This is a genomic window from Streptomyces tagetis (assembly GCF_018069565.1).
Lineage (GTDB): Bacteria > Actinomycetota > Actinomycetes > Streptomycetales > Streptomycetaceae > Streptomyces > Streptomyces tagetis.
Map to the genome: position 1 here is coordinate 240,114 of NZ_JAGPNL010000008.1, position 112,291 is coordinate 352,404.

A 112,291-nucleotide genomic window follows, 5' to 3' on the forward strand; every position below is an offset into this window, starting at 1 on the left:
GACGGTGACGACGTCGGGCACGGGCGCGGTGAACCGGCCCCCGCGCGCGCGGACCCGGCCGGTGATCCGGGAGAGCCGGAAGACCCGCTCGGCACCGCGGTCGCGGTCGAAGCCGGCCAGGTACCAGTGGCCGCGCCAGCACTCCAGTGCCCAGGGCTCGACGTTGCGGGGCTCGGGCTGGGCGGCGCTGGCCTTGCGGTAGTCGAAGACGACCGGGCGGCGGTCGCGGCAGGCCAGCATCAGCGGCTCGAAGGCGGCCTCGTGCACCGGGATGCGCGGCTCCAGCGCGCCGTGCGCCTCGTACGGGTCGACGTCCTCGGGGAGTCCGGCAGCGCGCAGCTTCTGGAGCGCGCCGCTCGCGGCACCGGCCAGCCGGGCCTGCTGCCACACCTTGGCGGCCAGGCCCAGGGCGGCGGCCTCCTCGGCGTCGAGGGTGATGGGCGGCAGGCGGTTGCTGTCGCGGCGGGCGAGGTAGCCGATCTCGCCGTCCAGGTTCTCGACGGTCTCGATCACCAGGCCGAGTTCCCGCAGGTCCTCCTTGTCCCGCTCGAACATGCGGTTGAAGGAGTCGTCGGTGCCCGCTTCGAGGTATGCCTCGATGGACTCCCGCAGCTCGCGTTTGCTCAGCGGCCTGCGGGTACCGAGCAGGCACAGCGCCAGGTTCATCAGCCGCTCGGCCTTGGCAATGGCCATCGACGCCCTTCTCCCTATGGTGCTTACGACGGATGACCGTACCGTCCCGTGGTGGCGGGACAAAAGCCGAGGCCCATGCCGAGCAGGCATGGGCCCCGGATGATCGGCTCCGGTCAGACTCCGAGCAGATCGACCACGAAGATCAGCGTCTCGCCGGGCTTGATCGCCGGGGTCGGGCTCTGGTTGCCGTAGGCGAGGTGGGCGGGGATGGTGAGCTGGCGGCGCCCGCCCACCTTCATGCCCTGCACGCCCTGGTCCCAGCCCTTGATGACGCGCCCGCCGCCGAGCGGGAAGCGGAACGGCGTTCCGCGGTTCCAGCTCGCGTCGAACTCCTCGCCGGTGCTGAAGGCGACACCCACGTAGTGGACGGTGACCGTCTGGCCCGCCTGGGCGACCTCGCCGTCACCCTCCCAGATGTCCTTGATCTCCAGCTCCGCCGGGGGTTCGCCGCCGGGGAAGTCGATCTCGGGCTTCTCGATGCTCATGCTCGTTGCTCCTCGTTGCGTGATCTTGCGTCGGCAACAGTTTCACAGACGTCCGGGTCAGGCCGCGCCCAGGATGTCCACCACGAAGACCAGCGTGTTCTTGGCCAGCTCGCTGTCGGGGCTCGCGCCGTAGCCGAGGGAGGGCGGGATCACCAGCAGCACGCGGTCGCCGACGTTCTTGCCGACCAGGCCCTGGTCCCAGCCGGCCACGACGGAGCCGGTGCCGATCTGGAAGGCGGTGGCGCCGCCGTGGTCCCAGGAGGAGTCGAACTTCTCGCCGTCCTCCCACTTGACGCCGGTGTACTGGGCGATGAGTGCCTGGCCGGCCTCGACCTTCGGGCCGTCGCCCTTGACGAGGACCTGCTCCTGAAGCTCCTTGGGGGCCTTGACGCCCTTGGGGATGGTGATCTCCGCCGCCTTCTGCGGCACGGCCTTCACCTCGGGCATGCCCGTGCCGGTGGCGGCCTGGTCGCCCTTGACCTCGCCCTTGGCGTCGACGGAGTCGGCGCCGACCGGGTCGATCACCCAGACGAGTACGTCCTTCTCGCCGATGCCGGAGGCGGTGTTCAGGTTCTCGCCGATCAGGTCGCCGGCGGTGCCCTGCACGAGGAGGCGGCTGCCGGCCTTCTTGCCCTTCACCGCGTCGAGGACCTTGTCCGGGAGCTGCTGGCTCGGCTTGCCGACCTGCTCGACCGACTGGCGCCGGGGCGTCTTGGCGTCCTCCTGGGCCATGGCCCAGGTGCCGCCCAGCTCCTGGTCGTCGCCCCACTTCTCGACGGTCCAGTCCAGCCGGACGAAGTCGGAGTCCTTGATGGCGTCCCCGCTGCCCTCCGAGACCGTCTTGACGACGGTCTCCTTGGACGGCTCGGTGTCCTTGGGCACGGAGATGCCGGGCTTCTCCCCCGCCTTCCCCTCGACCCGGGCGACGCCGTTCGCCGAGTCCCCGTCGTCGCCGGAAGAACCGCAGGCGGCGGCGAACAGCAGGGCGGGTGCGGCCAGCAGCGCGGCGGCGCGTCGTTTCATGGTGTGGTTCATCAGTCCAACTGGGGATCGGGGGTGGGGGGCAGTGCCCGCCACTCTACGACGTGGCCGGGCCCCGCAAGGGTGCGGTGCACGACACGGTGCCGCCCCCTCGGACGCCCTCCCTCGCCCCACCGCCGTGACCAGGAAGGGAGACGCCCGGTGCCCGCGGAGCGACTCCGCGGGCACCGGGCGTCCCAGCCGGCCGTGGGCCGGTTCACATGCCGGCGATCAGCTTCTCCACCCGGTCGTCCACCGAGCGGAACGGGTCCTTGCACAGGACGGTGCGCTGTGCCTGGTCGTTCAGCTTGAGGTGGACCCAGTCGACGGTGAAGTCCCGGCGCTGCTCCTGGGCCCGGCGGATGAAGTCGCCGCGCAGCCTGGCCCGGGTGGTCTGCGGCGGGACGGACTTGCCCTCGAAGATCTTGACGTCGTTGGCGATCCGGGCCGCCTGGCCCTTCTTCTCCAGCAGGTAGTACAGGCCCCGCCGGCGGTGGATGTCGTGGTAGGCGAGGTCTATCTGCGCGACCCGCGGATGCGACATGGTCATGTTGTGCTTGGCCCGGTACCGCTCGATGAGCTTGTACTTCATGACCCAGTCGATCTCGGTGTCGATGCGGTCGAGGTCCTCGGCCTCGATCGAGTCCAGCGTGCGGCCCCACAGCTCCAGCACCCGTTCGACGGTGCCGGTCCGGATGCCGCGCCGCTCACAGAAGTCGACGGCCTTCTCGTAGTACTCCCGCTGCACCTCCAGTGCCGACGCCTCGCGTCCGCTGGCCAGCCGCACCTTGCGGCGGCCGGTGATGTCGTGGCTGACCTCGCGGATCGCCCGGATCGGGTTCTCCAGGGTGAGGTCGCGCATCACCGTGCCCGCCTCGATCATGCGCAGCACCAGGTCGGTGGCGCCGACCTTGAGCAGCATGGTCGTCTCGGACATGTTGGAGTCACCCACGATGACGTGCAGCCGGCGGTAGCGCTCGGCGTCGGCGTGCGGTTCGTCGCGGGTGTTGATGATCGGCCGGGACCGGGTGGTCGCCGAGGAGACGCCCTCCCAGATGTGCTCGGCCCGCTGGCTGACGCAGTACACCGCACCGCGCGGCGTCTGCAGCACCTTTCCTGCACCGCAGAGGAGCTGCCTGGTCACCAGGAACGGGATGAGGATGTCCGCGAGCCGCGAGAACTCCCCGTGCCGGGCCACCAGATAGTTCTCGTGGCACCCGTAGGAGTTTCCCGCGGAATCGGTGTTGTTCTTGAAGAGGTAGACGTCGCCCGCGATTCCCTCCTCGTGCAGGCGTCGTTCGGCGTCCACCTGAAGTCCTTCGAGGATGCGCTCGCCCGCCTTGTCGTGCGTGACCAGTTCGATCACGTCGTCACATTCGGGTGTGGCGTATTCCGGATGTGACCCCACGTCGAGATAGAGGCGGGCCCCGTTGCGCAGAAAGACATTGCTGCTGCGGCCCCATGACACAACACGGCGGAAAAGGTACCGCGCCACCTCGTCAGGCGACAGGCGGCGCTGTCCCCTGAACGTGCACGTGACGCCGTACTCGTTCTCCAGCCCGAAAATGCGGCGGTCCATGACTGAACATTACGCCCGATCACCCGAACTGAAACGAGGTTCGAGGGCACGGTTCGGATCATTTTCCGAGGAAGCCGCAACTACCCCTCTCCCGGCGGGAACTGCGAGGACCCGTCCGGTGCACACCAGGACGAGCAGCGACACGGCCCCGGCCGCGCCGGGCACGGCGAAGCCCCACAGCGCCCCGCCGGCCTCGACCACCGGTCCCGCGAGGCCCGTTCCGACCGACGCGCCGACGGTGAACGTCGTCACGAGCCACGAGAACGCCTCCGTCACCGTGCCGCGCGGCGCGTGCAGGTCGACGAGGACGAAGGCGCAGGCGATGCACGGCGCGAGGAACACGCCGGCGACCACGGTGAGCAGCACCATCGGGACGGCACCGGGCATCAGCGTCAGCGGGAGGTAACACACCGCCAGCAGGGCGACCAGCACCCGCAGTCGCCGGGACGGCTCGCCCGCCCACTGCCGGGCCCCGTAGACGGCCCCGCCGGCCAGCGCGCCGAGCCCGAGGCCCGCCATCATCCAGCCGTACACCGCGTCGCCGCCGTGGTCGTCCGCGTACGGCACGGAGGCGACGGTGATCGAGCCGAGCGCCATGCCGATGAACAGGAAGGCGCCGAGCAGCGCCAGCAGCCCCCGGGAGCGCAGGGCGCCCAGCCAGTGCGCCTCACGCGGGGCCGAGCGCCACGCGCGCGAGGGGGGCGAGACGACCACCGACAGGGCGCCGAGCACGCCGAGCCCGTTGAGGATCAGCAGGGCGGCCTGGGGCGACCAGAGCGACACGCAGACCGTGACGAGCAGCGGGCCGAGGGTGAACATGACCTCCTGGGCCACGGCGTCCATCGCGTACGCCGCGTGCACCTGGTCCTCCTTGGGCAGCACGCTCGGCCACAGCGCCCGCAGCCCGCCCTCCAGCGGCGGCGTGAAGAGACCGGCGGCGGACACGGCCGCGTAGGCGAGCGGCGCCGGATCGGTCCCGGAGAAGGCGAAGACGGCCATGGCGAGCGCCGACAGCACGACGGCGGGCAACTGCACCCGCGGCTGCCCGCGCAGGTCCACCAGGCGCCCCAGCAGCGGCTGGCCGACGGCGTTGGCGACGCCGTACACGGCCGCCAGCGCGCCGGCGAGGCTGTAGGAGCCGCCCTCGGCCCGGACGAACAGCACGATCGCGATCGCCGCCGTGGCGTTGGGCAGCCGCCCCACCAGCGTGCCGACGAGCAGCCGGACGGCATGCCGCGCCCTGAGGATCTCCAGATAACCGGCGGCCACGACCCACCCCCTTCTCGGTGACCATGAGAGGTTTTACGTATAACGACGAGCGCCATACGTACCATGTCGGCTGTTCACGAGTCCAGACGAAAGCGCAGGCGAACGGTGGCAGGCAGCAGCACCCGTCCCACGAGCCGGGACGTCGCCCGGGTCGCCGGCGTGTCCCAGGCGGCGGTCTCCCTGGTGCTCGGCGACAAGTGGCGCGGGCGGGTCTCGGAGCCCACCGCACGGCGGGTCCGGGAGGCGGCGCGGGAACTGGGCTACCGCCCGAACCTCGCCGCCCGCAATCTGCGCCTGGGCCGCACCCGTACGGTGCTCCTGGTCGTACCGGCGCTGACCACGGAGTTCTTCGCGGGCGTCTACACGGGCGCCGCCCGCATCGCGGCGGAGCACGGCTTCGGCGTGGTCCTCTACCCGTCCCCGGAGGGCGTCGGCCCGGCCAAGGACCCCTTCGCCTCGGCGCCGGCGGCCCTGGACGGCGTCATCGCCTCCTCGATGGCCGCCGACGCGCTCAGCGCGATCCGCGGCGACCAGCTCCCGCTGGTGATGCTGGACAGCGACCCCGAGGGCAGCCTCGGCGCGGCGACGGTCAACCTGGACATCGCGGACGGCATCCGCCAGGTCGCGGACCACCTGCTGGAGCTGGGCCACCGCCGTTTCCTGCACCTGGCGGCGGACATCCCGTCCTGGACCTTCGAGGTCCGCGCCGACGCCCTGGCCGCCCGTCTCGCGGCCGTGCCGGACAGCGCCCTGCGCACGGTCCGGGCCCCGATCTCCATCGAGGGCGCGCGCAGGGTTGCCGAGGAGGCCCTGCGCGACCCGGAGTACCGTCCCACGGCGCTGGTCTGCGACGACGACAAACTGGCGGCCGGCGCCTACAAGGCGGCCCGGCGCGCGGGCCTGCGCATCCCGGACGACCTCTCGGTCACGGGCCTGGACGACCTGGGCCTGGCGACCGCCATCGACCCGGAGCTGACCACGGTCCGCCTGGACGCCGAGCGCTTCGGGGAACGCGGCATGCGCGCCCTCCTGGCCGTCCTGGAGGGCGTCGCCCCGCAGGAGGGCGACATCCCCGTCACCCTCATCCCCCGGGCCTCCACGGCCCCGCCGCCGCGGCCCCGGCCGTAGCCCCCGCCGAGGGCCCCGGCGGGGGCCGCTGACATCCCTCGGGGCCTACTCCTCGCCCGCGTCCTTCTCGCTCTCGGCGCCGGAACCGGCATCGGCATCGCCACCGGCCTCGGCGGAGGAGCCCGCCCCCGCCTCCAGCAGCCGCACGAGCTGCCCGCCCACGATCCGCTTGAACTTCCGCATCTGCGGCCGGGTCCGGTCCAGCACCGCCACCTCCAGCCGCTCGGCGGGGATCTCCCGCTCGCTGCCGTTGGTGTCCCGCGACAGCGCCTGCACGGCCAGCCGCAGGGCCTCCGCGAGGGTCATGCCGTCCCGGTGGCGCTGGTCCAGGTAGCTGCTGATCTGCTCCGCGTTGCCGCCGACGGCGACGGACCCGTGCTCGTCCACGATGGAGCCGTCGTGCGGCAGCCGGTAGATCTGGTCGCCCTCGGGCCGCTCGCCGACCTCGGCGACGACCAGCTCGACCTCGTACGGCTTCTCCGCGGAGCTGGAGAAGATCGTGCCGAGGGTCTGCGCGTAGACGTTGGCCAGGCCGCGGGCGGTGACGTCGTCACGGTCGTAGGTGTAGCCGCGCAGGTCGGCGTAGCGGACGCCGCCGATGCGCAGGTTCTCGTACTCGTTGTACTTGCCGGCGGCGGCGAAGCCGATCCGGTCGTAGATCTCGCTGAACTTGTGCAGCGCGCGGGACGGGTTCTCGCCGACGAAGACGATGCCGTCGGCGTACTGCAGCACCACGAGGCTGCGCCCGCGGGCGATGCCCTTGCGGGCGTACTCCGCGCGGTCGGCCATGGCCTGCTGGGGTGAGACATAGAACGGCGTCGACACCGGTTATCCGTCCCTTTCTGTCGAAGTCACTGGACCACCTGTCACCATCGTGGGCCGCCGGTCACAGCAGCGCGGCCCGCGGGCCGTCGGGCTGCTCCAGGCGGCGCTCCAGCACCGACCGGGACAGCTCGGAGGACTCGTCCCCGGTCAGCCGGCGGAAGCCGTCCTCGGTGATCACAGTGATGATCGGGTAGATCCGGCGGGCGACGTCGGGGCCGCCGGTCGCGGAGTCGTCGTCGGCCGCGTCGTAGAGGGCCTGGACCACGAGGGTCGTGGCCTGCTCCTCGGTGAGGTCGCCGTGGAAGAGCTTCTTCATGGCGCCGCGGGCGAAGACCGAGCCCGAGCCCGTGGCCGCGAAGTGGTGCTCCTCGGAGCGCCCGCCCGTGACGTCGTACGAGAAGATGCGGCCCTTGCCGCGGTCCACGTCGTAGCCGGCGAAGAGCGGCACCACCGCGAGGCCCTGCATGGCCATGCCGAGGTTGGAGCGGATCATGGTGGAGAGCCGGTTGGCCTTGCCCTCCAGGGAGAGCTGCGCGCCCTCGACCTTCTCGAAGTGCTCCAGTTCGAGCTGGAAGAGCTTGACCATCTCCACGGCCAGCCCGGCGGTGCCGGCGATGCCCACGGCCGAGTACTCGTCGGCCGGGAAGACCTTCTCGATGTCGCGCTGCGCGATGACGTTGCCCATGGTGGCGCGGCGGTCGCCGGCGAGCACCACGCCGCCGGGGAACGTCACGGCCACGATCGTGGTGCCGTGCGGCGCCTCGACCACGCCCTGCACCGGCGGGAGCCGGCGGTTGCCCGGGAGCAGCTCCGGCTGGTGCTCGCCGAGGAAGTCCATGAAGGAGGAGGACCCGGGCGTCAGGAAGGCAGATGGCAGACGCCCGGTGCTACGAGTGTTGGCTTCCACGCGGTTCCTTCCACATGTGCGGCAGCCCGCCGTCCCAGGTCGGGCCGATCCTTGAACTGCCCCAGCTCAGCGTCGTGACTGGAGCACGGTACGCCACGGACCCTACCCGCGTCGCGGTGGTGATCCACCTACTCTGCGGGAACCCGGAAGGAACCCCGCGGCCCCCCGGCGAGGGCCGCGTGCGGCACGGGTCTCCCGCACCGCACGCGGCGCCTCACGCTCCGCTCATCTGTCACTCGTCCGGCTCACGAACCTTCGAAACGAAGGTGGCCGCGCCTACTGTCCACCCTTTTGGACGAAGGACCGTACGAAGTCCTCCGCGTTCTCCTCCAGGACGTCGTCGATCTCGTCCAGGACGGAGTCGACGTCGTCGCTGAGCTTCTCCTGCCGCTCCTTGAGATCCTCGGCGGCCTGCGCGTCCTGCGCCTGCTCCTCGACCTCCTCGGTGGAACGCGTGGCCTTCTGCTGCCCGCCGCCGGTGTCCTTGGTCGCCATCACCCTCACCCCGCTCGGTTCGCCCGACACAGTTGCTCGGTTGTGATCAGACCCTACAAGCCGGGTCCGACATCGGCCCCGCGAGAATTCCGGGTGCGGGGCCCACCTCGTTGGTTCCGGGCCCGGGTGCAGGCACCCGGGCCCGGCCGTCTTCCGTCGTGTACCCGCCGGGCCCGGTCAGCCGCCGGAGAGGACCCTGACCAGGTCCTCCGCGGTGCGGCAGCGGTCCAGCAGTTCCTTGACGTGGTGACGCGTGCCGCGCAGCGGCTCCATCGTCGGCACCCGCTGGAGCGAGTCCCGGCCCGGCAGATCGAAGATCACCGAGTCCCAGGAGGCCGCGGCCACGTCGTCCGCGTACTGCTCCAGGCAGCGTCCGCGGAAGTAGGCGCGGGTGTCCTCGGGCGGCTTGGTACGGGCCCTTTCGACATCCGCCTCGTCCAGCAGCCGTTTGATGCGCCCGCGCTCCACCAGGCGGTTGTAGAGGCCCTTGTCGGGGCGTACGTCCGCGTACTGGAGGTCGACCAGGTGGAGCCGGGCCGCGTCCCAGTCGACGTTGTCGCGGCGCCGGTAGCCCTCCATCAGCTCCCGCTTGGCGACCCAGTCCAGTTCGCCGGCGAGGCTCATGGGGTCGTTCTCCAGCCGGTTGAGGGTGTCCTCCCACCGGCCGAGGACGTCCTTGGTCTGCTCGTCGGCGTCGGCGCCGTACCGCTCCTCGACGTACTTGCGCGCCAGCTCGTAGTACTCCATCTGGAGCTGGACCGCGGTCAGCCTGCGCCCGCTGCGCAGGGTGACGAGGTGTTCGAGGGAGGCGTCGTGCGAGACCTGGTGCAGGGTGCGCACGGGCTGGTCGACGGCGAGGTCGACGGCGATGAAACCGTCCTCGATCATCGACAGCACCAGAGCGGTCGTGCCCAGCTTCAGATAGGTCGAGATCTCGGACAGGTTCGCGTCGCCGATGATCACATGCAGTCGCCGGTACTTCTCCGCGTCCGCGTGCGGTTCGTCGCGCGTGTTGATGATGGGCCGCTTCAGGGTGGTCTCCAGCCCCACCTCGACCTCGAAGTAGTCCGCGCGCTGGCTGATCTGGAACCCGTGCTCCTGCCCGTCCTGGCCGATGCCGACGCGGCCGGCCCCGGCGAAGACCTGGCGGGAGACGAAGAAGGGCGTCAGGTGGCGCACGATGTCGGAGAAGGCGGTCTCCCGCTTCATCAGGTAGTTCTCGTGCGTGCCGTAGGAGGCGCCCTTGTTGTCGGTGTTGTTCTTGTAGAGGTGGATCGGCTGGGCGCCGGGGAGCTGCGCGGCCCGCTCGGCGGCCTCGGCCATGATCCGCTCGCCGGCCTTGTCCCACAGCACGGCGTCCAGCGGGTTGGTGACCTCCGGAGCGCTGTACTCCGGGTGGGCGTGGTCGACGTAGAGCCGTGCGCCGTTGGTGAGGATCACGTTGGCCAGGCCGATGTCCTCGTCGGTGAGCTGGCTGGAGTCGGCGGCCTCACGGGCGAGGTCGAAGCCCCGCGCGTCCCGCAGCGGATTCTCCTCCTCGAAGTCCCAGCGGGCTCGCCGGGCCCGGTGCATCGCCGCCGCGTAGGCGTTGACGATCTGGGAAGAGGTGAGCATGGCATTGGCATTGGGGTGACCGGGGACGGAGATGCCGTACTCCGTCTCGATGCCCATTACTCGCCGTACGGTCATGCGGCCCTCCTTGCCCGGCGGCGCCCTCGGTCGTGGACGCCGCTCACGTACCGCTGGCGCTCCGATGCGTGTGCGGTGCCCGTCCCCGCAGTGCGCGACTCGGCGGTACGGAAGAGCCTAGAACGCCTCTGCGCTGGTGGGGAGATCATTTGCGTCATTGCTTCGCTCCGGCCGTGTCCCCCGAAATCAGTCGGCTGCGGGTACCCGCCGAGGGCACCCGCAGCCGCCCCGACTTTTACAGGTACTGACCGGTGTTCGCCACCGTGTCGATGGACCGTCCGGTGTCCGCGCCCTGCTTTCCGGTGACGAGCGTACGGATGTACACGATCCGCTCGCCCTTCTTTCCGGAGATGCGGGCCCAGTCGTCCGGGTTGGTCGTGTTGGGAAGGTCCTCGTTCTCCTTGAACTCGTCCACGCACGCCTGGAGCAGATGGGAGACGCGAAGTCCCTTCTGGGTCTTTTCCAGGAAGTCCTTGATCGCCATTTTCTTGGCGCGGCCCACGATGTTCTCGATCATGGCACCGGAATTGAAGTCCTTGAAGTAGAGGACTTCCTTGTCGCCATTGGCGTACGTGACCTCCAGGAAGCGGTTCTCCTCGGATTCCGCGTACATCTGCTCGACCGCCGTCTGGATCATTCCCTGGACGGTGGAGCCCCGGTCGCCCGCGTGCTCCGCGAGGTCGTCCTCGTGCAGCGGGAGGCGCTCGGTGAGGTACTTGCCGAAGATGTCCGTGGCCGCCTCGGCGTCCGGACGCTCGATCTTGATCTTCACGTCGAGCCGGCCGGGCCGCAGGATGGCGGGGTCGATCATGTCCTCACGGTTGGAGGCACCGATCACCACCACGTTCTGCAAGCCCTCCACACCGTCGATCTCGGCGAGGAGCTGGGGGACGATGGTGTTCTCCACGTCCGAGCTGACGCCGGAGCCGCGGGTGCGGAACAGGGACTCCATCTCGTCGAAGAAGACGATGACGGGCGTGCCCTCGCTGGCCTTCTCCCGGGCCCGCTGGAAGACCAGGCGGATCTGCCGCTCGGTCTCGCCGACGTACTTGTTCAGCAGCTCGGGGCCCTTGATGTTGAGGAAGAAGCTCTTGCCGGCGGCCTGGCCGGTCACCTCGGCGACCTTCTTGGCCAGCGAGTTCGCGACGGCCTTGGCGATGAGCGTCTTGCCGCATCCGGGCGGGCCGTAGAGGAGGACGCCCTTGGGCGGACGCAGCTCGTGCTCCCGGAACAGGTCGGGGTAGAGGTAGGGAAGCTCGACCGCGTCGCGGATCGCCTCGATCTGTCCGCCGAGGCCGCCGATCTGCTCGTAGCCGATGTCGGGGACCTCTTCGAGGACCAGCTCCTCGACCTCGCTCTTCGGCACGACCTCGTAGACGTAGCCGGAGCGGGGTTCGAGCAGGAGGGCGTCGCCGGCGCGGATGGTGATGCCGCGCAGCGGCTCGGCCAGCCGGACCACGCGCTCCTCGTCGGTGTGACCGAGGACCAGCGCGCGCTCGCCGTCCTCCAGGATCTCCTTGAGGGTGACGATGTCGCCGACGCTCTCGTACTCCATGGCCTCGACCACGTTGAGCGCCTCGTTGAGCATCACTTCCTGGCCGCGCCGCAGCTCGTCCAGCTCGACGCTCGGGCTCACGTTCACCCGGAGCTTGCGGCCGCCGGTGAAGATGTCGGCCGTGCCGTCCTCGTTCGCCTGAAGGAAGACGCCGAAGCCGGCCGGTGGCTGGGCCAGCCGGTCGACCTCCTCCTTGAGAGCCACGATCTGGTCGCGGGCCTCGCGGAGCGTGTTGGCCAGCCGCTCGTTCTGGGCGGACACGCCGGCCAGATTGGTCTGCAACTCGACGATCCGCTCTTCGAGAATTCTCGTGTGCCGCGGAGAATCGGCGAGCTTGCGGCGCAGGACGGCGATCTCCTGCTCAAGATAGGCCACCTGCCCGGCCGGGTCCTCGGACCCTCGACCCGGGCGGATGCCGCGGTTCATGTCGTCGTCGTGGGCTGCCACGGTCCTCACCTCCTCCAAGGGGAGCTGGACGCTTCCAGACCCTACCTGCGTGGGTGTCGATTGAAACCCCTAGATCACAAAGACGGTGGGGGTGTGTCCGATCTTCACCCTTGCGCTCTCCCTCACGCCAGGGGAATACCCACCGAACGTGAAGGGAACCCCGGCGGAGGTAGGGTCGAACTGTTCAACACCCGTCGGAGCTGGCCGGATTCCCGAACCGCCCGACGCGGTGCAAAGGCCGTACAGGGCAGGGAGAGATGAGCGTGGAACAGGGTGCCGGGACCGCCGGTGAGGCGCTGGAGGTCTGGATCGACCAGGACCTGTGCACCGGTGACGGCATCTGCGCCCAGTACGCGCCCGAGGTGTTCGAGCTGGACATCGACGGTCTCGCCTACGTCAAGGGCGCGGACGACGAGCTGTTGCAGCACGCGGGGGCGACCACGCCCGTACCGCTGACCCTGCTCACCGATGTGGTCGACTCGGCGAAGGAGTGTCCCGGCGAGTGCATCCACGTGCGGCGCGTTTCGGACAAGGCCGAGGTCTACGGTCCCGACGCGGAGTGACCCTTCCGTGACGTTCCGCACGCGCGCGGGAGGCCGGTTCCGCCGGTCCGGGGCGCGCGGGACGCCGTTCCTCAGACGGTCCTGGCCGGTGACGGCGTGCCGCGCAGGAACGCGCCGTCCTTCCACTGCCACTTCACGTCGTCCGTGACGTCGGGGCAGCAACTGGGCACGTCGGACGAGGAGTAGCCGAGCATCGTGGCGAGCACGGCGCCGTCGCGGACCCGCAGGTCGGTGACGGTGCGGCGCTCGGGGGTGTCCACCAGGGTGGCCACGACGCGGGGGCTGCCGCCGGTGTCCCGGGTGAGGACGTACACGGCGTCGGGCGGGGTGCCCATGGGCGCGTCGCAGTGGACCGCGACCACCGTCTCGGGGACGCCGTCGCCGTCGAGGTCACCGGCGGCGGTCTTCTGCACCAGGGCCTCGACCGGACCGCACTCCAGCGGGAAGGCGGCCTCGGTCGGGTCGGGCGGCGCGGGCTGCCGCGGGGCGCTCTTGGTACGCGGGGCGCCGGGCTGCGCGGCCGTCGCGGCGTCGGGCTGGAGGAACGAGGAGAGCGCGACCACACCGGCGAGCGCCGTGGCGGTGGCGACCCAGTGGATCGGCCGGGTGTGCGTGTGGGACAGGTCCGGAACGGCGGGGTGCTGCACGAGGAGGGTCTCCTGTGAGGGCTGTGCCGGTGGGGGTGGCCAGCATCGTGCCACACGTCACAGTGCGAGGGAACGGCGGGGTGGGTACTCGTCCGCGCTCGCGCGGCCCACTGTCCCGCTCAACGCGGCGGCGCCGTGGCGGAGTTCCCGGTGTGTCCGGGGAACTCCGCCACGGCGCCCTCGCGTTGTTCGCGGTGCGGCCGGGTCAGCGGCCGGCGCCCCCGTCGGCGTTGGGGCCGGCGTAGTCCTCGCCGTAGGCGCCCTTGGCGGGACGGCGGCGGCGCATGGGGGGCTCGACGCCGTCGGCGAGGCGCCGGGCGGTGAGCAGGAAGCCGGTGTGGCCGATCATGCGGTGGTCCGGGCGGACGGCCAGGCCCTCGATGTGCCAGTTGCGGATCATCGTCTCCCAGGAGGTCGGCTCGTTGAAGCAGCCGATCTCGCGGATGGACTCGACGGTCCGCGCGAGCTGGGTGGTGGTGGCGACGTAGCAGCAGAGGATGCCGCCGGGGACGAGGGCCTTGGAGACGGCCTCCAGGCACTCCCAGGGGGCGAGCATGTCGAGGATGACGCGGTCGACGTCGCTGTCGGACAGGTTGTCCTGGAGGTCGCCGACGGTGAGCTGCCAGGCGGGGTGGGGGCCGCCGAAGTAGCGCTCCACGTTCTGCCGGGCGATGTCGGCGAAGTCCTCGCGCCGCTCGTAGGAGTGCAGCATCCCCTGGTCGCCGATGGCGCGGAGCAGGAAGCTGCTGAGCGAGCCGGAGCCGACGCCGGCCTCGACGACGCGCGCGCCGGGGAAGATGTCGGCGAAGGCGAGGATCTGTCCCGCGTCCTTCGGGTAGACGACGGCCGCCCCGCGGGGCATGGACAGGACGTAGTCGGGGAGCAGGGGGCGCAGCGCGAGATAGGCGACGTTGCCGGTGGTGCGGACCACACTGCCCTCGGGAGCGCCGATCAGCTCGTCGTGCGGGAAGGAACCCTTGTGGGTGTGGAAGTTCTTCCCTGCTTCGAGCGTGAACGTGTAGTGGCGGCCCTTGGGGTCGGTCAGCTGAACCTGGTCCCCGACCGTGAAGGGCCCGCGCCTGCGGGCGGCACCGGTCGGTTCGGACATGTGACCAGCCTACCGGTCCCCGGGGGACCGCCCGACCACGCGGCGGTGCGGGGCCGGGCGGGCAGGGGCCGGACGGGGCTAGGAGGGGCGGGCCATCGCCTTGACGAACGCCTTCTCCACGTCCGCCGCGGAGAGCACGCCGTAGATCGCGCCGGACTCCTCGACCACCAGGTACTCGGTCGCCGGGGTGGTGCGCAGGGCGTCGAGGAGTTCCTCCCCGGACAGATCGGCGGAGACGCGCATGCCCTCGGTGATGTCGTGGGCGAGGGTGCTGACCGCGACCCAGGGGCGGCGGTGCTCCGGTACGCCGACGATGGCGGCCTCCCGGACCAGGGAGACGGGATGTCCCTCGCCGTCGACGACGACCAGGGCGCGGGCCCCGGATGTGTTGGCGCGGCGCAGCGCCTCGGACAGGGGCGTGTCGCCGGGGACCGGGACCGCGCGCCGGGTGAGGGCGCGGGCGCGCAGCTCGGGAAGGTGTTCGCGCAGGCGGGCCATGCGCAGGCTGTTGCCGGCGCCGGTCCAGATGATCGCGGCGAGGATCGCGGCCAGCAGCGCGTCCATCACCGTGTCCATGCCGACGCTGTTCTGCGCGGGTGAGCCGAGCGCCCCGGACTGGGTGAGCAGCGGCAGGCCGATCAGGACGGAGACGGCGAGGGCCCGGCCGACCCAGGCGGCGGCGACGGTGCCGCTCATCGGCTTGCCGGTGATCTTCCAGACGACGGCGCGCAGCATCCGGCCGCCGTCCAGGGGGAGGCCGGGGAGCAGGTTGAAGACGGCCACGATGAGGTTGGAGATCATCAGGCCGGCCAGGAGCACGCCGGGGACGGTGCCCGGCTCCACGCCGAGCAGGGCGCCGTAGAAGACCCCGGCGAGGACGAGGGAGAGCAGCGGGCCGACGAAGGCGAGGACGAACTCGCGGCCCGGGGTCTCGGCCTCCTTCTCGATCTCGGAGACGCCGCCGAAGAACTGGAGCTGGATGCGGCGCACGGGGAGCTTGAAGCGCAGGGCGGCGACGGTGTGGGCCAGCTCGTGGATGAGCACGGAGGCGTAGAAGGCGACGGCGAAGAAGAGCGAGACGAGGTAGCGGGCGGCGCCCAGTTCGGGCAGGACGCGTTCCAGTTGGCCGCCGAACACCCAGGTGATCAGGATGGCGACCAGGAACCAGCTCGGCGCGACGTACACGGGTACGCCGAAGATCCGCCCCATGAGCAGCCCGCCCCTGGGCTCGGGCCGCTGCGGCGGCTTCCCGGGGCCCTCGCCGTCGCCCCCGGCGTGGGCCTCGGAGCGGGGGGCGACGGGACCGCCAGGGCCGTGGGGGCCGTGGGGGCCGTCGGGGGTGTGGGCTTCGGAGCGGGGGGCGACGGGACCGCCAGGGCCGTGGGGGCCGTGGGGGCCGTCGGGGGTGTGGGCTTCGGAGCGGGGGGCGCCGGGAGTGGGGTGCTCGATGGGGCCGGCGTGGCCGCCGGGGTGCTGGTGACGGGCGGGGGGCTCGTGGTCACCGGGGCGCTGGGGGCTGCCGGGAGCGCCGGTGCCCGCTGTGCCGCCGGGGCCCCTCGTGCCGCCGGGGCCGCCGGGACCACCGGTGCCGCCGGGGCCTCCGGGCTCTCCCGTACCACCGGTGCCTTCCGCACCACCCGTCTCTTTCGTGCCGCCGGCCCCTCCCGTACCGCCCGTCTCTCCCGCACCACCGGTGCCCGCGGGCTCACCCGTGTCCTCGGCCTCGCGCGCGCCCCGGTCCGGACCCTCCGGGCGCTCCGGGCCGTCCGTGCCCCCGGTGGCGGCCCGGGGGTTCGTGGGGTCCGGGTGCCCGGTGGCGGCCCGGGGGTTCGTGGGGTCCGGGTGCCCGGGGCCGGCGGCCGGGGTTCCGGGCCCTGTGTGGGGCCCGGCCGGCTGGTCGTTGCCGGACCGCGGGTGCCCGCTCCCGCCGCTCACGTTCACGGTGTCCCCTCATTCGAAGCGTCTTCCGCGCCTGACGGGCGGAAGGGTCTCGTGTCGATGGTATGCGGCCGGGGCGCCCCGTTCCGCCCCGGCACCCCCTGGCGCCCCCGTGGCAACCCGCGCTCTCCTCGCCCGCCCCGCCGCCCGCCGCGGCCCTCACCACCGCGACTGGGTCACTGTCGGTGGCGGCCCGTAAGGTCTGGGGGCATGGAGACGAGCATCGAGGGCGTCGCGGACGCGCCGGGGTCCGCCGCGCCCGCGGCCACGGCACCCGCGCCCGCGCCCACCCCGGCACCGGCGTCCGTACCGACCGCCGCCCCCGCCCCCGTGCCCGTCGCCCTGCCCCCCGCCTCGCTGTCGCCCTCCCGCGCCGGCGACTTCATGCGGTGCCCGCTGCTGTACCGCTTGCGGGTCATCGACCGGCTGCCGGAGAAGCCGAGCGAGGCGGCGACCCGGGGCACCCTGGTCCACGCGGTGCTGGAGCGGCTCTTCGACGCCCCGGCGGCGGAGCGCACCGCGCCGCGGGCGAAGGCGCTGGTCCCGGGCGAGTGGGAGCGGCTGCGGGAGAGCCGGCCGGAGGTCGTGGAGCTGTTCGCGGACGACCCGGGAGGCGAGCGGCTGGCCCGCTGGCTCGGGGAGGCCGAGCGACTGGTGGAGCGCTGGTTCACCCTGGAGGACCCGAGCCGGCTGGAGCCGGCCGAGCGGGAGCTGTTCGTCGAGGCCGATCTGGACTCCGGACTGCGGCTGCGCGGCATCATCGACCGGGTCGACGTGGCCCCCACCGGCGAGGTGCGGATCGTCGACTACAAGACGGGCAAGGCGCCCCGGCCGCAGTACGCCGAGGAAGCGCTGTTCCAGATGAAGTTCTACGCGCTGGTGGTCTGGCGGCTGAAGCGGGTCGTGCCGCGGCGGCTCCAGCTCGTCTACCTCGGCAGCGGCGACGTGCTCACCTACGATCCGGTCCCCGCCGACCTGGAGCGGGTCGAACGCAAGCTGCTGGCCCTGTGGGACGCCATCCGCCTGGCGACGGAGACGGGCGACTGGCGTCCGCGGCCCACCCGGCTGTGCGACTGGTGCGACCACCGGGAGCACTGTCCGGAGTTCGGCGGCACTCCCCCGCCCTACCCGCTGCCCGTCGTGAGGGCGGCCCCGTCCGGTGGCCCGGCGCAGGGCAGAATGGGCCCGGACTAGCGAAGGAGACTCACGTGGCCATCCGCGTCCTACTCGTCGACGACCAGCCGCTGTTGCGCACGGGCTTCCGGATGATCCTGGAGGCCGAGCAGGACATCGCGGTCGTCGGGGAGGCGGGAGACGGCCTCCAGGCGCTCGACCAGGTGCGGGCGCTCCAGCCCGACGTGGTCCTGATGGACATCCGCATGCCGCGGATGGACGGCGTGGAGGCCACCCGGCAGATCACCGGACCCGAGCGGGACGGCCCGGCCAAGGTGCTGGTGCTGACCACCTTCGACCTCGACGAATACGTGGTGGAGGCGCTCAAGGCGGGCGCCAGCGGCTTCCTGCTGAAGGACGCCCCGGCCAACGAGCTGGTGCAGGCGATCCGGGTGGTCGCCGGCGGGGAGGCGATGCTCGCCCCGTCCGTCACCCGGCGGCTGCTCGACAAGTACGCCACTCACCTGCCGTCCGGCGAGGAGCCGGTGCCGGACACCCTGCACACGCTGACGGAGCGTGAGATGGAGGTGCTCAAGCTGGTGGCCCGCGGGCTGTCCAACGCGGAGATCGCCGCCGACCTCTTCGTCAGCGAGACCACCGTCAAGACGCACGTGGGCCATGTGCTGACCAAGCTGGGACTGCGCGACCGGGTGCAGGCCGCGGTGTACGCGTACGAGAGCGGGCTGGTGCGCCCCGGCGCGCAGTAGCGTCCTGGAACGCGGTGTCCGTACCGCATGGCGAAGGGCGCCCCCTTCCTTCGGGAAGAGGGCGCCCTTCGCTGTCGTACGGGCCTGGTGCGGGGTCAGCCCTTGACGCCCCGGTTCAGCTCCCAGAGCTGGAGCGTGGAGGAGGAGTTGAGGGCGTAGGCCGTGCCCGTGATGTCGTCGCGGGCGGCGACGTACTGCTTGCCCTGCCACAGCGGGATCAGCGGGACGTCGGCGGCGATGATGTCCTGGATCTGCGTCAGGCTGCCGGCGGCGGAGAGCCGGTCGGCCTCGCGCCGCGACTGCGGGATGAGGCTCTCGATGACCTCGGTGTTCGCGTACGGCGAGTTGAGGGTGTTGTCCTTGTCGAGGAACGGCGCGATGAAGCTGTCCGCGTCGGGGAAGTCCGGGAACCAGCCCATGCCGAAGACGTCGTACTGGCCCTTCAGCTCGGCCGGGCGGAAGTCCTTCCAGGGCGTGCCCTTGATGTCGACGTCGAACAGGCCGCTGTCGTTGAGCTGCTTCTGGAGCTGCTCGAACTCGCCCTTGGTCGCCGCGCCGTAGTGGTCGGTGGTGTAGTGCAGCGTCAGCTTCAGCGGGGTGGTGATGTCGACGTCGGCGGCCTGGAGCATCTGCTTGGCCTTGTTGACGCTCGGGTCGCCGTACTTGTTGAAGAACGAGTTGGAGTGGCCGGTGATGCTGGCCGGGACCATCGAGTACAGCGGTTCGGCCTGCGAGCCGTAGACCTTGGAGACCAGTTCGCTGCGGTTGATGACCTGGGCCATCGCCTGGCGCACGGCCTTGGCCTTGACGATCGGCGCGTCGGTGTTGAAGGCCAGGTAGCGGATCTCCAGACCGGCGACCTCGACGAGGGAGACCTCGCCGCCGGTGGTGTTGGAGAGCTTCTGGATCTGCGACGGCGTCATGGCACGCGTCATGACGTCGATGTCACCCTTCTCGATGGCGTCGCCCATGGCGTCGGCATCGGCGAAGGAGACCATCTCCACCTTGCTGTTGTTCACCTTGAGGCTCCCCTTGTAGTGGGGGTTCTTGGTGAAGACGGCCTTGATCAGCTCGCCGTCCTTGACCTCGCTCTTCAGGCTGTACGGGCCGGAGCCGTCCACCTCGAAGCCCTCGCGCAGCTTGTCCTTCTCGTAGTCGTCGGGGTTGACGATGCCGGCGACCGGGGTCGACAGCTTGAACGGGAAGGTGGCGTCGGCGGTGTTGAGGTGGAAGATGACCTCACGGTCGCCCTGGGTCTCCACGGTGTCGACGGTGGAGAGCAGCGCGTAGACCTGGCTGTCCGCCTCGATGGCCAGGGCGCGGTCGATGGAGTACTTCACGTCGGCCGCGGTGATGGGGTCGCCGTTGGCGAACTTCAGACCGTCGCGCAGGGTGCACGCGTAGCGTTCGGAGGCGGTGTCGGTGAAACCGCACTTCTCGGCCGCCTCGGGCACCGGTTCGCCGTCGCCGCGCGGCTGGGTCATCAGCGTCTGCACGGTCTGCCGAAGGATGTTCCAGGAGCCGACGTCGTAGGCGTACGCCGGGTCGAAGGGCGCGGGGGCCTCCTTCGAGGCGGTGAACCGGTCCGTGGTGCCGACGACGATCGCACCGCCGCCACTGCCACCGTCGGACCCGCCGCAACCGGCGAGCACCGGCGCGAGCAGGCCGACGACGGCCGGCAGCACCAAAGTCTTACGGTTCATGCTCGAGTTTCTCCAGAGCTGTCGGTCCGTGTATCCGGCATGCAGGGGTGTTGCGGCGGATCACGGGGATAGTGGCCGAGGTTCTGGCCACGAGATTAGTCCGCGCCCGCACGCGGGTTCACAGCCACCGGAGTTGAGGGCTCATCACGGAGCGAAACCGGGTGTGGACACACCGAAAACCCGACAGAGGAAGGATTCGTGCAGGCTCTCCCCAATCGGGACACATGGGCCCCCCGAAAGCCCCTCCGGCACGGCAAACAGCACAACCGGCGCGATCTGTCGACCCCTGTCGGCGTGGGGAACCTCACACCAACCCCCCGCAGGCGCGGACGCCCGTATTCGGTGATATGCGGCACCGGAAAAGGCGGTCGCGCGTCCGCGTTCCAGGAGACACCCGTTACCGGAATTCGGCTGTTATCGACGCTGCACGCTGGGTGAACGGCTAGCGCATTCGCGGCATCAGGCCGTGCAGGAAATTCAGGTCCACCTCTTCCAGCGAGCCGACCACGGTACGGCGGAGGGCCGGGGTGATGGGGGCGACGGAGGGCACGGCCACGACATGGCAGCCCGCGGCCTCGGCGGCGGCGACGCCGGTCGCGGTGTCCTCGACGACCGCGCAGCGCACCGGGTCGACGCCGAGCCCGGTGGCGGCGGCCAGGTAGGGGTCGGGGTGCGGCTTGGTGCGCGGCACCTCGTCGCCGGCGACGCTGAGCGCGAAGTGCTGGGGGCCGAGCGTGGTGAGCACCCGGTCGATGATGCGCCGATGCGAGGCGGAGACGAGGGCCGTCGGGATCTGGTGGGCGGAGAGTTCGGCGAGCAGGCGGTGGGCGCCGGGCATCAGGGGCAGATCGCGGTGGATGCGCTCCTCGAACCCGTCATTGAGCAGGACGCTCAGTTCCGCGAGGGTGATGTCCGCGCCGGTGGCCTCGATGAGGAATCCCGCGCTGCGGCTCATGGGGCCGCCGACGACGACGTGGCGCCAGGAGTCGTCGAGGGTGTGGCCGAGGGAGGCGAAGACCTCGGTCTCCACGTCCCACCAGAAGCCCTCGGTGTCCACCAGGGTGCCGTCCATGTCGAGGAGCACGGCCTGCAGGGCGGAGCCTTCGGCCGTACGGGTGCCGAGCGCGGGGACCGTACTGGTCATCCACGTACCTCCTTGGGGGGACGAGCAGGCCGGTTCCCACGGGGGGAACCGGCCTGCAGGGGACCGACCAGCGTACGTCGTACGGAACCGGAACGCCGGGTGTGGCGTCCGGGTCCGCCCGGACGGAGGAGCGGCGGGGGTCAGCGGGCGTTGAAGTACTTCGCCTCGGGGTGGTGGATCACGATGGCGTCGGTGGACTGCTCGGGGTGGAGCTGGAACTCCTCCGAGAGGTGGACGCCGATGCGCTCGGGGCCGAGCAGGTCGGCGATCTTGGCGCGGTCCTCCAGGGCGGGGCAGGCCCCGTAGCCGAGGGAGAAGCGGGCGCCCCGGTACTTCAGGGCGAACATGTCCTCCATCGCGGCCGGGTCCTCCCCGCCGAAGCCCAGTTCGGCGCGGACCCGCGCGTGCCAGTACTCGGCGAGGGCCTCGGCGAGCTGCACCGACAGTCCGTGCAGTTCGAGGTAGTCGCGGTAGGCGTTGGCCTCGAACATGCGGGCCGTCTCCTCGCCGATGCGGGAGCCGACGGTGACGATCTGGAAGCCGACGACGTCTGTCTCGCCGGACTCCTCCGGGCGGAAGAAGTCGGCGAGGCACAGCCGCCGGCCGCGCCGCTGGCGGGGGAAGGTGAAGCGGGTGCGCTCGTTGCCGGAATCGTCCAGGACGATCAGGTCGTCGTCCTTGGAGACGCAGGGGAAGTAGCCGTAGACGACGGCCGCCTCCAGCAGGTTGTCGGTCTGGAGCCGGTCCAGCAGTCCGCGCAGCCGGGGCCGGCCCTCGGTCTCGACGAGTTCCTCGTAGGTGGGGCCCTCGCCGGTGCGGGCCTGCTTCAGTCCCCACTGGCCCTTGAAGAGGGCGCCCTCGTCCAGCCAGGAGGCGTACTCCTTGAGCTGGATGCCCTTGATCACCCGGGTGCCCCGGAAGGGGGGCTCGGGGAGGGGGTTGTCGGTGGCGACGTCGGAGCGGACGTGGCCCTCCTCGGGGCGCTCCTCGATCTCGACGGTGGCCGCGCGCACCCGGCGCTGGCGCAGTTCGGGCAGTTTGGCGCCGGGCACGCCGCGCTTGATGCCGATGAGCGCGTCCATGAGGCGCAGCCCCTCGAAGGCGTCGCGGGCGTAGCGGACCTCGCCGTCGTAGATCTCGTACAGGTCCTGTTCGACGTAGGCGCGGGTGAGGGCGGCGCCACCGAGGATCACGGGGAACTTGGCGGCCAGCCCGCGCTGGTTCAGCTCCTCCAGGTTCTCCTTCATGATCACGGTGGACTTGACCAGGAGACCGGACATGCCGATGACGTCGGCCCGGTGTTCGTCGGCGGCCTCCAGGATGGCGGAGACCGGCTGCTTGATGCCGAGGTTGACGACGTTGTAGCCGTTGTTGGAGAGGATGATGTCGACGAGGTTCTTGCCGATGTCGTGCACGTCGCCGCGGACGGTGGCGAGCACGATGGTGCCCTTGCCGTCCTCGTCCGTCTTCTCCATGTGCGGCTCCAGGTGGGCCACGGCCGCCTTCATCACCTCGGCGGACTGGAGCACGAAGGGCAGTTGCATCTGTCCGGAGCCGAAGAGTTCGCCGACCACCTTCATGCCGTCCAGGAGCGTCTCGTTGACGATCTCCAGGGCGGGGCGGGTGGTGAGGGCGGTCTCCAGGTCCTCTTCGAGGCCGTTGCGCTCGCCGTCGATGATGCGGCGCTTGAGGCGCTCGTCCAGCGGCAGCGCGGCCAGCTCCTCGGCCTTGGACGCCTTGAGGGACTTGGCGGTGGCGCCCTCGAAGAGCTGCATGAGCTTCTGCAGCGGGTCGTAGCCCTCGCGGCGGCGGTCGTGGATCAGGTCCAGGGCCGTGGTGACCTGCTCCTCGTCGAAGCGGGCGATCGGGAGGATCTTGGAGGCGTGGACGATGGCCGAGTCGAGTCCGGCCTTGACGCACTCGTCCAGGAAGACGGAGTTGAGCAGGATGCGGGCGGCCGGGTTGAGGCCGAAGGAGATGTTGGAGAGGCCGAGGGTGGTCTGCACCTTGGGGTGGCGCCGCTTCAGCTCGCGGATGCCTTCGAGGGTGGCCACACCGTCGCCCCGGGACTCCTCCTGGCCGGTGCAGATGGTGAAGGTGAGGCAGTCGATGAGGATGTCCTCCTCGTGGATGCCCCAGTTGCCGGTCAGGTCGGCGATGAGCCGTTCGGCGATCTCGACCTTCTTCTCGGCGGTGCGGGCCTGGCCGACCTCGTCGATGGTGAGCGCGATCAGGGCGGCGCCGTGCTCCTGGGCCAGTCGGGCGACCTTGGCGAACCGGGAGTCGGGGCCGTCCCCGTCCTCGTAGTTGACCGAGTTGATCACGGCCCGGCCGCCGAGCCGTTCGAGACCGGCACGCAGGACGTCGACCTCGGTGGAGTCCAGGACGATGGGCAGGGTCGAGGCGGTGGCGAACCGTCCGGCCAGCTCCTCCATGTCGGCGACGCCGTCGCGGCCCACGTAGTCCACGCAGAGGTCGAGCATGTGGGCGCCCTCGCGGATCTGGTCCCGGGCCATCTCCACGCAGTCGTCCCAGCGGCCGGCGAGCATGGCCTCGCGGAACTTCTTCGAGCCGTTGGCGTTGGTCCGCTCGCCGATGGCGAGGTACGAGGTGTCCTGCCGGAAGGGCACCGTCTGGTAGAGGGAGGCGGCGCCGGGCTCGGGGCGCGGATCGCGCTCGGCGGGGGTGAGGTCGCGGACCCGCTCCACCACCTGGCGCAGGTGCTCGGGGGTGGTGCCGCAGCAGCCGCCGACCAGCGAGAGCCCGTACTCCCGGACGAAGGTCTCCTGGGCGTCGGCGAGTTCCGGGGCCGTGAGCGGGTAGTGGGCGCCGTCCTTGCCGAGGACGGGGAGTCCGGCGTTGGGCATGCAGGAGAGCGGGATGCGCGAGTGGCGGGCCAGGTAGCGCAGGTGCTCGCTCATCTCGGCGGGGCCGGTGGCGCAGTTCAGGCCGATCATGTCGATGCCGAGCGGTTCCAGGGCGGTCAGCGCGGCGCCGATCTCCGAGCCGAGCAGCATCGTGCCGGTGGTCTCGACGGTGACGGAGACGATCAGCGGCAGGTCGTCGAGGCCCAGGGTCTCCAGGGCGCGGCGGGCGCCGAGCACGGCCGCCTTGGTCTGGAGCAGGTCCTGCGTGGTCTCGACCAGCAGCGCGTCGGCGCCGCCCTCGACCAGTCCCTCGGCGTTGCGCTGGAAGGCGTCGCGCAGGGTGCGGTACGGGGCGTGGCCGAGGGTGGGCAGCTTGGTGCCGGGGCCGATGGAGCCGAGGACCCAGCGCGGGCGGCCGTCGCGGGCGGTGAACTCGTCGGCGACCTCGCGGGCGACGCGGGCGCCGGCCTCGGACAGCTCGTGGACGCGGTCGGCGATGTCGTACTCGCCGAGGGCGGAGTGGTTGGCGCCGAAGGTGTTGGTCTCCACGCAGTCCACGCCGGCCGCGAAGTACTCCTCGTGCACCGAGCGGACGATGTCCGGCCGGGTCAGGTTCAGTACCTCGTTGCACCCTTCGAGCTGCTGGAAGTCCTCCAGCGTCGGGTTCTGCGCCTGGAGCATGGTGCCCATCGCGCCGTCGGCCACCACCACGCGGGTGGCGAGCGCCTCGCGGAGGGCGGACACACGGGTCCGGATGTCGGCGGACGGGGTGGACGGCGACGAGGCCATGAAGGGGCTCCCTAGAATGCGACGGCTGTCGGCTTTGCGCGGGCCCCGGCACCGCCCACAGGGGACGTCCGGGACCAAACGCACGGCGCCAGCCTAGCCGGGACCGGCCGTGCGCGGGCCGGGGCGTCCACGAGACGGACGGGCGCGGCGGCCCGAATGCGCTCGGAGAGGTGACGTCCGGGGGGCCGGGCGGCGGTGCCGGGCCGCCGTCGGGCCGACGGTCGCCCGGGGGTGGGACAGTGACCCGCCGACCATTGGCGGGAGGTCGGCATGGACCGGTAGTGTTCGGCATTGCCGAACGATGTCAGCGGCGCCGTAGCGGCGGTCGGGGAGTACGCCGGGATCGGCGGTCGGAGAGACGGAGGCGTACGTCGATGGCTCGGAACATCCAGTCGCTCGAACGGGCGGCGGCGATGCTGCGCCTGCTCGCGGGCGGTGAGCGCCGGCTCGGCCTGTCGGACATCGCCTCGTCGCTGGGCCTGGCCAAGGGCACGGCCCACGGCATCCTGCGCACGCTCCAGCACGAGGGCTTCGTCGAGCAGGACGAGGCGTCGGGGCGGTACCAACTGGGGGCCGAACTGCTGCGCCTGGGCACCACCTATCTCGACGTGCACGAGCTACGGGCCCGCGCCCTGGTATGGACGGACGACCTGGCCCGCTCCAGCGGCGAGAGCGTCCACCTCGGGGTACTGCACCAGGGCGGTGTCCTGGTGGTGCACCACGTCTTCCGCCCCGACGACAGCCGCCAGGTGCTGGAGATCGGAGCCATGCAGCCGCTGCACTCCACGGCACTCGGCAAGGTGCTCGCCGCCTACGACCCGGTCGCCCGCAGCCAGGCCCTGGAGGGCGAGCGGAAGGCGCTCACGGACCGCACGGTGTACGACGCGGAGGGGTTCGAGCACGTCCTGGACCTCACCCGCGCGCGGGGGTACGCGGCCGACGTCGAGGAGACCTGGGAGGGCGTCGCGGCCATCGCCGCCCCCATCCACGACCGGCGCCGGATGCCGGTCGGCGCGGTCGGGGTCACCGGCGCGGTGGAGCGGCTGTGCCGGGGCGGGGAACTGCGGCCGGAACTGATCGCGGCGGTGCGGGACTGCGCCCGCGCGGTCTCCCGGGACCTGGGCGCGGGGCGGTTCTGAGGGCCGGGCCCGCCGTGGCCCGCCGCGATCTGCTGCGATCTGCCGGGGCCCGCCGTGACCTGCCGTGACCTGCCGTGACCTGCCGTAAGCCGTCGTGACCTGCCGTAGGCCGGCCGGGAGGCCGCCCCGGCGCGCGCCCGAGGCCGCGCAGAGCACCCCCGCCCGACACGCCCGAGCCCGCCCGGCGTACCCCCGAGCCCGCCCACCGCACCTCCGGGCCCACCCGCCGCGCACCTGACCCGCCCGGCCCTGCACGGCCGTACCGGGCGGTTTCCGCCTGCCCTCTTCCCGGGGATTGATAAAAGGCGGCGATCAATCGGGTTCACGTTTCCGATAACGGAACCCTTGACGCATGACGGACGCCAAGCAAGACTCCCGTCCATCGGTCGGCATTGTCGAACACCTTCCGGATATACGCGTTAGAGTGTGGCAACGCCAAGGGCCGCCATCGCTCTCACACCGAGGGCGCCGGAACACCCGGAGGGACCCGGGATTCGGCTTCCCCTGGACGAAGGACAAAGGAGTCGCGGGTGTCCAGCTCCGACATCTTCATCGGCGAGACCATAGGGACCGCCATACTGATCCTGCTGGGCGGCGGCGTGTGTGCCGCCGTCACGCTCAAAGCGTCCAAATCCCGCAACGCCGGCTGGCTCGCCATCGCCTTCGGGTGGGGTTTCGCCGTGATGACGGCCGTCTACATAGCGGCCCCGCTCTCCGGCGCCCACCTCAACCCCGCCGTCACCGTCGGCATCGCGCTCAAGGACGGGCGGTGGACCGACGTCCCCGTCTACCTCGCCGGCCAGTTCCTCGGCGCGATGATCGGCGCGGCCCTGGTCTGGGCCGCCTACTACGGACAGTTCCACGCCCACCTCACCGACCGCGAGATCGTCGGCGGTCCGGGCGCGCGGAAGACCTCCGCCAAGGCCGTCGAGGCGCGGGAGACGGGGGCCGGTCCGGTCCTCGGCATCTTCTCCACCGGCCCCGAGGTCCGCAACGCGGCGCAGAACCTCACCACGGAGATCATCGGCACCTTCGTCCTGCTGCTCGCCGTCCTCACCCAGGGCCTGAACGACGAGGGCAACGGCCTCGGCACCCTGGGCGGCCTGATCACCGCGCTGGTGGTCGTCTCGATCGGCCTCTCGCTCGGCGGACCGACCGGGTACGCGATCAACCCGGCCCGCGACCTCGGACCGCGCGTCGTGCACGCCCTGCTGCCGCTGCCCAACAAAGGCGGCTCCGACTGGACCTACGCCTGGGTGCCGGTCGTCGGCCCGCTGATCGGCGGCGCCGCCGCGGCGGGCGTCTACAACATGGCGTTCGCCTAGGCGCACGGCCGCCCCGGCCCGGCCCCACGGCCACACGGCCCCCGGCCACCCGGCCCGGCCGCACGGCACCCGCCGTACCCGCCGTACCCGCCGGTTAGCCCACCGACCCCGAGACCTCAGGAGCACACAGTGACCGACGACCACTCCGCCAAGATCGCCTCGCACGGCCACGGGCCCTTCATCGCCGCGATCGACCAGGGCACGACGTCCTCCCGGTGCATCGTCTTCGACCGGGACGGCCGCATCGTCGCCGTCGACCAGAAGGAGCACGAGCAGATCTTCCCGCGTCCCGGCTGGGTCGAGCACGACGCCACCGAGATATGGACCAACGTGCAGGAGGTCGTCGCCGGAGCGGTCGGGAAGGCCGGCCTCACCCGCGCCGACATCGCGGCGATCGGCATCACCAACCAGCGCGAGACCACGCTGATCTGGGACCGCACCACCGGCGAACCGGTGCACAACGCCATCGTCTGGCAGGACACCCGCACCGACGCCCTCTGCCGGGAGCTGGGCCGCAACGTCGGCCAGGACCGCTTCCGCCGCGAGACCGGGCTCCCCCTCGCCTCCTACTTCGCCGGCCCCAAGGCCCGCTGGCTCCTCGACAACGTGGACGGCCTGCGCGAACGCGCCGCCCGCGGGGACCTGCTCTTCGGCACCATGGACTCCTGGGTCATCTGGAACCTGACCGGCGGCATCGACGGCGGCCGGCACGTCACCGACGTCACCAACGCCTCGCGCACCATGTTCATGAACCTCCACACCATGGAGTGGGACGACAAGATCTGCGAGTCCATCGGCGTGCCCCGCCGGATGCTCCCGGAGATCCGCTCCTCCGCGGAGGTCTACGGCGAGATCAAGGGCGGCGTACTCGGCGAACTGCTCGGCGGCATCCCCGTCGCCTCCGCGCTCGGCGACCAGCAGGCGGCCCTCTTCGGGCAGACCTGCTTCGCCGAGGGCGAGACCAAGTCGACGTACGGCACCGGCACCTTCATGGTGATGAACACCGGCTCCAAGATCATCAACTCCTACAGCGGGCTGCTGACCACCGTCGGCTACCGCATCGGCGAGGCCGATCCGGTCTACGCCCTGGAGGGCTCGATCGCCGTCACCGGTTCGCTGGTGCAGTGGATGCGCGACCAGATGGGCCTGATCTCCACCGCCGCCGAGATCGAGACCCTCGCCCTGTCGGTCGAGGACAACGGCGGCGCCTACTTCGTGCCCGCCTTCTCCGGCCTGTTCGCCCCCTACTGGCGCTCCGACGCCCGCGGGGTGATCGCCGGACTGACCCGGTACGTCACCAAGGCGCACCTCGCGCGCGCCGTGCTGGAGGCGACCGCCTGGCAGACCCGGGAGATCGCCGACGCGATGACCAAGGACTCCGGCGTCGAGCTGGCCGCCCTCAAGGTCGACGGCGGCATGACCTCCAACAACCTGCTGATGCAGACCCTCGCCGACTTCCTGGACGCGCCCGTGGTGCGCCCGATGGTCGCCGAGACCACCTGCCTCGGCGCCGCCTACGCCGCCGGCCTGGCCGTCGGCTTCTGGAACGGCACCGACGACCTGCGCGCCAACTGGCGGCGGGCCGCCGAATGGACCCCCCGCATGGACGCGGAGACCCGCGACCGTGAGTACAAGAGCTGGCTCAAGGCCGTCGAACGGACCATGGGCTGGCTCGACGAGAGCTGACGCGCGCCGACGACGCCGACGTGCCGGCGGCGGTCCCCCGGGACCGGCGCCGGCCGCCCCACGGGTGACGGGGGTCCCGCCCCGCCCCGGCGCCGCCGCAGACCGCCGGCCGAGAAGGAGCAAGAGGAAGCGATGACCACACAGTCCACCCTCCAGTCCGCCCCCGCCCTGGGAACCCGCCTGCTCGCCGGCCCCAACCCGAGCCGCGCCGAGACCCGCGAGCTGCTCTCCCGGGCCTCCTACGACCTCCTCGTGATCGGCGGCGGCATCCTCGGCCTGTCCACCGCCTGGCACGCCGCGCAGTCCGGGCTCCGGGTGGCCGTGGTGGACGCCGGCGACTTCGCCGGAGCCACCTCCTCCGCCTCCTCCAAACTCCTCCACGGCGGGCTGCGCTACCTCCAGACCGGCGCCGTGCGGCTGGTGGCGGAGAACCACTTCGAACGCCGCGCCGTCTCCCGCCGCGTCGCCCCGCACCTGGCCCGCCCGCTCACCTTCTACCTCCCGGTCTACGAGGGCGGCCCGCACGGCGCGGCCAAGCTGGGGGCCGGCGTCTTCGCGTACTCGGCGCTCTCCGCCTTCGGCGACGGCGTCGGCCACCTGCTCTCCCCCGCCCGCGCCGCGCGGGACGTGCCGGAGCTGCGCACCGAGAACCTCAAGGCGGTGGCGGTCTACGGCGACGACCAGATGAACGACGCCCGCATGGCCCTGATGACGGTCCGGGCGGCCGTCGAGGCGGGCGCGGTGGTCCTCAACCACGCCGAGGTCACCGGGCTGCGCTTCACCCGGGGCCGGGTGACCGGCGCCGAGCTGACCGACCGGCTCTCCGGCGACGCGTTCGGCGTCGACGCCCGGCTGGTGCTCAACGCCACCGGCCCCTGGGTCGACCACCTGCGCCGCATGGAGGACCCCGGGGCGGCGCCCTCGATCCGCCTGTCCAAGGGCGCGCACCTCGTCCTGCGGCGCACCTCGCCGTGGCGGGCGGCCCTGGCCACCCCGATCGACAAGTACCGGATCACCTTCGCCCTCCCCTGGGAGGACATGCTGCTGCTCGGCACGACCGACGAGGAGTACGAGGGCGACCCGGGGGACGTCGCGGCCACCGAGAAGGACATCGCCCAGATCCTCGACGAGGCCGCCTTCTCCGTCCGCGACCAGCAGCTCGACCGGGACCTGATCACCTACGCGTTCGCGGGGCTGCGGGTGCTGCCCGGCGGGCCCGGCGACACCGCGAAGGCCCGGCGCGAGACGGTGGTCACCGAGGGCCGCGGCGGCATGCTCTCCGTCGCCGGCGGCAAGTGGACCACCTTCCGCCACATCGGCCGCACGGTGGTGCGGACCCTCCAGACGCTGCCGGGCGGACCGCTGGGCGACGCCTTCGCACCGGTCTCCGCGCTGCCGAGGAAGCTGCCCCTGCCCGGCGTCGCCAACCCGCACGCGGTCGCCCACCGGCTGCTCACCGACCACCCGGCGTCCGGCCCCCGTATGGCCGCCGACACCGCCCGGCACCTGGCCACGCACTACGGCTCGCTCGCGTTCGACGTGGCCCGGCTGGCCAACGCGGACCCCGCGCTCGCCGAGCGCGTCCACCCCGACGCGCCGGAGATCTGGGCGCAGGTGGTGTGGGCCCGGGACCACGAGTGGGCCGCGACACCGGAGGACGTGCTGCGCCGGAGGACCACGCTGACGGTCCGCGGAGTGGCCACGGAGGACGTGCGCGCGAAGGTGCGGGACCTGCTCGGCCGGAGGTGACGCGGGGCCCCCGCCGCGGGCCCCCGCCCGCCCCGCCGCACGGGGTGTCCGGGCCCCCCGATCGGGGCAGTGATCCGGTCACCGCCCCGTGCAAGGGGGCTGCGGGCGGCCCCTCGTGACGCCGTAAGGTTGGGGGGTACGCGAGGGCTCGTCGGAAGGAGGCGCTGGGTGATCGAGCTCGAGGGGGTTCCCGAGCTGATCGACCCGGTCATGGTGGCCGCGTTCGAAGGCTGGAACGATGCCGGTGACGCCGCTTCCACCGCGGTCGCGCACCTGGAGCGGGAGTGGAAGGGCGAGGTGTTCGCGGCGCTGGACGCCGAGGACTACTACGACTTCCAGGTCAACCGTCCCACGGTCTTCATGGAGGGCGGCGTCCGCAAGATCACCTGGCCGACGACCCGGCTCTCCGTGGTCCGCGTCGGCGGCGACACACCGCGCGACCTGGTGCTGGTCCGGGGGATCGAGCCGTCCATGCGCTGGCGCTCGTTCTGCAACGAACTGCTCGGCTTCGCCCACGAGCTGGGCGTCGAGCTGGTGGTGGTGCTCGGCGCGCTGCTGGGCGACACCCCGCACACCCGCCCGGTGCCGATCAGCGGGACCACGTCGGACGCCACGCTGGCCGGCCGCATGGACCTGGAGGAGACCAAGTACGAGGGCCCGACGGGCATCGTCGGCATCCTCCAGGAGGCGTGCACCCACGCCGGGGTGCCGGCCGTGTCACTGTGGGCGGCGGTGCCGCACTACGTCTCGCAGCCGCCCAACCCGAAGGCGACCCTGGCCCTGCTGAACCGGCTGGAGGACCTGATCGACGTCCGCATCCCGCTGGGCGACCTGCCCGAGGACGCGCGCGCCTGGCAGGTCGGCGTGGACCAGCTCGCCGCCGAGGACACCGAGGTCGCCGAGTACGTCCAGTCGCTGGAGGAGGCCCGGGACACCGCGGAGCTGCCGGAGGCGTCGGGCGAGGCGATCGCCCGCGAGTTCGAGCGGTACCTGCGGCGCCGGGACGGCTCGGGGCCGGGCGCCGGCCCTCACGCCACCGCGGACGGGAGCGAGGGCCTGCCGGGCACCCCGTACCTGAAGGACAATCCGAGCGGCCGGACGCGTCCGCCGAAACCGCCGAAGGCGGGCGGGGACGACGAGGACTCCGCCGAGGACTGACCGCACCGGACAGAGGGACACAGACGGACGGGGGGCGCTTCCCGCGAGGAAGCGCCCCCCGTCCGTCGTACGCGAGACCCCGTCAGAGCGCCACGCCGAGCAGCGCGTCCACGGCCCGGGAGACGACACCGGGCGCCCCGGCGTCCGTGCCGCCCTCGTCCTGCTGGCGGGCGACCCAGCGGTCGACCGCGTCGAGCGCGGCCGGCGAGTCCAGGTCGTGGGCGAGGGCCGCGCGGATCTCCTCGACCAGCGCCTCGGCCGGCGGTCCGTCGGGCCGGGAGACGGCGGCCCGCCAGCGCTCCAGCCGGTCCTGGGCGTCCCGCAGCACCTGGTCGGTCCACTCCCAGTCCGACCGGTAGTGGTGGGCGAGGAGCGCGAGCCGGATGGCCGCCGGGTCGACGCCGTCACGCCGGAGCGTGGAGACGAAGACCAGGTTGCCTTTGGACTTGGACATCTTCTCGCCGTGCAGAGCGACCATCCCGGCGTGGACGTACGCCTTGGCCATCGGGAACTCGCCGGTGAGCACCTGGGCATGCGAGGCGCCCATCTCGTGGTGCGGGAAGGCCAGGTCGGAGCCGCCGCCCTGGACGTCGAAGCCCATGCCGAGGTGGTCGAGGGCGATGGCCACGCACTCGATGTGCCAGCCCGGCCGGCCGGGGCCGAGGGAGCGGCCGTCCCAGCACGGTTCGCCGTCGCGGGCGCTCATCCACAGCAGCGGGTCGAGCGGGTTCTTCTTGCCCGGCCGGTCGGGGTCGCCGCCCCGCTCGGCGGAGAGCAGCCGCATGGCGGCGGCGTCGAGGCCGGAGACGGCACCGAAGTGCGGGTCGGAGTCGACGGAGAAGTACACGTCCCCGTCCAGGTCGTAGGCGGCGCCCGCGTCCCGCAGCCGCTCGACGAGCGGGACGATCCCGGGTATGGCCTCCACGGCGCCTATGTAGTGCCGCGGCGGCAGCATCCGCAGCGCCGTCATGTCCTCGCGGAAGAGCGCCGTCTCCCGCTCGGCGAGCTCGGCCCAGTCGAGACCGTCGCGCTCGGCCCGCTCCAGCAGCGGGTCGTCGACGTCGGTGACGTTCTGCACGTAGTGGACCTGCCGCTTGGTGTCGAGCCACACGCGCTGCACGAGGTCGAACGCGTTGTAGGTCGCCGCGTGTCCCATGTGCGTGGCGTCGTAGGGCGTGATGCCGCAGACGTAGATTCGGGCGACGGGGCCGGGGGCGAGGGTGACCAGCGCCCCCGTCGCGGTGTCGTGGATCTCCAGGTCGCGGCCCTGACCGGGCAGGGCGGGGACCTCGGAAGCGGGCCAGGCATGCATGTCATGAGCGTAACCGGACGGATGTTCCGTACACGAACCGGACCGGGCCGGTTGGCCGGTCCGGCACTCTTGCGTCTCGGCCGCCGGTGTGCTGTACCCGTCCCGGGGCCGTCAGACGGGCGGCCAGGGGATGGCGGGCCACTCCCCGCCCGGTCCGGGGTGCCGGCCGGAGGCGAGCAGGGCGGCGACCCGCGCGCGCGTGGCGTCCAGTTCGGCCGGGGTGATCAGCTCCCCGAGCCGGTCCGCCAGGGGCGTGCCGTCGCCGAGCGCCTCCCGGAGGGTGTCCAGCACCGCGAGGGCCTCCCCGGTGAGCGGGTCCCCGGCCCAGCCCCACAGCAGGGTGCGCAGCTTGTCCTCGGCGTGGAAGGTGACCCCGTGGTCGATGCCGTAGAGCCGCCCCCGACCGGCGGGCAGCAGGTGGCCGCCCTTGCGGTCGGCGTTGTTGACCACGGCGTCCAGGACGGCGAGCCGGCGCAGGCGTTCGTCGTCGGCGTGCACCAGCAGCGCGGGGCGTCCCTCCTCGGTCTCGGCGAAGGCGACCGCCTTCCAGCCGGGGGCGGGCTCCTCCTCCTCGACCAGGGCGAGCAGCTCGGTGCCGGGCACCGCCTCGATCCAGAGCTGGCACATGCCCTCGCCGTAGGGGCCGTCACGGAGCACGGTGGGCGGCACCAGACCCCAGCCGGTCGCCTCGGAGACCTCGTAGGCGGCGACCTCCCGCCGGGCGAGGGTGCCGTCGGGGAAGTCCCACAGGGGCCGCTCCCCGGCGACGGGCTTGTACACGCACGCCGCCTCGCGGCCGTCCCGGGAGACGGTGCAGTAGAGCGCCGCGTTGGAGGCGCCGCGGATGCGTCCGCGCACGGTCAGCTCGCCCTGGGCGAGGAGCCGTACGGTCGCCGCGTCGTGGGTCACGCTCCGCGGCGGTATCCGTTCTGGCGCGGACATACGTGTCCTTCCGGGTCGAGCGGGAGGCTGCACAGCGGACACGGTGGCCGCCCGGCGTTGACGACGTCGAGGGCGCGTTTGGCGAAGGCCCTGGCCTGCGCGCCGGTGAGGCGGACCCGGAGCATCGGGGGGCCGTTCTCCTCGTCCTGGAGCATCCGCTCCTCGGCCTCCGCCAGGTCCTCCTCGGACTCGGCGTCCAGCTCCACCAGGGCCTGCGCCTCGACGATCATGCGTTCGTCCTCGCCGTCCCAGGCGAGCGCCATGGTGCCGACGCGGAACTCCTCCTCGATGGGGGTGTCCAGCGGCGCCGTGTCGGCGTTCTCGGTGGGTGCCATGGCGGGGACGGCGGTGCTGCCGCCGCTGCGCCGGACGACCTCGTCGAGGAGTTCGTCCATGCGCTCGGCGAGCGCGGCGACCTGCGTCTTCTCCAGGGCCACGCTGGTCACCCGGGAGCCGGCGATGGCCTGGAGGAAGAACGTACGGCGTCCGGGCAGCCCGACCGTGCCGGCCACGAAACGTTCCGGTTGGTCGTAGAGGAACACCTGACGGGACACGTCCTGTCTCCATGGAAGTCGGAAGGGATGTCGGGAGGGATGCGGAAGGGCGACGACGGGCACTGCTGCGACCGCTTCACCCTACTGCGGCCGACGATCACGGTGCGCCCGCACCGCCACCGACCGGGGCCTCCGCGGCGGGCGGCTCCTCGCGCGGCACCAGGGAGGCGAAGTCGCCGGTGTCGCCGAGGCGCACCAGGAAGGGCCGCAGCCGGGTGTAGCGGATCACGGTGACCGAGCAGGGTTCGACCGAGATCCGCTGGAAGAGGTCGAGATGGAGGCCGAGCGCCTCGGCGACCAGGGACTTGATGATGTCGCCGTGGGAGCACATGAGGTAGACCGCGTCGGCGCCGTGGTCGCGCTCCACGCGCGCGTTCCACTCGCGCACCGCCTCGGCGGCGCGGGTCTGCATGGCGCGCATCGACTCGCCGCCCGGGAAGGCCGCGGCGGAGGGGTGGGCCTGCACGACCTCCATCAGCGGCTCGTCCTTGAGGTCGGCGAGCTTGCGGCCGGACCAGTCGCCGTAGTGGCACTCCCCGATCCGTTCGTCGGTGTGCGCGCTCAGGCCGGGGTGGGCCTCCAGCAGCGGCCGGACGGTCTCCTGGCAGCGCTGGAGCGGGCTGACGACGATCTCGGAGAGCGGCAGGCCGGCGAGCCGGGCGGGCAGTGCGGCGGCCTGCGCGGCCCCGCGGTCGTCGAGGGCGACGCCGGGCGTCCAGCCGGCGAGCACTCCTTCGGTATTGGCGGTCGAACGTCCGTGCCTGACCAGGATCAGCGTGGGCATGCGGCCAGGGTAGGCCCCGGACGCCGTGCGAACGCACCGGGCCGAGGGGAGAATGCGTTCGATGATCGTCGACTGTGCCATCTACCGCGACGGGCGCCGGGCGGAGGGGGGCGAGGACCTCTCCGCGGCGCTCGCCGAGGCCCGTGAGGCGGGCGGCTTCGTGTGGATCGGGCTGCACGAGCCGACCGAGCAGGAGTTCGACCTGGTCAGCCGCGAGTTCGGGCTGCACCCACTGGCCGTGGAGGACGCCCTCAAGGCGCACCAGCGGCCGAAGCTGGAGGTGTACAAGGACTCGCTCTTCGCCGTCCTGAAGCCGGTCGTCTACGAGGCGCGGAGCGACTCCGTCTCCACCGGCGAGCTGATGATCTTCCTCGGGGACGCGTTCGCGGTCGTGGTCCGGCACGGCGAGGGCTCCCCGCTCGCGGCGGTGCGCCGGCGCCTGGAGCACGAGCCGGAACTCCTCGCCAAGGGCCCCACGTCGGTGCTGTACGCGATCGCCGACGCCACCGTCGACCAGTACCTGGAGGTCGCCGTCGAGCTCCAGAACGACCTGGAGGAGCTGGAGGCGGAGGTCTTCTCGCCGGACGGCGGCGGCACGCGGAACACCGCGTCGCGGATCTACGACTTCAAGCGGCAGGTGCTGGAGTTCCGCCGGGCGACGGTGCCGCTCGCGCCCCCGCTCGCCAGGCTGGCGGGCACCGGGACCTTCGGCGCGGTGGTGCCCTTCGTCGACGAGCGGGCGCGGCCGTTCTTCCGGGACGTCAACGACCACCTGCTGCGCGTGAACGAGTCGGTGGAGGGCCTGGACCGGCTGGTCTCCGACATCCTGTCGGCACACCTGGCGCAGATGAGCGTCCGGCAGAACGACGACATGCGGAAGATCTCCGCGTGGGCGGCGATGGCGGCGGTCCCCACGATGATCGCCGGGATCTACGGCATGAACTTCGCGCACATGCCGGAGCTGGGCTGGGAGTGGTCGTACCCGGTGGTGATCGTGGTGATGGCGGGGCTGGAGCTGCTGCTGTACCGGCTGTTCAAGCACCGGGGGTGGCTGTAGCGCCGCGGGGCGCGTGTCGGGTGCGGCGGCGTCAGACGGTTTCCGGGGCCGGTACGGCCGGGCCGCCGAGGGCGTCGCGCAGCTCGGGCGGGCGCAGCGTGACCAGGCGGCGCCAGCCGCCGAGCCGCTCGTAGAGGTACATCGCGTGGATGCCCGCCGCGAGCAGCGCCGAGCGCGCCCGCGACCAGCCCAGCACGCGGCCCATGTGGGCCATCACCGCGAGGCTCACGTCCCGGTAGACGCGGATCTCGGCGAGGGCGCACGCGCGCAGCGTCCGCTGGATGTACCGGCCGTGTCCGGCGGCGGCGAAGCGGAGCAGTTCCTCGTGGGCGTAGGCGAGGTGGTTGTCCTCGTCGGCGGCGATCATGCGTACGGCGCGTCCCACGTCCGGGTGATCCGCGAAGTGCTTGCGCAGCAGCGCCATCTGGCCTGCCGCGCGTTCCTCGGTGACCCGGCTGTGGGCGAGGTAGGTGATGACGTCCCGCACGGTCAGGGGGCGGTCGGCGCGGAGCTGGTCGTGCGCCAGGCCGATGCCGTGCCGCTCCAGGAGCATGGTGTAGTCGGTCTCCGGGGGGACCTCCACCGGCTCCAGACCGCGTTTCTTCAGCAGCGCGTGGAAGATGCGCCCGTGCTTGTCCTCGTCCGCCCCGTGCCGGGCGATCTTGGGGGCGAGGTCGCGCTGGCTCTCGGGCACCAGGGCCGCGATGCGCGCGTTCTCCCAGCCGCCCTGCGACTCCCCGCTGGCCGCGATGGAGCAGAAGAGACGGAAGGACTCGTCGTGGTCGAGGATCTCCTGGAACAGGCTCTTCGCCGAAAGCATCGGTGGCACCTCTCTGCCTCTGCAAGGTCGTTCCGCAGGTCCGCAGAGAACGAGTCAACTGCGAGGCGAGGGGCGGGGCAAACGCTCGGTGCGACGGCTCCGCCGAACGGCGGACACATGACCGGCGCAACAGGGGCGCGCGGACGCGTAACCCCGGGCGCGCGGGCGCGTTGTTCCCTGTGACGGCCGTGGCGGGGAAGACCCCCGAGCCCCCACCACGGCCGCGAAACTTCCCGGGTCCGTTGCTTCCCGGTCCGTTGCTTCCGCCCTAGGCCAGGCCGGCGCGCTCCAGGGCCTCGGTGCCGGCCCGGAGCGCGGCGATCCGCTCGTCCAGCGTGAAGCCCGCCGGGGCCAGGGTGAGGGTGGTGACCCCGGCGGCGGCGTAGGCCCGCATGCGGTCGGCGATCCGGTCGACCGAGCCCAGCAGCGTGGTGCGGTCGATCAGCTCGTGCGGCACGGCGGCGGCGGCGCCCTGCTTGTCGCCGGAGAGGTACTTGTCCTGGATCTCGGCGGCCTCCTTCTCGTACCCCATGCGGCCGGCGAGCCGGTTGTAGAAGTTCTGCTCGCGGCTGCCCATGCCGCCGACGTACAGCGCCGTGTAGGGGCGGAAGGTGTCGGCGAGCGCCGCCACGTCCTTGTCGTCGCCGAGGGCGAGGGGGAGGGTGGGGCAGACGTCGAAGCCGTCGAGGGTGCGGCCCGCCTTCTCGCGCCCGGCGCGCAGGTGCCGGATCGCCGTCTCCTCCAGGTGCTCGGCGGAGGGGAAGATCAGCAGGGCGCCGTCGGCGATCTCGCCGGTCTGCTCCAGGTTCTTCGGTCCGATCGCGGCGACGTAGAGCGGGATGTGCTCGCGCTGCGGGTGCACGGTGAGCTTGAGCGGCTTGCCCGGACCGCCGGGCAGCGGCAGCGTCCAGTGCGTCCCCTCGTAGGAGAGGCGCTCGCGGGTCATCGCCTTGCGCACGATCTCGACGTACTCCCGGGTGCGGGCCAGGGGCTTGTCGAACTTCACGCCGTACCAGCCCTCGGAGACCTGCGGGCCGGACACGCCGAGGCCGAGGCGGAAACGTCCCCCGGAGAGCGAGTCGAGCGTGGCGGCCGTCATCGCGGTCATCGCGGGCTGCCGGGCGGGGATCTGGAAGATCGCGGACCCGACGTCGATGCGCTCGGTCTGGGCGGCGACCCAGCTCAGCACCGTGGCCGCGTCCGAGCCGTACGCCTCCGCGGCCCAGCAGACGGCGTAGCCCAGCCTGTCGGCCTCCTGGGCGACGGCCAGGTTGTCCGCGTCCATTCCGGCACCCCAGTAGCCGAGGTTGATCCCGAGCTGCATGGCCGATTCCCCTTACTGATCAGTAACGTCGCTGGTGCACCGACCTTAGCGCGCGCGACTCGGTTGTCCACAGGCCCCCACAGTGGAACCCGTGGCCAGTAATGTCGGCGTTCATGGAGCACAGGCATCTCGGCCGCACCGGCCTGCGCGTGTCCCGCCTCGGGCTCGGCACCCTCACCTGGGGCCGGAGCACCGACGAGCACGCCGCCGCGGACCTCTTGAAGACGTTCTGGGAGGCGGGCGGGACCCTCGTCGACACCGCGGACGTGTACGGCGACGGGGAAGCCGAATACCTGCTCGGCCGGCTCATGGAGGGCCTGGTGCCGCGCCGGGACCTGGTGATCTCGACCAAGGCGGGCAGCGTCCCGGACCCGGAGCGGCGCTTCGACGGCTCGCGCGGCCACCTGCTCTCCGCGCTGGACGCCTCGCTCGCCCGCCTCGGCACCGACCATGTCGACGTGTGGCACCTGCACGCCTACGACCCCCACACCCCGCTGGAGGAGACACTGAGCGTCCTCGACCTGGCGGTGAGCACCGGCCGGGCCCGCTATGCCGGCGTCTCCAACTACTGCGGCTGGCAGCTCGCCAAGGCCGGCACCTGGCAGCTCGCCGCACCGGGCTCACGGAACCCGCTCGCCAGCACCCAGATGGAGTACTCGCTGCTCCAGCGCGGCATCGAGCGCGAGGTGCTGCCCGCCGCCCTGGACCTCGGCATCGGGCTGCTGCCCTCCTCGCCGCTGGGCCGCGGGGTGCTCACCGGCAAGTACCGCAAGGACGCGACCCCGGCCGACTCGCGGGGCGCCTCGGACCAACTGGCCCCGTTCGTCGCCCCGTACCTCGACCAGACGGCCGGTCACATCGTGGACGCGGTGGCGACGGCGGCCGACGGGCTCGCGGTGACGCCCTTGCAGGTGGCGCTGGCGTGGGTGCGCGACCGGCCCGGCGTGGTCGCGCCGGTCCTCGGCGCGCGCACGGCACAGCAGCTCACGGCGGCGTTGTCAGTGGAGACCCTTAGTCTTCCTGACGAGATCTGCCGGGCGCTCGACGATGTGTCGGCGCCGCTGCACCGCTATCCCGATCACGACTGGAGCACGCTGTGAGCACGGAGCCCGAACCCGGTCAGGACGCCATGGAGACCGGGGACATGGGGAACGCCGTGGAGGCGGGGGACGCCGGGGACGCCGGGGGCCCGGGGGGCACGGGGAACGCCGGGGGCACCGGGGGCACCGGGGGCACCGGGGGCACCGGTCAGGCTGCGGAGGCCGGGGAGTCCGCCCGCGGCGGGGCGGAGACACCGGGCGCCGGGGACGGGGAGGACGGCGCGGACGAGGCGGGGGCGGACGGGACGGCCGGGACGCCGGAGGAGGAGGCCGGTAAGCCGGCGAGCGACGGAGAACCGGAGGGGGACAAGGAGCCGGACCGGGACGGGGAGCCGGACCGGGAGGGGGAGCCCGAGCGGGACGGGGAGCCGGTGTCGGACGGCGCCGGTGCCGGGAAGTCCGAGGCCGAGGCGGAGCTGGCCGCGCAGCGGATCGAGCGGGAGCGCATCGAGCGGCGCAAGGCCGAGAAGCAGGCACCCGTCTCCAGCGGCACCAAGCTGAGCGGCACGGCCGCCGATCTGCTCGCCGCCGTACGGGCCGTGGAGAGCGGCGAGAAGCCACCGGCGACGGTCTTCGCCGACCCCGCGCCCGCCCCGCGCCGACCGGCCCCGGAGCCGGAGCGTCCGCCGCGCCCGATGCCGACGGGCCCGGCCGCCGAGCCCGCGGGCCCCGCGCCGGAGACCGTCCAGGCGGTGCGCGGCGTACTGGCCGAAGGCGGTGCGCCCGAGGCGCTGGCCCCGCGTGTCGCCGCGCTCCTCGGCGAGTCCGCGGACTCGTCGCTGCGCGCCGACCCCTGGCAGTTGCTCCGGGTCGCCGAGGTCCGGCCGCAGCAGGCCGACTCCTTCGCTCGGGCCCTGCTCGGTGCCGAGGCCGGGCCGGACGACGACCGCCGGGGGCGTGCGATCACCGTCTGGCTGCTGGAGCAGGCCGCGCTCGCCGGGCACACCGCCCTGGACCTGCCCCGGCTCATCGCCACGCTGGCCCAGCGCGGCGTCCCGGACCCCGACGCGGCCGTGCAAAGCGCCCTCGCGGAGGGCGAGGCGCTGGCCTTCCAGGACGCCCTGGAGGAGGAGCCCGGCGGGACGCGCGGAGCAGCCCGTACGTCAGGGGCGGTGGAGGAATCCGCGGCCGAGGGCGACGAGGAGGAGGCCGAGGAGCGGCCGGTCCGGGTGCTGATCGGCCTGGAGCGGTACGCGCTCGCGGAGGAGAGCCTCGCCGACGGACTGGCCCGGCTCGCCGCCTCGACCCCGCGCGACCACGGCGCGGGCGGGTCGGCGGACGCGGGAGGTGGCCCGGCGGACGGTGGGGACGGCTCGGCGGACGCGGGCGGGTCGGCCGACGCCGGGGGCGGTGCGGAGTGGGAGCGGTTCGCCGCTTCCGCCGAGGGGGCCGCCGCCGACCTGATCCGGGCCGTCGCGGGACACGCCCTGGTGGCGCACACCGGCGGGGAGGCCGCCCTCGCGGAACCGGCGGCCCTGCTGCGTGCCGCCCGCCGCCTGGGCCTGCGGGTCTGCGCCGCAGCGCCCGGTCCGCTGGGCCGGGACCGCTTCGCCGCCCTGGTGCACCGGCGGACCCCCGCAGCCCCCGACGCCCCTGCCGCCCCTGCCGCCCCTGCCGTCTCCGGCGCTCCGGCCCAGGAGGGCCCCGCCGTCGTGACGGTGGCCGGGCTGCTCGCCGGGACGGAGGGACCGGGGCGGGACGCGGAGGGCGCCCTCGCCCTCGACCTGCTCGTCGTGGTGGACGCCCCGCAACTGGACGTCGAGACCGGCGCGCTGCTGGTGGAGTCGCTGTCCGACGGGTCCCGGCTGGTGCTGGCCGGCGATCCGGGGGTGCTGGGGTCGGTGGGCCCCGGACGGGTCTTCGCCGATCTGCTCGCCGCCCGGATCTGCCCCCAGGTCGCCTCCCGCCGGCCCGATCCGGGCCCGCTCGGCGAGCTGGTCTCCGGTATCGGTGCCGGGGAGCTGGGCCGGCCGGAGGCCCCGGGCAAGGAGATCGTGATCGTGCCGGTGCGGGACGCGGGCGAGGCCGTGCACCGCACGGTGCAGATCGTCGCGGACTCGGTGCCGCGCGCCCTCGGCGTGGCCGCCGAGGAGACCCAGGTGATCACGCCGGGGCACGGGGGCGCCGCCGGCACCCGGGTGCTCAACGCCGCGCTGAAGGAACGGCTGAACCCGGGTCCCGGCCGGTTCGGCGGCTTCGACCCCGGTGACCGTATCGTCCACTCCCCCGCGCCGGGCCGCGCGGTGCCGGGCCGGGTGGTCAAGGGCGACGCCGCCGGGCTGCACCTGTCCTGCGCGGGCGAGACCGTGGTCGTACCGCAGGAGCGGGTGGAGCGGTCGGTGCGGCACGGCTGGGCGCTGACCGCGCATCAGGCGGTGGGCGGGCGGTGGCCCGCGGTGGTCGTGGTCCTGCCCGGCGACGCGGTGCAGACCCTCACCCGGCCCTGGGTGTACACCGCCTTCGGGCGGGCCGAGCGCCACCTCTCGGTGGTGCACGGCGTGGAGCAGGCGCTGCCCCGGGCGGTAGCGGAGGTGCCGGAGAAGCCGCGGACGACCCGGCTGCCGGTGCTCCTCGCGCCGCAGGCCCCGGAGAGCGGCTGAGAAACACCGGTGGCGGTCGCGGAGGGACCTCCTCCACGACCGCCACCGGTGCGCGGCCCAAGCGGCGCAAGCGGCCCAGGCGGCTCAGCGCCCCGCGTCGAGCCGCTCCGGCTCCCCGTCGCCGTCCCGCTCCACCTCTTCCGTGTCGGCGTCCTCGACGTCGTCGTCCACGGTGAGGCCCTCCGCGGCGTCGACGATGTCGTCCTCGTCATCGTCGGCTTCCTCGTAGTCGGCCCGCTCGTCGTCGTCCTCGTCGGCCACATCGTCCTCGTAACCGTCGAAGTCGTCGTCCTCGTCGTCGAAGACGGCGCTGACGTCGAAGCGGCAGACGACCCGCTGGGGGTCGACGTCCTCGAAGGGCGCCTCCAGCCACTCGCCGGGCTCGGCGGCTTCGTCGGCGGCCGTGACCCAGAGCGTCGAATCGCCCTCCTCCAGTCCGAACTCCTTGTGCCGGGAAGCGATCTCGTCGGCCTCGAACTCGCCGAAGAGGATGCCGAGCGCCCCGTGCACGGTCTCGGCGGCGGCCGGGTCGGCCGTCTCGTCGTCCGCCGCCTCGACCCAGCGGGCCTGGGCCATCAGCCGCTGCGGCTCCACGACGGCGTAGTCCCGGCGGATCAGCACGCTCAGCGCGTTCGGCTCCTCGGGCCCCGTGTAGGGGGGCAGGCTGTCGTCCCCGCCGGGGATCTCGAAGGGAGTGACCTCGTCGTAGCGGTCGTAGAGCAGTTCGTCGTACGCCTCTGCCGCCGCGGCCAGCAGGTTGAACGCCTCGAAAACGGCCGGGTCGTCCTCCCTCGACCGGCGCTCGACCGCGGCCAGGTGGCGGTCGAGCGCGGTCTTGACGGCCTCGGCGGCGGCGCGTACCTCGGCAGCGGTGGGCTGCGCAGCATCAGACATAGTGCAGACGCTATCCGTACCGGGCCCCAGCCCGCACAATAGATGCGATGCCGGAATACGAATTTGTCGATGTGTACCTACCGCGCGCGGTCTCCCGCAAGGAGGCCACACGCCTGCTGACGGACCACGCGGAGTACGGGCACTGGGAGCTGTACCGCCTGACTCTGCTGCGCGACGGGAGCCGCCGGGTGCGGCTGCGTCGGCGGATCATCCGCCAGGTGCGTGCCACCTGGTGAGACCGGAGCGAGCCCCGGCCATGGCCGGGAGACATCACGGAGCGGGTCCCGCGGTGGCGGGGCCCGCTCCGTGTGTGGTGGTGCGTGCGCGTCGGGTGGTGCGGGGGCGTGCGCGTCAGGCGGCGGTGCGCGCCTTGCGGTAGAGCACGGCGCCCGCGAGGAGCGCTCCGGCGCCGGCCGGCAGCACGAGGCCGAGCGGGAGTTCCCCGCCGGTCTCGGCGAGCTGCGCGGTCCGCGGGTGGCTGACGTCGGTCACCGGAGTGCCCGGGGTACGGGGCTCACCCGGGGTGCCGGGGGTACCGGGCTCACCCGGGGTGCCGGGGTTGCCCGGGGTGCCGGGGGTACCGGGGTTCCCCGGAGTACCGGGCTCTCCGGGCTCACCCGGGGTACCAGGCTCACCAGGCGTACCGGGCTCACCCGGGTTCCCCGGCTCACCAGGCTCCCCGGGTTCACCAGGATTACCCGGCTCCCCGGGCTCTCCGGGCTCACCGGGGGTACCGGGCTCCCCCGGCTCACCGGGCTTGCCCGGAGGCGTCCCGTGGTCGCCTCCGTTGGCGCAGCCGTTGCCCGCGGCCGGGTTGAGGACGCCGATGACGTTGACGCTGTTGCCGCATACGTTGACCGGCACGTCGACCGGCACCTGGACCTGGTTGCCGGAGGCGACGCCGGGCGAGCCGGTGGTGTGCCCCCCGGCCTGCGCACCCCCCTGACCGCCGCCGGCGCCGCCGCCCTGGTTGGCGCAGGCGTTGCCCATCGCCGGGTTGAGGAGGCCGATGACGCTGACCGTGTTGCCGCACAGGTTGACCGGGATGTGCACCGGCACCTGCACCGTGTTGCCGGACAGCACGCCGGGCGAACCCGAACCGGCCCCGTACGCCCCCGAATCCGCGTGGGCGACACCGCCCGCGGCGGCGATCACACCGGTGGCGGCCGCCATCGTCATCAGGCCCTTGCGGGTGACCTGTCGCATGTCGTGAATCCCTGCCTTGCCGTAGTCCCGTAGTCCCGTTGTCCCGAAAAACACTGGAGCGCTCAGTCCTCCACCCGCCGAGCGTTCGGCCCCGGAGCGCGTGGCGCGCGCTCCGGGGCCGAGCGGCTCGGTCCTCAGGGGACGAGGCGCAACGTCACTTGTTGATGCAGACGTTGCCGAAGGCCGGGTTCAGCAGGCCGATCACGGAGACCGTGTTGCCGCAGACGTTCACCGGGACGTGCACGGGCACCTGCACGACGTTGCCGGACAGGACGCCCGGGGAGTGCACGGCGGCACCCTGGGCACCCGAGTCGGCGGCGGCGAGGCCCGCGCCCGCGAGAACCAGCCCACCGGTGGCAGCCGCGACGGCGACGACCTTCTTGATCATTGTTCCTCCTAGTTGGCAACGTGCGATCCCACTTGCCGATCGCACTCCGTGTAACGAGGAGGGAGTAATGAGGCTACGAGCTTATGAGCACATTCACCCGTCCCGGTCGGTTACCGCACACCCGGACGAATACGGGCAGGCGTACGGGGGCGCGTTCAGGAGGCGTCGAGGAACCGGTCGAGCACCCGCACCCCGAACTTGAGCCCGTCCACCGGAACGCGCTCGTCCACCCCGTGGAACATGCCCGCGAAGTCCAGCTCGGGCGGCAGCTTCAGCGGCGCGAAGCCGAAGCAGCGGATGCCGAGGTCGTCGAAGGACTTGGCGTCAGTGCCGCCGGAGAGCATGTACGGCACCGCCCGCGCGATCGGGTCCTCGGCGCTGAGCGCGGTCTGCATGGCGTCGACGAGCCGGCCGTCGAAGTCGGTCTCCAGCGCCTTGTCGGCGTGCACGTCCTCGCGCCGGACCCGCGGGCCGAGGATGCGGTCGAGGTCGGCGAGGAACTCCTCCTCGTACCCGGGAAGGAAGCGCCCGTCGACGTGGGCGACGGCCTGGCCGGGGATGACGTTGACCTTGTAGCCGGCGCCGAGCATGGTGGGCGCGGCCGAGTTGCGCAGGGTGGTGCCGATCATGCGGGCGATGCCGCCCAGCTTGGCGAGGGTCTCCTCCATGTTCTCGGGGTCGAGTTCGGTGCCGAGCGCGTCGGACAGCTCGTCGAGGAAGGCCCGCACGGTCTTGGTGACGCGGACCGGCCACTGGTGCCGGCCGAGCCGGGCGACGGCCTCGCACAGTTCGGTGATGGCGTTGTCGTCGTTGGTCATCGAGCCGTGGCCGGCCGTGCCGTCGACGGTCAGCCGCATCCAGTGCATGCCCTTCTCGGCGGTCTCCACGAGGTACAGGCGCAGCTTCTCGTTGACCGTGAAGGAGAAGCCGCCGACCTCGCCGATCGCCTCGGTGACGCCCTCGAACAGCTCGGGGTGGTGCCGGACGAGGTGCTTGGCACCGTACGTGCCGCCCGCCTCCTCGTCCGCGAGGAAGGCCAGGACGATGTCGCGGGGCGGCTTGCGCCCGGTGCGCATCCGCTCGCGGACGACCGCGAGGGTCATCGCGTCCATGTCCTTCATGTCGACGGCGCCGCGCCCCCACACGCACCCGTCGGCGATCTCGCCGGAGAAGGGGTGGTGGGTCCAGTCGTCGGCGTTGGCCGGGACGACGTCGGTGTGGCCGTGGATGAGCAGCGCGGGCCGCGACGGGTCCTCGCCCTCGATGCGGGCCACGGTGGAGGCGCGGCCCGGGTGGGACTCGAAGATCTGCGGTTCGAGGCCCACCTCGGCAAGCTTCTCGGCGACGTACTCGGCCGCCTTGCGCTCGCCCGGCCCCGAGTGGTCGCCGTAGTTGCTGGTGTCGATCCGGATCAGCTCGCGGCAGAGGTCGACGACCTCGTCCTCGCCGGTGGCGCTGTCGGCCGTGCCCTTCTCGCTCACGTGCTTCCTCCCGCTGTCACTGCTGGTGGGTCCCCCCATCCTGCCCGTCCGGCCGGTGCCGCCCAAGCCCGGTCCCGGCCCCGTCGCGTCGCGTTCACGCCCTGCCGGGGGGTGATCGGGCACCCCCGAAAGCCTGGTAATGTTTACGTCGTCGCCGCGGGGATCACCCCGCACGGCACACCTGGTCCGGGTGGCGGAATGGCAGACGCGCTAGCTTGAGGTGCTAGTGCCCTTTATCGGGCGTGGGGGTTCAAGTCCCCCCTCGGACACCAGCTAAGACCCCACTTCACGTGGGGTTTTTTGCTTTTCCGGGTTGTGGCGTGACCAACCACGTGACCAACAGCCCAACGAAGGCGAGCGGTGCCGGACGTTTACTGAGACCTCTACGGCGTTCTCCCCGGCCTCCAGGTCGTTCGACACCAGGTCATGATCAACCCACCCGGTCCCTGGCCAGGCTCGTCAGAGCGAAGGGCGCTCGGCTACCTGATCAGGGCGGAGGCCGTCCACGGTCAGGTTGCCGGTCCACAGGTGGTCTCGGTTGGCATAGGCGGTTTCGAAGCTGACGCGCTTCCCACCAGGCTCCAGCTTCCAGCCCTGGTCATGGAACTGGGCGATACGGTCGCTGCCGCAGACGAACGCCCGGGTCGCCTGGATCAGAACCCACTGTGCGAGTTCGGTGTCCTTGGCTGCCGGCCTGCCACAGGAACGGGCCATCTGCCACAGCCGTGGCCACTCGACACCAGAGGTCAGGGGGCCGATCACGGCCACGTCCCCGATCCGTCGTTCGTCAAGATGGTGGGTGGTGTAACCGAAGACTGTGCCGAACATCGCGAACACCGTGACCCGACCTCGTCCGGTCAGGCCCTCGTCATCGCTGCTCATCTTTGGAACCCTTGGCTGTGGCGGTCCGGGCGCCTTAGCTACGCCCGGACCGCTTCCGTTCAGTGAGAGTGGATCAGCAGCCGTCGCCGTCACCGCAGCAAGCGGGCGGGTTGCAGTCCTTCGCCGCGCCCCACAGCCGGTCATCGACGTGGAACCCAGCGGCCCTGACGCGGTCCACCACGGAACCGATCAGCGGGCGGGTGCGGACGGTGGCCTTGGGCTCGTGTCCGAGGAAGAACCCGAACTGCTCCTCGCACCACGTGGCGTATGCCTGGGTGTGGAGCACGAACGAGTGCCATCCGGGGTCCACGGTGTCGGACGGGGTCATGTCGAACGCGCGGGTGTCACCCATGACCTTGAGGAAGGCAAGGGCCTGGTCCACGATCTGGCGGGCGGTGGACAGCTCGTGTCCGTACTCCTCCGCGCAGAACTCCGACACCTTCTCGAACAGCTCGGGACTGACGAGGTCCCGTCCGTGCCGTAAGGCAACGGGGTATTCCAGCATGGTCGTCATAGTGAGATTCCCTCTCTCAACGGTTGGAGGCCGGCTACGCGTCGGGCGGGGGCGGGAACTTCTCTCCGCCGCCCTCGGTCTTGTCGCGGGGGTCAGTCGTGCCTGCACCTCCTGATCTGCCTTACGGCCTGGTGAGGCCGTCTCCCGCCCTCGGCGGGCGGAAGCTTCCGTGGCCCTCACGGCCTCGGCAATCTGCTCCACCACGGCGGCGGGGAGCATCCCCAGGTCCACGTACGGGAGGCCGTTGTAGGTGGCCGTGGGCCGTAGGCCACTCCATGCCGCTTCGGGGATGCCGAGGGCGGCCAAGGCGGCCCGTATGGACTCGGCGGCATCAGTGGCTCATGTCCGGCCGTCTCTCCAGGTCTGCATGTCCATCAGCGGCCGGTTCCGTGCATCCGCAGCAGGATGTTGCAGTCAGAGATCGTGCTGCTGTCCCGCTTCATCGCAGCCGCCTTCCGGAGCTGGACCAGCCGCGCGCACTCGGGGCAACCAGCCATCGGCCGGGGCGAGGGGCGTTCCTTCGGTGTAGGCAGCATCACCGTTGGTTCGTGCCACCGATTCGGTTCCGGCTTCATCAAGCCGCGCCCTCCCGATCGCTTCCGAGGTCATTGGCATGACCCTAGAAAGCGGGGAACTGAGCGGGCCACGATCTTGCACGACCTTGCACACAAACTACCCGAGGGACGTGATCGCATCCGAGATCAGAGCTCGGGCGGGTGCACCGTAGACAGCGAGCTTGGACAGCTCGGAGAATGCCTTGGCGTACGCGGCAACCTCGCTGGGCGCGGTGACGTTCACTGCGGCCGTGAGTAGCTCCACGCTCGCTTGGCGGCCGTCGAAGAGATAGAAGGCTTCCAAGGGCCAGACACGTCGCTGGGCCGTGAAAGGGATCACCCCAAGGCTCACGTTCGGAAGCGCCATGACAGCCAACAGGTAGCCGAGCTGTCCAGCCATGGCGGCAGCGTCGCCGATGCGATAACGAAGCACCGTTTCTTCCAACAACAGAGCGAAGCGGTGGTTGCCCTCATGGAGCACGCGAGAGCGCTCGATTCGGGATACTGCCGCCGTCTGCGAGTCGTCAGGGGTGCCTTGAAAGGCGGCAATGGTCGATAGCAGAGCTGCCGCATACGCCTCGGTCTGGAGCATGCCCGGCACCACATTCGAGCAGTACACGCGGAAGTGGCGGGTCCGCTCGTACAGAGGGACAACCTCCTCCTGCGCCCGGCGCATGCCGTGCCGGTGCAGCTTTTGCCAGTGGACATACATCTGGTCGGCTTGGCGATTCGCCGCGATCAGATCGTCGGTCTGGTCCTCCGCTCCACACGCTGCGCACCAGGCGCGGATATCGGCGGCCGATGCAGGGGTCTTGGCCCGCTCAATGCGGGACGACTTCGCGGGACTCCAGCCGCACCGAAGAGCCAACTCATGCCCGGTCAGCTCCGCGTCTTTGCGTAGGCCCCCGAGACGGGCGGCTATGGCTTCACGGGCGGCCTGGGCGCTGGACGAGGGGGACGCAGACATGAGTGGGCCCTTAGTACTCCGTCAGGTCAGACCGTGAACTTCTCGTGCGGGATGCCGCGCTCCCAGACTGCTTCGAACGCAGCCGAGGCCAGCCGTGCCACAGCGGGCTCGGAACGAACCTCCCAGCCAGGCTCGGACCAATTCCCATCCCCGGAGAAGTGGTTGAAGAGCACGATCTCTCCGTCGAACACCCAGCAGTCGTTTCCGGGAAGCGCAATGTCCGAAGCCTGCCGCCTGGGAAGCCAACGAACCTGCTCCCCGGCGCGAAGATTGACCACGGTACCGGCGTGCTCGTACCGGATGTAATCCGTCACCGGTTCCGATACGATGCGAGCACGGCGAACGGTCACTCCTCGAGACACGGTGTTGCAAATCAAATCAACCCAGGGCATCCAGTAGGTGGACGCCGGGTCAATGTCGCGTCGGCCCGTACGCTTCCAGGTCTCGAAGTCCTCGGCCTCATCACCGACGCCGTACGAGTCGCGCAGCTCCAGGTGCACGGCCGAGTGCTTGGCTGCGGCCAGCAGCTCGTTAAAGCCCGGCTCGTTCTGCGACATCGCACGACTCCCTGAGCATCGGCACCATACGGGCCGGAATCCGAATCACGGCTTCGTGCGGCGGGATACCCGGAGCGTGCCCGGGAACCTCGAATGCTGCGCACTCTGCCTCAAGCTTCTCGTCCGGCTTCCAGCCCTGAAGCACCAGCTCCCCCTTCTCCTCGTCCACCCATACGGTGGGGGAACCCTGCTGCCCGGTGTCTGGATCAATCCCGATGAACCGTAGTGCCATGGCTGCCTCCGGCGTCGAGTGGCTTACGCCAACTTGCACGAGCTTCGTCCTGAGGGCCTGGCAATGTCAAGGTTGATGAGCGCGTGCACGGCCGGTGCAGAGCGATTCTCAGCCAGCCTGGAGGCCCTGCTATTGAGCCGGAACTGATGGGTTGTCTGCTTGTTGATCGGGGGTGATCGAGGGTGGGGACATGCGGCGTCTGCCGCGTGCTGCGCAGGGGGATCTGCGGTTGCGGGTGGTGAGCGCGTTGAAGTCGGGGCGGGTTCGGACGTACGGCCAGGCGGCGGGGATGTTCGGGGTCTCCGAGCGGCCGGTGGGCACGTGGTGGCGGGCCAGTCGCACTGGCGGGAGGCAGGCACTGTTCACGTCGGTGCGTGAACACAGGGCGGGCAAGGGTGAGTTGATTGGCGAGTCCGCCCGTGGAGCGGTGCTTCTGGCGATGCTGGATCACACCCCGGCCGGTCTCGGGCAGAGCGGGGTGATGTGGAGCCGCGCCTCGGTGCGGACCCTCATCCGGTTGGTGTGCGGGGTGTCGGTGACCGAGCGGGGCGTGGGCAAGTGGCTGCGCCGGCACGGCTTCACCCCGCAGCGGCCCGCCCGCCGCTCCTGCCGGTAGAAAGACGGCGAGGTCAGCCGGTGGCTGGAGGAGGAGTATCCGGTGATCCGGGCCCGGGCGAGCGGGGAGAAGGCCGAGCTGGTCCGGGCCGATCAGTGCGGTCTGCGCTCGGACAGCGTCCCGCCGGGACGCTCGTGGGCCCCGGCGGGGCAGACCCCGCTGGTGCGGGTGAACGGCCGCCGCTTCAGGGTCGACATCATGTCTGGCGTCGCCTCCCGCGGGTCGCTGTGGTTCACCGTCTTCCCCGGCAGGTTCACCGCGAAGGTGTTCTGTGCGTTCCTCGACCGCCTCGCCCGGCGTGCCGGCCGCAAGGTCCACGTGATCGCCGACCGGCACCCGGTCCACCACAGCAAGGCCGTCCGGGACTGGCTCGCCGAAAACGCCGAGCGCGTCGAACTGCACTGATGCCCGGCTACAGTCCCGAACTGAATCCCGACGAGCTGTTGAACGCCGATCTGAAGCACCACGTCCACGCGGCCCGCGCCACCTCAGCCGACGGTCCCGCCCACGAGACCCGCCGCATCCTGCACCGACGCCAGAAGCAACCCCACGTCATCTGCGGCCACTTCGCCGCCCGTCACGTCCCCTACACGATCCAGTAGGAAACCCATCGGTCTCGGCTCAATATGTGAAGGAGCGGACCGGGATGACCACGTGACCAACACATGACCAACAGCGGTCCGAAACAGGCACTACGTATGGCCAGGCCTGCCCGTCAGCAGGGCTTTCGGTGCACCGCCCGCGGGGCGATGCACCGGCCGGGCAGAATGGGGGCATGATCTCGCGTTCCTGTCCGTGTGGGCTGCCCGTGCCGTATGGGGCGTGTTGTGGCCGGTTCCACTCGGGGGGCGGGGCCGCGCCGACCGCCGAGGCGCTGATGCGTTCGCGGTACTGCGCCTTCGTCCGCCAGGACGCCGCCTACCTGCTGAGGACCTGGCACCCGCGGACCCGGCCCGCGCACCTCGACCTGGACCCGGCAACGCGGTGGACCGGCCTGGAGATCCTGGGGACGACGGGCGGTTCCGCGTTCCACGCGACGGGGACGGTGGAGTTCCGGGCGTCGTACCGCGGGGGCTCGCTGCACGAGGAGAGCCGCTTCGAGCGTTCCGGCGGCGCGTGGGTCTACGTGGACGGCGACTTCCCCGGCTGAGCGCCCCCCGTGGTCCGTCCCGCTACGGGGCGAGGACGTCCAGCTCCCGCAGGGCGCCCACGGTGATCTCCCGGGTGAGGCGCTCGGCCTCGGCCGCGTCGCGCGCGCGGACCGCCTCCGCCACCTGCACGTGGAGGGTGACGGCGGCGGGGTCGGGGTCGTCGAACATCACGTCGTGCTCGGTGCGCCCGGTCAGCACCTCGGCCACGACGTCGCCGAGCCGGGCGAACATCTCGTTGCCGGAGGCGGTGAGGATCACGCGGTGGAAGGCGACGTCGTGCAGGAGGTAGCCCTCCAGCCGCCTGCCGCGTGAGTGGGCGACCATGCCGAGCGCGCACTCGGTCAGCTCGGCGCACTGCTCCGCGGTCGCGCGGGTCGCGGCCAGCCCCGCGGCGACCGGTTCGACGGCGGAGCGCAGCACGGTCAGGGAGCGCAGTTGGCGCGGGCGGTCGGCGCCGGCCAGGCGCCAGCGGATGACCTGCGGATCGTAGACGTTCCACTCGCACTCGGGCAGGACCGTGACGCCCACGCGGCGGCGGGAGGCCACCAGTCGCATCGACTCCAGCACGCGGACCGCCTCGCGCATCACGGAGCGGGAGACCTCGAAGTCCTGGGCCAGTTCGTCGGTGCGCAGGACGCTGCCCGGCGCGTACTCCCCCGCGGTGATGGCCGGGCCGAGGGTGTCCAGTACGCGGCCGTGCAGCCCTCGGCCCTGTGTGCTCATGGACTCAGCGTACGAGGAACGTCACGGAAACAAAAAGTCAGACTTATTCGTCACACAGTCTTGAATTCGTCGTACCTATGGGCTTCAGTTGCGTGGACATCAGGTGTCGACGGAGACAGCAGACAGCGAGAGCACGATGGAACAACTGCGCACCCCCCACGTCGTCGTGGTCATGGGAGTGGCGGGCACCGGGAAGACCACGATCGGTCCCCTGCTCGCGGACCGGCTCGGCGTCCCCTACGCCGAGGGCGACGACTTCCACCCGCCGGCCAACATCGCCAAGATGACGGCCGGCACCCCGCTCACCGACGCGGACCGGCTGCCCTGGCTGGACGCGATCGGCGACTGGGCGCACGGCCGGGCCGGGCTCGGCGGGGTGGTGAGCAGCTCGGCGCTGAAGCGGGCGTACCGCGACCGGTTGCGCGCCGCGGCTCCGGGCGTGGTCTTCGTGCACCTGACGGGCAGCCGCGAGCTGATCGAGGAGCGGATGTCGCACCGGCAGGGGCACTTCATGCCGACCGCCCTGCTCGACTCGCAGTTCGCCACGCTCCAGCCGCTCCAGCCGGACGAGACCGGGGTCGCGGTCGACGTCACCGGCACCCCCGAGGAGATCGCCGACCGGGCCCTCACCGCCCTGCGGGCCCTGCCCGAAGCGGCCCGCTAGCCCCGGCTCCCCCCTCTTCCCCCCTCTCCTCCCCCTCCCTCCTTTCCCCTCTCCATCACCACAAGGGAATCCACCGTGACCAGACTCAGTGTCGAGATGCTGGCAGCGGACAGCGCCGAGCCGATCGCCTCGGCGGGCCATGCCCAGCTCGGCATCGCCGTCCTGTCGGGCATCGCCGTCATCGTCCTGCTCATCACCAAGTACAAGCTGCACGCCTTCCTGGCGCTGACCATCGGGTCGCTGGCGCTCGGCGCGTTCGCCGGTGCGCCGCTGGACAAGGTCATCACCAGCTTCACCGCCGGACTCGGTTCGACCGTCGCGGGCGTCGGCGTGCTGATCGCGCTGGGCGCGATCCTCGGCAAGATGCTCGCGGACTCCGGCGGCGCCGACCAGATCGTCGACACGATCCTGGCGCGGGCGAGCGGGCGGGCGATGCCGTGGGCGATGGTGCTGATCGCCTCCGTGATCGGTCTGCCGCTCTTCTTCGAGGTCGGCATCGTGCTGCTGATCCCGGTGGTGCTGATGGTGGCCAAGCGCGGCAACTACTCGCTGATGCGCATCGGCATCCCGGCGCTGGCCGGCCTCTCCGTGATGCACGGGCTGGTCCCGCCGCACCCCGGCCCGCTGGTGGCGATCGACGCGGTGCAGGCCAACCTCGGTGTGACGCTGGCCCTCGGTGTGCTGATCGCGATCCCGACGGTGATCATCGCCGGTCCGCTCTTCGCCAAGGTGGCGGCCCGCTGGGTGGACGTCCCGGCTCCCGACCGGATGATCCCGCAGCGTGCCTCCGAGGAGCTGGAGCGGCGTCCCGGCTTCGGCGCGACCCTGTTCACGGTGCTGCTGCCGGTCGTACTGATGCTCGCCAAGGCGCTGGTCGACATCGTCGTGGACGACCCCGCCCATCTGGTGCAGCGGGTCTTCGACGTGGCCGGCTCGCCGATGATCGCCCTGCTGGCCGCCGTGCTCGTCGGCATCTTCACGCTGATGCGGCCGGCCGGTTTCAGCAAGGAGCGCGTCTCCCGGATCGTCGAGAACGGTTTCGCGCCCATCGCGGGCATCCTGCTCATCGTCGGCGCGGGCGGCGGCTTCAAGCAGACGCTGATCGACTCCGGCGTGGGCGAGATGATCCTGGACATCTCCAAGGACTGGTCGATCCCGGCGCTGCTGCTGGCCTGGCTGATCGCGGTGGCGATCCGGCTGGCGACCGGTTCGGCGACGGTGGCGACGGTCTCGGCGGCCGGTCTGGTCGCCCCGCTGGCGGCGGACATGTCGAGCACCCACGCGGCCCTGCTGGTGCTGGCGATCGGCGCGGGTTCCCTCTTCTTCAGCCATGTCAACGACGCCGGTTTCTGGCTGGTCAAGGAGTACTTCGGGCTGGACGTCGGCCAGACGATCAAGACCTGGTCCGTCATGGAGACGATCATCTCGGTGGTCGCCGGCGGTCTGGTGCTGCTGCTGTCCCTGCTCATATAGCTGCTGTCCCTGCCCGTATACAGGGGAGCGGACAGGCGTGCGGGGCGGTGGCCATGCGGTCACCGCCCCGCCGTCGTTCACGAGGAGGCGGCCTTGTCGAGCTGGAACGCCTCGTTGCCCTGGCCGATGCGGGCGTGCCGCTCGGGGGCTCGGGCGCGCAGGATCAGCCCCTGGACGAGGCCGCCGACGACGGCCAGGCCGATGATGCCGGGCAGCAGCCGGCTGAGCGGCGAGTCCGGTCCGCTGCCGACGAGGACGTCGAAGTCCCTCACCGTGAACCCGGCGATGACCAGCAGGGCGACTCCGGCCACGGCGGAGGTGACGAGGCGGACTCCCTGGGCGCCGGCGGCGCCGCGGCGGACGAAGAAGGCCACCACGGAGAAGGAGGCCGCCGCCATCAGCACGATCACGCCGAGGGCGCCGATGTTGCCGCCCCAGGTGAACAGGTGCAGGACGGGCTGGGTGGGGTCCCCGACCGGCCTGTCGTCGGCGACGGCGAAGCCGGTGACCACGAGCGCGGAGACGGCGGTCTGCAACAGCGAGCCGGTGCCGGGGGCGCCGCTGGTGCCGCTGGTCCGGCCGAAGGCGGCGGGCAGCAGGCCCTCACGGCCCATGGCGAAGGCGTAGCGGGCGACGACGTTGTGGAAGCTGAGCAGGGCGGCGAACATGCCGGTGACGAAGAGGATGTGGAGCGCGTCGGTGAAGGTCGCGCCGAGCCGGGACTCGGTGAGGTGGAAGAGCAGCCCGGCGCTGTGTTCCCGCGCGGCACCGACGACGTGGTCGGGACCGGTGGCGACGGTCAGGGCCCAACTGCTCAGCGCGAAGAAGACGGCGACGCCGCCGACGGCGAGGAACATCACGCGGGGCACGAGGACGTGCGGGCGGCTGGTCTCCTCGGCGTAGACGGGGGCCTGTTCGAAGCCGAGGAAGGCGGCGATGCAGAAGCACAGCGCGGTGCCGACGCCCGCGCCGCTCAGCGTCTCGGGGTTGAAGGCGTGCAGGGACAGGCCCTGGGGCCCGGGGTCGGCGACCGCGGCGATGTCGAAGACGACGACGAGCACGACCTCGATGAGGAGCAGTACGCCGAGCACCCGGGCGTTGACGTCGATCTTCAGCCAGCCCAGCGCGCCGACGGCGAGGACGGCGGCCAGCGCCGGTATCCACCAGGCGACCTCCACGCCCGCGTAGGTGGCGAGGAGACCGGAGACCTCGAAGCCGAAGATGCCGTAGATGCCGACCTGGAGGGCGTTGTAGGCGACCAGGGCGACGAGCGCGGCGCTCGCCCCGGCGGTGCCGCCGAGTCCCCGGGAGATGTACGCGTAGAAGGCGCCCGCGTTGTGCACGTGCCGGCTCATCTCGGCGTAGCCGAGGCTGAACAGGATGAGGACGACGCCCAGCACGACGAAGAGCAGGGGCTGTCCCACGATGCCCATCACCGCGAAGGTCGTGGGCATCACGCCGGCGACCACCATGAGGGGGGCGGTCGCGGCGAGGACGGAGAGCAGCAGGCCCCCCGTGCCGAGGCGGTCGGCGCGCAGCGCGCGCTCCTGCCCCTTGAAGGTGCTGATGCCGCCGTCGGCCGCGGATCTGGTCGTGGATCTGCTCGTGCTCGAACTGCCGGTGGTCATCGGGACCGTCCTTCGGTCGGGTCGGGAGTCAGGTCGTGCCGAGCGCGCCGGCCCGCGCGGCGCGGAAGGCGGTGTGCGGGTCACGGTCCGGGTAGGACCACGGGGCGGGCGTGGCGTAGTCGCCGATGCGGTGGAAGAGCGCGGCGGCCTCGGCGCCCCGGCCCTCGCAGCACTTGGCGTGGGCGAGGAAGTTGAGGTCGACGAGGCGCCGCGGGTGGCCGTCGTGCTCCCACTCCAGCCACCAGTCGAAGGCGGCCTTCATCACCAGCCGGGCGCGGCGGCCGGCCCAGTGGCCGGAGGCGCCCGGGTCGGGGGGTTCGTGTCCGGCGGCGGCGAGGACACGGTAGCGCTCGGCGTGGGCGATGACGGGCAGAATGGCCAGCGGGGAGTCCGCGGGGGCCTGCTCGGCGGCCCAGGAGGCGAAGTCGTAGACCTCGTGGAGCGGGTCGGGTCCGGCGTCGCCGCGCCGTTCGGCGAGCCGGGCGACCATCAGGTGGTGGGCGTGGTGGTGGTCGGCGTACCGGCCGCGGACCTCGTCGAAGACGCGGACCACCTCGTCCTCCGGGCCGAGTTCGCGTTCGAGCAGCATGAGGCCGAGCCAGGGGGTCGGGTCGGCGGGGCAGGAGGCGGCGGCCGTACGGCATGCCTCCCGGCACCGGTCGGGTGGCTCCTTGCCGCGCAGGGCGCGGTGGACCAGGGCGAGGGCGAGCAGCAGCGAGGCGTCGCCGGAGTCGGGTTCGGCGAGCAGCCATTCGCGGGCCCAGGCGGCGCAGGAGGGCTCCTTGGCGAGGACGGTCGCCCGGTGCGCGCGGCGGTCCCAGTCGTCACCCGTACGGACCAGCAGGGAGCGGGCGGACTGCCATCGCCCCTGGGCCAGTGCCGCGCGGGTGGCGACGAGTTCGGCGTCGTCGAGGGCCTCGTCGAGGGTGTGGGCCGCGCGTCTGCGGACTCGGACGAGGGGAGGCGGGGGTGGGGACACCGCGGGGAACTTCCTCACGTGACGCGGTAGGTCGTCGTAGCCGGTTGCCATGGACTGATCACGCAAAGCCAAGCGGTAGCCACGGCTCGTCGTCAAGGCCGGACAGACCGTTACACGCGTCAACTCCCTTAATTCCAGAGGCACTTGCCAGAGTCAGCTACCAGAACACCACCCGGATGCGGGACTCGACCGGCGCCTTGGACCCCCCGGCGCTAGAGTCGCCCCCTGCACACTCCGTGACCCGGCCTGACGAGCGAGGTACGCAGCGTGACGCTTCTGGTACTGGTCCTCGCCGTGAGCGCAGCGTGCTGCCTCGGGCTCGGTTTCGTGCTCCAGCAGAACGCCGCCCAGCGCGCGCCGCTGGGCGACTTCCTCTCCCCGCGGCTGCTGCTGGACCTGATCCGGGTGCCGCGCTGGCTGGGCGGGATCGCGCTCATGGTGGCGGGCATGGTGCTCGGCGCCCTCGCGCTGGGCGCGGGCGGGGTCACCCTGGTGGAACCGCTGCTCGCCACGAACCTGCTCTTCGCCCTCGCCCTCTCCCGCCTCCAGACCCGGCAGCCGCTGGGCGGCCAGGGCTGGTCGGGGCTGGCGCTGCTGGCCGGCGGGGTCACGGCGTTCATCGTCGCGGGCCGGCCGCGGGGCGGGAGCGCGGTGACCGACCCGGTGCGCCACTGGCTGGTCGTGGGCGGGGTGCTCGGCCTCGCCCTGCTGCTCACGGCGTGCGCCCGGCGGGCCCGGCTCACCTGGGGCCCGGCCCTGCTGGCCCTCGCCGCCGGACTGCTCTACGGGGTGCAGGACGCGCTCACCCGGGTCAGCGGCCGGCGCTTCTCGGCGGAGGGCCTGGCCGGCCTGCTCACCGCCTGGCAGCCGTACGGTGTCGTCGTCCTCGGCGTCACGGGGCTGGTGCTGGTGCAGAGCGCCTTCGAGACGGCGCCGCTGCGCAGGTCCCTGCCCGCGCTGACCGCCGCCCAGCCGCTGGCGGGCATCGCCTGCGGGGTCGGCTTCCTCGGCGACCGGCTGCGCACCGGCACCGGCGCGCTGGCGTGGGAGGCGAGCGGACTGGCGGCGGTGGTGACGGGCATCGTCCTGCTGGGGCTGCACCCGGCCCTGCCCCAGGGAACGGCCGCGCCGTCGGCGGACACGGGCCGCGCTGCTTGGATGGACACATGAGCGCTGACGAGATCCTGGACATCGTCGACGAGGACGACCGGGTGGTGGGCCGGGCCCGCCGGGGCGACGCGTACGCCCGGGGACTGCGCCACCGCGCCGTCTTCGTCCGGGCCCGCGACCCCGAGGGCCGCCTCTTCGTCCACCGCCGCACCCCGGTGAAGCTGGTGTACCCCTCCTTCTACGACATGTTCGTCGGCGGGGTGGTCGGCGCGGGCGAGTCGTACGACGAGGCGGCCCTGCGCGAGGCCCGCGAGGAACTGGGCGTCCCCGGCCTCCCCCGGCCACGGCACCTCTTCACGTTCCTCTACGACAACGGCGCGGGCCACACCTGGTGGTCGGCGGTCTACGACGTCCTCTGCGCGCACCCGGTCCACCCGCAGCCCGAGGAGGTCGCCTGGCACACCTTCCTCACCGAGGAGGAGCTGGAGGCCCGCTTGGCGGACTGGCCCTGGGTCCCGGACGGCCTGGAGGCGTACCGGCGCCTGCGCGCGGCTGCCTGAACGGGGCCCGGCGGGTCGCGTACGGCGGGGAGGCCGCTGCCCGAGGCGAGGCGAGCGCGGGCGGGGGCGGGGGCCGCCCGGCCCGAACGGGCGTCACCCGCACCCCTGTGGATAGGGTCGCCCGCGTGATCCCCTTCGTACGGAACGCCCGCCTGTGGTTCGCCCCCGAGGAGATCCGGCAGGAGGGTCCGACCCCCGACTACCGCTTCTCGCTGGCCAACGAGCGCACGTTCCTGGCCTGGCTGCGCACCGCCCTGGCCCTGATCGGCGGCGGTTTCGCGGTGGACCAGTTCCTGCCGGACCTGCGCTGGGGCTGGCGGGTGGGACTGGCCCTGGCCCTGCTCACGGCCGGTGTGCTCTGCTCGCTGCGCGCGGTGAACCACTGGGTGCGCTGCGAACGGGCGATGCGCCGGGGCGAGGACCTGCCCGCGTCCCGCTTCCCGGCGGTGCTCAGCCTGGTCGTGGCCGTCGTCGCCGTGGCCATGGTGCTCATGGTCCTCGTCGGGTGGGAGCGGTGAACGCGGACGCCGCCGCCCCTCGGCGCGACCCCGGGCTCCAGCCGCAGCGCACCCGCCTGGCGTGGCGGCGTACGACGCTGTCGGGCACCGTCGTCACGGTGCTGGCGGCGCGGAGCGCGCTCCAGAGCGGCCCGTCCCCGGCGGCGGTCGCGGCCGGTGCGCTGTGCGCGGTGCTCTGGCTGGCCTTCCTGCGCCTGGCCCACCTGCGCATCCGCGCGCTGGACGCGTCGTACCGCCCGGGGGCGCTCACCCCGCCGTGGGCCGCGGTGGCGGCCCTGTGCACGGTCGCCCTGGCGGTCTGCGGGGCGGCCATCGTCCTCTGAGGCGGCTGCGGGGTCAGGGTTACGGCGACGACCCTCCGGCCCCTGGTTGCCTCCGACGGCCGGCGTGGCCCCGCCCTCCGGGGGAAACCGGACCTGGCCCTGCCCCCGAAGAACCGCACGTGGCTCCACCCCTCGGGGGTACCCGGACGCCACGCGGGCGGAAATGCCCGCATATGCACCGCAGGAAGGGCGTCACCTGACACCCTGTGCGATGCCGTTCACGGCACTCACGCCACACCCCTCACCTCTCCCCCACCCTTCCCGGAGGCTGAGCACCATGACCACCGCCCACCAGGAACACACCGCCCACCCCCACACCCACGGCCCGGAGTGCGGCCACGCCGAGGTCCCGCACGGCGACCACGTCGACTACGCGCACGACGGCCACCTGCACCGCGCGCACGGCGGCCACTGGGACGAGTGCGAGCCCGCCGGCCACACGGCGCACGAGGGCCACCAGCACCAGCACGGCGAGGGCTGCGGGCACACGGGCGTGCGCCACGGCGACCACGTGGACTACCTGCACGACGGCCACCGGCACGCCGCCCACGACGGCCACTGGGACGACCACTGACCGCACCGGAACCCCCGTCCCGGCCGGCGTCAGGGCCCGGACCCGCCCCCTGAGCACCCCCTCCCCGACCCCTCCCCGACGCGACGACACGCCGAAGGCCCCCCGCACCGACCGTGCGGAAGGCACCCGGCGTGTCGTCGCGTCGATCACGTTCCGCCCGCCCCCTGGACTCCATACCGACCGGTCGGCATCATGAGTCGTGTCCTGGTCATCTGCCTGGAGGAACGACGATGAGCCCCGACCACCCACCCGGCCTCGACCTGGGCCGGCTGCGCGATCTGCTCGACCGCGAGCGGCCCGGACTGGCCGGCGGCCCGCTCACGGGCCGGCTGATCGAGGGCGGCCGGTCGAACCTCACGTACCTGGTGGGCGACGGCACCGCCCGCTGGGTCGTCCGCCGCCCGCCGCTCGGGCACGTCCTCGCCACCGCGCACGACATGGCGCGCGAGCACCGGGTGATCAGCGCCCTGCACCCGACCGAGGTGCCGGTGCCACGCACGCTGCTCCTCTGCGAGGACGAGGAGGTCCTCGGGGCGCCGTTCTACGTGATGGAGTTCGTCGAGGGCACCCCGTACCGCACGGCGGACCAGCTCGCCCCGCTCGGCGCCGAGCGCACCCGCGACACGGTCCTGAACCTGGTCGACACCCTCGTCGCACTCCACGAGGTGGACCCCGGGGCAGTGGGGCTCGGCGACTTCGGCCGGCCCGAGGGCTTCCTCGAACGCCAGTTGCGCCGCTGGGCCAAGCAGCTCGACGCCTCGCGCGGGCGCGACCTCCCCGGCATCGACGAGCTGCACGGCGCGCTGGGCCGGACGCTGCCGCCCTCCCCCGCCCCGGCCGTGGTGCACGGCGACTTCCGCCTGGACAACGTCCTGATCGGCGCGGACGGCGAGGTCAGGGCGGTCCTGGACTGGGAGATGTCCACCCTGGGCGATCCCCTGACCGACCTCGGCCTGCTGGCGATGTACAGCACGCCGCTCGGCATGCCCGGCTCGCCCGTCGCCACCACGGCCGAGGCACCCGGCCACCCCTCCCCGGCCGAGCTGGCCGAGCGGTACGCGCGACGCTCGGGCCGGGACGTGGGCGCCGTCTCCTGGTACACGGCGTTCGCCTGGTTAAAGCTCGCCGTGATCCTGGAGGGCATCCACTACCGCTACACCCTGGGCCGCACGGTGGGCGGCGGCTTCGACCGCATCGGCGAACTGGTGCCGGTCTTCATCGAGCACGGACTGACCACGTTGCAGGAAGGCTGACCCGTCATGGACTTCGCGTACGACGCGCGCACCGAGGACCTGCGTGCCCGGCTGCTCGCCTTCATGGACGAGCACGTGTACCCGGCCGAGCCGGTCGCCCAGGAGCAGCGCGCCCGCCTGGCGTCGCCGTGGGACACCCCGCGGATCGTGGAGGAGCTGAAGGCCGAGGCCCGCCGCCAGGGCCTGTGGAACCTCTTCCTGCCCGACGCCCACTACGGCGCCGGGCTCACCAACCTCCAGTACGCGCCGCTCGCCGAGATCACCGGCCGCAGCCCGCACCTGGCGCCGACGGCGACCAACTGCGCCGCGCCGGACACCGGGAACATGGAGGTGCTGGCACAGTTCGCGGACGGGCCGCAGCGGGAACGGTGGCTGGAACCGCTGCTGGCCGGCGAGATCCGTTCGGCGTTCGCCATGACCGAGCCGGAGGTGGCCTCCTCGGACGCCACCAACATCACCACGCGTATCGAGCGCGACGGCGACGAGTACGTCGTCACGGGCCGCAAGTGGTACATCTCCGGGGCGATGAACCCGGACTGCCGGGTCCTCATCGTGATGGGCAAGACGGACCCGGAGGGCGCGGACGTCCGCCGCCGGCAGTCGATGGTGCTGGTCCCACGCGACACGCCCGGCGTCACGGTGACGCGCGCCATGCGGGTGTTCGGGTACGAGGACCACGACCACGGGGGACACGCCGAGGTGGTCTTCGACCACGCACGCGTGCCGGTCACGAACCTGATCGGCGAGGAGGGAGGCGGTTTCGCCATCGCGCAGGCCCGCCTCGGCCCCGGCCGCATCCACCACTGCATGCGGCTGATCGGCATGGCGGAGCGGGCGATCGAGCTGATGTGCCGGCGGGCGGTCTCCCGCGAGGCGTTCGGCGGGCCGCTGGCCCGGCAGGGCGTGGTCCACAACTGGATCGCGGACGCGCGGGTCACCGTGGAGCAACTGCGGCTGCTGGTGCTGAAGACGGCCTGGCTGATGGACACGGTCGGCAACCGGGGCGCGCACACCGAGATCCAGGCCATCAAGATCGCCACGCCGCGCGCGGTGGTCGGCATCGTCGACCGGGCCATCCAGTTGCACGGCGCGGGCGGGGTGAGCCAGGACTTCCCGCTGGCGGAGCTGTACGCCGCCGCCCGGACGCTGATGATCGCGGACGGACCGGACGAGGTGCACCAGCGCTCGCTGGCCCGCCGGGAGATCAAGCGGTACGTCTGACGGCCCGGCGCCGGGCCTGCCCCGGCCGGATCACGGCCGCAGGGCCCGCAGCAGCAGGTCGGCCAGGTGGTCGGCGACCTCCTGCGGGCCGAGCGGACCGTCGGGCCGGTACCAGGTGGAGAGGTGGTGGACCGAGCCGAAGTGGTAGTCGACGACGAGGTCGGCCGGGACCTCGTCGGTGAAGACGCCGGCGCGCCGGCCCTCCTCGATGAGCGCGCGGAAGCGTTCGTGGTAGCGCCGGCGCTCGGCACGCACCTGCCGGTACTTCTCCGGACTCAGGTGGTGCATGGAGCGGAAGAAGATCGAGGCGTCGTCGAGGTTCTCGATGGTGGTGACGACGACGTCGGCCGCCGCGTCCCGCACCCGCTTCTCGACCGGCGCGTCGGCGTCCGCGAAGGCGTCCAGGCGTTCCTGCTGGAGGCGCAGCACGCGCGCGTACACCTCGTGCAGGAGGTCGTCCTTGGAGCCGAAGTAGTGGTAGAGCGCTCCCTTGGTGACGCCGGCCGCCTCGACGATCTCCTGTACCGAGGTGCGGTCGTAGCCCTGCTCCGCGAAGAGCCGGGTGGCGGCGGCCAGCAGCCGCCGGGGCACCGGAGTGCCGTCCCCGTCCGTGGTCCTGGGCACTGCCGTCACCTGCCTTTCCGTGTCACTGTCCGTCGTCACTGTCCGTCGTGGTGCCTGGGGAACGCGGTTCCCGGAGGAGGATCTTCCCATTCTCCTCCGCCGGCGGGTCGGGCAGGACCGCCCGCCGGGCGCTCACCGCGCGGTGGCCGCGCGGGCTCCGGGCGGTCGCAGCGCGGTCGCCGGGCGGGCGGGGCCGGTCAGCCGGTCGCCTCCCACTCCCGCTGGACGCGGTTCATGCCGGCCAGCCAGCGGTCGGGCTCGGCGGCCCGGGTGCGGTAGTAGCCGGCGACCTCGGGGTGGGGCAGGATCAGGAAGCGGTCCTCCTCGATGCCCCGGAAGAGGGCGTCCGCGACGTCCGCCGGGTCGATCGCGGTGGGCCGCAGCACCAGGTCACCGGCGGTGCCGGTGGCGTCGAGCATGTCGGTGCGCACGCCCTGGGGGCAGATGGCGTGGACCTTGACGCCGCGGTGGCGGTAGGTCAGCGACAGCCACTCGGCGAAGGCGTGGGCGCCGTGCTTGGTGACGCTGTAGGGCGCCGCGCCGATCATGGTGAGCAGTCCGGCGGCGGAGACGGTGGAGACGAACCGGCCGCCGCCGCGTGCGAGCCAGTCGGGCAGCAGGGCCTCGGCGGCGCGGACGTGGGCCATTACGTTGACGTCCCAGGCGTGGGCCCAGACCCCCTCGCCGGCGGCCTCGGAGCCGCCGGAGGCGACGCCCGCGTTGGCGCAGTACACGTCGATCGTGCCGCCGAGCGCCTCGCGGGCCGCGGGGACCACCTCGGAGGCGTCGCCGGGGAGGGCTATGCCTCCGATCTCGTCGGCGACGGCCCGCGCACGCGCCGGGTCCAGGTCGTTGACGGCGACCTGGGCGCCCTCGGCGGCGAAGCGGCGGGCCAGTGCGGCGCCGATGCCGCCTCCGGCCCCGGTCACGACGACTGCGGCGTCCTGTACGGCATCCACCAGGGGGCTCCTTCACTGCGGTACGGGCCCGGTCCCGTGCCACCGCGCGGCCGTCGGAGCGGCACGGACCGGGTCGGTCGGGTCGGGTCGGGTCCAGTCGGTCAGGTCGAGTCGGGTCGGCGTGGTCCCCGGTCCCCGGTCCCCGGTCCCCGGACCCCGGACCCCGGACCCCGCCAGGGCGACAGACTAACCAGTCGGTATGTGCTGCCGGAAGGGGGCCGCGCCCGCCGGCCTCGTTCCGCGTGGGCGACGGGCGCGTTAGCGTGCGTGCGCATGACACCCGCCGCGATCACGGAGGTCACCGCATGACGCTGTCCCGACGCACCCTGTTCGCCACCACGGCCGCGGTGGCCGCGGCCACCACCGGAACCGCAACCGCCGGAACCGCAACCGCCGCCACCGGCTCCGCCCAGGCGGCTCCCGGCGCCGGCCGACGCCTGCGCACCGGTTTCGAGCGGCTGGCCGAGGACGGCTACGCCCTGCTGCGCGGACGCCGGGTCGGCGTCGTCACCAACCCGACCGGCATCACCCGCGACGCCCGGCACATCGTCGACGTCCTGCACGCCGACCGCCGGGTGGACCTGATCGCCGTCTTCGGCCCGGAACACGGGTTCCGGGGGACGGCGCAGGCGGGCGGTTCCGAGGGCCGCCACGACGATCCGGCGACCGGCCTGCCGGTCTACGACACGTACCTCAAGAGCGGCCCGGCGCTCGCGGGGATCTTCACCGCGTCCGGCGTGGACACCGTCGTCTTCGACATCCAGGACGTGGGGGCCCGCTTCTACACCTACATCTGGACCCTGTTCGACTGCATGGAGGCGGCGGCGCTCGCGGGCAAGCGGTTCGTGGTCCTGGACCGGCCCAACCCGGTGACCGGGCGGGCGGCCCTCGGCCCGGTGCTGCGGCCGGAGTTCGCCAGTTTCGTCGGCCGCCGCCCGATCGCGCAGGCGCACGGCATGACCGTCGCCGAGCTGGCGCGGCTGTTCAACGGCGAGTTCCTCTCCCCGCGGGTCCCGCTGGAGACGGTGGCGATGACGGGGTGGCGGCGATCGGACTTCCACGACGCCTCCGGACTGCCCTGGGTGCCGCCGAGCCCGAACATGCCGACTCCAAAGACCGCCCTCGTCTACGCCGGGACCTGCCTGTTCGAGGGCACGAACCTGTCGGAGGGGCGCGGCACCACCCGTCCCTTCGAACTGCTCGGCGCGGAGGGCCTGGACGGGCGCTGGGCCGCCGCCGCCAACGAGGCCGGGCTGCCCGGGGTGCGCTTTCGGGAGGCGTACTTCGCCCCGGTCTTCTCCAAGTTCGAGGGGAAGACGGTGGGCGGCGTACAGCTCCACGTGCACGACCGGGCCGCGTTCGACCCGGTGCGCACGGGGATCGCCCTGCTGGTGACGGCGCGGCGGGTCTGGGACGGCTTCGCCTGGCGGCCGGACCACTGGATCGACACGCTCACCGGCTCCACGCGCGTGCGCACGATGATCGACGCCGGTGCGGGCACCGACGAGGTGGTGGGCGCCTGGCAGCGGGAACTGGCGGCGTTCCGGGCGACACGCCGCCAGTACCTGCTCTACGGATGAGCCGTGCGCCGGCCGGTCACCGGTGGGACGTGAACTCCACGACCTGCTGGTAGGTCGGCCTGTTCTGCCAGCCGATCCCCCGGTGCTTGATGCCGCCGAGGGTGCGGTGCACGATCGAGTCCGCGCACCACTGGTCGCCGGCGGCGCAGGCGTCGTCGCCGGGGTAGACCTGGGCGGGCGTGCGGGCGGCGGCCTCCTTCAACGTGGTGACCAGCGTGTCGCGGCAGGCGGACAGGTCTCCGCCGCCGCAGTAGGAGCGGGCGAGCGGTCCCTGGACGGACTCGCCGAGCACGGAGCGGATGTCCTTGTCGACATAGCTCCACCAGCCGTACTGGAAGGCGCTCCCGGCGTGCGCTCCGGTCGGGCCGTGCGCGGCTGAGGGCGACTCGTCGACGGGCAGGTTGCGGGTGAAGGCGGTGTACAGGCCGGTGCCGAGGCCGGGCGTGAACTCGGCCTCGACCAGCCGCGGCCACCAGGCGTCGAGGGTGCGGATGGCGTCGGCGTGGGCGTACTTCTTCGAGCCGGACGAGGTCTCGGCGCGCAGGGCTCCGGCCTCGGACCACGCCCGGAGCCGCCCGACGGCGGTGGCGACGGCGGGGTCGGTCACCGGCGCGGAGCCGATCACCTTGAGCAGGTCCGGCAGGACGTCGGTCGCCCGCAGGTCGGCGAGCGCGGCATCCGCCATGGCCTTGACCAGCGCGGCGCGGGTGACGCCGCCCTGGGCGACCAGCGCGCCGACCCGGTCGTCGAGCAGGTTGCCGCGGTGGACCGAGCCGTTGCCCCAGGAGGCGGCGGTGTAGTCCTTGGCCGGCTTGTTGTTCCAGGAGACGTAGTACGGCTGGTCGACCGATTGCGGGTGGGCGGAGGGCGGGGTGTAGCGGGCGGTGTTGGCGGCCGGGTCCCAGTCCCGCCACTCGTGCGCCGGACGCGCCCAGACGGGGAACTCGGCGTCGACGCCGTCGGCCCGTACCGGGTTGTCGCCGCTGTTGTAGTACGCGGTGTGCTCGGCGTCGGCGTAGAACCAGTTGAAGGTGTAGTTGATGTGCTGGACCGCGCCGCGGAAGCTCTCCGGGCCGTCGAGGTAGTCGGGGTCGTTCAGCATCTGGAAGCCGATGATGGAGTCGGCCTCGTGCAGGAAGGAGGAGCGCAGGCTCGTGTAGGCGACCTTCTTGCCGCCGACGGTGGCGCGGTACTCGACCGGCCCGTAGACGGTGCGCCAGGCCCGCATGGTGTAGGAACCGGCGGCGGTGCCGTCGGCGACGGTGGGCTTCCAGGAGTTGGTGTGCTCGACCTTCTCCATCGGCACGCAGGCGCCGCGGTGGAGGTAGTGGTGGTCGTCCTGGCACAGTTCGACCGCGTAGGTGTCGATGATGTCCTGGCCGGAGGTGGTCGCGCTCCACGCGTAGTCCTGGCCGCGGCCGAGTTCGACGTACATGCTCAACCCCGCGAAGGAGGCGCCGCGGGCGCTGAGGCCGGGGCCCTGGATCTCCTGGAGCAGGAGCAGTTGCGGCGCGAAGTAGCCGGTCTGCGGGCCGAAGACGGCGACCGGGTGGCCGCTCGCGGTGTGCTCGCCGCCGACGACGAGGGCGTTGGACATGCCGCGCCGGGCGGAGGAGAGGGCCGCGTCGGCGGCACCGTCCGAGGCGCGGGCGGCGCCGGCCGTGGCGGCGCTGCCCTTGCGGTCGTACACCAGCGGTTCGGCGCGTACGGAGCCCGGGTCGGGCAGGGCGCGGCCCTGCGGGTCGTCGGGCCGGGGCAGGTAGGGGAAGCTGCCGTCGTGCTGGGTGAGGACGGCCTCGGGGTCGTTGCGCTGGCGGAAGGACTCCCAGACCTCGGTGCCCTGGGTGACGCCGTACTTCTCCTGGGCGGCGAGCAGGGAGAGGGCGTTGTCGACCTCGCCGCCGCCTCCGGAGCCGAAGAGCGCGCCGATGACGGAGGCGAGGGCGACCAGGTCGGTGCGCTGGAAGCGTTCGATGGTGCCGGAGTTGGTGATGGCGTCCTTGTGGCCGGTCAGGACGTACTCGCCGGGGAAGTAGCGGCCCTTGTCGGAGGCGTCGATGTAGGCGTTGACGCCGTCGATGTACGCGTCCACGTCGGCCAGCGCCTGCCGGCCGCGGTCGCCGGCCTTGGCGGCGGCGCCCTCGATCTGGGCGGTGAGGTCGTCCTCGGTGTAGGGCGCGTTGCGCCAGAACTGCTGCTCCAGCCCCTGGTTGGCCGGGTCGCCGCCCGCGAACGGCGTCAACCGGCCCCGGCCCACGTGCCGGAAGAGGTCCATCAGCCAGAGCCGGTCCTGCGCGGCGGCGTACCCGGCGCCGAACTCGGTGCCGTAGCGGGTGGTCCCCGTGATGTGCGGGACGCCGGTCTTCTTGTCGCGGACGATGGTGACGTCGTCACGGCCGGCCGGGCGCAGGGTGGAGGCGACCTGCCCGGAGGGGACGCCGAAGGAGGCGTCGTTGAAGAAGGTGTTGATCTTCTCGGTGGTCAGTGACGGGTAGCCGGAGGCGAGGTTCGCGTAGGGGCCGAGCTGGTCCTCGGCGTGCTCCGGCTGGGTGCCGAACGCCTGGTTGAGGAGGATCTGGGCGAGGGTGGCGTTGCCGTTCTGTCCGGGCGGCAGGATGTCCGAACACCGTCCGCCGCAGTGGTCGACGGCCGCCGTGGGGACGGGCGCCTGCGGGGCCGCGCCGGCCGCCGCCGCGGGGGACAGCGGTGACAGCAGACCGGCGACGAGCGCGCAGAGGGAAGCGGTCTTCAGGAACCCGTGGAAGCCGCGGGGAGTTCTCAGTCTGTCGCGGGCATTGCGTGGGGTGCGCCGTGGCATGGCAGCTCCTCCCGACGAGGGTGATGCCGGAGGTTACCGCCGGTATCCCCGCGTTGGAAGATGAACATGCGTCACTTTTCGCTGCGGACACGGTCGGTCACGGGACCGGCGGGGGACGGAGGGAGCCGATTCGCCCGTCGGTACGTCTATCCGACGACGTCCGCTGGTGACGCCGAAGTGACCGAAGTACAGGTGCAGGTGTGACGGAGGTGCACGACGATGGCCGGTTTCCGGAGTCTGGCGAGACAGGTCCGAGATCCACGCTGCGACCTGGCGCTGCGGCGCTACTCGCTCCGCAAGTGCCTTGAGCGGTTCGCCCCTTACGGGCACAGGGCGACGTGGGACCACCTGTGCTCGCGGGCCGGGTTCGGTCCCGAGGACCGCTCCCCCGACCCGGTGCGGCTCGTGGCCGCACTGGAGGAGCTGGAGGAGGCGCGGTCCGTGTGGCTGGCCTACGAGGCCGAGTTCGCCGAGCGCCGCAGGAGGGAGAAGCACGGCGGGCTGCGCAGGCCGGGCAGTGTGGACGACTGGCACCGGCTGACCTGGGGCGGGTTCGGCGTCGCCTGGTGCGACGACCCCCGGGTCCACCCGGACCGGCCGCTGGCCGAGGTGCTGCGCGATCTGATCTCCGCGCTGGAGCGTGAGCCGGGCTCGCTCTGCCCGGTGTGCGACGGGGACAGCCTGGTATGGAAGTACGACCTGGACCACGAGCCGTCGTCGGGCCCGGTCTGCGCCGACTGCGGCATCCTCGTGCCCCGGCCGGTCCTGACGGGGGACGCGATCGCCTACGCCCGGCGGGGGCGGCTGCTGATGTCGGCGTAGAGCGGGGGCGGCCGGGGGTCTGGCGCCCGGGGCCTGGGGCCGGTGTCGGGGGGCCTGGCCGGGTGCCGGGGCCTGGCCCGGTGCCGGGGGCCTGGCCGGGTGCCGGGGGGGCCTGGCCGGGTGTCGGCGCGGGGCCCGGCTGCCCGCGGAGGGCCGGCCGCCAGGTGCGCTGCCTGCGGCAGGGGCCGGAGGAACGGAGCGAGGCGGGCGGCGGGGTGCGGCGCGCGGGTGCGGGGTGCGCCGGGGACACGGCGCCCCGCCGCCTCGTACGGGGCGGGCCGCCCGCACGGCGGCGACGGTGAGCCCGGCGCGCGCCCCCGGGGCCGGCCGCCTGGACACCCAAGACGCCGGGGCCGCCCGACACGCCCGACACGCCCGGACAGGCGTACCGCCCGCTCAGTCGTCCTGGCCGGCCGCGGAGGCGGGCCCGTGTTCGTGGTGGTGGGGGGCGGCGGGCCGGCGCGGCTCGGCCAGCAGGCGGGAGCCGGTGCGGCGCTCGCCGAAGACGTCGTCCGGGTTGGACAGGACGCACGAGTCCAGGGAGAGGCAGCCGCAGCCGATGCAGTCGGTGAGGTGGTCGCGGAGCCGGTTGAGCTGCCGGATGCGCTCGTCGAGTTCGAAGCGCCAGGCCCGCGACAGCCGCGCCCAGTCGTCCCGGGTGGGCGTGCGCTCCTCGGGCAGCTCGGCGAGGGCCTCGCGGACCGTGGCGAGCGGGATGCCGACCCGCTGCGCGGCGCGTACGAAGGCGACCCGGCGCAGCGTGTCCCGGGTGTAGCGGCGTTGGTTGCCCGAGGTGCGACGGCTGGTGATCAGGCCCTTGGACTCGTAGAAGCGGAGGGCGGAGACGGCGGCGCCGCTGCGCGCGGCGAGCTGGCCCACCGTGAGTTCGTGGATCTTCTCGGGAATCTGAGGCACTCCCCGAACCCTACCGACCGCCGTACCCCCGTGGTCCGTTGACAGGGACCGCGCGGCCCACCATGCTAAGCAGTCGCTTAGCCCGCGGGGCAGGGTGTGCGGGCGAGCGCGACGACGGACCCTGCGAGACGACCTGCGAGACGACCTGCGACACGGGAGGCCGGGACATGGCAGAGCCGAGGATCTTCACGTCCGCCGAGGAACTGAAGGCGGCGGTGGGCGAGCACCTGGGGTACACCGACTGGCTGGAGGTCGGCCAGCGGCGGATCGACCTGTTCGCGGAGGCGACGGGCGACCACCAGTGGATTCACGTGGACCCGGAGAAGGCCGCCGCGGGCCCCTTCGGCACCACCATCGCGCACGGCTATCTGACCCTCTCGCTGCTCCCCCTGTTCGCGCCGCAGCTCATGACGGTCGAGGGCGTGCGGATGGGCGTCAACTACGGCACCAACAAGGTCCGCTTCCCCGCCCCGGTCCCGGCCGGCTCACGGCTGCGCGCCACGGCGACCGTCCGGGCCGTCGAGGACGTGGCGGGCGGCGTACAGGCCGCCGTCGCCTTCACCGTGGAGCGCGAGGGCGGCGACAAGCCGGTCTGCGTCGCCGAGTCGGTCGTGCGCTACTACTTCTGAGCCGCCGCGTACGGCCGCGTAGGGCGTACGGCTACGTCCGGGCGTCGCCGGGCGGACGCGCCCCGACCATCCGCAGGACGAGACCGGCGTAGAGCGCGCCGACCTCGTCCGGGGTGCGGGGGCCCTCGATGTTGAACCAGCGGGCGACGTCGATGCAGAGCGAGAGGATGGCGAGCGTCGTGCCCTGCACGTCCGGCACGTCGAACTCGCCCGCCGCCACGCCGTCCTCGACGATCCCGCGTACCTCGGCGTCCACCTGGCGGCGCAGGGCCAGGATCTCGGCGCGGGCCTCGGGGCCGAGGGCGTCCAGCTCGTACTGGACCACGCGGGCGGTGGTGCGCCGCCCCGCGTGCCAGCGGACGAAGGAGGAGACGGCGTCGGCGAGCCGGTCGGCGGCGCCGCCCTCACCCCCGGCCGCGGTGCGCAGGATGGCGAGGGCCCGGTCGTGGCCGATCCGGCTGATGCGGTGGAGCAGCTCTTCCTTGGTCTTGTAGTGGATGTAGAGCGCGGCCGGGCTCATGCCCGCGCGCCCGGCGATGTCGCGGGTCGTGGTCGCGTGGTACCCGCGCTCGGCGAACGCCTCGACGGCGGCGACCAGCAGCCGCCGTGCCGCGTCGGGCGTGACCTCTTCCCACGGCTCGGTCTCGCCGCCCACCGTCTCGGCCGCCCTGCTCATCCCTTGTTCGCCCCTCTCGGTACCGGAGCTCCACCCTACCGCCCTTACTGAGCGAGCGCTTAGGCTCGGGGCGGCCGGGGTGATCACCCGAGTTTCTCGAAGGGATCGTGCGCGGCGAGGAGCTTCTCCAACCGCGCCTGGTCCACCCGGTTCACGATCTGCCCGGCCTCCTGGCGGTCCCGGACGATCTTGGCGAGGGTGAAGGCCGAGGTCACGAGGTACAGGACGGCGATCCCGAGGAAGGCCCGCACCCAGGCGTCGGCCTGGAGTCTGGCGATGCCGACGGCGGTGGCGGTCAGGGCCACCGCGAACGACGCCACGGCCTGCCCGTAGAAGGCCGCCGTGCTCTGCTGCTTGACCGATGTGTCACTCATGGCCCCAGCTTCGGCCTCCGTGACGGGGACCACATCCGCGCGGGTACTCAGCTCGGGTACTCAGACGGGCCGGGGGGGGCGGACGGGCGTCGGGGCCAGGGACCGGGGATCGGGACCACGGCGGGGCCAAGGCGGGGCCAGGGCCCGGGGATCGGAGCCAGGGCCGGGGGGCGGGACCAGGACCCGGGGGTCAGAAGGCCGAGACGCCGGTCAGTGCCCGTCCGATGACGAGCTTCTGGATCTGGCTGGTGCCCTCGTAGAGGGTCATCACCCGGGCGTCGCGCAGCAGTTTGCCGACGGGGTACTCGTCGATGTAGCCGTAACCGCCGAAGACCTGGAGCGCGTTGCCCGCGGCACGGACGGCGGCCTCCGAGGCGAACAGCTTGGCCTTGGACGACTCGACGGCGAACGGCCGCCCCCGGTCGATCAGATCGGCGACCCGCCAGGTGAGCAGCCGGGCCGCGTCCACGTCGACGGCGATGTCGCTGATCAGCTCCTGCACCAACTGGTGGCCCGCGATGGGCTTCCCGAACTGCTCGCGCTCCCCCGCGTACCCCACGGCGGCCTCCAGCGCGGCCTGCGCGATGCCGACGCAGCCGGCCGCGACCGACATCCGCCCCTTGGCGAGGGCCGACATGGCGACCGAGAAGCCCTTCCCCTCGGGCGCCAGCAGCGCTGAGGCGGGCACGCGCACGCCCTCCAGGACGAGTTCGGCGGTGGACTGGCCGCGCAGGCCGAGCTTGCCGTGGACGGGGCGACGGGTCAGGCCGGGCGTGTCGGCGGGGACGAGGAAGGCGGAGACGCCGCGGTGGCCGGGCGCGTCGGTGGAGCGGGCGAAGAGCAGCACGACGTCGGCCCAGGTGCCGTTGGTGATGAACATCTTCGTGCCGTCGATCACGTAGTCGCCGCCGTCGCGCACCGCGCGGGTGGTGAGCCGGCCGGCGTCGGAACCGTTGCCGGGCTCGGTCAGCCCGAAGCAGCCGACCAGCTCGCCGGAGGTCAGCCCCGGCAGCCAGCGCCGCTTCTGCTCCTCGTCGCCCCAGGCGGCGATCGTCTTGGCGACCAGGCCGAGGGAGACCGAGACGATGCCGCGCACCGAGGAGTCGCCCCGGCCCAGCTCCTCGGTGACCAGGCAGTACGCGAGGTGGTCGCCGCCGCAGCCGCCGTACTCCTCGTCGACGGTGAGGCCGAGGAAGCCCACCTCGCCGAGCTTCTTCACCAGGGAGCGGTCGACCTCCTCGGCGCGGTCCCAGGCGGCGGCGTGCGGGGTGACCTCGCGCTCCACGAAGTCCCGGGCGAGCCGCCGCAGGGCGGTCTGCTCCTCGCTTGGCTCCAGGTTCATGCCGAGTCACCCCACACCGGTCGGTTCGCGGACCACGAGCCCTTAATTAGCGCTGCTAGTTTATGGTCGCAGCCCTACTATGTGCGCCATGGCCCGACCGCGCAAGCCCTTGCTCAGCACCGACCGGATCGTCGCGGCGGCCCGCGAACTGGTGGACGCGGAGGGGCTCGCGGCCGTCTCCACCCGCCGGCTCGCCGCCGAGCTGGGGGTCAGCGGGCCCTCCCTCTACAACCACTTCCGCACCAAGGACGAGATCCTGGAGGCGGTCGCCGACTCGGTGAGCGCCCAGGTCGACCTGTCGATGTTCGAGGACGGCCGGGACTGGCGGACCGCGCTGCACGACTGGGCCGTCTCCTACCGGGCGGCGCTGCGCGACCATCCGCACATCGTCCCGGTCCTGGCGCACGGCCCCGGCCGCCGCCCGGCCGCGCTGCGCCTGGCCGACGCGGTGTACGGGGCGATGGTCGGGGCGGGCTGGCCGCCGGCGCAGGCCACCTCCATCGGCGCGCTGATGCGGTACTTCATCATGGGCTCCGCGCTCGGCTCCTTCGCGCAGGGTTTCGTGGACGACGCGAGCGCCTACGACCCGGCCGACTATCCGCATCTGGGCCAGGCCCATCTGCTGGCCGAACAGCGGGAGAAGATCGACGAACGCGCCTTCGAGACCGGGCTGACGGCCCTGCTGGACGGACTGGCCCGGCAGTACGAACGGCTGGCGGCGGAGACGTAGACCGCCGGGCGCGGGGTGCGGGGGCTGGGTCGGGGTTGGGGCTGGGGCCGGGGGCGCGGCCGGGGCCGGGTCCCCGACCGCTGGACGTCCCCTCGGCAACCGGTGGATGTCCCCGCGACCCTGGATGTCCCCGGTGCCGCCGCGAGAGGCTGACCCGGTCAGGCATCGATCTTCGGCAGACGGAGGCCACGCGCTCATGACAGCACCGGGGAACCAGCCCTCACCGGCACCAGGCACCTACGAGATCGACCAGGCGGCGTCCGCGATCCGCTTCGACACCCGCGCCCTGTTCGGGCTGCTTCCGGTCCGCGGCACCTTCACCATCGGGCAGGGCCGGATCATCGTGGCCGACCCGGCGGAGGAGTCGTCGGTGGACGTCGTCGTGGAGGCCGGCAGCTTCGCGTCGGGCAAGCGGCAGCGTGACGAGCACGTCAGGTCCGCCGACTACCTGGACGTGGCCCGGCATCCCGGGATCGGCTTCCGGAGCCTGCGGCTGGAACGCTCCGGCGAGGACGCCACGCTGCACGGAGAGCTGACGGTGCGCGGGGTGACCCTGCCCCTCGCCGTCACCCTCGGCGCGGTCGCCCAGGAGGGCAGGCGGCTGACGGCGAGCGGCACCGCCACGGTCGACCGGTACGCCTTCGGCATCACCAAGGCCAAGGGCATGACGGGGCGGCACCTCAAGATCACGTTGGACGTCGTGGCGTACCGCTGATCCCGCGGCACGCCGTCCTCGACGCCCTCGGCTTCCTCGGGGTTCCGCGTTCCCGGACTTCCGGGTTCCCCGGACTTCCGTGTTCCTCGGACTTCCGCGTTCCTCGGACTTCCGCGTTCCTCGGACTTCCGTGTTCCTCGGACTTCCGTGTTCCCCGGGCTTCTGCGTTCCCCGGGCTCGGCATCCCGTACGCCCCCGTCGTGCGCCCGATGCTTCGGTGCCCGCCGAAGGATGGCTGCCGCATGCTGGAGGCATGACGGACAGGGACGGCACGGCACCCGGGCTGGCGCGACTGGCCGGGCTGATCGCCGACGAGACGCGGGCGACCTGCCTGCTGGCGCTGCTGGACGGGCGGGCGTGGACCGCCGGCGAGCTGGCCCGGCACGCGGGCGTCGCCCCGTCCACCCTCAGCGAGCACCTGGGCCGGCTGGTGGCCGGCGGCCTGCTCGCCGAGGAACGCCAGGGCCGGCACCGGTACGTACGGCTGGCCGACGCGCGAATCGCGCACCTGGTCGAGGATCTCGCCGGGCAGGTGGCCCCGCAGGCCGCGGCCCGGCGTGCGCCCACCCTCGGCGCCTCGGGCGCCCGGTCCGCGATGGCCCGGGGGCGCACCTGCTACGACCACCTCGCCGGCCGGCTGGGAATCGCCCTCACCGACGCGCTGACCGGGCGCGGGCTGCTCCGCCAGGACACCGGGTTCGCGCTCACCGACGCCGGGCTCGGCTGGTTCGACGACGTCGGCATCCGTCTCGACCGCACGAGCCGGCGCCCGCTGGCCCGCCCCTGCCTCGACTGGACCGAGCGCCGCCCGCACCTCGCCGGGGTCGCGGGCGCGGCCCTGTGCCGGCACGCCCTGGACGCGGGCTGGTGCGTCCGCATCGGCTCGCAGCGGGCCGTGAAGGTGACCCCGGAGGGCGAACGCGCGCTGTCCGAGGCCCTGGGCATCGACCCGGCGGCGCTGCGCTGACCTGCTCGGCGTCCGGAAACCGCCGGTGACCCCACCGGGCCCGGCCCTAGGGTCGGTGCCCTGGAGCGGGTCGTGCGGTCGACGGGCCCACCCTTCCTTTCCCCCTTCCTCTGTGAGTCCCTGGAGCATGATGAGCACGCCGAGCCCCGCCTCCCCCGCCCCGTCCCGCCGTCCCGGGCTGCTCGCGGCCGGCGCGGCCACGGTCACCGTCGTCCTGTGGGCCTCCGCCTTCGTCGCCATCCGCAGCGCGGGCGAGTCCTACTCGCCGGGGGCGCTGGCGCTCGGCCGGCTGCTCTCCGGAGTCCTCGCGCTCGGGGTGTTCTGCCTGCTGCGCCGCGAGGGGCTGCCGCCGCGCGCGGCCTGGCCGGGCATCGCCGTCTCCGGGCTGCTGTGGTTCGGCTTCTACATGGTCGCGCTGAACTGGGGCGAGCAACTCGTCGACGCCGGTACCGCCGCCCTGGTCGTGAACGTCGGGCCCATCCTGATCGCCCTGCTCGGCGCGCGGCTGCTCGGAGACCCGCTGCCGCCCCGGCTGCTGGCGGGGCTGGCGGTGTCCTTCGCCGGGGCGGTGACGGTGGGGCTGTCGATGTCCGGCGGGGGCGGCGCCTCGCTCCTCGGGGTGGTGCTGTGCCTGCTGGCGGCCGTGGGGTACGCGGCCGGGGTCGTGGCCCAGAAACCCGCCCTCGGCCGGGCGAGCGCCTTGCAGGTGACGACGTTCGGCTGCCTGATCGGCGCGGTGGTCTGCCTGCCGTTCGCGGGGCAGTTGGTACGGGAGGCGGCCGAGGCGCCCGTCTCGGCGACGGTGAACATGGTCTACCTGGGGCTCTTCCCCACCGCGCTGGCCTTCACGACGTGGGCGTACGCGCTGGCCCGGACGACGGCCGGCCGCATGGGCGCGACGACGTACGCCGTCCCGGCGCTGGTCGTGCTGATGTCCTGGCTGGTGCTGGGCGAGGTACCTGGTCCGCTCACCCTGGCCGGTGGCGCGCTCTGCCTGGCGGGCGTGGCGGTCTCCCGGTCGCGCCGCCGGACGACTCCGGTGGCCTCCGGGGAGGCACCAGGGGCACGGAGGCGAAACGCGGACCGGGTCTAGGAGTTGCCGTCGGGCGCGGGCGGCCACGGCTTGGGCGTGTCCCGGGTGAGACGGCGTGTCGGCGGTCGGGCGACACGCGCGTACGGCATCCCGGCGTGTCGGCACTCTGCCGACACGCGCCGCGCGTGCCCGGCCGGTGTGTCGGCACAGGGCCGACACGTAAGTACGAGCACGGCCGCGTGTCGGCGGTCGGGCGACACACGCGTACGCCCCCGGCGTGTCGGCACTCTGCCGACACGCGCCCCGCGTCCCCACCCGGCGTGTCCGCACAGGGTCGACACGCGCGCACTACCGGCCCGCCGTGTCTGCTCTTGGGCGACACGCCGACCCGCGGACCGCCCGGCGGCGTGTCGGCAGTTGGGCGACACGCCGTGGAGAACCGCCCCGCGTGTCGGCCGTCGGGCGACACGCCCCAGAGAACCGCCCGGCGCGTCGGCGATCAGGCGACACGCACGTCACCCCCGCTCCGCGCGCGCCCGCACTCTGCCGACACGCCGCTCAGCTCACTCCCGGCGTGTCGGCACTCTGCCGGGGGCCCGGCGTGTCGCGCGGTCCCCCGCGCCGCCGTCCCCCGCGCCGCCGCCTCCCGCCCGTGCCCGGTCGCCCTCCGGTCCGGTCGCCGGGGCGCGGAGGGCGACCCCGGCGGAGAGCAGCAGTAGTCCGCCGAGCATGACGAAGGGCGCGGCCACTCCGGCGACGCCGGCGATCAGGCCCGCGGCGGCGGGGGCGGCGACCTGGCCGAGGCGGTTGCCGGTCAGCCGCAGGGCGAGGGCCGTCGAGCGGGCCCCGTCGGGGGCGGCCTGGACGACGGTCGTCATGGAGAGCGGCTGGCCGACCCCCAGGCAGAACCCGAGGAACGCGAGCATCAGCCCCAGGGCCCACACCGGAACCGGCAGCGCGAGCCCCGCGCAGAGCAGGGCGGCCAGCAGGCAGGTCACCGTGAGCAGCACGGTACGGCCGAGCAGCCGCAGCAGCGGCGTCAGCACCAGCCGGCACGCGATGGTGGCCGCGGCCCGCAGACTGAGCAGGAGGCCGATCACGGACGGGGCGATGCCCCGGTGCTCGCCGACCACGGGCAGGTAGGCGGTGAGGATGTCGGTGGCAGACAGCACGGAGAGGCTGATCAGGATGCCCGCGGGCACCCCCCGGGCCCGCAGGATGCCGCCGACGGGGACGCGGTTCCTGCCGTCCGGGGCCGTTGCCCGCGCCGCCGGGTGCTCGATGCGCCAGAGCGAGGTGAACGCGACCGACGCCCCCGCACCCGCGACGACCAGGGCGAGGGCACTGCTGCCCGCCATGTCCCGGCCGCCGATCAGCACGCCCGCGGCGATGGGCCCGACGAGCTGCCCGAGGGAGGCGCCGATGGTGAAGTGGCCGAAGTTGCGGTCCTGTTCACGGGGCGCGGACTGGCGGGCGACCAGCGACTGGGCGCCGATGACGAAGCAGAGGTGGCCCATCCCCATCACGCCGCTCCACAGGGCCATCGTCCAGAGCGACCCGGCGACACCGCTGAGCGCGCAGCCCCCGGCGATGAGCACCACGCCGACGGGCAGCAGCGGCGCGCAGCGGCCGTGGTCGGTACGGCGGCCGAGGGGCACGGCCGCGAAGAGCGGCAGCAGCGCGTAGACACCGGCGATCACGCCGACGGCCCGTTCGTCGGCGCCGAGGGCGAGGGCCCGGTAGGAGACGGCGGGCCGGGCCATCGACACCGCCCCCTGGGCGAAGCAGAAGGCGATGACGAGGCGGAGCAGCCAGCCGCGGTTCCCACCGGGCCTCATGGTCGTGTCCTTTCCGTACGGCTCCCCCACGGAGCCGGGTCCGCGCGGCTCCCCCACGGAGCGGGGCCGACGATCAGATGGTCCCGAACAGGATGCCCGCGCCCAGCACGACCAGGCTGGTGAGGACCGCCCACTTCACGACGAACCGCGTGTGGTCGCCGAACTCGACCCGGGCCATGCCGACCAGGACGTAGACGGCGGGGACGAGGGGGCTGGACATGTGCAGGGGCTGGCCGACGATGGAGGCGCGGGCTATCTCCAGCGTGGGCACGCCGTGCGCGGCGCCGGCCTCGGCGAGCACCGGCAGGACACCGAAGTAGAAGCCGTCGTTCGACATGAAGTAGGTGAGCGGGAGGCTCAGCAGGCCGGTGACGAGGCCCATGTGCGGGCCCATGCCGCCGGGGATGGTGTCGACGAGCCAGCGGGCCATGTGGTCGACCATGCCGGTGCCGGTGAGGACGCCGGTGAAGACGGCGGCGGCGAAGACCATGCCGGAGACGTTGAGGACGTTGTCGGCGTGGGCGGCGATGCGGGCCTTCTGGTCGGGGATGCGAGGGTAGTTGACGGTGAGGGCGAGCGCGGCGCCGATCAGGAACAGCACCGGTATCGGCAGCCACTCCATGATCATGGCGGTGAGCAGGGCCACCGTGAGCAGCGCGTTGAACCAGTAGAGCCTGGGCCGCAGCGTCGCGCGGTTCGGGTCCAGCCCCTGGAAGCCGTCCTCGTCCTGATCGCCGGAGCCATCGGCACGGCCGGAGCCGGCGAGACCAGTGGAACCGGTGGAGCCAGTGGAACCGGTCGAGCCGGTCGAGCCGGTCGAATCAGTCGAACCAGTGGCGTCGGCGGACTCGGCGGAGTCGGCGACGTCACCACCGCCACCGGCCGTGCCGCCCCCGCCCGTCGCCGTCCGCGCGCCGGGGCCCGTGCCGGCGCCGGAGCCCGCGCCCGCCACCGTTCCCGCGCCGACCAGCACCGTCTCGCTCGCGGCGGCGTCCTCGGTGGCATCCTCGGCGGCGTCCTCCGTGCCCTTCCCCGCGTCCTTCCCGGTGTCCAGGACCCGGTCCAGGGTGAGCATGCCGAGCCGGCGGCGCTCGCGCAGTCCGAGGACGTACGACAGGGCGATGACGGCGAGCAGGCCGACGGCGAGGGCCGGGATCATCGGCACGAAGATGTCGCTGGCGTCGACCTTCAGCGCGGTGGCGGCCCGTGCGGTGGGGCCGCCCCACGGGAGGGTGTTCATCACGCCGTTGGCCATGGCCGCGATGCCGGTCATGACGACGAGGCTCATCTTCAGCCGCTTGTAGAGCGGGTACATCGCCGAGACCGTGATCATGAAGGTGGTCGATCCGTCGCCGTCCAGGGAGACGATCGCGGCGAGCAGGGCCGTGCCGACGACGATCCGCAGGGGGTCGGCCTTGCAGAACCGCAGGATCGCCCGGACGATCGGGTCGAACAGCCCGACGTCGATCATCACCCCGAAGTAGACGATGGCGAACATGAGCATCGCCGCGGTGGGCGCGAGGCTGGAGACGCCGTCGATGACGTAGTCGCCGAGATGGGCGCCCTTGCCGACGAACACACAGAACAGCGCGGGGATCAGTACGAGCGCCGCGATCGGCGACATCTTTTTCATCATGATCAGGACAAGGAATGTCGCGATCATGGCGAAGCCGAGGATGGTCAGCATGAGTGGATACCTAACGTTCGCCCTTGAACTCCCACCAGGGCCGGCGGTGCTGCGACGTTAGATGCCGACGAGGAGCGCCAACAAGACGTTGACATGCGAGCAATAAGAGCGAAACTCCAGGTCACAGCGTTGCGACGAGAAACTGGGGGTCAGTCGAGCACCCGGCTGAGGTAGGCGCGCAGCAACTCCCGGGCCTCGTCGATGATCCCCTCGTCGCCCTCGGGATCGACCCGGAAGGCGAGCTGGACGAGGGCGTCGGCGGTCTCCACGGCGATCAGGAAGGTGCGGCGCGGATCGCTGCCGGGCCGGTGGACGAGGTGGCCGGAGAGGAGTCCGGCGAGCCGGTCGGCGACGCGGTGGTTGGGCTCGGCGGGGCGTTCGCCGACGGGGATCTGGTTGCCGAAGTCGACGAGGGAGAAGCCGGGGGCGGTGCGTTTCATGGCGAGGTACTCGTCGAACACCGCGTCCAGCGCGCCGCGCCAGTCGCCCTCGGGCGTCCCGGTCAGCCGCTCGGCGACGCGCTCGGCGTAGCGCTCCAGGTTGCGCTGGGCGAGGGCGTCGACCATCTGCCGTTTGTTGCCGAAGAACCGGTACACCGAGCCGATGGGGACGCCGGCGCGCTGGGCCACGGCCCGGGTGCTGAGGGCGTCGTATCCGGCCTCGTCGAGGAGGCCGGCGCAGGCGTCCAGAATCCTGGTCAGCCGTTCGGCGCTGCGCCGTTGCACGGGGGCGCGGCGCAGCGGGGTCGCGTGGGACACGGCCCTCATGATGCCCGCACGCCCCGCACGGGCACACCGGGGCCCCCGCGTCAGCGTCCGCATCCGGACGGCCCGGGTGCCCGCATCCGGACGGCCCGGCCCCGCGCCGGACACCGGCCGGGACCCCGCCCCGGCGCCGGCCGCGCCCTTCACGGCCCCCACACCCTCGACTCCCTCACCCGCCCCGCCCCGGGCACCTCACCCGCCTCACCCGCCTCACCGGTCCCACCCGTCCCAGGCCACCAGCCCCACCCGTCTCCCCCACACCTCCCCCACCTCACCCGTCGTCCACGGTCTGCGCCGCCCCCGCCCCCCCAGTGGCCCCCGCGCCCCCGTTAGCCCCCGCACCCTCCGTGGCCTCCACGTCCGAGGCGGTGACGTCGGCCGTGCTCTCCACCGGCTTGCCGTCCAGGGCCCAGACCGTGTCGTCGTCCGCGTAGAGGCGGACGGTGACCTGGTGCGTGCCCCGGGAGATCGAGCCGGGCGGGAGGTGGTGGCGCGGGGCGCGCAGCCGGGCGACGAGGGCGCCGTCGACGTAGAGGTGGGCCACGCCCTGCCCGTCCACCGCCCGCTGCGGGGTGCCGGGCGAGGAGAAACGGAAGTCGCGCACCGTCAGCCGTACGTCCCAGTCGCCGTCGGCACCCGGCTTGATCTCGATGCCGACGCGGGGCGGACGCCCCGGGTCCGCCTCGCGGTAGCGCCGGCCCTCCTCGTCGGTGGCGGTCAGGAGCCGGCCCGGCGTGGACGACTCTCCGGCCCCCGGTTCCGCCCCCTCTCCGGAGCCGCAGCCCGTGGTCAGCACCAGGCAGACCGCGAGCGCGGCGAGCACTCTCCGCGTACACGTCATGACCGGAGCGTAGAACACCGGTCCGAGCGGCCGAATCCCCCCGAGGGCGGGTTCCGGTCATCCTCACGACGGAGGACGGGAAGAACGGGGCGCCCTCTTGCGCCCGGGAAAACGCAATCCTACGGTGCTCCATAGGATTCGGCGGCCGAGGGAGCGAACGATGAGCGGGGACACGCGCAAGGCGACGGAGGGGCTCTCCCATCCGCCCCACCTGCCCCATCTGTCCTATCTATCCGGTTTCGGCAACGAGCACAGCTCGGAGGCGGTACCGGGCGCCCTTCCGGAGGGTCGCAACTCACCGCAGCGGGCCCCGCTGGGGCTCTACGCGGAACAGCTCAGCGGCACGGCGTTCACCGAGCCGAGGGCGCACAACCGGCGCTCGTGGCTGTACCGCATCCGCCCCTCGGCCGCGCACCCGGCCTTCACCCGCGTGGACAACGGCGCGCTGCGCACCGCCCCGTTCACCGAGTCGGTGCCGGACCCGAACCGGCTGCGGTGGAACCCGCTGCCCGTGCCCCCGGCCGGGACCGACTTCCTGGCGGGCCTGTGGACCCTCGGCGGCAACGGCGACGCGGCCCAGCGCACCGGCATGGCCGTGCACCTCTACCACGCCAACGCCTCCATGGAGCGGGTCTTCGGCGACTCCGACGGCGAGTTGCTGATCGTCCCGGAGCACGGCGGGCTGCTGCTGCGCACGGAGTTCGGGCTGCTGCGCGCCGAGCCGGGCCACATCGCGCTGGTCCCGCGCGGGGTGCGCTTTCGCGTGGAGCTGCTGGACGAGGAGGCCCGCGGCTACGTCTGCGAGAACTACGGCGCTCCCTTCCGCCTCCCCGACCTCGGCCCGATCGGCGCCAACGGCCTGGCCAACGCCCGCGACTTCCAGGCCCCGGTCGCCGCCTACGAGGACGTGGAGGGCGAGGTCGAGGTGGTGAACAAGTTCTGCGGCAACCTGTGGTCGGCCACCTACGCGCACTCCCCGCTCGACGTGGTCGCCTGGCACGGCAACCACGTGCCGTACGTCTACGACCTGCGCCGTTTCAACGTCATCGGCACCATCTCGTACGACCACCCGGACCCGTCGATCTTCACGGTGCTCACCTCGCCGTCCGACACCCCGGGCCTCGCGGGCATCGACTTCGTGGTCTTCGCGCCGCGCTGGCTGGTGGGCGAGGACACCTTCCGTCCGCCGTACTTCCACCGGAACGTGATGAGCGAGTACATGGGCCTGATCGAGGGCGCGTACGACGCGAAGGCGGAGGGCTTCGTGCCCGGCGGCGGCTCGCTGCACAACATGATGTCGGCGCACGGTCCGGACCGGGAGACCTTCGACCGGGCGAGCGCGGCCGAGCTGCGCCCGCAGAAGGTCGACGACGGGCTGGCGTTCATGTTCGAGACCCGGTGGCCGGTGACCCTCACCCCCCAGGCGGCCGGCGCGGAACACCTGCAACGGCGCTACGACGACGTGTGGCAGGGACTGGAGCGTCACTTCCGCCCGTTGCGCTGAGCACGGGTGACCGGTACGGATAACCCGTGACCTCCTTTGCCCCGGACTCCATCGTCCTGAACCGCAAACTGCCGCTCTGGTACCAGGTGTCGCAGTCGCTGCGCGCGTCGATACTGGGCCGCTCGCCCCGCGACCCGCTGCGCCTGCCGACGGAGGAGCAGTTGGCGGCCCACTACGGGGTGAGCGTCCTGACGATGCGGCAGGCGCTGAAGGAGCTGGAGGACGAGGGCCTGATCTCGCGCCACCGCCGGCGAGGCACGTTCATCGAGCCGCACGTACGACGGGGGGTGCCGGTGCGGCTGCTGGGCTCGGTGGACGCCATCGTGGCCCAGCAGTCCGGCATGGAGGCGACGCTGCTGGACCACGGGGTGGGCCCGGTGCCGTCGGAACTCGCCGAGCACTTCCCGGACACGGCCGAGACGGCGACGTACCACCGGCTGCGCCGGGACGAGACGGGCGAGCCGACCAACCACGCCCGCAACTACGTCCGTCCCGAGCTGGCCGCCCGGATCGACCCGGACGATCTGGCGCGCTGGCCGATGACGAAGGTGCTGCGGGACGTGGTGGGCGTGGACATCAGCCGGATCACGGACAGCGTCCAGGCGCGGCTCGCCGACCCGGAGACGGCGCGGTTGCTGGACGTGCCGCTGCTCAGCCCGATCCTGCACTACACGGGGGTCACGTACGACACGGCGGGGCGGGTGCTGGACGTGGCGGTGATCCACTACCGGGGGGACCGCTTCTCCTTCACCGTGACCCTGGATGCCACCTGAGTCCGGCACCCGCCGTCATACGGCACCCGGCCGTCGTACCGTGCCCGCCGTCGTACGGCACCCGCCGTCGTACGATGCCCGGCGTGACGCACGACGACGCTCCGCCGCTGGCGGACCTCATGCCGTGGTCCGTCGCACCGCCGCGGCTCGGCCGGGGGTGGCCGGCGGGCCCCGACCCGGTCTCCCTCGCGCGCCGCTGGGACGCCCTGCTCGCGGCAGCGGGCCCGGACCGCGCGGCCCTGTTCGAGCCCTCGCGCTCGCGCACGCTCGACACCCGGGTCGGGCGTCTGCCGGGCGGGGTGGGCGGCACGGGCAGGCTGGCGCGGGCCGGGGGCCCGTGTCCGGGGCCGGTACGGGTGCTGCGGGCGCCGTTCGACGAGCAGTGGCTCATCCCGGACCACCGGCTGATCGACGCGGCCCGGCCGGAGTTGTGGCGGGTGGCGGACGAACGGCAGGTCTTCCTGGTGGAGTTGCCGGAGGGACCGGGTCCCCGGCTCCTCGCGACCGAGCTGCTGCCGCTGGCCGGGCCCGCCCGGGTCCGTCCGCTGTACCGGCGGCCCGGCGCGGCGGAGCCGAACCTCGCCCCGGGGCTGCTGGACCACCTGGGGGCCCGGCTCGGCCGGCGGCCCGACCCGCTCGACGTACTGGCGTGGATCGTGGTGGCGGCCCGGCCGGACGGCGGGGTGCCGCTGACCGCCGATCCACGGCTGTGGGAGCGCGGGGTGGCGCTGGGCCGCCGGGCGCTGTGGCTGATGTGCCGGGACGGGGAGCGGCCCAAGCTGCCGGGCGGGCGCCGCCCCTACGTCCGCGCCCCGCTGCCCGCGCGCCCGTCGGACCTCGGCTACGACGCGGAGGCGGAGGCCCTGACGCTGGGCGAGGGCCGGGTCTCCCCGGTACCGCGTGCGGCGTGGGAGTTCGAGGCGGGCGGGGGCCGGGTGCTGGAGCGCTGGTTCGCGGCCCGGACGGAGGGCGGGGAGCCGGGCACGCTGGCGGCGATCGGCCCGGCGTCCTGGCCACAGGCGTGGACGTCGGAGCTGCTGGAGCTGATCACGGTCCTCGCGCTGCTCGCCGACGTGCGTGCGCGGTGCGCGGAGCTGACGGTCACGGAGCCGGTCACGGCGGGCGAGTTGCGCGGGGCGGGGGTGCTGCCGGTGCCCCGGGCGGCTCGGCGGCCGTCCTCCGTGCTGGACGCGCGGGAGGAGGGGCCGGAGGGGCAGTTGACGCTGCTGTGACCCGGGGGCCCGTGAACCGCACGGGCGGGGAGCGGGGGTCGCGATCTCTGGGGGGCCGGGGGCCGGGAGCGGGCGTCGCGATCCCTACGGGCCCGGAACGGGACTCGCGATCCCTGGAGCCGGAAGCGGAGGCCGCGTTTCCCCACGGTCACGCCGATGCGCCGAGCGGTCACGCAGGCCGTCTGGGACGGTCGCGCGGGTCGTGCCGGGGGCCGGGGCGGAGGTGACGGGCGTCGTGGGACGTGCCGGGCCGGAGCCGGGCCGTCGGGTGTCGCTGGATGTGCCGGTCCGGGTCGGCGGGGAGCCGACCGCCGTCACCGAGGTGACGCCGGAACCGTCGGGCCGTACGGGTCGTACCGTGGGACCGGGTGGGCCGCCGGACCGCGGGGCGGGAAGGCGGTGCGGACGGGCCGCCCGCGCTGGGTGCGCCGGGGTGGCCGGCCGCCGTGGGAGCGCCGGGGGTGGGGCACCGCGCCGGGACGGTGCGACCGCCGTGGCGCGGGCCTCAGTGGCTGCCGAACAGCGAGCGGCGCAGCCGCCGCAGGGGCGCGAAGAGCGAGACGCGGCGCACCCTGGCCCGCCGTCCGCCGGGCTCGTGCACGGTGTCACGGGCGATCAGCTCACGCATCAGCGACGTGGCCTCCACCGTCTCCCGCTGCGGGAGGGCGGGCCCTCCGAGCACCGCGAGGTGGCGGTCGAGACGCGAACTGGTCGCGGCACCCCCGCAGGTGATGGCAGGGACCCTGGCCCTGCGCCGCACTGCTGTTATCTGTTCCATGTCACTCCCCACCCGTACATGTCCGCCCGGCCCCGGGCAGAGTAACCCTATCGCCCCTCCGGGGCCGACGTGTATCGCGCCCGCAGGATTCACCTTCCCCATAAGGGGGTTGACGATTACCCTCCGAATCCGACCGATTCCAGGGCGACTTGGACAAGCGGGGTGCCGGTGGGGCGGGACGACCCCCCTCCGGGCTCGACGGTCACGGCCAGGGAGGCGGGGCCCGGTTCCAGGCCCGATGCGAGCAGGGGCGCGTCCCCGTCGAAGAGCCCGAGGGAGTGCGGTGGTGCGCCGGGGCGCACGAGCCAGAGTTGATGCACGCGGTCGCCCGGGGGGCGTCCGTAACCGCCCAAAGTCACTACCGCGCGCCCCTCTGAGGCGGAGGCCACCACGCCGAGCACACCGCCCGTCTCGTCGGCACCGCCGGCGGCGCGCGCGTCCGGCGCGGCGAGAACGTGGGCGATCTCACGGGCCCGGTCGCGCGCGGCGTCCAGTTCCTCCCGCGTCCGGTGCGCCTCGGCGGCGAACAGCGCGGCGACCACGAGGGCCGCGGCGGCCGTGGTCGTGGCGAACGGCACCAGCAGGAGCCACGGGCCGGACGGCCGGAAGCGGTCGCGCCGGGCCCGCGCGGCCCCCGTCCGGGGCAGCCGCCGCGCGCGCCGCCGGGCGGCGGGCTCCCGCGAGGAGGCGGGCTCCCGGGGAGCGGCCGGCTCCTGCGGTGCGGTACGTACGGCGGCCAGGACCCGGGCGCGCAGGGCGGCCGGGGCGGGGACGGCCGTGGACCGGGCCAGCCGGACGGTGTCCTCGGCGAGGGTGCGCACCTCGGCGGCGCACTCCGCGCACGCGGCGAGGTGGTGTTCGTACCGGTCGCGCTCGGCGTGGTCCAGGGCGTCGAGGGCGTAGGGGGCGGCGAGGGAGTGGAGGTCGTCGCCGGGGCGGGGCGGACGGCGCGGGAGTCTCATACGGCACCCACCAGGCAGGCGCGGAGCCGGTCGAGCCCGTCCCGCATCCGGGTCTTCACCGTGCCGAGCGGTACGGAGAGGCGTTCGGCGACCTCGCGGTAGGTGTAGCCGTCGTAGTAGGCGAGCGTGACCGACTGGCGTTGCAGCGCGGTGAGCCGGTCCAGGCAGCGGCGCACCTCGTCGCGTTCGAGGCCGGCCTCGACCTCTTCCACGACCTGGTCGAAGGCGGGGTGGTGGGAGCGGCGGGCCTCGCGGCGGTCGCGTTCGCCGGCGGCGCGGGCGCTGCGGACCCGGTCGACGGCGCGGCGGTGGGCGAGGGTGAGGGTCCAGGCGAGGGCGCTGCCCCGGGCCGGGTCGAAGCGGGCGGCGGAGCTCCAGAGTTCGAGCAGGGCCTCCTGGGCGACCTCCTCGGCCTGGGCGGGGTCGCGGACCACGCGCAGCGCGAGTCCGTACACCGGGCCGGAGACCAGTGCGTACAGCGCCTCGAAGGCGGCCCGGTCGCCCCGGGCCACGAGCGTCAGCAGTTCGTCCGCGTCCACCCCGCCCCTCTCCCCACAACCGCCTCACCCGGCCCGCCCTTCTCCGCGGGCGGACGCACGTCTCGCAGGGGAGTACGGACGCGCGGGCCGAAAGCGTCAGCGGGGCGGGCGGGAAAACGATCTCGTGCGGAACGGGGCCGGTTCCGTGGGGACGGGAGGGGGAGGTCCCAGCGCCGGCGGGACCTCCCCCTCGTTCTCCGTACCGCTCCTTCTCCTTCCGCCTCCTTCCGCTTGACCGCGTCGGCCGCGCCCACGCGCGGGGCGGGCCTCGGGGGCCGGGGTACGGCCCGGGTCAGGCGAGGCTGTTCAGGACCGGCAGGTAGCCGCCGGACTGGCCGGCCGCGGTCGGGTGGTACGACTCGCCGATGTTGAGCCAGTTCACGCTGTGCAGCCAGGCGTTGCCGGAGCAGATCTCGTGCCCGGTGAACGGCGTGCGGACGTCGCCGAAGGCGAAGCCGTGGTTGGCGGCGCGCTTGGCGATCGCGCTGTTGAGACGGTCGGAGGCGTCGTTGATCGCCTTCCGCTTGGTCTCGGAGAGGCCGATGCAGGAGGCGCCGAGCTGGTAGAAGCGCGGGTAGCCGATGACGACGACCCGGGCGTTCGGCGCCTTGGAGCGGATGGCGGAGTAGACGCCGTCCAGGCTGCCGGGCAGCGTCGAGTCGACGTACGAGGTGGCGGTGGCGATCCGGGACAGACAGACACTGTCGGACTGGAGCACACAGGTCGTCATGACATCGGCGAAACCGGCGTCGTTTCCGCCGATGCTGATCGAAACCAGTCCGGTGGAGGAGCTGAGGGGTCCGAGCTGACCCGCCAGAACATCACCCGTTCGGGCGCCCGAACAGGCCGTGAAGTCGAAGGACGTGGGCGAGTTCGCCGCCGCCCACAGGTACGGGTGGGCCTTCGTGCTGCGCTTGCAGTCACCGCTGGAGGAGATGTACGAACCGGCCCCGACCCCAGAGGAGTAGGAGTCGCCCAGCGCCACATAGCCGCCGGACGCGGCGGTTTGGGCGGCGTGCGCGGCGGCGGCGGAGCCGAGTGCGGCGCCGGCCGCGAGGAGGAGTGAACTCAGGATGCCGACAAGTCGGGAACGTCTCATGGAACCTCCCTTTAGCAGGATCTCTGCGGTAACTGTGATAGCAGCTACGCGCGTTGACCGGAAGTGTCCATGCCAAAAGTGTGCCCGGTCGAGTTCGTTCAAACTCGGACTAAATCCGGCCAGGGGAACGGGGCCTCCTTGACGGCACCTGCCGGGCTGCGTCACATTTGGGCCCGGCATCCGGGGCTTCGGGGGGCAATTCGGCCGTGCGCGCCGACGGAGTCCGGAGGGGATCGGGGGATCTTCGGCGCGAACTCGCCGTCCGCGACAGGCGGATGACCGTCAAATCAGCCAAAAGGTGAGGCCCGTTCGAGGTCTTGCCATACGGGTTCAATCGTCAATACCGTCATACATCTCCCGCGTCGGAACGTCGGCACACGGCCCAGGGGAGGGCTCGGGGCCACGGCGGACCCGGCGCGGAGCGCGGTAGGGGGGTGCCGTGCTCGGCGACCGCACAGGTGGCCGGGCCGTGCCGCGCGGCCGGCTGCCGTTTCTTTCCGGCGCCGGCGGGCTTTGCCAGCTCACCTGGCACGAGCGGAGAACCATCCCGCCGCGCCCTGGGTGAGAACCCCCCTTTCGAACCGGACACAGAGCCGGACCGCCCCTGGGGCGGGCGGTCCGCCGGACGAGAGGGACCACACTCATGAGCTCAGTTCTGCGGCCGGTGCCGCGGGCCGACGGCCCGTCACCGGCCGGCACGTACCGGCCCGTCTCCTCGCACCTGGCCATCGCACCGCCCGTCAGCGTGGTCATCCCGGCCATGAACGAGGCGGAGAACCTTCCCTACGTCTTCAAGACGCTGCCCGACTGGATACACGAGGTCGTCCTCGTGGATGGCAACTCCACCGACGCCACCGTCGAGGTCGCCCGGGAGCTGTGGCCGCAGGTCAAGGTGGTCGAACAGCGCGGCAAGGGCAAGGGCGACGCGCTGATCACCGGCTTCGGGGAGTGCACCGGGGACATCATCGTCATGGTCGACGCCGACGGCTCCGCCGACGGGCAGGAGATCGTCTCGTACGTCTCCGCCCTCGTCTCCGGCGCCGACTTCGCCAAGGGCTCCCGCTTCGCCAACGGCGGCGGCACCGACGACATGACCTTCATCCGCAAGCTCGGCAACCGCGCCCTGTGCGCGGTCGTCAACCGGAAGTTCGGCGCCCGCTACACCGACCTGTGCTACGGCTACAACGCGTTCTGGAGGCACTGCCTGGACAAGATCGACCTGGACTGCACCGGCTTCGAGGTCGAGACGCTGATGAACATCCGGGTCGTCAAGGCCGGGCTCAAGGTGCAGGAGATCCCGAGCCACGAGTACCTGCGCATCCACGGCGTGAGCAATCTGCGGGCGGTGCGCGACGGGCTGCGGGTGCTCAGAGTGATCCTCGCCGAGCGCTCCAACCGCCGTGCGCTGCGCAGCCGTGCCCACTCGCCGGTGCTCAGCACGGCCCGGGGGAAGGCGTCTTGAGCCGTCCCGCCGTGTCCGTCGTGATCTGCGCCTACACCGAGGAGCGGTGGGAGGACATCCTCGCCGCCGTCTCCTCGGTGCGGGCGCAGTCCCGGCCCCCGCTGGAGATCCTGCTGGTCGTCGACCACAACGAGGCCCTGCGGGGGCGGCTCGCCGCGGAGTATCCGGGGCCCGGGGCGGGGGGCGGGCCGGTCGCCGGGGGCGATCCGGGGCAGAGGCGAGCGTCGGCGTCGGCTCCGGCGTCGGCTGCGGCTGCGGCTCCCGCGTCGGCTGCGGCTCCGACGTCAGCGGCGGCGGCGCAGTCCCCGGTGCCCGTACGGGTGTTGCCCAACGCCGGTCCCCGCGGCCTCTCCGCCGGCCGTAACACCGGCATCGCCGCCTCCCGCGCGGAGGTGATCGCCTTCCTCGACGACGACGCCGTGGCCGAGCGCGACTGGCTGCGGCACCTCACCGAGGGGTACGCCGACCCTCGGGTCATGGCCGTCGGCGGGCGCACCCTGCCCGTCTGGGCGTCCGGGCGCCGGCCCGCCTGGTTCCCCGAGGAGTTCGACTGGGTGGTGGGCTGCACGTACCGCGGCCTGCCGCCCGGCCGGGTCCGGGTGCGCAACGTGCTCGGCGGCAACGCCTCCTTCCGGCGGGAGGCGTTCGACGCGGCGGGCGGCTTCGCCACCGGCATCGGACGCGACGGCGACCGGCGACCGCTGGGCTGCGAGGAGACGGAACTGTGCATCCGGCTCGCCCGCGCCCGGCCCGACGCGGTGCTCCTCATCGACGACCGGGCGGTGATCCACCACCGGGTGCCCGGAGCCCGCGAGCACTTCGGCTACTTCCGCTCCCGCACGTACGCCGAGGGCCTCTCCAAGGCCCTGGTCGCCCGCAGCGTCGGGGCGGCCAGGGGGCTGGAGTCGGAACGCCGGTACGCCACCCGCACCCTGCCGGCCGGGGTCGTCCGGGGGCTGCGCGACGCCGTGCTGGCCCGGCCGGGCGGCGCGGGCCGGGCGGGCGCGATCGTCACCGGCGTGCTCACCGCGGCCGGTGGCTACCTGGTGGGCAGCGTCCGGACCCGGCGCGGCGGCACCGCGTTCACCGTGGCACCGCTGCGGGAGGGCGGCGCGCATGGCTGAGGCGACCGCGGCCGACCCCCGCGTACCGGTGCTCATGTACCACGCCGTGGCCGCCGACCCCAAGGACGCCACCCGGGACCTGTCGGTGACGCCCGGGGCGTTCGCCGCGCAGATGGCGCTGATCGCCGACCGGGGGCTGACCCCGGTCACCACGGCGACGCTCGCCGCCGCCTGGCGCGGGGAGGGCCCCCTGCCGAAGCGGCCGGTCCTGATCACCTTCGACGACGGCTACGAGGGCGTGCACCGGCACGCCCTTCCGGTGCTGGCCGCGCACGGCTTCCCGGCCACCGTCTTCGTCACGACCGGCTGGCTGCGCGGCCCGTACGACACCGGGGGCGCCCTCGACACCATGCTCGACTGGGGCCAGGCACGGGAGCTGGCCGCCGCCGGCGTGGAGATCGGCGGCCACAGCCACACCCACCCGCAACTGGACCAACTCGGCGACGGGCGGCTGCGGTTCGAGCTGATCCACGGCAAGGAGATCATCGCGGACCAGGTGGGCACCGTACCCGTCTCGTTCGCCTACCCGTACGGCTACTCCGACCGGCGGGTGCGGCGGGCGGTGCGCGAGACGGGGTACGCGCAGGCGCTCGCCGTCGGCAACGCGCTGTCCCGCCGCCGGCAGGGACCGTACGCGCTGCGCCGGGTGACCGTGCGCCGCGCCACCGGGCCCGAGGCGTTCGCCCGGCTCGTCGAGGGCCGTGCACTCACCCGCGCGTACGCCCGGGACCGGGCCCTGACCAAGGGGTACGCCGTGGTCCGCGGGGCCCGGCGGATGGGCGGCCGGGTCCGGGACCTGCCGGGCGTGCCGCGCGGGAGGGGGGTGGTGGACGGCGGGCGGTGAAGGGGCCCTCCGGCGGGGGCGAGGTCCAGCGGCGAGGGCGCCCCCGGACCCGGGTGGCCGGGAAACCGCGTGCGTCCCGCCGCCCCCTGCCGGATCATGGCCCCATGCCCGCGAACCCGCACGACGCCCTGCCGATCCGGCTCAACGTCGACGACAGCGACTCGCCCTCCGACGTCGTCGACGCGCTGTTCCTCGGCCGCTTCGCCACCGGCGAGCAGCCGTACGCGCACGCCACCACCGTCGACCGCGTCCGCTCCGGGGCGACCCTGCTGCCGCCCGGCGCGCGGGTGCTGCGCGCCGCCCGGGACGACGACCGCAGCGCCACGCTGGCCGAGGGCGACGGCTGGACGCTGCTGGTCTCCCGCTGGAGCCGGGGCGCCGACGTGACGGTGACGGCGACCAGCGCCGAACTGGCCCGCACGGTCGTCGCCGACGCCACCGACGGTGCCGCCGACGAGCCCGAGCCGGCCCCGGAGAACGTCACCATGGGCTTCTGGTACGTCTCCCCCCGGCGCGGACCGCACCGCACCACCCGGCAGATCGCCGCGGGCACCTGGGAGGAGGTGCGGGGCAACTACACCGCGCCGGTGGCCGACGCGATGGACCGCGTGATGAAGACGACCCCGCAGGACATCGCGGGCCGCCTGCTGCTCCTGCACGGGCCGCCCGGCACCGGCAAGACGTCGGCGCTGCGGACGCTGGCCCGGTCCTGGCGCGACTGGTGCCAGGTGGACTGCGTACTCGACCCGGAGCGGCTCTTCTCCGACGTCGGCTACCTCATGGACATCGCCATCGGCGAGGAGGACGAGACGGGCCGGGACCGCTGGCGGCTGCTGCTCCTGGAGGACTGCGACGAGCTGATCCGCGGCGAGGCCAAGCACACCGCGGGCCAGGCCCTGTCCCGGCTGCTGAACCTCACCGACGGCCTGCTCGGCCAGGGCCGCAACGTCCTGGTCGGCGTCACCACCAACGAGGACCTGGAGCGGCTGCACCCCGCCGTGGTCCGCCCCGGCCGCTGCCTGGCCCGTATCGAGGTCGGCCGGCTCACCCGGCGGGAGGCGGTGGGCTGGCTCGGCACCGAGGAGGGCGTCGGCCGCGAGGGGGCGACCCTGGCCGAGCTGTACGCCCTGCGCCGCGGCACCTCGCCGACGGCCCTGCCGGAACCCCGGGCGGGCGCGGAGGCGGGGCTCTACCTGTAGCCGGGGCGGGCCCGCGGACTCCGGGCCGGGCACGCGTGGTCGGGGCGGGTCCGCGTGGTCCGGGCGGGCACGCGTGGTCCGGGCGGGCACGCGTGGTCCGGGCGGGCACGCGTGGTCCGGGCGGGCCCCCGGTGTTTCGATGGGGACATGACCGTGTTCGTCGGCACGTCGGGCTGGCAGTACCGGGACTGGCGGGGCGCCCTCTACCCGCCCGGTCTGCCGGTCCGGCTCTGGCTGGAGCGGTACGCGGCCGGTTTCGCCACGGTCGAGGTCAACAACGCCTTCTACCGGCTGCCGGCCCGGGAGACCTTCGAGGACTGGCGGGGGCGGCTGCCGGAGGGCTTCGTGGTCGCGGTCAAGGCGAGCCGCTTCCTCACCCACGTCAAACGCCTGCGCGACCCGGAGGAGCCGGTCGGGCGGCTGATGTCCCGCGCGGCGGGGCTCGGCGACCGGCTCGGTCCGGTGCTGCTCCAGTTGCCGCCGACGCTGCGGGCCGACCCGGGGCTCCTGGACGCGTGCCTGGACTGCTTCCCGGCGGGCACGCGGATCGCGGTGGAGCCCCGGCACGACTCCTGGTGGACGCCCGGGGTCCGCCGGGTGCTGGAGGCCCGTGGCGCCGCCCTGTGCTGGGCCGACGTCCGGGCCCGCCCGGTCGCGCCGCTGTGGCGCACCGCCGACTGGGGGTACGTCCGCTTCCACGAGGGCCGCGCCGCCGCCTGGCCGCACTACGGCCGCCGCTCCCTGACGACCTGGGCCGACCGTATCGCGGAGACCTGGCCGGACGGCGACGTGTACGCCTACTTCAACAACGACCCGAACGCGGCGGCCGTCGGCGACGCGGAGGTCTTCGCCCGTGCCGCGCGCCGCTCCGGCCTGTCCACGACCCGTACCCCGGGCACGCCGGCCGGCTGAGCCCTCACGAGCCGTACGCGGCCCGCAGCGCGTCCTCGACGGCCGCCAGGGCGTCGGCCCGGGTGAGGCCGAGGCGCCGGGCGCGCTCGGCGTAGGCCAGGGCGGCGGCGGCCCCCTCCCGTTCGGCGGCCGAGCCCGCCGCGGCGACGAAGGTGCCGTTGCGGCCGCGCGTCTCGATCACCCCGTCGGTCTCCAGGGCCCGGTACGCCTTGGCCACCGTGTTGGCGGCGAGGCCCAGGGAGTCGGCCAGTCCGCGCACGGTGGGCAGCCGGTACCCGGCCGGCAGCACGCCCGACCGGGCCTGCTCGGAGATCTGCGCGCGCACCTGCTCGTAGGGCGGGACACCGCCGGAGATGTGGATCTTCAAAGTCACACGGCGATTGTTCCCCATCCCCCGGAAAATGGGAGGCACCCGCGTCCCCCTCCGTCCTAGCGTGCGACCTCCGCCCCGACATCCGCGCAACGGAGGTACACCATGTCCGTGATGCACGTCGTCCTGGTCAAGGCCGGCCGGACGAAGATCCGCTACCCGGCGGTACTGCTCGGCGACGACGGCACCCACCTCACCCTCCGGGCCCCCTGGGCCGGAGACGGGGTACGCGACTTCGGCTTCGTCCGCTTCGAGCCGGGTGACGTCTTCACCGAGCACTACTGGCGGGACCGCTGGTACGCCGTCAAGGAGGTCCGGACCGCGTCGGGCGCGCTGAAGGGCTGGTACTGCGACATCACCCGCCCCGCCGTGACCGACGGCGCCACCCTGACCGTCGAGGACCTCGATCTGGACCTGTGGCGCTCGGCCGACGGCACGGACGTCCGCGTCCTGGACGAGGACGAGTTCGAGGCAAGCGGCCTCCCCACCCAAGACCCCGAAGCCACCACCCAAGCCCGCAAGGCCCTGACCACCCTCACCACCCTCGCCCACACCCCGGCCTTCCCCGACCTCCTCGACCAGAGGGTCGTCCCGTGACTGCTGATCAGGGGAGAGCCGATCTTGCCGTGACGGTGTGATCTCCGGGCCCGTCGGCCCGGCGGACGCGGGAAGGGGCATGCGGCTCCGTCGTGCCGGGCCCTCGTCAGGGGCCCGGCACGACCCGCTCAGGTGGCTTCGCCGGGAACCGCGGTGGGCATGCCGGGCATCCCGACCGCCAGATGTCGGACCTGGTCGGTCGTCAGGGCGCCCTGGAATGCCCACAGGTCTGAGACGGTGCCGGGCCAGTAGTCGCCCCAGGTGTTCGTGCCGGTGCGAGCGCGACCGAGTTGCAGCGGTTGTTCCGAGGCGAAGGAGAGCACGTCGTCGGCCCAGGAGACCCTGTCCGTGCAGGCGCTGTCGTCCGGCATGCCGTCCCCGTCCGCGTCCGCGCAAGCCAGCACTTGTAGTTCGCCGTTGACGTATAGCGCGAGGTGCTTGGCGAAGCCGTCGTAGACGAGCGCCAGGTGTGTCCAATCGGTGGGGCTGAAGAACTGCCCGTTGTCGACGTGTGTGACCGTGGCGGTACCGGTGTCGGCCGCCGCCATCACGATCCGCCAGCGGCCTGGGTCGGTTTCGGGGGTGGCGCTGGGTTCGTAACGCACGGTGAAGGCGCTTTGGGCGGTACCGGGCACGTCGAGCAGCGCCACACCGTGCTCCGGAGCGGCTGCCGCCTGGGCCCAGGCGCTGACGGTGAAGCTGCCGCCGGTGTCCACGGGAACCACCGATGTCACGCCGTAGTCGTCGACACCGTCCAGGTCGACGCCTCCGTCGACCCATCCGGAACCGATCTCGGCGCCGCCGTACAGGGTCATGGCGTTGCCCTCCGCGGAAGCGTCCGGTGTGACGAGCGGGGAACCGTGGGCGGTCTCGAAAGTCCACCGGCCCTTCACCTGGGGGCGCTGTTCGCAGAACTGCCGCGCCTCTTCCTCGGAACCGGACCTCTTGACCGCCGTCATCGCGGGCTTCCAGCCGGCGGTCACGCCGTCGCCGTCGGGGTCGGTGACGTTGTCGGCGTGGATCTCGCCGAGGCCGCGCACCCGGGCGGCGGACGACGGCTTCTCGCAGGTGCCGCCGTCCTCCCTCGTCGGTTGCGACATCGTGATCTGTGCCGGCGGACGGTTGTACCGGACTCGGAGGTACGCCTTGTCCGAGAACCGCTTCCAGGCGTTCCCGTCGCTCTCACTGGCCGCCCGCAGCCCGAACGTCATCGACACGTCCTCGCGGTCGGCAGCCGCCTGCACCGCGGACTTCACGTTGAAGCCCACGTCCTTGGCGGCGCAGCCCGCGTGGCCGTACGCGAAGGACTCCGACGCCAGCTTCCTGGGCCAGAACCCGCTGTTGTCCTGGTCGGCCCATGTCGTCGACGACGAGATGCCCTTGGTCTCGTACAGCTCCACCGTGCGGGCCGCGCACGAAGCCGACCAGGTGTTGCGCACCACGAACTCGGCCGACAGGATCGACGTGCCCGCGAACCTCGATGTCGGGATGCGGTAGAAGAGGCGCTTGGTGTCGTGAGGATCGCAGGAGGACCAGCCGCAGTAGCCCATGCCGGCGTCCGATTCGCCGTTGAACTTCCACTGCGGCGAGTTGGCCCGGTACTTGGAGACCATCGTCCACGCCGACGCCCGCGGCGAGTACCACTGGGGTTCGATGTAGACGGGGTAGACGGTGTCCTCGCCCTTGAGCACGTCGGCGTCCGGCGTCAGCGCGACCGCGTTCTGCCCGGCCGGCACCTCGACCTCCACCGGAGCGAGCCCGCCCGGACCGGAGTCCCACATCATCGGCTTCGAAGCCTCGAAGACCGCGCCCTGGGCGCCCCGGTCGAGGGCCTGGAGACCTCCCTCGTCGGTCTTCGCCACCGACAGGCCCTGGGTGTCCATCTCCAGTTGCAGCCGGGCCAGTTCCGGGCCGGCTGCGGCCTCGGCCGTCTTGACCACGAGCAGTTGGGTGAACCCGTCCTCCTGCGCCGTCAGCCTCAGGTCGACCTCCGGCAGGACCGACCGGTAGGTGGCGGCCGGTCCCGCGATCTCGGGCCGCGGAAGTGGCGTGGGCCAGGACAGGCTCAGTTCCCGTCCGGCGCGTCGCATCCGTACCAGCGGACCGTCTCCTCCACCGGAGAACTCCATGTCCATCGTCGACGCCTTGGGAGCGACGGCGCCCCCGGCGGTTGCCGCGAGGTCGGTGTCGATCCGCTTCCAGCCGCCTCCGGTGCGGGTCCAGACGGGACGCAGGTGCTCACGCGCCTCCAGTTCGCCCTCGGGAGTGGCGAAGACCTCCCTCGTCTCCCCGCGCAGCGACGCGATCTCCACCGCCTCGCCGGTCTTCTCCGCCTCGGCGAACGCCTCGGACTCGGTCGCCGCGGTCTCCGTCGCCTCGGTCTTCGTCAGGCCACCGGCGTCGTCCCCGGCCGAACGTGCCCCGGTCCGGGGAGAGGCGGCCCGGGTATCGGCCACCGCCTCGCCCGACAGCGCCGGTAGCGACCCGACTGCCAACGCCACACCCAGCAGGACTCCGACAGCTCTGCCGGCACCCCGCGCTCGGCTCCACATCCCCGCCACACCCCACCCACACAGCAGTCACACAGTTCCCGTCAGTAACCAATCGCTCAGCGGAGTGCCAGGTCAACGGTGAGTAAACGGACAAGGGCGCCACAAGATCCACTTACCGTCTGTGACGATCCTTACGTTTGGAAAGGGGTGCGTCGCCCTTGGGAGGGGTTTGGACGGAGGCGGGCGATTGCGTGACGCCCCGTCAACTCGCCTCACGGGAAGCGCGCCACCACCGCGTAGCGGGTGTCGGTGACCTCGTGGCCCCACAGGGTCGGGTCGCCGGAGAGGTGGTCCGTGTGGAGGTCGGGGGTGAGGGGGGTGAGCCAGGTGGTGAGGTGGCCGGCGGGGATGCCGGTCGGGGTGACGGTGCCCCACACGCCCTCGATCAGCACCAGGCGTCCGCCCGGACGCAGCAGCCCCCGCCAGTGCCGGAGCGCCCGGACGGGGTCGGGCAGGGCCCACAGGACGTGCCGGACGAGGACGGTGTCGAAGCGGCGGTCCCCCACCGGGGGTGCCTGGGCGTCGCCCGTGAGTATCACGGCATCGTGTCCGGCGAGTTTGGCCCTCGCGCGTTCCACCATGGCGGGTGACCGGTCCACGCCGGTCACCCGGTGGCCCTGTTCGGCCGCGAGGAGTGTCAGGCTGCCGGTGCCGCAGCCCAGGTCGAGGAGGTCGACGGGGGGATCGGGCAGCCAGGCGCGCAGCCGGCCGGCCCAGGCGGCGCGGACCGCCGGGTCGCGCAGGCCGTGGTCCGGTTCGTCGTCGAAGGTGGCGGCCCGCGCGTCCCAGTCGACGCCGGACGCGGGGAGCGGAGCGCGCGTGTCGCCCGCGGGGCAGGGGAGGTCACCTGGTGTGGTGTCGTCGTTACTCGTGTGAGTCATGGGGGCAGGTTGTCAGGTGGGTCTGACAACGTGATATGGGCCACTGACAACTGTGCATCGATCGGGAACTCTCGGGGAAAGGGTCTACCTCCGTGACAACGCGGAACCCGGTGGAACCGTGAGGAGGCAGCCATGCGCCGTCTGTCCGTGCAGAAGCCCCTGAAGAAGACCGATGCCCGCCGAGTCCGCGAGGAGACCGAGGAGCGTCCGTCCGGCCGTCCGGAGATCCGCAAGGACATCGCCCGCACGTGGTGGCCCGACCCTTCCTGAGGGCAGTCTCAGCTCTTCCTTAACGCGACCATAAAGATCTCCCCGAGCCGCCCCTCCAGGGCGGTTCCGCGGTTTTCCGGGGCTAGTTTGCTGGTCACCCCCACGGGCTCCGGCCCACGCCCCGCCGACCGCTTCCGAGGAGTCTTCATGCCCGCACCGTCCGCGTCCCGACGGGTCGCCGCCGTGGCCGCCGCCGGCCTCGCCCCGCTCGCCCTGACCGCGCTGGCCGCGGCGCCCGCCGCCGCCCACGGTTCGATGGGCGATCCGGTCAGCCGGGTCTCGCAGTGCCACGCCGAGGGCCCGGAGAGCCCCCGGTCGGAAGCGTGCAAGGCCGTGGTGGCGGCCGGCGGCACCCAGGCGCTCTACGACTGGAACGGCGTCCGCATCGGCGACGCCGGCGGGCGCCACCAGGAGCTGATCCCGGACGGCAAGCTGTGCAGCGCGGGCGACCCGCAGTTCAAGGGCCTGGACCTGGCCCGCACCGACTGGCCGACGACGTCCGTGAGCAGCGGCGCGTACACCTTCAAGTACCGGGTCACGGCCCCGCACAAGGGCGACTTCACGGTGTACGTGACCAAGCCGGGCTACGACCCGTCCCGCCCGCTGGCCTGGAGCGACCTGGATCTGGCGGCGCCGGTGGCGACGTCCACCGACCCGGTCGCGGCAGACGGCTTCTACACCTTCTCGGGCACCCTGCCGGAGCGTTCCGGCACGCACGTGCTGTACGCGGTGTGGCAGCGCTCGGACAGCCCGGAGGCGTTCTACTCCTGCTCGGACGTGTCCTTCGGCGGCGGATCGGCCGCCGTCGCGGCCCCGGCGCCGAAGGCCAAGACGCCTTCCGAGGCGCAGCTCGCCGAGGCGGCGGACCGGTCGACGATCGAGAACCACGGCCACGGCGACCAGGACCACCGGACCACGGCGGACCCCGTCGACCCGGCGTCGGCCGCCCCGGCCGGTGAGCCCTCGAAGGACACGCGGGACACGCGGGAGGAGAGCACGCCGGAGGGCACCCCGGAGGCCGCCGCCGCCACGGACGGCCCCAACGAGGTCAAGGCCGCCGGTGCCGGCGCCGTGAACCTCGCCGAGACGGGCGGCGACTCCAGCACCACGTACCTCGCCGTCGGCGGCGCGGCGGCGCTGGCGCTGGGCGCGGCGGCGCTGTTCGCCTCCGTGCGCCGGCGGGCGCTGGACGGCCGCTGACCTGCCCGAGGGGGGATGACGCGGGGCCGGTCCGGCGGCTCAGGCCGGGCCGGCCCCGCGTCGGTGCGCACGGTCAGTCGAAGACCGAGGCGCAGGTGGTGGGCGTGGCCTTGCCCGGGTCGAGGGCGTTGGCCACCTCGTGGAAGGCGATCCGGTCGATGAGCCCGATCGCCACGTGCTCGGAGAGGTCGAGCGGGCACAGGTCCTGGAGCAGGACGTTGCGGACGCCGGGGCCGTCCAGGAACTGGCTCCGGTAGGGGGTGACCACCTCGTCGTACCGGGTGGCGATGACGGTGTAGGCGACGCCGGGCACGGTGTCGCCGCCCTGGTTGATCCGGTTGAGGACGTCGGAGCCGACGAGCTGGTCGGCGAGGGCGGGGGTCTTCGCGGAGAGCAGGTCCTTGACGCCGGGGAAGTACGGCAGCAGGTTGGTCAGCCCGGACAGCGTGGCGCCGTGGTTGCTGGGCGCGATGCCGACGAGGGCGTTCACCTTGGCGGCGCCGCCGAGGAACTTCAGGTAGTAGCGGGGCATCATGCCGCCCTGCGAGTGGCCGACGACGTCGGCCTCGGGGGCGCCGGTCGCGGCGAGCACCCGGTCGACGTAGGCGGAGAGCTGTCCGGCGGACTGCTCGACCGGGCCGAGGCCGTGGAAGAAGGGGACGCCGGGCAGTTGCCCGTAGTCGAGGGAGTAGACGCAGTAGCCGCGGTCCTTGAGGTAGGGCGCGAGGCCCAGCCAGTTGTCGACGGAGTTCCCGAAGGTGCCGTGGACGAGGACGACGGGGCGGGGGTGGGCGGCGGAGGGCTTGCAGGTGAAGTCGTTCCAGCCACGGCTGGGGGCCGGGGCCGCGTGGGCGGTGGCGGCGACGGGGACCGTGACGGCGGCGGTCAGCAGGAGCGCGGCCAGGTATCCGAGCACTCGCTTCCAGGGCAGCATCGGGTGATCTCCTTGCGGCTCAGGGAGGTGCGACGACGGGGACGCCCTGTGATCCGGATCACGAGGATGCTGTTCAACCGTCAAGTTACGGATGAGTAGTAGAAAAGTGAAGTTACGCGTCGGTAAAAACTGTGGGCGACAGCCGACACCCGGCGCACCGCGAGTGATAACGGCTCACACCGGCCACCCGGAAGAACCTGAGGAACAGGTAGAGCCGGCGGAACCCGAAGAACCCACGCCCGGCGGGGAGTTCACGCCGCCAGGGTGCCCGGCATCACCGCACGCGGACCGAACTTCGCCCGCGCGCGGTCCGCGACCTCCTCCAGCCGGCGGACCTTCTCGTCCACGGGGTCGAAGGTGAGCTGGTGGGAGGCGCCCTCGGCGGGGGCGAGGCCCTCGGCGCGCAGCGACAGCGCGCGGACCCGGGCCCGCTGGAGGCCGAGCGCCTCGTACATGCCGTACGCGGTCCGCGTCAGCTCGGCGGAGTGCGCGGTCGGCTCCCGCAGGGTGCGGCGGCGGGTGGTGGCCGCGGGGCTCCCCCCGCCGGGGCCCGTGCGGGAGCGGGGCGGTTCGGCGTAGCGCACTGTGAGGGTGAGGGTGCGGCAGACCTGGCCCTGGGAGCGCAGCCGGGCGCCCAGTTCCCCGGCGGCCGAGAGCAGGGCGCGGCGGTGGCGGCCGGGGTCGAGTTCGTCGCGGGAGAAGGCGCGTTCGGCGGCCAGGGTGGAGGAGAGGCCGTCGGGGACGACCCGGCCCCGGTCGACGCCGTTGGCCTTCTCGTACAGGTCGCGGCCGGCCCGCGCGCCGACCAGGCGCTGGAGCGTGGACAGGGGGGCCGCGGCGACCCGGCCGAGGGTGCCGAGCCCGTACTCGTCCAGGGTGCGGGCGGTGGCGGCGCCGACGCCGGGCAGCGCGGCGACGGGCTTGCCGGCGAGGAACTCCCCCGCCGTGGGCCCGGTCACCGCGGGGGTCGTCCCCGGGCGGGCGTCCCGCAGCGCCATGCGGGCCAGCATCGGGCCGGGTCCGGCGCCGATCGCGCAGTCGACGCCGTACCGCGCGAGGGCGCGGACCCGGATGACCGCGGCGAGTTCCACCGCGTCGCGGCCGAAGTACCGTTCGGCGCCGCGCAGATCGGCCAGCGCCCCGTCCGGGGGGAGGGCCTCGACGACCGGGGTGAACTCCTCCAGCAGGGCGAGCAGCCGGGGCAGGGCCGCCTCGTACGGAGGGGGCAGGTGGAAACGTACGCAGAGGACGGTCATCCCGCGCTCCCCGGGCTCTGGTGCCACAACTTCCTTCCCACCGCGGTCCCTTCGCCCGCGGGGCGCAGATCGGCCCAGGGGTGCATCTCGTATCCGGTGGACAGGCGCAGCCGGCGCTCACCCGGGTCGGGGGCGGCGGAGCCGGCCGGCCGGGGCGGACCCTCGCCGCCGGAAGCCGGGGCGGCGGGGGCGGGGGCGGTGCCGGCCAGCCGGGCCGCGACGCCCTCCAGCCCCTCCTCGCGGCGGACGTCGAGCAGGTCGGCGAGGTTCCAGGCGGCGGCGCCGACCACGCTGAGGCTGCGCGGGCCGCGGCGCTGCACCACCCCGCGCACCAGCAGCAGCCAGGAGTGGAAGACGGTGTGGGCGCAGGCGTCGTGGGAGTCGTCGAAGAAGGCGAGGTCGACCAGGCCGGTGCCGTCGTCCAGGGTGGAGAAGATGACCCGCCGGCCGGAGCGGACCGGCGGCGTCTGGGTGGCCGCCTTGGCGCCCGCGACCAGGACCGTCTCCCCGTGCCGGGCCTCGCGCAGCCGCCGGGCCGGCACCACGCCCAGCTCGTCGAGGAAGGCCCGGTGGTCGTCCATCAGATGGCGCGAGGCGTCCATGGAGAGCACGCCCAGCTCGGCGCTGAGCCGCTCCTGCGGGGAGAGGTCGGGCAGCCCGGCCCCCGCGGTCCGCTTCCCCCCGGCCAGGGGCAACTGGTCGCCGCGCCCGCCCCGGGCGCCCCGGTGCAGTTCGGTCAGGTGCAGTTGCAGGTCACGGCGGTTGGCGCCGAACGCGTCCAGCGCGCCGACCTGGGCGAGCCGGCCGGCCAGCGGCCTGCTGGGCCGGGCCCGTTCCCAGAAGTCGAGCAGGGAGGCGTAGGGCCGGCCCTCGGCGATCCGGGCGGCCTCGGCCTCGGTGATGCCGTGCACGTCGGAGAGGGCGAGGCGCAGTCCCCAGACCCGGGACCCCCGTTGATCAGACACCAGTTCGATTGTGTGGGCGACGTCGGACCGGTTCACGTCCAGCGGCAGGATCGGCACCCCGCGCCGCCGCGCGTCCGCCAGCAGCAGCCGCTTGGGGTACATGCCGGGGTCGTGGGTGAGCAGCCCCGCGTAGAAGGCGGCCGGGTGGTGCGCCTTCAGCCAGGCCGACTGGTAGGTCGGGACGGCGAAGGCGACGGCGTGCGCCTTGCAGAAGCCGTACGACCCGAACGCCTCGATGATCTCCCAGGTCCGCCCGACGGTCTCCGCGTCGTACCCCCGGTCCCCCGCGCACCGGGCGAACCACACCTTGATCCGCCCCTGCGACTCGGGGTCGGAGAGCCCGCGCCGCACCCGGTCCGCCTCGCCGCGTCCGCAGCCGGTCATGATGTCCACGATGTCGATGATCTGCTCGTGGAAGACGACCACCCCGTAGGTGCCCTCCAGCGGGCCCTTCAGGTCGGGGTGGGGGTAGCGCACCGGGGCCCGTCCGTGCCGGGCCTCGATGAACGGGCGCACCATGTCGGCGGCGACCGGTCCGGGCCGGAAGAGGGAGATGTCGACGACCAGGTCGTGGAAGGTGGCCGGCTGGAGCCGCCCCACCAGGTCCCGCTGGCCCGGCGACTCGATCTGGAAGCAGCCGAGCGTCTCGGTGGAGCGGATGAGCCGGTACGTCTCCGGGTCGCCGTCCGGCACCGCGTCCAGGTCGATCCCGGTGCCCGTCGCCCGCTCCACCTCGGCGACCGCGTGCGCCATCGCCGACTGCATCCGCACGCCGAGCACGTCCAGTTTGAGCAGCCCGAGGTCCTCGACGTCCTCCTTGTCGAACTGGGCCATCGGGAACCCCTCGCCGCTGGTCGGCACGACCGGGGTGCGGGAGAGCAGGGAGGCGTCGGAGAGGAGGACGCCGCAGGGGTGCATGGCGATCCCGCGCGGGAGGGCGTCGAGGGCCTCGACCAGCTCCCACAGCCTGCCGTACCGCTCCTTCTCCCCCGCCAGGTGCCGGAGTTCGGGCAGTTCCTCCAGGGCGGCGCGGGCGTCGCGGGCCCGGATGTGCGGGAAGGACTTGGCGATCCGGTCGATCTCGGCGGGGTCCATGGAGAGGGCGGCGCCGACGTCGCGGACCGCGTGGCGCACCCGGTACGTCTCCGGCATGGCGACCGTGGCGACCCGCTCGGTGCCGAACCGGGCGATGATCGCGCGGTAGACCTCCAGGCGGCGCGCGGACTCCACGTCGATGTCGATGTCGGGCAGCACGACCCGCTCCCGGGACAGGAAGCGCTCCATCAGCAGCCCGTGCTCGACCGGGTCGGCGTGGGCGATGCCGAGGAGGTGGTTGACCAGCGAGCCCGCGCCCGAGCCGCGCGCGGCGACCCGGATGCCCATCTCCCGTACGTCGTCCACGACGCGGGCGACGGTCAGGAAGTAGGAGGCGAAGCCGTGGTGGGCGATGATGTCCAGCTCCTGGTGCATCCGCTCCCAGTACCGCCGGGCGCCGGGGGAACGGTCGTGGCCGCGCAGCACCATGCCCGCCGCGGCCCGGGAGGCCAGCGCCCGCTGGGCGGTGCGGCGGCCCGCGCCGACGAGGTGCGGCTCGGGGAAGTGGACGGCGCCCATGCCGAGGTCGTCCTCGGGGTCGACCAGGCACGCGGCGGCCGTCGCCCGCGTCTGCTCCAGGAGGCGGTGGGCGGCCTCGCGGCGGAAGCCGGCCGCCTCCACGATCCGCTCGGCGGCGTGCAGCATGGCGTCCGCGCCTTTGAGCCACGCCTCGCCGGAGTCCGGCTCCCCGAGGGCGCCGACCGGGACCAGCCGGCGGGCGGCGTCCAGGACGTCGGCGACCGGGCCCCGGCCGGGGTCGGCGTACCGGACGGCGTTGGCGAGCACGGGCCGTACGCCCTGTTCGGCGGCGAAGCCGAGGGTACGGGCGGCCAGCCGCAGCGAGCCGGGGCCGGTCCCGGCCCGGCCGTGCCAGACGGCCTCCAGACGCAGGGCGTCACCGTACGTCTCCCGCCAGGGGGCGAGGAGCCGCACCGCGCGGTCGGGGCGGCCGGCGGCGAGGGCGCGGCCCACGTCGGAGCCGGGGCCGAGCAGGACGGTCAGGCCGTCGGCGTGGTTGTCGGCCCAGGGCAGCAGCGGGGTGCCCGGGGAGGCGGCGCCGTCGGCGGGGACGGCGTGGGCGGCGGAGACCAGGCGGCACAGGTCGGCCCAGCCGCGGGCGCCGTCCCGGGCGAGGAAGGTCACCCGCGGGGCCGACTCGTCGACGAAGGCGCCGCCGCGCACCGGGGTGCGGCGCCGGTCGCGGCGTACGGAGGTGCCGGTGCGCCCGGGTCCGTCGCCGGGCGGCGCCACCGCCAGCTCGGCGCCGAACAGCGGGCGGACACCCGCCCGCGCGCACGCCTTGGCGAAGCGGACGGTGCCCGCGAGGGTGTCGCGGTCGGTGAGGGCGAGGGCGTCCATGCCCCGTTCGGCGGCGCGCTCGGCCAGCCGCTCCGGGTGGGACGCGCCGTACCGCAGGGAGAACCCGGAGACGGTGTGCAGATGCGTGAAACCCGGCACACGCACCTCCCGCACTCTCGTGAGCCGACGCCTTTCGAACGTCTGTTCCAACTACCCTCCCCACCATAAACCACTTCCTCGCATACGCGTGCGACACTCGTTCGGCCCCGGCCCACCTGCGGGAACATGCCCCGCCACAGAGCGTGGGGGGCATGTCGCACACCATCGGTCCCGGGCACCGCTCCTTCCTCGGCGGGGTGAAGGACGCGGTCACCCCGCGCGCCACGCTGCTCGTCCTCGGCGTGGTCGCGCTCCAGCTCCTCTTCATCGCCTCCTACGTGGGGGCGCTGCACCACCCGAAGCCGAGGGACGTGCCCTTCGGGGTGGTCGCGCCGGCTTCCGCCGCCGAGCGGACGGTGGCGCGGCTGGACGGGCTGCCCGGCTCCCCGCTGGACGCGCGCACGGTGGCCGACGAGGCGACCGCCCGGCGCCAGATCACCGACCGGAAGATCGACGGCGCCCTGATCACCGACCCCGCCGGCCGCACCGACACCCTCCTGGTCGCCGGCGGTGGCGGCACCGTCCTCGCCACCACCCTGAAGGGCGTCGTCACCGAGGCGGAGGCGTCCGAGGGCCGCACCGTGCGGACCGTCGACGTGGCCCCGGTCTCCCCCGACGACTTCAACGGGCTGTCGTCCTTCTACCTGGTCGTGGGCTGGTGCGTCGGCGGCTACCTGTGCGCCTCGATCCTGGCGATCAGCTCCGGCGCCCGGCCCTCCGACCCGGCCCGCGCGGCGATCCGGCTGATCGTGATGGCCCTGGTGTCGGCGCTCGGCGGGCTCGGCGGCGCGCTGATCGTCGGGCCGGCCCTGGGCGCCCTGCCCGGTGGCGTGGCGGCGCTGTGGGGGCTCGGCACGCTGATCACCTTCGCCGTCGGGGCCGCCACGCTCGCGCTCCAGGGCGTCTTCGGGATCGTCGGCATCGGACTGGCGATCCTGCTCGTGGTGATCGCGGGCAACCCGAGCGCGGGCGGCGCCTTCCCGCTGCCGCTGCTGCCGCCCTTCTGGAAGGCGATCGGCCCGGCGCTGCCACCGGGCGCGGGCACCTGGTCGGCACGGTCGATCGCGTACTTCGACGGGAACGCCATGACCGACGCGCTGCTGGTGCTGGGGGCCTGGGCGCTCGGGGGGATCGTCGTCACGATGCTGGCGGCGGTGCTGCGCGGGCGGCGCGGACGGCGCGGGCGGAAGGCACCCCTCCCGGCGTTCTGACCGGCGGCCACCAGGCCCTTTCGGCTCCGTTCGGGTCCCTCGCCCTCGCACCCGTATCCCTGCCCCTCCCAGATCACCGCCCCTCCCAGATCCCCGCCCCTCCCGCCCCCGGACGGACGGAAGTCCCGCCCCTCGCGCGCGAGGCGGGACTTCCGGGGGGTGCGTGTGCCGCGGATCAGCCGATCTGCGTGCCGGTGGCCGACAGGGCCTCCGTCACCGGCTGGAAGAAGGTCGTCCCGCCCGAGACGCAGTCACCGCTGCCGCCGGAGGTCAGACCGACCGCGCTGCTGCCCGAGAAGAGGGAGCCGCCGCTGTCGCCGGGCTCGGCACAGACGTTGGTCTGGATGAGCCCGTTGACGATGTCGCCGTTGCCGTAGTTCACGGTGGCGTCCAGACCGGTGACCGTGCCCGAGTGGACCTGCGTGGTGGAACCGCTGCGGGTCACCGACATGCCGACGGTGGCCTGGGCCGCGCCCGTGATGTTCTGGGCGGAGCCGTTGTAGAGGTTCACCTCGCTCGGGTGGGCCACGCCGGCCGTGTACTTGACAAGGCCGTAGTCGTTGCCCGGGAAGCTGGAGGCCGCGTTGGTGCCGATCACGGTGCCGGACGAGTCCGACCAGCTCGAGATCGACTCGGTGCAGTGACCGGCGGTGAGGAAGTACGGCTCCCCGCCCTTGGTCACGTTGAAGCCGAGCGAGCAGCGCCCGCCGCCCCCGGTGATGGCGTCGCCGCCCGCGATGAAGGGCTTGTACTCCCCCTTCGTACGCTGGAGTTCGGCGGTGCCGCCGAGCCCGTCGACCACCTCGGTCAGCTTCGCCCAGTCGGCGTCGGAGACCGTGCGGTCGGCGGTGACGACGACCTTGTTGGCGGTGGGGTCGGTCACCCAGGAGGTGCCCGGGATGGCCGCGTCCCGCGTCAGGGCGGTGCGCGCGGTGCGCAGCTCGGCGAGGGAGTTCTCGACGATTCTGGCCTTGGCGCCCGCCGCCTCGACGGTCTGCGCGGCGGCCTCGTCGAGCACGTTGACCACGAGGGTCCCGGCCTGCGCGTCGTAGTACGTACCCGCCGCGTCGGCGCCGAGGTCGCCGGCGAGCGTGGAGGCGAGCTTTCCGGCCGCCGTGACCGACAGGGTCTCGGGCGCGGCGGTCGTCGCGGGCTCGCTGGCGTTCGCAGTCTGGAAGGTGACTCCCGCCGCGATCAGTGCGGTGATGCCCGCACCCACCGTGGCGACCCGTCGCCTGGATATGCGTCGGTGCTTCAACTCGCGTCCTCCTGTGGGGGGTCGGCCCGGAGGATCGTGGGGTTCCCGCGGGCCGGAAGGCTGGTTGACGAGCCCAACTCTCCCGAACGGTGCAGGGGGCACACAAGACCGACTTCAGGACGTGCGCACGACAACTCCAGTGCGGGCACACCTCCTTCACGATTCATGTCCTCTCCAGGAGGATTCGCGCAGCAAACGTCACGGCAAACGCCATGGCCGGGTGACGGATGGTCGGACGGTGACGTCGCGGCTGTCTCGATCTCCCCCTTGCGGACGGCCCGTCATCCATGCGTCTACACGCGGTGCGAGGGGCCCCGCCCGGGGACGGAAGGGCCTCCGGGACGGGAGGGACCCGCCCCGGAGGCGGGACGCGGCGGCGGGCAGGGGAAAGCCCCCGCACGGTGGATGCGTGCGGGGGCTTGCCGTGCGCGGCCGGCCGCGCTCGGGGTGACGGGCCGTCCGGACCGGCCCGGGACGTCTCAGTAGACGTTGACCCCGTAGGCGCTGAGCGCCTCGGTGACCGGCTGGAAGAAGGTGGTGCCGCCGGAGGAGCAGTTCCCGCTGCCGCCGGAGGTCAGGCCGTACGCGAGGCCGTTGCTGCCGTAGAGGGGGCCGCCGGAGTCGCCGGGCTCGGCGCAGACGGTCGTCTGGATCAGACCGGAGACGATGTCGCCGCCGCCGTAGTTGACCGTGGCGTTCAGGGCGGTGACCCGGCCGCTGTGGGTGCCGGTGGTGGAACCGTCGCGGATGACCGTGGTGCCCACACTCGGCGTGGCCGCGCCGACGATGTCCACACCGTTGGCGGTGCCCGGCTTGCTGACGGAGGTGTTGGTGTACCGGACGATGCCGTAGTCGTTGCCCGGGAAGCTGGAGCCGGCCGTCGTGCCGAGGACGGTGGTCTTGGCGGAGTTGGACCACCAGGTGCCGGCGCCGTCGGTGCAGTGACCGGCGGTCAGGAAGTACTCGGCGCCGCTGCTGCTGCGGACGTTGAAGCCGAGGGAGCAGCGCCAACTGCTCGCGTAGATGGCGTCGCCGCCCTCGATCAGCTTGCTGAACTTGCCCGGGGTGCGCTTGATCGTGAGCGCGCCGGCGTTCGAGCCGGCCTGCTTCTTGATCTGCGCGATCTGGGCCTCGGTGACGGTGCTGTCGGCGGTGACGACGACACTGCCGGTCTCGCTGTCCACGGCCCAGGCGGTGCCGGGGACGTCGGCCTTGAGCACCGAGGCGTCGACGCTCTTGAGCTGGGAGGCGCTGAAGGTGGCGGGGGCGTCGGTCGCGTTCGCGCTGGGGACCGCGAACGCCGCGGCGGCCACAAGGCCGGTGGAGACGGCGATCAGCCGGTTCCGTCTTGCGACGCCGCTGCGGGGGGTGGTGCGCTTGATCCTCACTTTACGTTCCTCCACGGGGGAAGTAGGGGGCCCTTGTTGTGGGGTGGGGCCCGTGAGGCGCAGCCAGGAGCCGAAGTGTCCGGGTTCCGAACACGCCATGCCCCTGACAAGCGCTGAGGGGGAGTATTCGGCCGAACGGCCGGTCGGCGCAAGGGTGCCTTTCGGCCGTCACCCCGTGGACATGATCGGCACACCTTCCCGGCACCGACCGGCGCGGGCCGCAGGGCGTGGCGACGATGCCGCCGAAGGCCCGGCGGGATGCGGCGACGGGGTCGAAGCCCCGTACGCCCAGGGTGTTTTCGCGGTCCAGGACGACCAGGTGCCGGTCCCCGTACGCCACCTGGGCCGCGCTCGCGGGGGCCGGGGCCGGGGGCGAGGCGGGGCGGTGCCGTCGAGGAGCTGCCCGGCCACGGTCGGTCCGTCGTCCCGGGCGGCCGTCGGCAGTACGGCGCCGCCGCCCGGGGTCCAGCGTCCCGGGATGGCCGGAAGTCGCCCCTCCGGATACTCCGCCAACCGGTACGTGGCGGTGCGCGCGAGCGGTCCGCAGAACACCGGCACCGCCGCCACCACCGCCACCGCCGGCACCACCGCCACGCGCCGCTCGTGCCGGCGCCGCCGCTCCTCGGCCGGGTCCGTCGTCATGGTGGCGCCCCGCCTCGCCGGGTCCGGCCGGCGGCGGCGACGGCCCGGCCGGGCTCAGCAGTCGCACCCGCAGCCGTCACAGCAGCACCCGTCACAACACCCGTCCCCACCACCGCAGTTCCCGCAGCAGTCGCAGCAGTCCGGGCAGTCGCAGTTGTCGGACCACCCGTTCTTGCGCCGGCCGGTCCACGGGTCCTCGTACGTGCCGCAGCACATCTGGCAGGTGCAGGCCAGCCCCACCCACACCGCGCACCCCGCGAGGAGTCCGCGCCGCCGGTCCGGCGGCGGCGGGGGCACCGGCGCACCGGGCCCGCCGGGGGCGCCGGGCGGCGCGTACGGATGGCTTCCGTGGGCGCAGGCCGAGGTGCCGAAGGCCCGGTCGACGGAGGTGCGCAACTCGTGCGCGAGCAGCCGGTGCACCAGCCGCCCGTCGGTGAACTCGGCCTCGGCCAGGGCGAGCCGCACCCCGCGCACGGCGTCGTCGGCGAGCCGCCGGGCCTCGGTGAGCGGGGTGCCCGTGGCGGTGAGCGGGTTCCAGGCGCCCGCGGCGGCGTCGGCCTCCCGGTCCTCGACGGCGTCCAGGAGATGGGCCAGCCGTCCGAACAGGCGCCCCGCCTCGGCGAGCGGTTCGGCGTTGCCGGGCCGCCCGGCGAGGAGCGCAGTGTGCGCGAAGGCCGCCGCGGTGGCCGTCTCGGTCGGCTCGGTCACGGTGAGCAGGGGCGTGCCGGGCCCGGCGAGGGCCTCCAGACCCGCCTGCCGGCCCACGGCGTCGAGCAGGACGGCGGTGTCGAACCCGACGGCGCCGCCGCTTCGGGCGCCGGCCGCGTCCCAGCCGGCGGCGATACGGCGGGCGGCGAGCGCCACCGGCCGGCGGGCCGACAGCCCGTCCCCGTCGGCGACGTGGTCGCGCAGTTTGGCGGAGGCGAGCACCAGGGAGACGGCCGCGGCGAGCCGGGCACCCTCGCCCTGGGCGACGGAGGCGGTGCGCATCCCGCGCAGCGGGCAGGGGCCCGCCGTACGCCGGCCGGTGCCCGCGCCGCCGGGCGCGGACTGAGCCTCCGTCAACACCGAGACCAGCAGGCCGTCGTAATGGGTGACGATGCGGGCGAACTGTCCGTGGTCCTTGCGCAGGGCGAGGCAGAGCCCGCACAGATGGGCCGTCCACTGGCTCGCGAGTTCCGCCCCGAGCCGGTGCCGGCAGGGCCTGACGATTCCGAACACGACTGTTCCCCCGTGGTGTCTTCGACGCCGTGCCGCGGGACCGTACCGCCGGGCGCATCACCCGTACGTCCCACTCCTCACCCGTACGCCGAGAAGAATCATATTTCACTCACAGTCAGCGCCCGTTGGGGAAACGACCCTTGGGGCACCTGGACTCTCGACGGATCGGCTGTGCACCAGTACCGTCACAAACCCCCCGCGCGGCGTCTGTCCACTTGGCGCGATGTCCGCATCATGGATGACCATAGGGATGCGGAACGCACGGAAGACCGCTGTGAGAGGAGGCGTCCATGGGATCGGTACGCAAGGCGAGTGCGTGGCTCGGCCTCGTCGACGACAACGAAGACGAGCGCTACTACGACGACGACTACTCCGAGGAAAACGACTCCGGCGACGCCTGGGTCACGGACCCCCGCGTGCGGGTGGCCGCGGACACGGCCGAGGAGCGCGGGCGCCGCATCGGCACGGTGACCCCGGACAGCTTCCGGGACGCGCGGGCCAT

At 72.9% G+C, this 112,291-nt stretch carries 104 protein-coding genes, 1 tRNA gene and 1 pseudogene (2 of these 106 only partly in view); 47 read left to right on the top strand and 59 right to left on the bottom strand.

Annotated features, from left to right (window positions below):
- The 5 genes from J5Y05_RS25455 to J5Y05_RS25475 form a co-directional block, all read right to left on the bottom strand.
- Positions 1–693: the 5' portion of a helix-turn-helix transcriptional regulator gene (locus J5Y05_RS25455; protein WP_210875406.1), read on the bottom strand. 261 nt of this gene lie to the left of the window's left edge; the window shows 693 of its 954 coding nt (coding positions 1–693); its start codon is at positions 691–693; the stop codon falls past the left edge of the window.
- A 113-nt stretch (positions 694–806) separates the two neighbouring features.
- A complete protein-coding gene (locus tag J5Y05_RS25460; protein ID WP_210875407.1) occupies positions 807–1,178 on the bottom strand; it encodes an FKBP-type peptidyl-prolyl cis-trans isomerase in 372 nt (123 codons plus the stop codon).
- A gap of 57 nt (positions 1,179–1,235) precedes the next feature.
- A complete protein-coding gene (locus tag J5Y05_RS25465; protein WP_210875408.1) occupies positions 1,236–2,213 on the bottom strand; it encodes an FKBP-type peptidyl-prolyl cis-trans isomerase in 978 nt (325 codons plus the stop codon).
- A 202-nt stretch (positions 2,214–2,415) separates the two neighbouring features.
- Positions 2,416–3,777 (bottom strand): Pup--protein ligase, encoded by a 1,362-nt coding sequence (gene pafA / locus J5Y05_RS25470; RefSeq protein WP_210875409.1) that lies wholly within the window; start codon positions 3,775–3,777, stop codon positions 2,416–2,418.
- 9 nt (positions 3,778–3,786) lie between these two features.
- Positions 3,787–5,046: an MFS transporter gene (locus J5Y05_RS25475; RefSeq protein WP_210875410.1), complete on the bottom strand. Its 1,260-nt coding sequence runs from the start codon at positions 5,044–5,046 to the stop codon at positions 3,787–3,789.
- A gap of 105 nt (positions 5,047–5,151) precedes the next feature.
- On the opposite strand from J5Y05_RS25475, the gene J5Y05_RS25480 reads away from it, so the two are divergent.
- Entirely contained in the window at positions 5,152–6,174 is a 1,023-nt protein-coding gene (locus J5Y05_RS25480) for a LacI family DNA-binding transcriptional regulator (RefSeq protein WP_210875411.1), read from the top strand.
- A 45-nt stretch (positions 6,175–6,219) separates the two neighbouring features.
- Here J5Y05_RS25480 and prcA read toward each other — a convergent pair whose 3' ends face one another.
- From prcA to arc, 5 genes are all read right to left on the bottom strand, one after another.
- On the bottom strand, positions 6,220–6,999 hold the full coding sequence (gene prcA / locus J5Y05_RS25485; RefSeq protein WP_210875412.1) for a proteasome subunit alpha: 780 nt from the start codon (positions 6,997–6,999) through the stop codon (positions 6,220–6,222).
- A 61-nt stretch (positions 7,000–7,060) separates the two neighbouring features.
- The gene (gene prcB, locus J5Y05_RS25490; protein WP_210875413.1) at positions 7,061–7,906 is read right to left on the bottom strand and encodes a proteasome subunit beta; all 846 of its coding nucleotides are present in this window, start codon (positions 7,904–7,906) and stop codon (positions 7,061–7,063) included.
- A gap of 276 nt (positions 7,907–8,182) precedes the next feature.
- Positions 8,183–8,401, bottom strand: coding sequence for a ubiquitin-like protein Pup (locus J5Y05_RS25495; protein WP_018848997.1), 219 nt, complete (start codon positions 8,399–8,401; stop codon positions 8,183–8,185).
- A gap of 177 nt (positions 8,402–8,578) precedes the next feature.
- On the bottom strand, positions 8,579–10,090 hold the full coding sequence (gene dop, locus J5Y05_RS25500) for a depupylase/deamidase Dop (RefSeq protein WP_372450523.1): 1,512 nt from the start codon (positions 10,088–10,090) through the stop codon (positions 8,579–8,581).
- A 235-nt stretch (positions 10,091–10,325) separates the two neighbouring features.
- A complete protein-coding gene (arc, locus tag J5Y05_RS25505) occupies positions 10,326–12,092 on the bottom strand; it encodes a proteasome ATPase (protein WP_210875414.1) in 1,767 nt (588 codons plus the stop codon).
- Positions 12,093–12,349: 257 nt separating this feature from the next.
- Between arc and J5Y05_RS25510 the strand changes: the two genes are divergently transcribed.
- Positions 12,350–12,655, top strand: a complete 306-nt coding sequence (locus J5Y05_RS25510; RefSeq protein ID WP_210875415.1) for a ferredoxin — start codon at positions 12,350–12,352, stop codon at positions 12,653–12,655.
- Positions 12,656–12,726: 71 nt separating this feature from the next.
- Here the strand turns inward: J5Y05_RS25510 and J5Y05_RS25515 are convergent, their stop codons facing one another.
- From J5Y05_RS25515 to J5Y05_RS32495, 3 genes are all read right to left on the bottom strand, one after another.
- Positions 12,727–13,302: a hypothetical protein gene (locus J5Y05_RS25515; RefSeq protein WP_210875416.1), complete on the bottom strand. Its 576-nt coding sequence runs from the start codon at positions 13,300–13,302 to the stop codon at positions 12,727–12,729.
- Between the two features lie 205 nt (positions 13,303–13,507).
- On the bottom strand, positions 13,508–14,410 hold the full coding sequence (locus J5Y05_RS25520; protein ID WP_210875417.1) for a tRNA (adenine-N1)-methyltransferase: 903 nt from the start codon (positions 14,408–14,410) through the stop codon (positions 13,508–13,510).
- A 78-nt stretch (positions 14,411–14,488) separates the two neighbouring features.
- Positions 14,489–16,351, bottom strand: coding sequence for a site-2 protease family protein (locus tag J5Y05_RS32495; RefSeq protein ID WP_210875418.1), 1,863 nt, complete (start codon positions 16,349–16,351; stop codon positions 14,489–14,491).
- A gap of 207 nt (positions 16,352–16,558) precedes the next feature.
- Between J5Y05_RS32495 and J5Y05_RS25530 the strand changes: the two genes are divergently transcribed.
- On the top strand, positions 16,559–17,542 hold the full coding sequence (locus tag J5Y05_RS25530; RefSeq protein ID WP_210875419.1) for a RecB family exonuclease: 984 nt from the start codon (positions 16,559–16,561) through the stop codon (positions 17,540–17,542).
- 14 nt (positions 17,543–17,556) lie between these two features.
- The gene (locus J5Y05_RS25535; protein WP_210875420.1) at positions 17,557–18,228 is read left to right on the top strand and encodes a response regulator; all 672 of its coding nucleotides are present in this window, start codon (positions 17,557–17,559) and stop codon (positions 18,226–18,228) included.
- Positions 18,229–18,323: 95 nt separating this feature from the next.
- On the opposite strand, the gene J5Y05_RS25540 is transcribed toward J5Y05_RS25535, so the two are convergent.
- The 3 genes from J5Y05_RS25540 to metH all read right to left on the bottom strand — a co-directional run bounded on the left by J5Y05_RS25540 (position 18,324) and on the right by metH (position 24,731).
- Entirely contained in the window at positions 18,324–19,931 is a 1,608-nt protein-coding gene (locus tag J5Y05_RS25540) for an ABC transporter substrate-binding protein (RefSeq protein WP_210875421.1), read from the bottom strand.
- A 442-nt stretch (positions 19,932–20,373) separates the two neighbouring features.
- The gene (locus J5Y05_RS25545; protein WP_210875422.1) at positions 20,374–21,075 is read right to left on the bottom strand and encodes an HAD family hydrolase; all 702 of its coding nucleotides are present in this window, start codon (positions 21,073–21,075) and stop codon (positions 20,374–20,376) included.
- A 140-nt stretch (positions 21,076–21,215) separates the two neighbouring features.
- Positions 21,216–24,731 (bottom strand): methionine synthase, encoded by a 3,516-nt coding sequence (metH, locus tag J5Y05_RS25550; protein WP_210875423.1) that lies wholly within the window; start codon positions 24,729–24,731, stop codon positions 21,216–21,218.
- A 374-nt stretch (positions 24,732–25,105) separates the two neighbouring features.
- On the opposite strand from metH, the gene J5Y05_RS25555 reads away from it, so the two are divergent.
- The 5 genes from J5Y05_RS25555 to J5Y05_RS25575 all read left to right on the top strand — a co-directional run bounded on the left by J5Y05_RS25555 (position 25,106) and on the right by J5Y05_RS25575 (position 31,788).
- A complete protein-coding gene (locus tag J5Y05_RS25555) occupies positions 25,106–25,870 on the top strand; it encodes an IclR family transcriptional regulator (RefSeq protein ID WP_210875424.1) in 765 nt (254 codons plus the stop codon).
- A 530-nt stretch (positions 25,871–26,400) separates the two neighbouring features.
- Positions 26,401–27,195 carry an MIP/aquaporin family protein gene (locus J5Y05_RS25560; protein WP_210875425.1) on the top strand — a complete coding sequence of 265 codons (795 nt, stop codon included), beginning with the start codon at positions 26,401–26,403 and terminating at the stop codon, positions 27,193–27,195.
- Positions 27,196–27,324: 129 nt separating this feature from the next.
- Positions 27,325–28,881 (top strand): glycerol kinase GlpK, encoded by a 1,557-nt coding sequence (gene glpK / locus J5Y05_RS25565; RefSeq protein WP_307854088.1) that lies wholly within the window; start codon positions 27,325–27,327, stop codon positions 28,879–28,881.
- Positions 28,882–29,013: 132 nt separating this feature from the next.
- Positions 29,014–30,630 (top strand): glycerol-3-phosphate dehydrogenase/oxidase, encoded by a 1,617-nt coding sequence (locus J5Y05_RS25570; protein ID WP_210875426.1) that lies wholly within the window; start codon positions 29,014–29,016, stop codon positions 30,628–30,630.
- 168 nt (positions 30,631–30,798) lie between these two features.
- Positions 30,799–31,788, top strand: a complete 990-nt coding sequence (locus tag J5Y05_RS25575; RefSeq protein ID WP_210875427.1) for a PAC2 family protein — start codon at positions 30,799–30,801, stop codon at positions 31,786–31,788.
- A gap of 82 nt (positions 31,789–31,870) precedes the next feature.
- Here the strand turns inward: J5Y05_RS25575 and mshC are convergent, their stop codons facing one another.
- From mshC to J5Y05_RS25595, 4 genes are all read right to left on the bottom strand, one after another.
- A complete protein-coding gene (gene mshC / locus J5Y05_RS25580) occupies positions 31,871–33,100 on the bottom strand; it encodes a cysteine--1-D-myo-inosityl 2-amino-2-deoxy-alpha-D-glucopyranoside ligase (protein ID WP_210875428.1) in 1,230 nt (409 codons plus the stop codon).
- A 111-nt stretch (positions 33,101–33,211) separates the two neighbouring features.
- Positions 33,212–34,042, bottom strand: a complete 831-nt coding sequence (locus J5Y05_RS25585) for an SCO1664 family protein (RefSeq protein ID WP_210875429.1) — start codon at positions 34,040–34,042, stop codon at positions 33,212–33,214.
- Positions 34,006–34,596, bottom strand: a complete 591-nt coding sequence (locus tag J5Y05_RS25590) for a DUF3090 domain-containing protein (RefSeq protein WP_030418060.1) — start codon at positions 34,594–34,596, stop codon at positions 34,006–34,008. The genes J5Y05_RS25585 and J5Y05_RS25590 overlap by 37 nt, the downstream gene beginning before the upstream one ends.
- A gap of 97 nt (positions 34,597–34,693) precedes the next feature.
- The gene (locus tag J5Y05_RS25595) at positions 34,694–35,380 is read right to left on the bottom strand and encodes a histidine phosphatase family protein (RefSeq protein ID WP_210875430.1); all 687 of its coding nucleotides are present in this window, start codon (positions 35,378–35,380) and stop codon (positions 34,694–34,696) included.
- Positions 35,381–35,441: 61 nt separating this feature from the next.
- Here J5Y05_RS25595 and J5Y05_RS25600 point away from each other — a divergent pair, with 61 nt between their 5' ends.
- Positions 35,442–36,437, top strand: coding sequence for a magnesium and cobalt transport protein CorA (locus tag J5Y05_RS25600; protein WP_210875431.1), 996 nt, complete (start codon positions 35,442–35,444; stop codon positions 36,435–36,437).
- A 31-nt stretch (positions 36,438–36,468) separates the two neighbouring features.
- On the opposite strand, the gene J5Y05_RS25605 is transcribed toward J5Y05_RS25600, so the two are convergent.
- Positions 36,469–37,257, bottom strand: a complete 789-nt coding sequence (locus tag J5Y05_RS25605; RefSeq protein WP_210875432.1) for a ferritin-like domain-containing protein — start codon at positions 37,255–37,257, stop codon at positions 36,469–36,471.
- A 268-nt stretch (positions 37,258–37,525) separates the two neighbouring features.
- Positions 37,526–38,581, bottom strand: coding sequence for an LLM class F420-dependent oxidoreductase (locus J5Y05_RS25610; protein WP_210875433.1), 1,056 nt, complete (start codon positions 38,579–38,581; stop codon positions 37,526–37,528).
- A gap of 113 nt (positions 38,582–38,694) precedes the next feature.
- Here J5Y05_RS25610 and J5Y05_RS25615 point away from each other — a divergent pair, with 113 nt between their 5' ends.
- Positions 38,695–39,681: an aldo/keto reductase gene (locus tag J5Y05_RS25615; RefSeq protein WP_210875434.1), complete on the top strand. Its 987-nt coding sequence runs from the start codon at positions 38,695–38,697 to the stop codon at positions 39,679–39,681.
- Positions 39,678–42,281, top strand: coding sequence for a helix-hairpin-helix domain-containing protein (locus tag J5Y05_RS25620; protein WP_372450524.1), 2,604 nt, complete (start codon positions 39,678–39,680; stop codon positions 42,279–42,281). The genes J5Y05_RS25615 and J5Y05_RS25620 overlap by 4 nt, the downstream gene beginning before the upstream one ends.
- A gap of 84 nt (positions 42,282–42,365) precedes the next feature.
- Here J5Y05_RS25620 and J5Y05_RS25625 read toward each other — a convergent pair whose 3' ends face one another.
- Positions 42,366–43,175 carry a hypothetical protein gene (locus J5Y05_RS25625; protein WP_210875435.1) on the bottom strand — a complete coding sequence of 270 codons (810 nt, stop codon included), beginning with the start codon at positions 43,173–43,175 and terminating at the stop codon, positions 42,366–42,368.
- A gap of 47 nt (positions 43,176–43,222) precedes the next feature.
- Between J5Y05_RS25625 and J5Y05_RS25630 the strand changes: the two genes are divergently transcribed.
- The gene (locus J5Y05_RS25630) at positions 43,223–43,411 is read left to right on the top strand and encodes a DUF5703 family protein (RefSeq protein WP_210875436.1); all 189 of its coding nucleotides are present in this window, start codon (positions 43,223–43,225) and stop codon (positions 43,409–43,411) included.
- A 115-nt stretch (positions 43,412–43,526) separates the two neighbouring features.
- Here J5Y05_RS25630 and J5Y05_RS25635 read toward each other — a convergent pair whose 3' ends face one another.
- The 3 genes from J5Y05_RS25635 to J5Y05_RS25645 form a co-directional block, all read right to left on the bottom strand.
- A complete protein-coding gene (locus J5Y05_RS25635; RefSeq protein WP_210875437.1) occupies positions 43,527–44,381 on the bottom strand; it encodes a chaplin family protein in 855 nt (284 codons plus the stop codon).
- Positions 44,382–44,535: 154 nt separating this feature from the next.
- On the bottom strand, positions 44,536–44,769 hold the full coding sequence (gene chpH, locus J5Y05_RS25640) for a chaplin ChpH (protein ID WP_030418050.1): 234 nt from the start codon (positions 44,767–44,769) through the stop codon (positions 44,536–44,538).
- A gap of 155 nt (positions 44,770–44,924) precedes the next feature.
- A complete protein-coding gene (locus J5Y05_RS25645; RefSeq protein ID WP_247615284.1) occupies positions 44,925–46,289 on the bottom strand; it encodes a M20/M25/M40 family metallo-hydrolase in 1,365 nt (454 codons plus the stop codon).
- A 145-nt stretch (positions 46,290–46,434) separates the two neighbouring features.
- On the opposite strand from J5Y05_RS25645, the gene J5Y05_RS25650 reads away from it, so the two are divergent.
- Positions 46,435–46,522: transfer RNA gene (locus J5Y05_RS25650), tRNA-Leu, on the top strand.
- 187 nt (positions 46,523–46,709) lie between these two features.
- Here J5Y05_RS25650 and J5Y05_RS25655 read toward each other — a convergent pair.
- From J5Y05_RS25655 to J5Y05_RS32025, 5 genes are all read right to left on the bottom strand, one after another.
- Positions 46,710–47,132 carry a hypothetical protein gene (locus J5Y05_RS25655; protein ID WP_210875439.1) on the bottom strand — a complete coding sequence of 141 codons (423 nt, stop codon included), beginning with the start codon at positions 47,130–47,132 and terminating at the stop codon, positions 46,710–46,712.
- A 73-nt stretch (positions 47,133–47,205) separates the two neighbouring features.
- The gene (locus tag J5Y05_RS25660) at positions 47,206–47,646 is read right to left on the bottom strand and encodes a UCP032817 domain-containing protein (RefSeq protein ID WP_247615285.1); all 441 of its coding nucleotides are present in this window, start codon (positions 47,644–47,646) and stop codon (positions 47,206–47,208) included.
- Between the two features lie 672 nt (positions 47,647–48,318).
- A complete protein-coding gene (locus tag J5Y05_RS25665) occupies positions 48,319–49,167 on the bottom strand; it encodes a helix-turn-helix domain-containing protein (protein WP_210875440.1) in 849 nt (282 codons plus the stop codon).
- A 26-nt stretch (positions 49,168–49,193) separates the two neighbouring features.
- Positions 49,194–49,724, bottom strand: coding sequence for a DUF6879 family protein (locus tag J5Y05_RS25670; protein WP_210875441.1), 531 nt, complete (start codon positions 49,722–49,724; stop codon positions 49,194–49,196).
- Complete coding sequence (locus J5Y05_RS32025; protein WP_247615286.1) at positions 49,699–49,956, bottom strand: hypothetical protein; 258 nt, start codon at positions 49,954–49,956, stop codon at positions 49,699–49,701. The genes J5Y05_RS25670 and J5Y05_RS32025 overlap by 26 nt, the downstream gene beginning before the upstream one ends.
- Positions 49,957–50,146: 190 nt before the next feature.
- Between J5Y05_RS32025 and J5Y05_RS32770 the strand changes: the two genes are divergently transcribed.
- From J5Y05_RS32770 to J5Y05_RS25690, 4 genes are all read left to right on the top strand, one after another.
- Positions 50,147–50,572, top strand: a complete 426-nt coding sequence (locus tag J5Y05_RS32770) for a winged helix-turn-helix domain-containing protein (RefSeq protein WP_210875442.1) — start codon at positions 50,147–50,149, stop codon at positions 50,570–50,572.
- Between the two features lie 42 nt (positions 50,573–50,614).
- Entirely contained in the window at positions 50,615–50,977 is a 363-nt protein-coding gene (locus tag J5Y05_RS25680; protein ID WP_210875443.1) for a transposase, read from the top strand.
- Positions 50,977–51,174, top strand: a complete 198-nt coding sequence (locus J5Y05_RS25685; protein ID WP_210875444.1) for a hypothetical protein — start codon at positions 50,977–50,979, stop codon at positions 51,172–51,174. The genes J5Y05_RS25680 and J5Y05_RS25685 overlap by 1 nt, the downstream gene beginning before the upstream one ends.
- A 173-nt stretch (positions 51,175–51,347) precedes the next feature.
- Positions 51,348–51,722, top strand: a complete 375-nt coding sequence (locus J5Y05_RS25690) for a YchJ family protein (protein WP_210875445.1) — start codon at positions 51,348–51,350, stop codon at positions 51,720–51,722.
- A 22-nt stretch (positions 51,723–51,744) separates the two neighbouring features.
- Here the strand turns inward: J5Y05_RS25690 and J5Y05_RS25695 are convergent, their stop codons facing one another.
- Entirely contained in the window at positions 51,745–52,446 is a 702-nt protein-coding gene (locus J5Y05_RS25695; RefSeq protein ID WP_210875446.1) for a FadR/GntR family transcriptional regulator, read from the bottom strand.
- 136 nt (positions 52,447–52,582) lie between these two features.
- Here J5Y05_RS25695 and J5Y05_RS25700 point away from each other — a divergent pair, with 136 nt between their 5' ends.
- Together J5Y05_RS25700 and J5Y05_RS25705 are read left to right on the top strand one after the other, a co-directional pair.
- Positions 52,583–53,110 carry a gluconokinase gene (locus J5Y05_RS25700; protein ID WP_210875546.1) on the top strand — a complete coding sequence of 176 codons (528 nt, stop codon included), beginning with the start codon at positions 52,583–52,585 and terminating at the stop codon, positions 53,108–53,110.
- 75 nt (positions 53,111–53,185) lie between these two features.
- Complete coding sequence (locus J5Y05_RS25705; protein ID WP_210875447.1) at positions 53,186–54,583, top strand: GntT/GntP/DsdX family permease; 1,398 nt, start codon at positions 53,186–53,188, stop codon at positions 54,581–54,583.
- Between the two features lie 77 nt (positions 54,584–54,660).
- Here J5Y05_RS25705 and J5Y05_RS25710 read toward each other — a convergent pair whose 3' ends face one another.
- Together J5Y05_RS25710 and J5Y05_RS25715 are read right to left on the bottom strand one after the other, a co-directional pair.
- A complete protein-coding gene (locus J5Y05_RS25710) occupies positions 54,661–56,211 on the bottom strand; it encodes an APC family permease (RefSeq protein ID WP_210875448.1) in 1,551 nt (516 codons plus the stop codon).
- A gap of 28 nt (positions 56,212–56,239) precedes the next feature.
- Complete coding sequence (locus J5Y05_RS25715; RefSeq protein WP_210875449.1) at positions 56,240–57,190, bottom strand: hypothetical protein; 951 nt, start codon at positions 57,188–57,190, stop codon at positions 56,240–56,242.
- A gap of 267 nt (positions 57,191–57,457) precedes the next feature.
- Here J5Y05_RS25715 and J5Y05_RS25720 point away from each other — a divergent pair, with 267 nt between their 5' ends.
- The 7 genes from J5Y05_RS25720 to J5Y05_RS25750 all read left to right on the top strand — a co-directional run bounded on the left by J5Y05_RS25720 (position 57,458) and on the right by J5Y05_RS25750 (position 62,749).
- Positions 57,458–58,360, top strand: a complete 903-nt coding sequence (locus tag J5Y05_RS25720; RefSeq protein WP_210875450.1) for a DMT family transporter — start codon at positions 57,458–57,460, stop codon at positions 58,358–58,360.
- Positions 58,357–58,860, top strand: coding sequence for an NUDIX hydrolase (locus J5Y05_RS25725; protein ID WP_210875451.1), 504 nt, complete (start codon positions 58,357–58,359; stop codon positions 58,858–58,860). Before J5Y05_RS25720 ends, J5Y05_RS25725 begins: the two co-directional genes overlap by 4 nt.
- Positions 58,861–58,985: 125 nt before the next feature.
- Entirely contained in the window at positions 58,986–59,378 is a 393-nt protein-coding gene (locus J5Y05_RS25730) for a YidH family protein (protein ID WP_210875452.1), read from the top strand.
- Entirely contained in the window at positions 59,375–59,701 is a 327-nt protein-coding gene (locus tag J5Y05_RS25735) for a DUF202 domain-containing protein (protein WP_210875453.1), read from the top strand. Before J5Y05_RS25730 ends, J5Y05_RS25735 begins: the two co-directional genes overlap by 4 nt.
- Positions 59,702–59,978: 277 nt before the next feature.
- Positions 59,979–60,275: a hypothetical protein gene (locus J5Y05_RS25740; protein ID WP_210875454.1), complete on the top strand. Its 297-nt coding sequence runs from the start codon at positions 59,979–59,981 to the stop codon at positions 60,273–60,275.
- A 230-nt stretch (positions 60,276–60,505) separates the two neighbouring features.
- Complete coding sequence (locus J5Y05_RS25745; RefSeq protein WP_210875455.1) at positions 60,506–61,528, top strand: phosphotransferase family protein; 1,023 nt, start codon at positions 60,506–60,508, stop codon at positions 61,526–61,528.
- A gap of 6 nt (positions 61,529–61,534) precedes the next feature.
- Positions 61,535–62,749 (top strand): acyl-CoA dehydrogenase family protein, encoded by a 1,215-nt coding sequence (locus J5Y05_RS25750; RefSeq protein WP_210875456.1) that lies wholly within the window; start codon positions 61,535–61,537, stop codon positions 62,747–62,749.
- Between the two features lie 30 nt (positions 62,750–62,779).
- On the opposite strand, the gene J5Y05_RS25755 is transcribed toward J5Y05_RS25750, so the two are convergent.
- On the bottom strand, positions 62,780–63,373 hold the full coding sequence (locus J5Y05_RS25755; RefSeq protein ID WP_210875457.1) for a TetR/AcrR family transcriptional regulator: 594 nt from the start codon (positions 63,371–63,373) through the stop codon (positions 62,780–62,782).
- Positions 63,374–63,570: 197 nt separating this feature from the next.
- The gene (locus J5Y05_RS25760; protein ID WP_210875547.1) at positions 63,571–64,335 is read right to left on the bottom strand and encodes an SDR family oxidoreductase; all 765 of its coding nucleotides are present in this window, start codon (positions 64,333–64,335) and stop codon (positions 63,571–63,573) included.
- A gap of 302 nt (positions 64,336–64,637) precedes the next feature.
- Between J5Y05_RS25760 and J5Y05_RS25765 the strand changes: the two genes are divergently transcribed.
- Complete coding sequence (locus tag J5Y05_RS25765) at positions 64,638–65,912, top strand: exo-beta-N-acetylmuramidase NamZ family protein (RefSeq protein WP_210875458.1); 1,275 nt, start codon at positions 64,638–64,640, stop codon at positions 65,910–65,912.
- Between the two features lie 16 nt (positions 65,913–65,928).
- On the opposite strand, the gene J5Y05_RS25770 is transcribed toward J5Y05_RS25765, so the two are convergent.
- Entirely contained in the window at positions 65,929–68,730 is a 2,802-nt protein-coding gene (locus J5Y05_RS25770) for a penicillin acylase family protein (protein ID WP_210875459.1), read from the bottom strand.
- 219 nt (positions 68,731–68,949) lie between these two features.
- Here J5Y05_RS25770 and J5Y05_RS25775 point away from each other — a divergent pair, with 219 nt between their 5' ends.
- The gene (locus J5Y05_RS25775) at positions 68,950–69,552 is read left to right on the top strand and encodes a hypothetical protein (RefSeq protein WP_210875460.1); all 603 of its coding nucleotides are present in this window, start codon (positions 68,950–68,952) and stop codon (positions 69,550–69,552) included.
- 396 nt (positions 69,553–69,948) lie between these two features.
- Here J5Y05_RS25775 and soxR read toward each other — a convergent pair whose 3' ends face one another.
- Complete coding sequence (soxR, locus tag J5Y05_RS25780; RefSeq protein WP_210875461.1) at positions 69,949–70,467, bottom strand: redox-sensitive transcriptional activator SoxR; 519 nt, start codon at positions 70,465–70,467, stop codon at positions 69,949–69,951.
- Positions 70,468–70,634: 167 nt separating this feature from the next.
- On the opposite strand from soxR, the gene J5Y05_RS25785 reads away from it, so the two are divergent.
- Complete coding sequence (locus J5Y05_RS25785) at positions 70,635–71,096, top strand: MaoC family dehydratase (RefSeq protein WP_210875462.1); 462 nt, start codon at positions 70,635–70,637, stop codon at positions 71,094–71,096.
- A 31-nt stretch (positions 71,097–71,127) separates the two neighbouring features.
- On the opposite strand, the gene J5Y05_RS25790 is transcribed toward J5Y05_RS25785, so the two are convergent.
- The 3 genes from J5Y05_RS25790 to J5Y05_RS25800 all read right to left on the bottom strand — a co-directional run bounded on the left by J5Y05_RS25790 (position 71,128) and on the right by J5Y05_RS25800 (position 73,488).
- Positions 71,128–71,772, bottom strand: coding sequence for a TetR/AcrR family transcriptional regulator (locus J5Y05_RS25790; protein ID WP_210875463.1), 645 nt, complete (start codon positions 71,770–71,772; stop codon positions 71,128–71,130).
- An 83-nt stretch (positions 71,773–71,855) separates the two neighbouring features.
- A complete protein-coding gene (locus tag J5Y05_RS25795) occupies positions 71,856–72,146 on the bottom strand; it encodes a YiaA/YiaB family inner membrane protein (RefSeq protein ID WP_210875464.1) in 291 nt (96 codons plus the stop codon).
- A gap of 190 nt (positions 72,147–72,336) precedes the next feature.
- Positions 72,337–73,488, bottom strand: a complete 1,152-nt coding sequence (locus J5Y05_RS25800; RefSeq protein ID WP_210875465.1) for an acyl-CoA dehydrogenase family protein — start codon at positions 73,486–73,488, stop codon at positions 72,337–72,339.
- 88 nt (positions 73,489–73,576) lie between these two features.
- Here J5Y05_RS25800 and J5Y05_RS25805 point away from each other — a divergent pair, with 88 nt between their 5' ends.
- From J5Y05_RS25805 to J5Y05_RS25820, 4 genes are all read left to right on the top strand, one after another.
- The gene (locus J5Y05_RS25805) at positions 73,577–74,218 is read left to right on the top strand and encodes a TetR/AcrR family transcriptional regulator (RefSeq protein ID WP_210875466.1); all 642 of its coding nucleotides are present in this window, start codon (positions 73,577–73,579) and stop codon (positions 74,216–74,218) included.
- 196 nt (positions 74,219–74,414) lie between these two features.
- Positions 74,415–74,933 (top strand): YceI family protein, encoded by a 519-nt coding sequence (locus tag J5Y05_RS25810; RefSeq protein WP_210875467.1) that lies wholly within the window; start codon positions 74,415–74,417, stop codon positions 74,931–74,933.
- Between the two features lie 253 nt (positions 74,934–75,186).
- On the top strand, positions 75,187–75,900 hold the full coding sequence (locus tag J5Y05_RS25815; RefSeq protein WP_210875468.1) for an ArsR/SmtB family transcription factor: 714 nt from the start codon (positions 75,187–75,189) through the stop codon (positions 75,898–75,900).
- Positions 75,901–76,030: 130 nt separating this feature from the next.
- Positions 76,031–76,993: a DMT family transporter gene (locus J5Y05_RS25820; protein ID WP_372450525.1), complete on the top strand. Its 963-nt coding sequence runs from the start codon at positions 76,031–76,033 to the stop codon at positions 76,991–76,993.
- A gap of 503 nt (positions 76,994–77,496) precedes the next feature.
- Here the strand turns inward: J5Y05_RS25820 and J5Y05_RS25825 are convergent.
- The 4 genes from J5Y05_RS25825 to J5Y05_RS25840 form a co-directional block, all read right to left on the bottom strand.
- Positions 77,497–78,771, bottom strand: a complete 1,275-nt coding sequence (locus tag J5Y05_RS25825; protein WP_210875470.1) for an MFS transporter — start codon at positions 78,769–78,771, stop codon at positions 77,497–77,499.
- 73 nt (positions 78,772–78,844) lie between these two features.
- Positions 78,845–80,458: a CitMHS family transporter gene (locus tag J5Y05_RS25830; RefSeq protein ID WP_210875471.1), complete on the bottom strand. Its 1,614-nt coding sequence runs from the start codon at positions 80,456–80,458 to the stop codon at positions 78,845–78,847.
- Between the two features lie 149 nt (positions 80,459–80,607).
- Complete coding sequence (locus J5Y05_RS25835; protein WP_210875472.1) at positions 80,608–81,225, bottom strand: TetR/AcrR family transcriptional regulator; 618 nt, start codon at positions 81,223–81,225, stop codon at positions 80,608–80,610.
- A gap of 268 nt (positions 81,226–81,493) precedes the next feature.
- Positions 81,494–82,063: a hypothetical protein gene (locus J5Y05_RS25840; protein ID WP_247615290.1), complete on the bottom strand. Its 570-nt coding sequence runs from the start codon at positions 82,061–82,063 to the stop codon at positions 81,494–81,496.
- A gap of 160 nt (positions 82,064–82,223) precedes the next feature.
- Between J5Y05_RS25840 and hmgA the strand changes: the two genes are divergently transcribed.
- The 3 genes from hmgA to J5Y05_RS25855 all read left to right on the top strand — a co-directional run bounded on the left by hmgA (position 82,224) and on the right by J5Y05_RS25855 (position 85,572).
- On the top strand, positions 82,224–83,567 hold the full coding sequence (gene hmgA, locus J5Y05_RS25845; protein ID WP_210875473.1) for a homogentisate 1,2-dioxygenase: 1,344 nt from the start codon (positions 82,224–82,226) through the stop codon (positions 83,565–83,567).
- A gap of 26 nt (positions 83,568–83,593) precedes the next feature.
- Positions 83,594–84,340: a GntR family transcriptional regulator gene (locus J5Y05_RS25850; RefSeq protein WP_210875474.1), complete on the top strand. Its 747-nt coding sequence runs from the start codon at positions 83,594–83,596 to the stop codon at positions 84,338–84,340.
- 74 nt (positions 84,341–84,414) lie between these two features.
- Entirely contained in the window at positions 84,415–85,572 is a 1,158-nt protein-coding gene (locus J5Y05_RS25855; protein ID WP_210875475.1) for a type ISP restriction/modification enzyme, read from the top strand.
- 505 nt (positions 85,573–86,077) lie between these two features.
- Here the strand turns inward: J5Y05_RS25855 and J5Y05_RS25860 are convergent.
- The 4 genes from J5Y05_RS25860 to J5Y05_RS25875 form a co-directional block, all read right to left on the bottom strand.
- On the bottom strand, positions 86,078–86,350 hold the full coding sequence (locus J5Y05_RS25860; RefSeq protein WP_210875476.1) for a hypothetical protein: 273 nt from the start codon (positions 86,348–86,350) through the stop codon (positions 86,078–86,080).
- A gap of 116 nt (positions 86,351–86,466) precedes the next feature.
- Positions 86,467–87,312: an anti-sigma factor gene (locus tag J5Y05_RS25865; protein ID WP_210875477.1), complete on the bottom strand. Its 846-nt coding sequence runs from the start codon at positions 87,310–87,312 to the stop codon at positions 86,467–86,469.
- A complete protein-coding gene (gene sigK, locus J5Y05_RS25870) occupies positions 87,309–87,851 on the bottom strand; it encodes an ECF RNA polymerase sigma factor SigK (RefSeq protein ID WP_210875478.1) in 543 nt (180 codons plus the stop codon). The genes J5Y05_RS25865 and sigK overlap by 4 nt, the downstream gene beginning before the upstream one ends.
- A 292-nt stretch (positions 87,852–88,143) precedes the next feature.
- The gene (locus J5Y05_RS25875; RefSeq protein WP_210875479.1) at positions 88,144–88,950 is read right to left on the bottom strand and encodes an SGNH/GDSL hydrolase family protein; all 807 of its coding nucleotides are present in this window, start codon (positions 88,948–88,950) and stop codon (positions 88,144–88,146) included.
- 643 nt (positions 88,951–89,593) lie between these two features.
- On the opposite strand from J5Y05_RS25875, the gene J5Y05_RS25880 reads away from it, so the two are divergent.
- The 5 genes from J5Y05_RS25880 to J5Y05_RS25900 all read left to right on the top strand — a co-directional run bounded on the left by J5Y05_RS25880 (position 89,594) and on the right by J5Y05_RS25900 (position 94,491).
- The gene (locus J5Y05_RS25880) at positions 89,594–90,412 is read left to right on the top strand and encodes a glycosyltransferase family 2 protein (protein WP_210875480.1); all 819 of its coding nucleotides are present in this window, start codon (positions 89,594–89,596) and stop codon (positions 90,410–90,412) included.
- The gene (locus tag J5Y05_RS25885; RefSeq protein WP_247615291.1) at positions 90,409–91,536 is read left to right on the top strand and encodes a glycosyltransferase family 2 protein; all 1,128 of its coding nucleotides are present in this window, start codon (positions 90,409–90,411) and stop codon (positions 91,534–91,536) included. The genes J5Y05_RS25880 and J5Y05_RS25885 overlap by 4 nt, the downstream gene beginning before the upstream one ends.
- Entirely contained in the window at positions 91,529–92,380 is an 852-nt protein-coding gene (locus tag J5Y05_RS25890) for a polysaccharide deacetylase family protein (protein ID WP_210875481.1), read from the top strand. The genes J5Y05_RS25885 and J5Y05_RS25890 overlap by 8 nt, the downstream gene beginning before the upstream one ends.
- A gap of 104 nt (positions 92,381–92,484) precedes the next feature.
- Positions 92,485–93,579 carry a DUF5925 domain-containing protein gene (locus tag J5Y05_RS25895; protein ID WP_210875482.1) on the top strand — a complete coding sequence of 365 codons (1,095 nt, stop codon included), beginning with the start codon at positions 92,485–92,487 and terminating at the stop codon, positions 93,577–93,579.
- A 147-nt stretch (positions 93,580–93,726) separates the two neighbouring features.
- Complete coding sequence (locus J5Y05_RS25900) at positions 93,727–94,491, top strand: DUF72 domain-containing protein (protein ID WP_210875483.1); 765 nt, start codon at positions 93,727–93,729, stop codon at positions 94,489–94,491.
- A gap of 4 nt (positions 94,492–94,495) precedes the next feature.
- Here the strand turns inward: J5Y05_RS25900 and J5Y05_RS25905 are convergent, their stop codons facing one another.
- Positions 94,496–94,864 carry a GntR family transcriptional regulator gene (locus J5Y05_RS25905; protein WP_210875484.1) on the bottom strand — a complete coding sequence of 123 codons (369 nt, stop codon included), beginning with the start codon at positions 94,862–94,864 and terminating at the stop codon, positions 94,496–94,498.
- 102 nt (positions 94,865–94,966) lie between these two features.
- Here J5Y05_RS25905 and J5Y05_RS25910 point away from each other — a divergent pair, with 102 nt between their 5' ends.
- Positions 94,967–95,458, top strand: coding sequence for a ribonuclease FAU-1 family protein (locus J5Y05_RS25910; RefSeq protein ID WP_210875485.1), 492 nt, complete (start codon positions 94,967–94,969; stop codon positions 95,456–95,458).
- 128 nt (positions 95,459–95,586) lie between these two features.
- Here J5Y05_RS25910 and J5Y05_RS32685 read toward each other — a convergent pair whose 3' ends face one another.
- From J5Y05_RS32685 to J5Y05_RS25920, 3 genes and pseudogenes are all read right to left on the bottom strand, one after another.
- On the bottom strand, positions 95,587–96,417 hold the full coding sequence (locus J5Y05_RS32685; protein WP_372450526.1) for a LamG-like jellyroll fold domain-containing protein: 831 nt from the start codon (positions 96,415–96,417) through the stop codon (positions 95,587–95,589).
- Positions 96,391–98,019: pseudogene (locus J5Y05_RS32690) on the bottom strand (DNRLRE domain-containing protein); the annotation flags it as partial. The gene J5Y05_RS32685 and the pseudogene J5Y05_RS32690, both read right to left, overlap by 27 nt.
- 203 nt (positions 98,020–98,222) lie before the next feature.
- A complete protein-coding gene (locus J5Y05_RS25920) occupies positions 98,223–98,891 on the bottom strand; it encodes a class I SAM-dependent methyltransferase (protein WP_210875487.1) in 669 nt (222 codons plus the stop codon).
- Between the two features lie 132 nt (positions 98,892–99,023).
- Here J5Y05_RS25920 and J5Y05_RS25925 point away from each other — a divergent pair, with 132 nt between their 5' ends.
- Entirely contained in the window at positions 99,024–99,161 is a 138-nt protein-coding gene (locus tag J5Y05_RS25925) for a hypothetical protein (protein ID WP_210875488.1), read from the top strand.
- 147 nt (positions 99,162–99,308) lie between these two features.
- Positions 99,309–100,361: a lytic polysaccharide monooxygenase auxiliary activity family 9 protein gene (locus J5Y05_RS25930; RefSeq protein WP_210875489.1), complete on the top strand. Its 1,053-nt coding sequence runs from the start codon at positions 99,309–99,311 to the stop codon at positions 100,359–100,361.
- Between the two features lie 73 nt (positions 100,362–100,434).
- Here J5Y05_RS25930 and J5Y05_RS25935 read toward each other — a convergent pair whose 3' ends face one another.
- From J5Y05_RS25935 to J5Y05_RS25945, 3 genes are all read right to left on the bottom strand, one after another.
- Positions 100,435–101,295, bottom strand: a complete 861-nt coding sequence (locus J5Y05_RS25935; protein WP_210875490.1) for an esterase/lipase family protein — start codon at positions 101,293–101,295, stop codon at positions 100,435–100,437.
- Positions 101,296–101,546: 251 nt separating this feature from the next.
- Complete coding sequence (locus tag J5Y05_RS25940) at positions 101,547–102,551, bottom strand: DNA polymerase Y family protein (RefSeq protein ID WP_210875491.1); 1,005 nt, start codon at positions 102,549–102,551, stop codon at positions 101,547–101,549.
- On the bottom strand, positions 102,548–106,069 hold the full coding sequence (locus J5Y05_RS25945; protein WP_210875492.1) for a DNA polymerase III subunit alpha: 3,522 nt from the start codon (positions 106,067–106,069) through the stop codon (positions 102,548–102,550). The genes J5Y05_RS25940 and J5Y05_RS25945 overlap by 4 nt, the downstream gene beginning before the upstream one ends.
- Positions 106,070–106,221: 152 nt before the next feature.
- Between J5Y05_RS25945 and J5Y05_RS25950 the strand changes: the two genes are divergently transcribed.
- Positions 106,222–107,280: an ABC-2 transporter permease gene (locus tag J5Y05_RS25950; RefSeq protein WP_210875493.1), complete on the top strand. Its 1,059-nt coding sequence runs from the start codon at positions 106,222–106,224 to the stop codon at positions 107,278–107,280.
- Between the two features lie 175 nt (positions 107,281–107,455).
- On the opposite strand, the gene J5Y05_RS25955 is transcribed toward J5Y05_RS25950, so the two are convergent.
- From J5Y05_RS25955 to J5Y05_RS25965, 3 genes are all read right to left on the bottom strand, one after another.
- On the bottom strand, positions 107,456–108,538 hold the full coding sequence (locus J5Y05_RS25955) for a S1 family peptidase (protein WP_210875494.1): 1,083 nt from the start codon (positions 108,536–108,538) through the stop codon (positions 107,456–107,458).
- 479 nt (positions 108,539–109,017) lie between these two features.
- Positions 109,018–109,926 (bottom strand): S1 family peptidase, encoded by a 909-nt coding sequence (locus tag J5Y05_RS25960; RefSeq protein WP_210875495.1) that lies wholly within the window; start codon positions 109,924–109,926, stop codon positions 109,018–109,020.
- A 696-nt stretch (positions 109,927–110,622) separates the two neighbouring features.
- Positions 110,623–111,789 carry a DUF5685 family protein gene (locus J5Y05_RS25965; RefSeq protein ID WP_210875496.1) on the bottom strand — a complete coding sequence of 389 codons (1,167 nt, stop codon included), beginning with the start codon at positions 111,787–111,789 and terminating at the stop codon, positions 110,623–110,625.
- Between the two features lie 290 nt (positions 111,790–112,079).
- Here J5Y05_RS25965 and J5Y05_RS25970 point away from each other — a divergent pair, with 290 nt between their 5' ends.
- Positions 112,080–112,291, top strand: the beginning of a protein-coding gene (locus tag J5Y05_RS25970) for a cell division protein SepF (protein ID WP_210875497.1). 226 nt of this gene lie beyond the right edge of the window; the window shows 212 of its 438 coding nt (coding positions 1–212); the start codon lies at positions 112,080–112,082; the stop codon falls past the right edge of the window.

Coding starts and splice junctions, on each gene's coding strand:
- J5Y05_RS25460 (WP_210875407.1), bottom strand. CDS start 1,178: ATGAGCATCGAGAAGCCCGAGATCGACTTCCCCGGCGGCGAACCCCCG.
- J5Y05_RS25465 (WP_210875408.1), bottom strand. CDS start 2,213: ATGAACCACACCATGAAACGACGCGCCGCCGCGCTGCTGGCCGCACCC.
- pafA (WP_210875409.1), bottom strand. CDS start 3,777: ATGGACCGCCGCATTTTCGGGCTGGAGAACGAGTACGGCGTCACGTGC.
- J5Y05_RS25495 (WP_018848997.1), bottom strand. CDS start 8,401: ATGGCGACCAAGGACACCGGCGGCGGGCAGCAGAAGGCCACGCGTTCC.
- dop (WP_372450523.1), bottom strand. CDS start 10,090: ATGACCGTACGGCGAGTAATGGGCATCGAGACGGAGTACGGCATCTCC.
- J5Y05_RS25510 (WP_210875415.1), top strand. CDS start 12,350: ATGAGCGTGGAACAGGGTGCCGGGACCGCCGGTGAGGCGCTGGAGGTC.
- J5Y05_RS25520 (WP_210875417.1), bottom strand. CDS start 14,410: ATGTCCGAACCGACCGGTGCCGCCCGCAGGCGCGGGCCCTTCACGGTC.
- J5Y05_RS25530 (WP_210875419.1), top strand. CDS start 16,559: ATGGAGACGAGCATCGAGGGCGTCGCGGACGCGCCGGGGTCCGCCGCG.
- J5Y05_RS25540 (WP_210875421.1), bottom strand. CDS start 19,931: ATGAACCGTAAGACTTTGGTGCTGCCGGCCGTCGTCGGCCTGCTCGCG.
- J5Y05_RS25545 (WP_210875422.1), bottom strand. CDS start 21,075: ATGACCAGTACGGTCCCCGCGCTCGGCACCCGTACGGCCGAAGGCTCC.
- metH (WP_210875423.1), bottom strand. CDS start 24,731: ATGGCCTCGTCGCCGTCCACCCCGTCCGCCGACATCCGGACCCGTGTG.
- J5Y05_RS25555 (WP_210875424.1), top strand. CDS start 25,106: ATGGCTCGGAACATCCAGTCGCTCGAACGGGCGGCGGCGATGCTGCGC.
- J5Y05_RS25570 (WP_210875426.1), top strand. CDS start 29,014: ATGACCACACAGTCCACCCTCCAGTCCGCCCCCGCCCTGGGAACCCGC.
- mshC (WP_210875428.1), bottom strand. CDS start 33,100: ATGCATGCCTGGCCCGCTTCCGAGGTCCCCGCCCTGCCCGGTCAGGGC.
- J5Y05_RS25585 (WP_210875429.1), bottom strand. CDS start 34,042: ATGTCCGCGCCAGAACGGATACCGCCGCGGAGCGTGACCCACGACGCG.
- J5Y05_RS25595 (WP_210875430.1), bottom strand. CDS start 35,380: ATGCCCACGCTGATCCTGGTCAGGCACGGACGTTCGACCGCCAATACC.
- J5Y05_RS25600 (WP_210875431.1), top strand. CDS start 35,442: ATGATCGTCGACTGTGCCATCTACCGCGACGGGCGCCGGGCGGAGGGG.
- J5Y05_RS25605 (WP_210875432.1), bottom strand. CDS start 37,257: ATGCTTTCGGCGAAGAGCCTGTTCCAGGAGATCCTCGACCACGACGAG.
- J5Y05_RS25610 (WP_210875433.1), bottom strand. CDS start 38,581: ATGCAGCTCGGGATCAACCTCGGCTACTGGGGTGCCGGAATGGACGCG.
- J5Y05_RS25615 (WP_210875434.1), top strand. CDS start 38,695: ATGGAGCACAGGCATCTCGGCCGCACCGGCCTGCGCGTGTCCCGCCTC.
- J5Y05_RS25625 (WP_210875435.1), bottom strand. CDS start 43,175: ATGTCTGATGCTGCGCAGCCCACCGCTGCCGAGGTACGCGCCGCCGCC.
- J5Y05_RS25630 (WP_210875436.1), top strand. CDS start 43,223: ATGCCGGAATACGAATTTGTCGATGTGTACCTACCGCGCGCGGTCTCC.
- J5Y05_RS25635 (WP_210875437.1), bottom strand. CDS start 44,381: ATGCGACAGGTCACCCGCAAGGGCCTGATGACGATGGCGGCCGCCACC.
- chpH (WP_030418050.1), bottom strand. CDS start 44,769: ATGATCAAGAAGGTCGTCGCCGTCGCGGCTGCCACCGGTGGGCTGGTT.
- J5Y05_RS25645 (WP_247615284.1), bottom strand. CDS start 46,289: ATGGGGGGACCCACCAGCAGTGACAGCGGGAGGAAGCACGTGAGCGAG.
- J5Y05_RS25655 (WP_210875439.1), bottom strand. CDS start 47,132: ATGAGCAGCGATGACGAGGGCCTGACCGGACGAGGTCGGGTCACGGTG.
- J5Y05_RS25660 (WP_247615285.1), bottom strand. CDS start 47,646: ATGACGACCATGCTGGAATACCCCGTTGCCTTACGGCACGGACGGGAC.
- J5Y05_RS25665 (WP_210875440.1), bottom strand. CDS start 49,167: ATGTCTGCGTCCCCCTCGTCCAGCGCCCAGGCCGCCCGTGAAGCCATA.
- J5Y05_RS25670 (WP_210875441.1), bottom strand. CDS start 49,724: ATGTCGCAGAACGAGCCGGGCTTTAACGAGCTGCTGGCCGCAGCCAAG.
- J5Y05_RS32025 (WP_247615286.1), bottom strand. CDS start 49,956: ATGGCACTACGGTTCATCGGGATTGATCCAGACACCGGGCAGCAGGGT.
- J5Y05_RS32770 (WP_210875442.1), top strand. CDS start 50,147: ATGCGGCGTCTGCCGCGTGCTGCGCAGGGGGATCTGCGGTTGCGGGTG.
- J5Y05_RS25685 (WP_210875444.1), top strand. CDS start 50,977: ATGCCCGGCTACAGTCCCGAACTGAATCCCGACGAGCTGTTGAACGCC.
- J5Y05_RS25690 (WP_210875445.1), top strand. CDS start 51,348: ATGATCTCGCGTTCCTGTCCGTGTGGGCTGCCCGTGCCGTATGGGGCG.
- J5Y05_RS25695 (WP_210875446.1), bottom strand. CDS start 52,446: ATGAGCACACAGGGCCGAGGGCTGCACGGCCGCGTACTGGACACCCTC.
- J5Y05_RS25700 (WP_210875546.1), top strand. CDS start 52,583: ATGGAACAACTGCGCACCCCCCACGTCGTCGTGGTCATGGGAGTGGCG.
- J5Y05_RS25710 (WP_210875448.1), bottom strand. CDS start 56,211: ATGACCACCGGCAGTTCGAGCACGAGCAGATCCACGACCAGATCCGCG.
- J5Y05_RS25725 (WP_210875451.1), top strand. CDS start 58,357: ATGAGCGCTGACGAGATCCTGGACATCGTCGACGAGGACGACCGGGTG.
- J5Y05_RS25740 (WP_210875454.1), top strand. CDS start 59,979: ATGACCACCGCCCACCAGGAACACACCGCCCACCCCCACACCCACGGC.
- J5Y05_RS25745 (WP_210875455.1), top strand. CDS start 60,506: ATGAGCCCCGACCACCCACCCGGCCTCGACCTGGGCCGGCTGCGCGAT.
- J5Y05_RS25750 (WP_210875456.1), top strand. CDS start 61,535: ATGGACTTCGCGTACGACGCGCGCACCGAGGACCTGCGTGCCCGGCTG.
- J5Y05_RS25765 (WP_210875458.1), top strand. CDS start 64,638: ATGACGCTGTCCCGACGCACCCTGTTCGCCACCACGGCCGCGGTGGCC.
- J5Y05_RS25770 (WP_210875459.1), bottom strand. CDS start 68,730: ATGCCACGGCGCACCCCACGCAATGCCCGCGACAGACTGAGAACTCCC.
- J5Y05_RS25775 (WP_210875460.1), top strand. CDS start 68,950: ATGGCCGGTTTCCGGAGTCTGGCGAGACAGGTCCGAGATCCACGCTGC.
- J5Y05_RS25785 (WP_210875462.1), top strand. CDS start 70,635: ATGGCAGAGCCGAGGATCTTCACGTCCGCCGAGGAACTGAAGGCGGCG.
- J5Y05_RS25790 (WP_210875463.1), bottom strand. CDS start 71,772: ATGAGCAGGGCGGCCGAGACGGTGGGCGGCGAGACCGAGCCGTGGGAA.
- J5Y05_RS25795 (WP_210875464.1), bottom strand. CDS start 72,146: ATGAGTGACACATCGGTCAAGCAGCAGAGCACGGCGGCCTTCTACGGG.
- J5Y05_RS25800 (WP_210875465.1), bottom strand. CDS start 73,488: ATGAACCTGGAGCCAAGCGAGGAGCAGACCGCCCTGCGGCGGCTCGCC.
- J5Y05_RS25805 (WP_210875466.1), top strand. CDS start 73,577: ATGGCCCGACCGCGCAAGCCCTTGCTCAGCACCGACCGGATCGTCGCG.
- J5Y05_RS25810 (WP_210875467.1), top strand. CDS start 74,415: ATGACAGCACCGGGGAACCAGCCCTCACCGGCACCAGGCACCTACGAG.
- J5Y05_RS25815 (WP_210875468.1), top strand. CDS start 75,187: ATGACGGACAGGGACGGCACGGCACCCGGGCTGGCGCGACTGGCCGGG.
- J5Y05_RS25820 (WP_372450525.1), top strand. CDS start 76,031: ATGAGCACGCCGAGCCCCGCCTCCCCCGCCCCGTCCCGCCGTCCCGGG.
- J5Y05_RS25825 (WP_210875470.1), bottom strand. CDS start 78,771: ATGAGGCCCGGTGGGAACCGCGGCTGGCTGCTCCGCCTCGTCATCGCC.
- J5Y05_RS25830 (WP_210875471.1), bottom strand. CDS start 80,458: ATGCTGACCATCCTCGGCTTCGCCATGATCGCGACATTCCTTGTCCTG.
- J5Y05_RS25835 (WP_210875472.1), bottom strand. CDS start 81,225: ATGAGGGCCGTGTCCCACGCGACCCCGCTGCGCCGCGCCCCCGTGCAA.
- J5Y05_RS25840 (WP_247615290.1), bottom strand. CDS start 82,063: ATGACGTGTACGCGGAGAGTGCTCGCCGCGCTCGCGGTCTGCCTGGTG.
- hmgA (WP_210875473.1), top strand. CDS start 82,224: ATGAGCGGGGACACGCGCAAGGCGACGGAGGGGCTCTCCCATCCGCCC.
- J5Y05_RS25855 (WP_210875475.1), top strand. CDS start 84,415: ATGCCCGGCGTGACGCACGACGACGCTCCGCCGCTGGCGGACCTCATG.
- J5Y05_RS25860 (WP_210875476.1), bottom strand. CDS start 86,350: ATGGAACAGATAACAGCAGTGCGGCGCAGGGCCAGGGTCCCTGCCATC.
- J5Y05_RS25865 (WP_210875477.1), bottom strand. CDS start 87,312: ATGAGACTCCCGCGCCGTCCGCCCCGCCCCGGCGACGACCTCCACTCC.
- J5Y05_RS25875 (WP_210875479.1), bottom strand. CDS start 88,950: ATGAGACGTTCCCGACTTGTCGGCATCCTGAGTTCACTCCTCCTCGCG.
- J5Y05_RS25880 (WP_210875480.1), top strand. CDS start 89,594: ATGAGCTCAGTTCTGCGGCCGGTGCCGCGGGCCGACGGCCCGTCACCG.
- J5Y05_RS25890 (WP_210875481.1), top strand. CDS start 91,529: ATGGCTGAGGCGACCGCGGCCGACCCCCGCGTACCGGTGCTCATGTAC.
- J5Y05_RS25895 (WP_210875482.1), top strand. CDS start 92,485: ATGCCCGCGAACCCGCACGACGCCCTGCCGATCCGGCTCAACGTCGAC.
- J5Y05_RS25900 (WP_210875483.1), top strand. CDS start 93,727: ATGACCGTGTTCGTCGGCACGTCGGGCTGGCAGTACCGGGACTGGCGG.
- J5Y05_RS25910 (WP_210875485.1), top strand. CDS start 94,967: ATGTCCGTGATGCACGTCGTCCTGGTCAAGGCCGGCCGGACGAAGATC.
- J5Y05_RS32685 (WP_372450526.1), bottom strand. CDS start 96,417: ATGACGGCGGTCAAGAGGTCCGGTTCCGAGGAAGAGGCGCGGCAGTTC.
- J5Y05_RS25920 (WP_210875487.1), bottom strand. CDS start 98,891: ATGACTCACACGAGTAACGACGACACCACACCAGGTGACCTCCCCTGC.
- J5Y05_RS25925 (WP_210875488.1), top strand. CDS start 99,024: ATGCGCCGTCTGTCCGTGCAGAAGCCCCTGAAGAAGACCGATGCCCGC.
- J5Y05_RS25930 (WP_210875489.1), top strand. CDS start 99,309: ATGCCCGCACCGTCCGCGTCCCGACGGGTCGCCGCCGTGGCCGCCGCC.
- J5Y05_RS25935 (WP_210875490.1), bottom strand. CDS start 101,295: ATGCTGCCCTGGAAGCGAGTGCTCGGATACCTGGCCGCGCTCCTGCTG.
- J5Y05_RS25940 (WP_210875491.1), bottom strand. CDS start 102,551: ATGACCGTCCTCTGCGTACGTTTCCACCTGCCCCCTCCGTACGAGGCG.
- J5Y05_RS25950 (WP_210875493.1), top strand. CDS start 106,222: ATGTCGCACACCATCGGTCCCGGGCACCGCTCCTTCCTCGGCGGGGTG.